This is a genomic window from Methylobacterium sp. CB376, assembly GCF_029714205.1.
In the GTDB taxonomy this organism is placed as follows: Bacteria; Pseudomonadota; Alphaproteobacteria; order Rhizobiales; family Beijerinckiaceae; genus Methylobacterium.
Genome location: NZ_CP121648.1, coordinates 5,766,482 through 5,877,206 on the forward strand (window position 1 = coordinate 5,766,482; position 110,725 = coordinate 5,877,206).

101 protein-coding genes and 1 tRNA gene (2 of these 102 cut by a window edge) are annotated in these 110,725 nt (G+C 73.6%); 55 read left to right on the forward strand and 47 right to left on the reverse strand.

The features are described 5' to 3' along the window. Window positions 1-190 carry the final stretch of a hypothetical protein gene (locus tag QA634_RS26520; protein WP_012334980.1) on the forward strand. 212 nt of this gene lie to the left of the window's left edge, so only the last 190 of its 402 coding nucleotides appear in the window; its start codon lies off the left edge, out of view; the stop codon is at window positions 188-190. Between the two features lie 146 nt (window positions 191-336). Next, window positions 337-1,110 carry a trans-aconitate 2-methyltransferase gene (gene tam / locus QA634_RS26525; protein ID WP_012334981.1) on the forward strand — a complete coding sequence of 258 codons (774 nt, stop codon included), beginning with the start codon at window positions 337-339 and terminating at the stop codon, window positions 1,108-1,110. Between the two features lie 173 nt (window positions 1,111-1,283). Here tam and QA634_RS26530 read toward each other — a convergent pair whose 3' ends face one another. The 4 genes from QA634_RS26530 to QA634_RS26545 all read right to left on the reverse strand — a co-directional run bounded on the left by QA634_RS26530 (window position 1,284) and on the right by QA634_RS26545 (window position 4,143). After that, complete coding sequence (locus QA634_RS26530; protein ID WP_012334982.1) at window positions 1,284-2,141, reverse strand: LptA/OstA family protein; 858 nt, start codon at window positions 2,139-2,141, stop codon at window positions 1,284-1,286. Beyond that, window positions 2,138-2,860: an LPS export ABC transporter periplasmic protein LptC gene (gene lptC / locus QA634_RS26535; RefSeq protein ID WP_043701623.1), complete on the reverse strand. Its 723-nt coding sequence runs from the start codon at window positions 2,858-2,860 to the stop codon at window positions 2,138-2,140. The genes QA634_RS26530 and lptC overlap by 4 nt, the downstream gene beginning before the upstream one ends. A gap of 119 nt (window positions 2,861-2,979) precedes the next feature. Next, window positions 2,980-3,594: a ribonuclease D gene (locus tag QA634_RS26540; protein ID WP_012334984.1), complete on the reverse strand. Its 615-nt coding sequence runs from the start codon at window positions 3,592-3,594 to the stop codon at window positions 2,980-2,982. Between the two features lie 90 nt (window positions 3,595-3,684). Further along, complete coding sequence (locus QA634_RS26545; protein ID WP_012334985.1) at window positions 3,685-4,143, reverse strand: ComEA family DNA-binding protein; 459 nt, start codon at window positions 4,141-4,143, stop codon at window positions 3,685-3,687. Window positions 4,144-4,368: 225 nt separating this feature from the next. Between QA634_RS26545 and rpmF the strand changes: the two genes are divergently transcribed. Next, window positions 4,369-4,554 carry a 50S ribosomal protein L32 gene (gene rpmF / locus QA634_RS26550; RefSeq protein ID WP_012334986.1) on the forward strand — a complete coding sequence of 62 codons (186 nt, stop codon included), beginning with the start codon at window positions 4,369-4,371 and terminating at the stop codon, window positions 4,552-4,554. Between the two features lie 169 nt (window positions 4,555-4,723). Here the strand turns inward: rpmF and QA634_RS26555 are convergent, their stop codons facing one another. Both QA634_RS26555 and phaR read right to left on the reverse strand, forming a co-directional pair. Beyond that, the gene (locus QA634_RS26555; RefSeq protein WP_012334987.1) at window positions 4,724-4,942 is read right to left on the reverse strand and encodes a hypothetical protein; all 219 of its coding nucleotides are present in this window, start codon (window positions 4,940-4,942) and stop codon (window positions 4,724-4,726) included. 65 nt (window positions 4,943-5,007) lie between these two features. Then, on the reverse strand, window positions 5,008-5,607 hold the full coding sequence (phaR, locus tag QA634_RS26560; RefSeq protein ID WP_012334988.1) for a polyhydroxyalkanoate synthesis repressor PhaR: 600 nt from the start codon (window positions 5,605-5,607) through the stop codon (window positions 5,008-5,010). A gap of 254 nt (window positions 5,608-5,861) precedes the next feature. On the opposite strand from phaR, the gene QA634_RS26565 reads away from it, so the two are divergent. The 4 genes from QA634_RS26565 (at window position 5,862) to QA634_RS26580 (ending at window position 9,664) form a co-directional block, all read left to right on the forward strand. Further along, a complete protein-coding gene (locus tag QA634_RS26565) occupies window positions 5,862-7,043 on the forward strand; it encodes an acetyl-CoA C-acetyltransferase (RefSeq protein ID WP_026190704.1) in 1,182 nt (393 codons plus the stop codon). Window positions 7,044-7,218: 175 nt separating this feature from the next. Next, window positions 7,219-7,947 carry an acetoacetyl-CoA reductase gene (gene phbB / locus QA634_RS26570; protein WP_012334990.1) on the forward strand — a complete coding sequence of 243 codons (729 nt, stop codon included), beginning with the start codon at window positions 7,219-7,221 and terminating at the stop codon, window positions 7,945-7,947. Window positions 7,948-8,151: 204 nt separating this feature from the next. Continuing rightward, a complete protein-coding gene (locus QA634_RS26575; RefSeq protein WP_012334991.1) occupies window positions 8,152-8,925 on the forward strand; it encodes a ferredoxin--NADP reductase in 774 nt (257 codons plus the stop codon). Between the two features lie 13 nt (window positions 8,926-8,938). Then, window positions 8,939-9,664, forward strand: a complete 726-nt coding sequence (locus QA634_RS26580; RefSeq protein WP_012334992.1) for an aspartate/glutamate racemase family protein — start codon at window positions 8,939-8,941, stop codon at window positions 9,662-9,664. Between the two features lie 53 nt (window positions 9,665-9,717). On the opposite strand, the gene QA634_RS26585 is transcribed toward QA634_RS26580, so the two are convergent. The 3 genes from QA634_RS26585 to QA634_RS26595 form a co-directional block, all read right to left on the reverse strand. Next, on the reverse strand, window positions 9,718-10,146 hold the full coding sequence (locus tag QA634_RS26585; RefSeq protein ID WP_012334993.1) for a hypothetical protein: 429 nt from the start codon (window positions 10,144-10,146) through the stop codon (window positions 9,718-9,720). A gap of 117 nt (window positions 10,147-10,263) precedes the next feature. After that, window positions 10,264-11,838: a M48 family metalloprotease gene (locus tag QA634_RS26590; RefSeq protein WP_012334994.1), complete on the reverse strand. Its 1,575-nt coding sequence runs from the start codon at window positions 11,836-11,838 to the stop codon at window positions 10,264-10,266. A gap of 5 nt (window positions 11,839-11,843) precedes the next feature. Next, window positions 11,844-12,683: a hypothetical protein gene (locus tag QA634_RS26595; protein WP_012334995.1), complete on the reverse strand. Its 840-nt coding sequence runs from the start codon at window positions 12,681-12,683 to the stop codon at window positions 11,844-11,846. Between the two features lie 933 nt (window positions 12,684-13,616). Between QA634_RS26595 and QA634_RS26600 the strand changes: the two genes are divergently transcribed. The 4 genes from QA634_RS26600 (at window position 13,617) to QA634_RS26615 (ending at window position 18,109) form a co-directional block, all read left to right on the forward strand. Continuing rightward, window positions 13,617-14,066, forward strand: coding sequence for a helix-turn-helix domain-containing protein (locus QA634_RS26600; protein ID WP_012334996.1), 450 nt, complete (start codon window positions 13,617-13,619; stop codon window positions 14,064-14,066). A 94-nt stretch (window positions 14,067-14,160) separates the two neighbouring features. Then, window positions 14,161-15,339, forward strand: a complete 1,179-nt coding sequence (metK, locus tag QA634_RS26605) for a methionine adenosyltransferase (RefSeq protein WP_012334997.1) — start codon at window positions 14,161-14,163, stop codon at window positions 15,337-15,339. Between the two features lie 51 nt (window positions 15,340-15,390). Beyond that, window positions 15,391-16,092: a tRNA (guanosine(46)-N7)-methyltransferase TrmB gene (trmB, locus tag QA634_RS26610; protein ID WP_012334998.1), complete on the forward strand. Its 702-nt coding sequence runs from the start codon at window positions 15,391-15,393 to the stop codon at window positions 16,090-16,092. Between the two features lie 223 nt (window positions 16,093-16,315). Further along, a complete protein-coding gene (locus QA634_RS26615) occupies window positions 16,316-18,109 on the forward strand; it encodes a sensor histidine kinase (protein WP_043701627.1) in 1,794 nt (597 codons plus the stop codon). A 326-nt stretch (window positions 18,110-18,435) separates the two neighbouring features. Here the strand turns inward: QA634_RS26615 and QA634_RS26620 are convergent, their stop codons facing one another. The 5 genes from QA634_RS26620 to QA634_RS26640 form a co-directional block, all read right to left on the reverse strand. Beyond that, entirely contained in the window at window positions 18,436-19,479 is a 1,044-nt protein-coding gene (locus tag QA634_RS26620; protein ID WP_283026923.1) for an ABC transporter substrate-binding protein, read from the reverse strand. Window positions 19,480-19,534: 55 nt separating this feature from the next. Beyond that, window positions 19,535-20,518: an ABC transporter substrate-binding protein gene (locus QA634_RS26625; protein ID WP_012335000.1), complete on the reverse strand. Its 984-nt coding sequence runs from the start codon at window positions 20,516-20,518 to the stop codon at window positions 19,535-19,537. Window positions 20,519-20,763: 245 nt separating this feature from the next. Next, a complete protein-coding gene (locus tag QA634_RS26630; protein ID WP_012335001.1) occupies window positions 20,764-22,029 on the reverse strand; it encodes an adenylate/guanylate cyclase domain-containing protein in 1,266 nt (421 codons plus the stop codon). Beyond that, the gene (locus tag QA634_RS26635; protein ID WP_012335002.1) at window positions 22,026-22,418 is read right to left on the reverse strand and encodes a response regulator; all 393 of its coding nucleotides are present in this window, start codon (window positions 22,416-22,418) and stop codon (window positions 22,026-22,028) included. Before QA634_RS26635 ends, QA634_RS26630 begins: the two co-directional genes overlap by 4 nt. Next, window positions 22,415-25,036, reverse strand: coding sequence for an ATP-binding protein (locus QA634_RS26640; RefSeq protein WP_012335003.1), 2,622 nt, complete (start codon window positions 25,034-25,036; stop codon window positions 22,415-22,417). Before QA634_RS26640 ends, QA634_RS26635 begins: the two co-directional genes overlap by 4 nt. 213 nt (window positions 25,037-25,249) lie before the next feature. Between QA634_RS26640 and QA634_RS26645 the strand changes: the two genes are divergently transcribed. Beyond that, window positions 25,250-25,519, forward strand: a complete 270-nt coding sequence (locus tag QA634_RS26645; protein WP_043701630.1) for a hypothetical protein — start codon at window positions 25,250-25,252, stop codon at window positions 25,517-25,519. Between the two features lie 67 nt (window positions 25,520-25,586). On the opposite strand, the gene QA634_RS26650 is transcribed toward QA634_RS26645, so the two are convergent. Continuing rightward, window positions 25,587-26,111 (reverse strand): hypothetical protein, encoded by a 525-nt coding sequence (locus QA634_RS26650; RefSeq protein ID WP_083784735.1) that lies wholly within the window; start codon window positions 26,109-26,111, stop codon window positions 25,587-25,589. Window positions 26,112-26,510: 399 nt separating this feature from the next. Here QA634_RS26650 and QA634_RS26660 point away from each other — a divergent pair, with 399 nt between their 5' ends. The 3 genes from QA634_RS26660 (at window position 26,511) to QA634_RS26670 (ending at window position 29,363) form a co-directional block, all read left to right on the forward strand. Beyond that, a complete protein-coding gene (locus tag QA634_RS26660) occupies window positions 26,511-27,836 on the forward strand; it encodes an LLM class flavin-dependent oxidoreductase (protein WP_043702676.1) in 1,326 nt (441 codons plus the stop codon). A 175-nt stretch (window positions 27,837-28,011) separates the two neighbouring features. Further along, entirely contained in the window at window positions 28,012-28,836 is an 825-nt protein-coding gene (locus tag QA634_RS26665) for an NADPH-dependent oxidoreductase (protein ID WP_012335005.1), read from the forward strand. A gap of 74 nt (window positions 28,837-28,910) precedes the next feature. Then, window positions 28,911-29,363, forward strand: coding sequence for an RrF2 family transcriptional regulator (locus QA634_RS26670; protein WP_012335006.1), 453 nt, complete (start codon window positions 28,911-28,913; stop codon window positions 29,361-29,363). A gap of 258 nt (window positions 29,364-29,621) precedes the next feature. On the opposite strand, the gene QA634_RS26675 is transcribed toward QA634_RS26670, so the two are convergent. The 3 genes from QA634_RS26675 to QA634_RS26685 form a co-directional block, all read right to left on the reverse strand. Then, entirely contained in the window at window positions 29,622-30,533 is a 912-nt protein-coding gene (locus QA634_RS26675) for a hypothetical protein (protein ID WP_012335007.1), read from the reverse strand. A 303-nt stretch (window positions 30,534-30,836) separates the two neighbouring features. After that, the gene (gene murJ, locus QA634_RS26680) at window positions 30,837-32,366 is read right to left on the reverse strand and encodes a murein biosynthesis integral membrane protein MurJ (RefSeq protein ID WP_012335008.1); all 1,530 of its coding nucleotides are present in this window, start codon (window positions 32,364-32,366) and stop codon (window positions 30,837-30,839) included. Between the two features lie 43 nt (window positions 32,367-32,409). Then, window positions 32,410-33,429: a glycosyltransferase family 2 protein gene (locus tag QA634_RS26685; RefSeq protein ID WP_012335009.1), complete on the reverse strand. Its 1,020-nt coding sequence runs from the start codon at window positions 33,427-33,429 to the stop codon at window positions 32,410-32,412. 94 nt (window positions 33,430-33,523) lie between these two features. On the opposite strand from QA634_RS26685, the gene QA634_RS26690 reads away from it, so the two are divergent. Then, entirely contained in the window at window positions 33,524-34,402 is an 879-nt protein-coding gene (locus QA634_RS26690) for a ChbG/HpnK family deacetylase (protein ID WP_012335010.1), read from the forward strand. A gap of 240 nt (window positions 34,403-34,642) precedes the next feature. Here the strand turns inward: QA634_RS26690 and QA634_RS26695 are convergent, their stop codons facing one another. Beyond that, window positions 34,643-35,242, reverse strand: coding sequence for a superoxide dismutase (locus QA634_RS26695; RefSeq protein WP_012335011.1), 600 nt, complete (start codon window positions 35,240-35,242; stop codon window positions 34,643-34,645). 212 nt (window positions 35,243-35,454) lie between these two features. Here QA634_RS26695 and QA634_RS26700 point away from each other — a divergent pair, with 212 nt between their 5' ends. From QA634_RS26700 to QA634_RS26710, 3 genes are all read left to right on the forward strand, one after another. Continuing rightward, window positions 35,455-36,273, forward strand: coding sequence for a hypothetical protein (locus QA634_RS26700; protein ID WP_026190708.1), 819 nt, complete (start codon window positions 35,455-35,457; stop codon window positions 36,271-36,273). 98 nt (window positions 36,274-36,371) lie between these two features. Continuing rightward, a complete protein-coding gene (locus tag QA634_RS26705) occupies window positions 36,372-37,076 on the forward strand; it encodes a haloacid dehalogenase type II (RefSeq protein ID WP_012335013.1) in 705 nt (234 codons plus the stop codon). 76 nt (window positions 37,077-37,152) lie between these two features. Beyond that, a complete protein-coding gene (locus QA634_RS26710) occupies window positions 37,153-38,400 on the forward strand; it encodes a L,D-transpeptidase family protein (RefSeq protein WP_012335014.1) in 1,248 nt (415 codons plus the stop codon). Between the two features lie 8 nt (window positions 38,401-38,408). Here the strand turns inward: QA634_RS26710 and QA634_RS26715 are convergent, their stop codons facing one another. Beyond that, entirely contained in the window at window positions 38,409-39,023 is a 615-nt protein-coding gene (locus QA634_RS26715) for a DUF1643 domain-containing protein (RefSeq protein ID WP_043701636.1), read from the reverse strand. 186 nt (window positions 39,024-39,209) lie between these two features. Here QA634_RS26715 and QA634_RS26720 point away from each other — a divergent pair, with 186 nt between their 5' ends. Further along, window positions 39,210-39,449 carry a hypothetical protein gene (locus QA634_RS26720; protein WP_012335016.1) on the forward strand — a complete coding sequence of 80 codons (240 nt, stop codon included), beginning with the start codon at window positions 39,210-39,212 and terminating at the stop codon, window positions 39,447-39,449. 63 nt (window positions 39,450-39,512) lie between these two features. On the opposite strand, the gene lipB is transcribed toward QA634_RS26720, so the two are convergent. Beyond that, the gene (lipB, locus tag QA634_RS26725) at window positions 39,513-40,220 is read right to left on the reverse strand and encodes a lipoyl(octanoyl) transferase LipB (RefSeq protein WP_012335017.1); all 708 of its coding nucleotides are present in this window, start codon (window positions 40,218-40,220) and stop codon (window positions 39,513-39,515) included. 56 nt (window positions 40,221-40,276) lie between these two features. Between lipB and QA634_RS26730 the strand changes: the two genes are divergently transcribed. From QA634_RS26730 to QA634_RS35950, 3 genes are all read left to right on the forward strand, one after another. Continuing rightward, window positions 40,277-40,582 carry a FliM/FliN family flagellar motor switch protein gene (locus QA634_RS26730; protein ID WP_012335018.1) on the forward strand — a complete coding sequence of 102 codons (306 nt, stop codon included), beginning with the start codon at window positions 40,277-40,279 and terminating at the stop codon, window positions 40,580-40,582. Window positions 40,583-40,703: 121 nt separating this feature from the next. After that, window positions 40,704-40,788 (forward strand) — tRNA-Leu (locus tag QA634_RS26735). A gap of 178 nt (window positions 40,789-40,966) precedes the next feature. Continuing rightward, the gene (locus QA634_RS35950) at window positions 40,967-41,170 is read left to right on the forward strand and encodes a hypothetical protein (protein WP_445928393.1); all 204 of its coding nucleotides are present in this window, start codon (window positions 40,967-40,969) and stop codon (window positions 41,168-41,170) included. A 419-nt stretch (window positions 41,171-41,589) separates the two neighbouring features. Here QA634_RS35950 and QA634_RS26740 read toward each other — a convergent pair whose 3' ends face one another. Continuing rightward, the gene (locus QA634_RS26740; protein WP_012335019.1) at window positions 41,590-41,982 is read right to left on the reverse strand and encodes a DUF4267 domain-containing protein; all 393 of its coding nucleotides are present in this window, start codon (window positions 41,980-41,982) and stop codon (window positions 41,590-41,592) included. Window positions 41,983-42,230: 248 nt separating this feature from the next. Between QA634_RS26740 and QA634_RS26745 the strand changes: the two genes are divergently transcribed. Then, complete coding sequence (locus tag QA634_RS26745; protein ID WP_150108732.1) at window positions 42,231-42,587, forward strand: hypothetical protein; 357 nt, start codon at window positions 42,231-42,233, stop codon at window positions 42,585-42,587. 733 nt (window positions 42,588-43,320) lie between these two features. Here QA634_RS26745 and QA634_RS26755 read toward each other — a convergent pair. The 5 genes from QA634_RS26755 to rpmI all read right to left on the reverse strand — a co-directional run bounded on the left by QA634_RS26755 (window position 43,321) and on the right by rpmI (window position 48,499). Next, complete coding sequence (locus QA634_RS26755) at window positions 43,321-43,959, reverse strand: VOC family protein (RefSeq protein ID WP_012335020.1); 639 nt, start codon at window positions 43,957-43,959, stop codon at window positions 43,321-43,323. 74 nt (window positions 43,960-44,033) lie between these two features. Next, entirely contained in the window at window positions 44,034-46,460 is a 2,427-nt protein-coding gene (gene pheT, locus QA634_RS26760; protein ID WP_283026926.1) for a phenylalanine--tRNA ligase subunit beta, read from the reverse strand. Between the two features lie 79 nt (window positions 46,461-46,539). Further along, the gene (gene pheS, locus QA634_RS26765) at window positions 46,540-47,622 is read right to left on the reverse strand and encodes a phenylalanine--tRNA ligase subunit alpha (protein WP_012335022.1); all 1,083 of its coding nucleotides are present in this window, start codon (window positions 47,620-47,622) and stop codon (window positions 46,540-46,542) included. Between the two features lie 246 nt (window positions 47,623-47,868). Beyond that, window positions 47,869-48,246, reverse strand: a complete 378-nt coding sequence (rplT, locus tag QA634_RS26770) for a 50S ribosomal protein L20 (RefSeq protein WP_012335023.1) — start codon at window positions 48,244-48,246, stop codon at window positions 47,869-47,871. Between the two features lie 52 nt (window positions 48,247-48,298). Next, entirely contained in the window at window positions 48,299-48,499 is a 201-nt protein-coding gene (gene rpmI / locus QA634_RS26775; protein ID WP_012335024.1) for a 50S ribosomal protein L35, read from the reverse strand. A gap of 358 nt (window positions 48,500-48,857) precedes the next feature. On the opposite strand from rpmI, the gene QA634_RS26780 reads away from it, so the two are divergent. The 4 genes from QA634_RS26780 to QA634_RS26795 all read left to right on the forward strand — a co-directional run bounded on the left by QA634_RS26780 (window position 48,858) and on the right by QA634_RS26795 (window position 54,990). Then, window positions 48,858-49,988 carry a glycosyltransferase family 4 protein gene (locus QA634_RS26780; protein WP_012335025.1) on the forward strand — a complete coding sequence of 377 codons (1,131 nt, stop codon included), beginning with the start codon at window positions 48,858-48,860 and terminating at the stop codon, window positions 49,986-49,988. 276 nt (window positions 49,989-50,264) lie between these two features. Then, window positions 50,265-52,559, forward strand: coding sequence for an amylo-alpha-1,6-glucosidase (locus QA634_RS26785; protein WP_012335026.1), 2,295 nt, complete (start codon window positions 50,265-50,267; stop codon window positions 52,557-52,559). Further along, the gene (gene tsaA, locus QA634_RS26790) at window positions 52,556-53,044 is read left to right on the forward strand and encodes a tRNA (N6-threonylcarbamoyladenosine(37)-N6)-methyltransferase TrmO (protein WP_012335027.1); all 489 of its coding nucleotides are present in this window, start codon (window positions 52,556-52,558) and stop codon (window positions 53,042-53,044) included. Before QA634_RS26785 ends, tsaA begins: the two co-directional genes overlap by 4 nt. 275 nt (window positions 53,045-53,319) lie before the next feature. Beyond that, a complete protein-coding gene (locus QA634_RS26795; protein ID WP_012335028.1) occupies window positions 53,320-54,990 on the forward strand; it encodes a methyl-accepting chemotaxis protein in 1,671 nt (556 codons plus the stop codon). 263 nt (window positions 54,991-55,253) lie between these two features. Here the strand turns inward: QA634_RS26795 and QA634_RS26800 are convergent, their stop codons facing one another. The 4 genes from QA634_RS26800 to QA634_RS26815 all read right to left on the reverse strand — a co-directional run bounded on the left by QA634_RS26800 (window position 55,254) and on the right by QA634_RS26815 (window position 63,008). Then, a complete protein-coding gene (locus QA634_RS26800) occupies window positions 55,254-56,402 on the reverse strand; it encodes a GNAT family N-acetyltransferase (RefSeq protein WP_012335029.1) in 1,149 nt (382 codons plus the stop codon). After that, window positions 56,399-57,736 carry a lipopolysaccharide biosynthesis protein gene (locus tag QA634_RS26805; protein WP_012335030.1) on the reverse strand — a complete coding sequence of 446 codons (1,338 nt, stop codon included), beginning with the start codon at window positions 57,734-57,736 and terminating at the stop codon, window positions 56,399-56,401. The genes QA634_RS26800 and QA634_RS26805 overlap by 4 nt, the downstream gene beginning before the upstream one ends. Window positions 57,737-58,027: 291 nt before the next feature. Then, the gene (locus QA634_RS26810) at window positions 58,028-62,083 is read right to left on the reverse strand and encodes a Pls/PosA family non-ribosomal peptide synthetase (protein WP_012335031.1); all 4,056 of its coding nucleotides are present in this window, start codon (window positions 62,081-62,083) and stop codon (window positions 58,028-58,030) included. 331 nt (window positions 62,084-62,414) lie between these two features. Then, window positions 62,415-63,008, reverse strand: a complete 594-nt coding sequence (locus QA634_RS26815; RefSeq protein ID WP_012335032.1) for a histidine phosphatase family protein — start codon at window positions 63,006-63,008, stop codon at window positions 62,415-62,417. An 83-nt stretch (window positions 63,009-63,091) separates the two neighbouring features. Between QA634_RS26815 and QA634_RS26820 the strand changes: the two genes are divergently transcribed. The 3 genes from QA634_RS26820 (at window position 63,092) to QA634_RS26830 (ending at window position 67,992) form a co-directional block, all read left to right on the forward strand. Beyond that, window positions 63,092-64,048 (forward strand): polyphosphate kinase 2 family protein, encoded by a 957-nt coding sequence (locus QA634_RS26820; RefSeq protein ID WP_012335033.1) that lies wholly within the window; start codon window positions 63,092-63,094, stop codon window positions 64,046-64,048. Between the two features lie 468 nt (window positions 64,049-64,516). After that, window positions 64,517-66,901, forward strand: coding sequence for a hypothetical protein (locus QA634_RS26825; protein ID WP_012335034.1), 2,385 nt, complete (start codon window positions 64,517-64,519; stop codon window positions 66,899-66,901). 125 nt (window positions 66,902-67,026) lie between these two features. After that, window positions 67,027-67,992, forward strand: coding sequence for a glycosyltransferase (locus QA634_RS26830; protein ID WP_012335035.1), 966 nt, complete (start codon window positions 67,027-67,029; stop codon window positions 67,990-67,992). 6 nt (window positions 67,993-67,998) lie between these two features. Here the strand turns inward: QA634_RS26830 and gyrB are convergent, their stop codons facing one another. From gyrB to QA634_RS26845, 3 genes are all read right to left on the reverse strand, one after another. Continuing rightward, window positions 67,999-70,425, reverse strand: a complete 2,427-nt coding sequence (gene gyrB / locus QA634_RS26835; RefSeq protein ID WP_012335036.1) for a DNA topoisomerase (ATP-hydrolyzing) subunit B — start codon at window positions 70,423-70,425, stop codon at window positions 67,999-68,001. 170 nt (window positions 70,426-70,595) lie between these two features. Beyond that, window positions 70,596-71,570, reverse strand: coding sequence for an aldo/keto reductase (locus tag QA634_RS26840; RefSeq protein WP_012335037.1), 975 nt, complete (start codon window positions 71,568-71,570; stop codon window positions 70,596-70,598). 11 nt (window positions 71,571-71,581) lie between these two features. Further along, window positions 71,582-72,223 (reverse strand): MBL fold metallo-hydrolase, encoded by a 642-nt coding sequence (locus QA634_RS26845; RefSeq protein WP_012335038.1) that lies wholly within the window; start codon window positions 72,221-72,223, stop codon window positions 71,582-71,584. A gap of 509 nt (window positions 72,224-72,732) precedes the next feature. Between QA634_RS26845 and QA634_RS26850 the strand changes: the two genes are divergently transcribed. Then, on the forward strand, window positions 72,733-74,379 hold the full coding sequence (locus tag QA634_RS26850; protein ID WP_012335039.1) for a tyrosinase family protein: 1,647 nt from the start codon (window positions 72,733-72,735) through the stop codon (window positions 74,377-74,379). A 114-nt stretch (window positions 74,380-74,493) separates the two neighbouring features. On the opposite strand, the gene QA634_RS26855 is transcribed toward QA634_RS26850, so the two are convergent. Then, entirely contained in the window at window positions 74,494-75,387 is an 894-nt protein-coding gene (locus QA634_RS26855) for a protein-L-isoaspartate O-methyltransferase family protein (protein ID WP_012335040.1), read from the reverse strand. A gap of 380 nt (window positions 75,388-75,767) precedes the next feature. Between QA634_RS26855 and QA634_RS26860 the strand changes: the two genes are divergently transcribed. Together QA634_RS26860 and QA634_RS26865 are read left to right on the forward strand one after the other, a co-directional pair. Then, the gene (locus QA634_RS26860; protein WP_012335041.1) at window positions 75,768-78,881 is read left to right on the forward strand and encodes a penicillin-binding protein 1A; all 3,114 of its coding nucleotides are present in this window, start codon (window positions 75,768-75,770) and stop codon (window positions 78,879-78,881) included. A gap of 43 nt (window positions 78,882-78,924) precedes the next feature. Continuing rightward, window positions 78,925-79,956, forward strand: a complete 1,032-nt coding sequence (locus tag QA634_RS26865) for a hypothetical protein (protein WP_012335042.1) — start codon at window positions 78,925-78,927, stop codon at window positions 79,954-79,956. A 262-nt stretch (window positions 79,957-80,218) separates the two neighbouring features. Here QA634_RS26865 and QA634_RS26870 read toward each other — a convergent pair whose 3' ends face one another. Continuing rightward, complete coding sequence (locus QA634_RS26870) at window positions 80,219-80,431, reverse strand: hypothetical protein (protein ID WP_012335043.1); 213 nt, start codon at window positions 80,429-80,431, stop codon at window positions 80,219-80,221. Window positions 80,432-80,629: 198 nt separating this feature from the next. Here QA634_RS26870 and QA634_RS26875 point away from each other — a divergent pair, with 198 nt between their 5' ends. The 7 genes from QA634_RS26875 (at window position 80,630) to QA634_RS26905 (ending at window position 87,777) form a co-directional block, all read left to right on the forward strand. Continuing rightward, window positions 80,630-80,875 (forward strand): hypothetical protein, encoded by a 246-nt coding sequence (locus QA634_RS26875; protein ID WP_012335044.1) that lies wholly within the window; start codon window positions 80,630-80,632, stop codon window positions 80,873-80,875. A 158-nt stretch (window positions 80,876-81,033) separates the two neighbouring features. Then, on the forward strand, window positions 81,034-81,468 hold the full coding sequence (locus QA634_RS26880) for a GlcG/HbpS family heme-binding protein (RefSeq protein WP_012335045.1): 435 nt from the start codon (window positions 81,034-81,036) through the stop codon (window positions 81,466-81,468). A 14-nt stretch (window positions 81,469-81,482) separates the two neighbouring features. Then, the gene (locus tag QA634_RS26885; protein ID WP_012335046.1) at window positions 81,483-83,090 is read left to right on the forward strand and encodes a peptide ABC transporter substrate-binding protein; all 1,608 of its coding nucleotides are present in this window, start codon (window positions 81,483-81,485) and stop codon (window positions 83,088-83,090) included. Between the two features lie 28 nt (window positions 83,091-83,118). Next, window positions 83,119-84,039, forward strand: coding sequence for an ABC transporter permease (locus QA634_RS26890; RefSeq protein WP_012335047.1), 921 nt, complete (start codon window positions 83,119-83,121; stop codon window positions 84,037-84,039). Continuing rightward, entirely contained in the window at window positions 84,036-85,136 is a 1,101-nt protein-coding gene (locus QA634_RS26895) for an ABC transporter permease (protein WP_012335048.1), read from the forward strand. Before QA634_RS26890 ends, QA634_RS26895 begins: the two co-directional genes overlap by 4 nt. A gap of 1 nt (window position 85,137) precedes the next feature. Then, complete coding sequence (locus QA634_RS26900; RefSeq protein ID WP_012335049.1) at window positions 85,138-86,748, forward strand: ABC transporter ATP-binding protein; 1,611 nt, start codon at window positions 85,138-85,140, stop codon at window positions 86,746-86,748. A gap of 234 nt (window positions 86,749-86,982) precedes the next feature. After that, window positions 86,983-87,777 carry a DUF2189 domain-containing protein gene (locus QA634_RS26905; RefSeq protein WP_012335050.1) on the forward strand — a complete coding sequence of 265 codons (795 nt, stop codon included), beginning with the start codon at window positions 86,983-86,985 and terminating at the stop codon, window positions 87,775-87,777. On the opposite strand, the gene QA634_RS26910 is transcribed toward QA634_RS26905, so the two are convergent. Further along, window positions 87,750-88,994 carry a serine hydrolase domain-containing protein gene (locus QA634_RS26910; protein WP_012335051.1) on the reverse strand — a complete coding sequence of 415 codons (1,245 nt, stop codon included), beginning with the start codon at window positions 88,992-88,994 and terminating at the stop codon, window positions 87,750-87,752. The two genes, QA634_RS26905 and QA634_RS26910, sit on opposite strands and share 28 nt — an antisense overlap. Window positions 88,995-89,164: 170 nt before the next feature. Continuing rightward, window positions 89,165-89,449 carry a hypothetical protein gene (locus QA634_RS26915; protein WP_236728717.1) on the reverse strand — a complete coding sequence of 95 codons (285 nt, stop codon included), beginning with the start codon at window positions 89,447-89,449 and terminating at the stop codon, window positions 89,165-89,167. Window positions 89,450-89,637: 188 nt separating this feature from the next. Here QA634_RS26915 and QA634_RS26920 point away from each other — a divergent pair, with 188 nt between their 5' ends. After that, a complete protein-coding gene (locus tag QA634_RS26920; protein WP_012335052.1) occupies window positions 89,638-90,606 on the forward strand; it encodes an NAD(P)H-dependent flavin oxidoreductase in 969 nt (322 codons plus the stop codon). A gap of 78 nt (window positions 90,607-90,684) precedes the next feature. Next, window positions 90,685-91,086, forward strand: a complete 402-nt coding sequence (locus QA634_RS26925; protein WP_012335053.1) for a nuclear transport factor 2 family protein — start codon at window positions 90,685-90,687, stop codon at window positions 91,084-91,086. A gap of 50 nt (window positions 91,087-91,136) precedes the next feature. Here the strand turns inward: QA634_RS26925 and QA634_RS26930 are convergent, their stop codons facing one another. Then, a complete protein-coding gene (locus tag QA634_RS26930; RefSeq protein ID WP_012335054.1) occupies window positions 91,137-92,015 on the reverse strand; it encodes a LysR family transcriptional regulator in 879 nt (292 codons plus the stop codon). Window positions 92,016-92,121: 106 nt separating this feature from the next. Between QA634_RS26930 and QA634_RS26935 the strand changes: the two genes are divergently transcribed. The 3 genes from QA634_RS26935 to QA634_RS26945 all read left to right on the forward strand — a co-directional run bounded on the left by QA634_RS26935 (window position 92,122) and on the right by QA634_RS26945 (window position 95,110). Next, window positions 92,122-92,736, forward strand: a complete 615-nt coding sequence (locus tag QA634_RS26935) for a LysE family translocator (RefSeq protein ID WP_012335055.1) — start codon at window positions 92,122-92,124, stop codon at window positions 92,734-92,736. 104 nt (window positions 92,737-92,840) lie between these two features. Continuing rightward, entirely contained in the window at window positions 92,841-94,079 is a 1,239-nt protein-coding gene (locus tag QA634_RS26940) for a Zn-dependent hydrolase (protein ID WP_012335056.1), read from the forward strand. Window positions 94,080-94,141: 62 nt separating this feature from the next. Then, entirely contained in the window at window positions 94,142-95,110 is a 969-nt protein-coding gene (locus QA634_RS26945; RefSeq protein ID WP_012335057.1) for an MBL fold metallo-hydrolase, read from the forward strand. Window positions 95,111-95,131: 21 nt separating this feature from the next. On the opposite strand, the gene cutA is transcribed toward QA634_RS26945, so the two are convergent. Continuing rightward, window positions 95,132-95,452 (reverse strand): divalent-cation tolerance protein CutA, encoded by a 321-nt coding sequence (gene cutA / locus QA634_RS26950; protein ID WP_012335058.1) that lies wholly within the window; start codon window positions 95,450-95,452, stop codon window positions 95,132-95,134. Window positions 95,453-95,535: 83 nt separating this feature from the next. Here cutA and QA634_RS26955 point away from each other — a divergent pair, with 83 nt between their 5' ends. Beyond that, window positions 95,536-96,306 (forward strand): NAD kinase, encoded by a 771-nt coding sequence (locus QA634_RS26955; RefSeq protein WP_012335059.1) that lies wholly within the window; start codon window positions 95,536-95,538, stop codon window positions 96,304-96,306. Between the two features lie 41 nt (window positions 96,307-96,347). Here QA634_RS26955 and QA634_RS26960 read toward each other — a convergent pair whose 3' ends face one another. From QA634_RS26960 to QA634_RS26970, 3 genes are all read right to left on the reverse strand, one after another. Continuing rightward, the gene (locus QA634_RS26960) at window positions 96,348-96,764 is read right to left on the reverse strand and encodes a hypothetical protein (protein ID WP_012335060.1); all 417 of its coding nucleotides are present in this window, start codon (window positions 96,762-96,764) and stop codon (window positions 96,348-96,350) included. A 323-nt stretch (window positions 96,765-97,087) separates the two neighbouring features. Next, the gene (locus QA634_RS26965) at window positions 97,088-99,763 is read right to left on the reverse strand and encodes a hybrid sensor histidine kinase/response regulator (RefSeq protein WP_012335061.1); all 2,676 of its coding nucleotides are present in this window, start codon (window positions 99,761-99,763) and stop codon (window positions 97,088-97,090) included. Continuing rightward, entirely contained in the window at window positions 99,760-100,803 is a 1,044-nt protein-coding gene (locus QA634_RS26970; RefSeq protein WP_012335062.1) for an HD-GYP domain-containing protein, read from the reverse strand. Before QA634_RS26970 ends, QA634_RS26965 begins: the two co-directional genes overlap by 4 nt. 207 nt (window positions 100,804-101,010) lie before the next feature. Between QA634_RS26970 and QA634_RS26975 the strand changes: the two genes are divergently transcribed. Next, the gene (locus tag QA634_RS26975) at window positions 101,011-101,358 is read left to right on the forward strand and encodes a DUF6481 family protein (RefSeq protein WP_012335063.1); all 348 of its coding nucleotides are present in this window, start codon (window positions 101,011-101,013) and stop codon (window positions 101,356-101,358) included. Between the two features lie 35 nt (window positions 101,359-101,393). Here QA634_RS26975 and QA634_RS26980 read toward each other — a convergent pair whose 3' ends face one another. Then, window positions 101,394-101,837, reverse strand: coding sequence for a DUF488 domain-containing protein (locus tag QA634_RS26980; RefSeq protein ID WP_012335064.1), 444 nt, complete (start codon window positions 101,835-101,837; stop codon window positions 101,394-101,396). Window positions 101,838-102,024: 187 nt separating this feature from the next. Here QA634_RS26980 and QA634_RS26985 point away from each other — a divergent pair, with 187 nt between their 5' ends. From QA634_RS26985 to QA634_RS27000, 4 genes are all read left to right on the forward strand, one after another. Further along, window positions 102,025-102,873, forward strand: a complete 849-nt coding sequence (locus tag QA634_RS26985) for a glycoside hydrolase family 25 protein (RefSeq protein WP_012335065.1) — start codon at window positions 102,025-102,027, stop codon at window positions 102,871-102,873. Window positions 102,874-102,986: 113 nt separating this feature from the next. Then, window positions 102,987-103,616 (forward strand): ribonuclease HII, encoded by a 630-nt coding sequence (locus QA634_RS26990; protein WP_012335066.1) that lies wholly within the window; start codon window positions 102,987-102,989, stop codon window positions 103,614-103,616. Between the two features lie 39 nt (window positions 103,617-103,655). Further along, on the forward strand, window positions 103,656-105,266 hold the full coding sequence (locus QA634_RS26995; RefSeq protein WP_012335067.1) for an acyl-CoA synthetase: 1,611 nt from the start codon (window positions 103,656-103,658) through the stop codon (window positions 105,264-105,266). Continuing rightward, window positions 105,256-106,125 (forward strand): PCC domain-containing protein, encoded by an 870-nt coding sequence (locus QA634_RS27000; protein WP_012335068.1) that lies wholly within the window; start codon window positions 105,256-105,258, stop codon window positions 106,123-106,125. The genes QA634_RS26995 and QA634_RS27000 overlap by 11 nt, the downstream gene beginning before the upstream one ends. A gap of 130 nt (window positions 106,126-106,255) precedes the next feature. Here the strand turns inward: QA634_RS27000 and trhA are convergent, their stop codons facing one another. Further along, window positions 106,256-106,948, reverse strand: a complete 693-nt coding sequence (trhA, locus tag QA634_RS27005; RefSeq protein WP_012335069.1) for a PAQR family membrane homeostasis protein TrhA — start codon at window positions 106,946-106,948, stop codon at window positions 106,256-106,258. Window positions 106,949-107,036: 88 nt separating this feature from the next. Continuing rightward, the gene (locus QA634_RS27010) at window positions 107,037-108,119 is read right to left on the reverse strand and encodes a COX15/CtaA family protein (RefSeq protein ID WP_012335070.1); all 1,083 of its coding nucleotides are present in this window, start codon (window positions 108,117-108,119) and stop codon (window positions 107,037-107,039) included. A gap of 168 nt (window positions 108,120-108,287) precedes the next feature. Here QA634_RS27010 and QA634_RS27015 point away from each other — a divergent pair, with 168 nt between their 5' ends. Both QA634_RS27015 and QA634_RS27020 read left to right on the forward strand, forming a co-directional pair. Beyond that, a complete protein-coding gene (locus QA634_RS27015) occupies window positions 108,288-108,497 on the forward strand; it encodes a DUF2842 domain-containing protein (RefSeq protein WP_012335071.1) in 210 nt (69 codons plus the stop codon). Between the two features lie 104 nt (window positions 108,498-108,601). Then, window positions 108,602-108,934: a hypothetical protein gene (locus tag QA634_RS27020; protein WP_012335072.1), complete on the forward strand. Its 333-nt coding sequence runs from the start codon at window positions 108,602-108,604 to the stop codon at window positions 108,932-108,934. Between the two features lie 3 nt (window positions 108,935-108,937). Here QA634_RS27020 and QA634_RS27025 read toward each other — a convergent pair whose 3' ends face one another. After that, window positions 108,938-109,993 carry a polysaccharide deacetylase family protein gene (locus tag QA634_RS27025; RefSeq protein ID WP_012335073.1) on the reverse strand — a complete coding sequence of 352 codons (1,056 nt, stop codon included), beginning with the start codon at window positions 109,991-109,993 and terminating at the stop codon, window positions 108,938-108,940. A 418-nt stretch (window positions 109,994-110,411) separates the two neighbouring features. Here QA634_RS27025 and QA634_RS27030 point away from each other — a divergent pair, with 418 nt between their 5' ends. After that, window positions 110,412-110,725, forward strand: partial view of a GNAT family N-acetyltransferase gene (locus QA634_RS27030; RefSeq protein WP_012335074.1) — the 5' portion only. 883 nt of this gene lie beyond the right edge of the window; the window shows 314 of its 1,197 coding nt (coding positions 1-314); the start codon lies at window positions 110,412-110,414; the stop codon falls past the right edge of the window.

The following is a 110,725-nucleotide window of genomic DNA, read 5'->3' on the forward strand; positions in this document are numbered from 1 at the left end:
GGCGCAGGAGGCCGGTGCCGAGGCGGTCGCGGCCGCCCTGCGCCAATTGCCCGGCCAAATGCCCGGCCAAGTGCCGAGCCAAGCGCCCCGCCAAGTGCCGAGCCAAGCGCCCCGCCAAATGCCCCGCCAGGCAACGGGCCGAGCGACCGGCCGAGGGGCCGGTGGCGCGGCCGAGCCGGACGCGTCCTGACCCCGGCTGCCCCCCCGCGACCCTGCCGGCCGTCAATCCTGCCCCTGTCATTCCCGGCGGGAGAGGACGACGATCCGGGTGTTCGTCCGGATGATGCGTTGGCCTGACCTGGAAGTCCCTGTAAAGTCGCGTTCAGGGAGGCGGCCATGGCGGATTGGAATGCGGCGCAATACCTGAAATTCGCCGATGAGCGGACGCGCCCGGCGGCCGACCTGCTCGCCCGCGTGCCGCTCGAATCTCCCGCCCGCGTGATCGATCTCGGCTGCGGCCCGGGCAACAGCACGGCGCTGCTCTGCGCGCGCTTCCCCCGGGCCGCCGTGACCGGGCTCGATTCTTCGCCCGACATGCTGGCCACGGCGCGGGAGCGCCTGCCGGCCGTGCGCTTCGTCGAGGCCGACCTCGCGGGCTTCACCCCGGCGGAGCCGCCCGACCTGCTCTTCGCCAACGCCGTGCTGCAATGGCTGCCCGACCATGCGGGGCTGCTGGCGCGGCTCGCCCGGATGCTCGCGCCCGGGGGCTGCCTCGCCGTGCAGATGCCCGACAACCTGGAGGAGCCGTCCCACCGGCTGATGCGCCGCGTCGCCGGCGAGGCGCCCTTCGCGGAGCGCCTCGCCCAGGCCGCCGCCGCCCGCACCCGGCTCGGCAGCTTCCGCGACTACGACGCGTGGCTCTCGGCGGCGGGCTGCACGGTCGATCTCTGGCGCACCACCTACGTGCATCCGCTGGCGGGCCATCGCGGCATCGTCGAGTGGGTGCGCGGCACCGGCCTGCGCCCCTTCCTCGACCCCCTCGACCCCGCGGATCAGGCGGCCTTCCTCGCCCGCTACGAGGCGGCCCTGGCGGAGGCCTACCCGCCGCAGGCGGATGGGCGCGTGCTCCTGCCCTTCCCGCGGCTGTTCCTGGTGGCGCGGCGGCGTTAGCGCGGTCGGGAGGCGTCCAGGGCGGCGGCAACCTTCCGGCGCGACGCGGGCGGATCGTGCCCGGCCACTCATCCCAAATTCGATCGATCCCTTCGGGATGGCGGATCTCGGCGTCGCTCACGCGCCGCGCGAGCGCGTGATCCGGGCTCCGCTCGGATCAACCGGATCCCGGATCAGTTCGCCTGGGCGCGGGGCTTCGGAGCGGGCTTGCCGGCCTGGCCCGCCGGGGCCGGGCAGCCGGCCGGCTTGCCCGCCTTCTCGTCCTTGCCGCCCGGCACGAACATCGCCGAGACGCGCCCGCCCGCGGTCGGGTCCATATTCGCCCGGCCGGTATTCATGTCGTAGACGAGGCGGTTGCCGCGGGTGACGTTCTGGCACTGGCTCAGCACCACGTTGCCCGTGAGGATCACCCGGTTCGCCGCCTTGTCGAACACGGCGTTGTCGCCGGTCGCCACCTGATCCTTGTTCACCACCGTCACCGGCCCGGCGCAGACCACCTGCCGGATCGCCCCGCTGTCGGTCGGGTCGACCGGCTTCGCCTCCGCGGCCCGCGTGTCGGCAGGCTTGACCTCGGCGGGCCTCGCGGCCGGCTTCGCCTGTCCGGTCCTGCTCTCCGCCCCCTTCGGATCGGCGGCCCTGGTATCCGCGCCTTTGGCCCCGACCGGCTTGGTCTCGGCCAGCTTGGTTTCAGCGGGCTTGGCTTCAGCGGGCTTGGTTTCAGCGGGCTTGGCCTCCTCGGCCCTGGCCTCGTCCTTGGCGCCCTTGTCGCGGTTGCGCTGGTAATGGACGGTCATGCTGGAGCAGCGGATCGTGCTCTCGCCCTGCACCGCCACCACGTTGCCGGCGAAGACCGCCTTGTTCTCGTGGTCGAACACGTCGAGCCGGTCGGCGTCGATCTTGATCGGCTCCTTGCCGGAACTCCCGAAGGCGCCGAAGCCGGAATTGCGCTCCTTCCTGGGCGCCTCGGCGTGCGGCAGGGCCGGGCTCGCGAGGAGGAGCAGGGCGGCGAGGGCGGCGCGGCGGCAGGTCACGGCTGGTCGTCCTTCACCTCGGCCGCGGAGGTGCGCAGGGCCGGCCCACCCGACCCCGTCACGCCCCCGTCGAACACGGTCTTCACGTTGCCGATGAACGAGATCGTCTTGCCGTTCTCGACCACGTCGAGGGCGTCGGCCTGGATCGTGCCGTTCGGCAGCGTCACGCTCACCGGCTCGCGGGAGGTCAGCGTGCCGGCCTTGAAATTCACCTGGGCGGAGGAGAGGCGCGCCTCCTGTCCCTTGTCGGTCCAGAGCCGGATGCTGCGGCTGAGGTCGAGCGATTCACGCTGGGTGTCGAACACGCCGCTCTGCGCCTCCAGGTGCGAGAGCGTCCCGGCCTCGTCGGACTGCATCTGCCCGCGCATGGATTGCAACTCGATCACGGTCGGGCGGCGCACGTCCTGCAGGGCGGCGCGGGCCGTCACCTCGTAGGGCCGGCCGTCCTTGCCGCGGTAGCCGGTGAGGCGCGGGCGCTCCATCGTCACCTTCGAGCCCGAGACGCTGACCTCGCCGAGGGTCACGGTCACCCCGAGCGCCCCGAACGGGTCGAGCCAAGTCACCGCCACCACCGCCAGGATCGCCGCCGCCGAGCCGAGGGGAATCGCCCGCCGCAGGAAGCGCACCCGCGCGCTGTGCGCCTGCGCCCGGCGATGGGCGCGCAGGCGCCGCGAATCGAGCGCGGGCGCGGCGAGGCCCGGGATCTCGACGGCTTGCATCACGGGACTGCCCACAGGCGAACGCGCTCCGGCTGGGATCCGCTGCCGCGACGCCGGCAGGTCCATCGGTTGCGATGCCCCGCTCCGGTGTCGAAGTTGTGGCCGAGGCGCGCCGCCGCTCAGCTGTGCGCCAGGATGTCCACCTCGTCCCAGCCGAGCAGGTCGAGCCGCGCCCGCGTCGGCAGGAAGGCGAAGCAGGCCTCGGCCAGGGCGGTCCGCTCCTCGCGGGCGAGCATCGCGTCGAGCTTGGCGCGCAGGGCGTGCAGGTGCAGCACGTCCGAGGCCGCGTACTCGATCTGGGCGGGGCTCAGCGTCTCGGCGCCCCAATCGGACGATTGCTGCTGCTTGGAGATCTCGATTCCGAGCAACTCCCGCACGAGGTCCTTGAGCCCGTGCCGGTCGGTGTAGGTGCGGGAGAGCCGCGAGGCGACCTTGGTGCAGTAGATCGGCCCCGGCATCACGCCGAGCCGGTGGAAGAGCACCGCGAGGTCGAAGCGGGCGAAGTGGAAGATCTTGGTGACCGCGGGATCGGTCAGGACGCGCTTGAGCACCACGGGTTCGGGCCCGCCCTTGGCGATCTGGACGAGGTCGGCCTCGCCGTCGCCGCGGGAGATCTGGACCACGCAGAGGCGGTCCCGGTGGGGCTCGAGGCCGAGGGTCTCGGTGTCGACCGCGATGGCCGGGCCCGGAGCGTAATCGTCGGGCAGGTCGCCGCGGTGCAGGCGGTGGGGCATGGGATGTCGGATCCGGGCGCGCGCCGCCGGCGGTGCGGCGGCTCCCCGGCGCCTAACACCCTCCCCCACCGCCCGCAAGCGGGCGCCGGCTCAGCTCTTCTGGCGGGCGATGACCTTGTCCTTGATGCCCTCGTAGGCGTTGGTCGGGATGATCTTGCGCGAGAGCAGCTCGTCCTTGCCGCGGTAGGGCCGGCCCTTGATGATCGCCTCGGCCCGGGCCGGGCCGATGCCCGGCAGGGTGTCGAGCTCCTCCTTGGTGGCGCTGTTGATGTCGATGAGCACGGCCTTGGCCGGCGGGGTCATGGCCGGGGCGGCGGCCGGCGCCGCGGCGGGCTTGGCCGCCGGAGCGGCGGCGGGAGCTGCGGCGGGTTTCGCCGCCGACGGGGCCGGGGCCGGGCCGGGCTTGGCCGCCGGAGCAGGCGCCGCGGGGGCGGGCTTGGGGGCGGGGGCGGTGGCGGGCGCCTGCGCCAGGGCCGGCACGGTCGCGGCGAGGAGCGTCGCCGCGGCCAGGACGCGGCCGAGGCGGGAGAAGGCACGGGTCTGGATCATGAAGGACCTCCGCGGGTCGCTCGCGCCGGATGCTGACCGGCCCGCGCATCTGGGCCGGCGACGCTTGAACCGGCCCTTAACATCGCGGGGCGGTCCGAGAAATCCACCGGACGGGCTAGCCAGGTCCGATCCACCTCTGTATAAGCCGCGCTCCGATGAGATCAGGGGTGCGCGGCAGCTCCGCCCGGGGCAGCCCCGCGCCCGTTTTGTTGCAAGAGACGTGTCATGGCCGTTCCGAAGCGAAAGACCTCCCCGTCGCGGCGCGGCATGCGCCGCTCCGCCGATGCCCTCAAGGCCCCGACCTACGTCGAGGACAAGGATTCGGGCGAGCTGCGCCGCCCGCACCACATCGACCTCAAGACCGGCATGTATCGCGGCCGGCAGGTGCTGAAGGTCAAGACCGAGGCGTGAGGAACGGCCCGGGGCGCGCCGCCCCGCGGATCTCTCGCTGACGCTATCCGCCCCTCGCCCGCCCGGGTGAGGGGCTTCGCGCGTTGGCGCCATCACTTGGCGCAGGCGTCACTTGGCGCAGGCGTCACCGGACGGCCGCGTGCCTCGACCGGCGCTCCTTGGACCGGCGCTACTTGGCACCGGCGCGCGCGCCGGCCTCGTAGCGGGCCGAGGCCTCGCGGCTGCGGCGCTGGCGCGGCGGGCGCAGCAGGCCCGCGGTCCCGTCGAGCAGCTGGACCAGGAAGGGCGCCAGCGGGCGCTCCGGCACGGCGCGCCGCGGCGGCGGCTCCCCCACCGGAACCAGCGCCCGGGTTCCCTCGCCCGCCCTCTCCGTCTCGGAATGGGACATCGCCGCGCCTCCTCTTCCCCGCGGAGGCTCAACGCGCAAGCGGCGGGCCGGGTGCCGCGCCCCGCCTACTTCTTGGCGAGGGCGTCGAGCCGGCTCTGCATCTCCAGCATCTGCCGGCGCAGGTCGTCGAGCTCCCCGCGGGAGGCCCCGGGCTGGGCCGCGGGCGGCGCGGCCTCGGCGGGCTTCTCGGTCGGCGCCCCCGGCGTGAAGGGGGTGAACATCCGCATCGCCTCGCTGAAGAAGGCCATGTTGGCCCTCACCTGCTCCTCCATGGCGTGCTGGAAGGCGCTCGCCCCGAAAGTCTGGGACATCTTCTCGCGCAGGCCATCCTGCTCGCGCGCCAGATGATCCATCGAGAATTCCAGGTAGCTCGGCACCAGCGCCCGCATGCTGTCCCCGTAGAACCGGATCAGCTGGCGCAGGAACGCGACGGGGAGCAGATTCTCCGCCCCTGCCTTGTTCTCCTGCTCGAAGATGATCTGCGTCAGCACCGAGCGCGTGATGTCCTCACCGGATTTCGCATCGTAGACCACGAAATCCTCGCCGGCCTGAACCATGGCGGCAAGGTCTTCCAAGGTCACGTAGGTCGACGTGCCGGTGTGGTAGAGACGCCGGTTGGCGTACTTCTTGATGACGGTGGGTGTCGACTTGCCGCTGTCCGCCATCTCGACGGGCTCTCCTCTGGGTCAAGATGCGGCCGGCGGAGCGCCGCCGTCCGGGCCCGCACACGGGCGATGTTCCGGTCTGAGACCTTAAGGCGTTCCTGTGCTGGCGAAAATAGCAATCTGCGCGGTGTCCACGCAAACCATGCCCGGTCCGCACTCCGCCACCCCCTCAGAGGCTGCTTGACTTCGCCCGGAGCAAGGCGTTCATCGGCCTAAACGCCTCGCGAGCGCGGGCGATCATGGTGGAGGTGCGCATGGCAGAGAAGCAGGACATCGTCATCGTCGGGGCGGCGCGCACGCCGGTCGGCTCGTTCAACGGCGCCTTCGCGACCTTGCCGGCCCACCAGCTCGGCGCCATTGCGATCAAGGCGGCGCTGGAGCGCGCCAAGGTGTCGCCCGAGGACGTGGACGAGGTCATCTTCGGGCAGGTGCTCACCGCGGGCGCGGGCCAGAACCCGGCCCGCCAGGCGGCGATGGCCGCCGGCATCCCGCAGGAGGCGACGGCCTGGGGTCTCAACCAGCTCTGCGGATCGGGCCTGCGCACCGTCGCGGTCGGCCTGCAGCAGATCGCCAACGGCGACGCCACCGTCATCGTGGCGGGCGGCCAGGAATCGATGTCGATGGCCCCGCACGCCCAGCACCTGCGCGGCGGCCAGAAGATGGGCGACCTCGCCCTCGTCGACACGATGCTGAAGGACGGCCTGCTGGACGCCTTCAACGGCTACCACATGGGCAACACCGCCGAGAACGTCGCCCAGCGCTGGCAGCTCACCCGCGAGGAGCAGGACGCCTTCGCGACCCGCTCGCAGAACAAGGCCGAGGCCGCCAGGAAGGCGGGCCGCTTCAAGGACGAGATCGTCCCGGTGACCATCAAGACCCGCAAGGGCGAGGTGGTCGTCGATGCCGACGAGTACATCCGCGAGGGCGCGACCGTCGAGGCGATGGCCAAGCTGCGCCCGGCCTTCTCCAAGGAGGGCACGGTCACGGCCGGCAACGCCTCGGGCATCAACGACGGCGCCGCCGCCATCGTGCTGATGTCGGCCGCCGAGGCCGCGAAGCGGGGCCTGAAGCCGCTGGCCCGCATCGCCTCCTGGGCGACGGCCGGCGTCGATCCCGCCGTCATGGGCACCGGGCCGATCCCGGCCTCCCGCAAGGCCCTGGAGAAGGCCGGCTGGAAGCCGCAGGACGTCGACCTGATCGAGGCGAACGAGGCCTTCGCGGCCCAGGCGCTGGCGGTGAACAAGGAACTCGGCTTCGACGATTCCAAGGTCAACGTGAACGGCGGCGCCATCGCGATCGGCCACCCGATCGGCGCCTCGGGCGCCCGCGTGCTGGTGACCCTGCTGCACGAGATGCAGAAGCGCGACGCCAAGAAGGGGCTCGCCACCCTCTGCATCGGCGGCGGCATGGGCGTCGCCATGTGCGTGGAACGCTGAGCGGCGCGACCGCATTGCCCGCCGCGGGGGAGTTTCTCTCCCTCGCGGCCCGGCCGCGAGCAGGATAAGGCTTCGGTCAGGCCGGCAAAATACCAACACATAAGGGACGTGCGGGCTCTTCTCGAAGCGCCCGCCGCTCTCTAGGGAAGGACACGGTTCCCTCAAGGAGAGGCACATGGCAGAACGCGTCGCACTGGTCACAGGCGGAACGCGCGGCATCGGCGCCGCGATCTCGAAGGGTCTGAAGGACGCCGGCTACAAGGTGGCGGCGAATTACGGCGGCAACGACGAGGCCGCGAATGCTTTCAAGGCCGAGACCGGGATCCCGGTGTTCAAGTTCGACGTCGGCGATCCGGCCGCCTGCGAGGCCGGCATCCGCGCCGCCGAGGCGGAACTCGGCCCGGTCGACATCCTGGTCAACAATGCCGGCATCACCCGCGACGGCATGTTCCACCGCATGACCTTCGAGCAGTGGCAGGCGGTGATCCGCACCAACCTCGACTCGATGTTCACCTGCACCCGCCCGGTGATCGACGGGATGCGGTCGCGCGGCTTCGGCCGCATCGTCCTGATCTCGTCCATCAACGGCCAGAAGGGCCAGATGGGCCAGACCAACTACTCGGCCGCCAAGGCCGGCGTGATCGGCTTCGCCAAGGCCCTGGCCCAGGAGAACGCCAACAAGGGCATCACCGTGAACGTGATCGCCCCCGGCTACATCGCCACCGAGATGGTCAAGGCGGTACCCCAGGAGGTGCTCAAGACCAAGATCCTGCCGCAGATCCCGGTCGGCCGCCTCGGCGAGGCCGAGGAGATCGCCCGCGCGGTGGAGTTCCTGGCGAGCGACCACGCCGGCTTCATCACCGGCTCGACCCTGACCATCAACGGCGGCCAGTACTTCGCCTGAGCGCGGCGGCCCCGCTCCCCGGTGCGGGGGCGGGGCCGGTCCGGTGCGACGCCGCACCGTCGCCGCGGAACGATTCCAGCAGGCAGCCTTCCGACGCGGGCCCTTGAGCCACGTGCAGACCCGGTGCGTCCTCCGGCACCTTGACGGGTCTGCCGCAGGTGCGAGAAGACCCGGCACACGGTTGACGACCCAGGAATCCGCCCGATGAGCAACTTCAACGAGGAGCGTGTGCTGTCCGTCCACCACTGGACCGACACGCTCTTCAGCTTCCGCACGACCCGCGACCCGTCGTTCCGCTTCCGCAACGGCGAGTTCACGATGATCGGGCTGAAGCAGGACGGCAAGCCGCTGCTGCGCGCCTACTCGGTGGTCTCGGCCAATTACGAGGACGAGCTGGAGTTCTTCTCCATCAAGGTGCCGAACGGCCCGCTCACCTCGAAGCTGCAGCACCTCAAGGTCGGCGACCCGATCATCGTCAGCCGCAAGGCGACCGGCACCCTCGTCCTCGACAACCTGCTGCCCGGCAAGCACCTCTACCTGCTCGGGACCGGCACCGGCCTCGCCCCCTTTCTGTCGATCATCAAGGACCCGGAGACCTACGACCGCTTCGAGAAGGTGGTCCTCGTCCACGGCTGCCGGCAGGTCCAGGAACTCGCCTACGGCGAGACGATCACGCAGGACCTGCCCAACCACGAGCTGATCGGCGACATGGTCCGGGCGCAGCTGATCTACTACCCGACCGTGACGCGCGAGCCGTTCCGCAACCGCGGCCGCATCACCGACCTGATCACCTCGGGCAAGCTGTTCCAGGATGTCGGCCTGCCGTCGATGTCGATCGAGACCGACCGCTTCATGCTGTGCGGCAGCCCGGACATGATCCGCGACACCCGCGCCCTGCTCGCCGAGGGCGGCTACGTCGAGGGCAACCACGGCGAGGCCGGCCACTTCGTGATCGAGAAGGCCTTCGTCGAGAAGTGAGCGGGGCGGAGCCGTGCGCCTGCTGCTCATCAACGCGAACACCACCGAGGCGGTGACCGACCTCGTGGCGGGGGTCGTGCGCCGCCTCGCCCCAGAGGTCGAGATCGTCGCCGCGACGGGCCGCTTCGGCGGGCGCTACGTGGCGACGCGGGCCACCGCGGCGATCGCGGCTCACGCCGCCCTCGACGCCCTGGCCGAGCATGGCGGCGGCTGCGACGCGGTCTACCTCGCCTGCTTCGGGGATCCCGGGCTCCTCGCCCTCAAGGAGGTCTCGCCCGCGCCGGTCATCGGCATGGCGGAGGGAGCGCTCCACCTCGCCTGCACCCGGGGGCGGCGCGTCGGCATCGTCACCGGCGGCGCGGCCTGGCGGCCGATGCTGCAGGAATTCGCGGCCTCCCTCGGCCTGTCCGAGCGGATCGCCGGCATCCGCACCGTCGCGCCGACCGGGGGCGAGATCGCCCGCGATCCGGACGCGGCCCTCGCCGGCCTCGCCGCCGCCTGCCGGGCCTGCGCGGCGGAGGACGGGGCCGACGTGGTGGTGCTCGGGGGGGCCGCGCTCGCGGGCCTCGCCGCCCGCCTCCAGCCCGACGTGCCGGTGCCGCTGATCTGCTCGACCGAGGCCGGCGCCCGCATGGCGCTCGCCGCCGCCGCGCTGCGGACCGGCCGCACCCTCCCGGCCGCGAGCGAGAGCGTCGGCCTGAGCGCCGCCCTGGCCGACCTCCTGGCGCGGCCCCGCTGAGGGGCCGCGCACCCGGCCCCCGAGGGGCCGGGCCGAAGGGCGGCGGCCGGGCGCTACTGCACGATCCTGGGCGCGCCCTCGGCGGGGGCCGCCGGGGCGCCGTCCCCGGGCGCCTGCGCGGCCGCCGGCAGCAGGATCCCCTTGGCGACGTTGCCCTCCGGCCCGAACTCGGTGGCGACGATCCGGCAGGCCTCCTCCCGGTTCGCCATCATCTGGTTGGACATCAGGGTGAACATCGCCTGGACCTTCGCCCCGAAGGGGCCGCGCGGCGGGCGCACGTCCTCGACCGTGACGTTGTAGCGGCCGAGCAGGGTCTCGAAAGGCTCGACCCCGATCCGGTAGCCGCAGACATTGGCCGCCGCGAAGACGTAGGCCGCGGTCTCGAGCGCCCGCGGCGGCGGCGCGTTGCGGATCGGCTGGGCGGCGGCGGCACTGCACAGGGCGAGCACGGCGGCGAGCGCCGGCGCGGGGCGGATGGGCATCGGGTTCCTCCGGTTCGGCCGGGCGGACTCGCGGGTCCGCTTCTCGGCCCGCAGCAGATAGCGCGGGCCGTCCCACCCCGAGAAGGGCGTGCGGCATCACGCCCCCGGAACCGGGCCCTACTCGACGATCAGCTTGTAGGACTGCCCGGACCGCAGGGCCGCGCCCCGCTCCAGGCCGTTGATGACCAGGAAATAGTCGAGGGGGCGGTCGCCCGTCGCCATGCGCCGCGCCAGGGCCTCGGCGGTGTCGCCGGCCGCGGCGGCCACGACCTGGATCCGCGCCGGCCGCAGGCGCCGCGCCTCCTCGGGACCCACCGCCGCGACGCTCGCGAGCCAGCGCTCGAACCCGTCGCGCGGGTCGGTCGCGCCCTTGGCGGCCATGATCATCCGGAAGGTGTTGGTCCCGACCCGGATCGCGGCGAGGCGGAAGAACCAGTCCTTGCCCTTCGAGGCCGCCGTCACGGCCGGGAAGCCGTTGATCATGCGGTTCTCGACGCTGCCGGCCTCGATCGCGTCGGTCCAGGTCGCCCGCAGCACCTCCTCCAGCACCTGGCTCGCATGGGTCTCGACGGCGTCGAAGAGCAGGCGGCGATGGCCCTCCGGAGTGGTGCCGAGCACGGCCCGGGCGGTGTTCTCCAGGGCGAAGCCGTCCGGCGCCTCGAAGGTGACGCCGAGGCGCGGATGCACGAAGCGGCGCCCGCGCACCAGCCCGTCCCCCGGATTGTCGCCGTACGCGATGCCGTCGATCGAGGCGAGGTAGAGGTTGCGCTCCTCCGCCCCGAGCCCGGGGGCGCCGATGCGCCGGGCGGCCTGCGTCACCTGGGTGATGCGCTCGGGGGTGCTCGGATGGGTGGCGAGGAGGTCGGGCTCGGTCGGGATGCCGCTGCCGGCCCGCAGCGCCGTGGCCCGGTTGAGGCTGGTGAGGAAGCGCGCCGCCCCGAACGGGTCGTAGCCGGCCCGCGACAGCGTGCGCACGCCGGTCTGGTCCGCCTCGAATTCCTGGGCGCGCGAGAACTTGGCGAGCACGAAGCGGGACTGGTCCTGCAGGAGGGCGCCGGTGGCCGGGTCCTTGAGCACGTCGGCCACGACCTTGCTCACCAGTTCCGAGCGCAGGGCCATCTCGGTGCGGGCATTGGCGTGCCGGAGGGTGACATGGGCGATTTCGTGCGCCAGCACGGCGGCGAGTTCGGAGGAATCGTTGGCGAGGGCGAGCAGCCCGCGCGTCACGTAGAGCCGGCCGTTCGGGAGCGCGAAGGCGTTGATGGCGGGGGAATCGAGCAGCGTGACCGCGTAGGTCTCGTCCGGGCGCTCGGTCGCCTTGACGAGCCGGTCGGTGACCTCGCTGACCAGCCGCAGGGCGGCGGGCGCCCGGTACTCGCCGCCGAAGGAGGCGACGAGCTTGGCGTGGTCCGCATCCGTCCCGCCGCGCTCGCGCCCGCCGGTGGCGCGCGGCGCCTCGGGCGGCACCGTCACGGAGACGGGGGTGAGGGTTCCGGTCTGGTCGCCCGCGCAGGAGGCCGCCGCGAGGACGAGCGCCGCGACGCCGCCTCGCGCCGCGACGCGCGCCATCGTGGCGCCGAGCGCTCCCGCGGCGCCGAGCGCCCCCGCGGCGCGGAGCGCCCCCGCGGCGCGGAGCGCCCCCGCGGCGCGGAGCGCCGCCTCGATCGTGTTGCGCCTGATGAGCCCGTCCATTGCGATCAACGGCGCTGCGCCCGCTCCTCGTCCAGCATCTCGATCATCTCCGCCGCGCCGATGTCGAGGGTCGGGCCGCGCCAGAGCTCGACGACGCCGCGAGCCCGCGCGCGCCGCCCCCGAAGCGCGGCCGCCGTCAAACCACGTTCGAGCAGGGTCCGCCAAGTGCGTTTCGTCACCGTGACCGTCAGACCTTCCTCTCCGAAAGGGGCGAAGTTGAGATAGGTGCGGGAGCGCCGCTCGCCCACGCTGCGCACCCGGCCCTCCGCAACCACGAACTGCCCGACCCGGGCCGCCAGGACGGCGGCGTCCTCCGCCCGCAGCGGGAGGTCGCCGGCCCAGAGGCCGCGCCGGGCCTGCCGGGCCGCCGCCTCGACGGTGAGCAGTCCCGGCCGGCAGAGCCTATCCGATTCGCCGGCATCGACCAGCGCGAGCCCCGCGGCCAGGAGTCCGCCCGCGAGGTCGACGGGGTCCCCGCCCGGCTCCTCCGCCACCGCGTCGAGCGCGACCCGCTCCCAGCGGTCCGGCGCCGGGTCCTCCCGGGTCGCGAGGCGCTGCCCCTTGCGGGCATCGAGCCAGGCCCGGGCGGCCGCCGCGAGGCTCGGATCCGCCGGGAGCCGCACCCCGTCGAGCCGCGCCGTCCGCCCCGAGGCGAGGCGCAGCTCGCCGCTCGGCGCCACGCCCGCGAGCCTGTCCTCCCGGGCGACCCGGCCCCCGCAGGTTTCCTCCGCGGCGGGCCGGGCGCCGGCCTGCGGGGCGCCGAGGGCGAGGATGAGGATCGCGGCGAGGCCGGCCCGCCTTCCCTCGCCTCCCGGTTGGCGGCGTGCCTCCGAGATGCTATGCACGCGCCGTGGGTCTCCGTAGCTCAGCTGGACAGAGCACAGGTTTCCTAAACCGCAATTGGGCGTCGCGCCGGGAAACCGCGCGGCGGATCCGCTCAAAGTCGGGGAAAGCGTCGATCCCGGATCACGCCGATCCCGAGCCAAGCCCGGCCCACCGGCCGGGAAGGTGTAGAGACTAGACGGGCGGCACCTAAGGGCTCTCGGGCCTACGGTGAAGGGATAGTCCAGCCCACGAACGCCGGAAGGCGGCGGCGAAAGCCGAAGTGGGATGAAACCTGGGGTCGCAGGTTCGAGCCCTGCCGGGGACGCCACGCCGTTGCGCTGCGGGCCGACGCCGCCGCGCAGCACGGCACCGGATCGTTGCATCCACATCATCCCCGATGCGGCGGGCCGTCATGGTCCCGCTTCGCCGCCGGCACCGAGATCGACGGGGACGCGGTCTTCGGGCGGGACCCTCATGTCCGCATGGAGGCCGATCGCCAGGAGGAGCCTCGGAGGCTGAGGATCAATCGGCCGACCCCTCTGTGCAGGGGAGGCCAAGAGCCGTGATGTCGATCGATTCAGCGCAGCCATGGCACCGCCGTCCGAGTGTTGTACCGACCCGATTGTCAGGAAGCGATTGCATATCGTGTTTATCACCTTGCTCTTTTCTCTGCCAAGGCGGCGGACAGTACTATGTAGGCTCGTTCTCCCGGCTACTTATTCGATAAAGAACAAGCTGATGAAGGCTGGCGGCCTCGAAGCACTCTTGTATCGTGGCGACGTGGTGGTGCCGGATCGAAAGATGGTCGGCCTCTCGGCACCGGACAAACGTCGACCTCTCTCGCCCCGCATCCGTTCCGCCGCCGAGCGTTTACCTTTCGTCAACCATCGGGAATCAACAATCCGGACATCCTCCGCGACGGCGCCGCCCGCGCCCCCCTACGGCGAGCCCCCATGGCTGGCAAACCCGCTGACGCGCGCGACGCGCATATCGGCCAGCGCATCGAGCAGCTGCGCCTGAAGGCGAAGATCCCCCGCGACGTGGTGGCCGGGCGCCTCGGCATCTCGGCGTCGCAGTTCGGCAAGTACGAGAAGGGCGCCAACCGGATGAGCGCCGCCGACCTCGACGCGGTCGGCCGCCTGTTCGACGTACCGATCGGGTACTTCTTCGAGGGAATGCCGCGGGACGAGGGGACGGGGCCGGGCCTGCGGGAGCGCCCCCAGCCGCCGCTCGCCGGAGCGGAATCCTGGACGGGTTTCGCCGGGGCCGTCGCCCGCGCGGCCGATGCGCACCTCCTCACCGACGATCGCCGGCGCCTCGCCGCCGTGGTCAGGGCCCTCGACCGCGCCCTCGACACCACGGCCCCGTTCGGTATAGAGAACAACTCCGGTTCGTCGGGTTGACCTCCTGTTTGTCGGCTGCCACAACGCCCCAACCGGAGGCGTCGGGCAGACGATCGGACGGACACGCCCGGCCTGACAGGGGGTTTACTCAGCAATGGCACGTTCCGATTACCTGTTCACGAGCGAGTCGGTCTCCGAGGGCCACCCGGACAAGGTCTGCGACCGCATCTCCGACACCGTCGTGGACGCCTACCTGGCCGAGATGCCGGAGGCGCGCCTGGGCGTCGAGACGCTCGCCACCACGAACCGCATCGTCATCGCGGGCGAGGTGCGCGGGCCCGATTCGGTCACCTTCGCGCGCCTGGAGGAGCTCACCCGCGCCGCCGTGAAGGATATCGGCTACGAGCAGGACGGCTTCCACTGGAAGAACGCCGACGTCGCCATCTACCTGCACGCGCAATCCGCCGACATCGCCCAGGGCGTCGACGCGTCCGGCAACAAGGACGAGGGCGCGGGCGACCAGGGCATCATGTTCGGCTACGCGACCGACGAGACGCCCGCCCTGATGCCGGCACCGATCTACTACGCCCACAAGATCCTCAAGGACCTCGCGGATGCCCGCAAGGGCCGGGTCGGCGAGGCCGCCAAGCTCGGCCCCGACGCCAAGAGCCAGGTCACGGTCCGCTACGAGGGCGGGCGCCCCGTCGAGGCGACCCAGATCGTGCTCTCGACCCAGCACCTCGACGAGAGCCTCGACTCGCAGGGCGTGCGCGCCATCGTCGAGCCCTACATCCGCGCGGCGCTGCCCGGCTCCTGGGTCACCGACCGGACCGTCTGGCACGTCAACCCGACCGGCAAGTTCGTGATCGGCGGCCCGGACGGCGATTGCGGCCTGACCGGGCGCAAGATCATCGTCGACACCTATGGCGGCGCGGCGCCCCACGGCGGCGGCGCCTTCTCGGGCAAGGACCCGACGAAGGTCGACCGCTCGGCCGCCTACGCGGCACGCTACCTCGCCAAGAACGTGGTGGCGGCGGGCCTGTCGCGGCGCGCCACGATCCAGCTCGCCTACGCGATCGGCGTCGCCAAGCCGCTGTCGATCTACGTCGACCTGCACGGCACGGGCCGCGTCGAGGAGGCGAAGCTGGAGAAGGTGCTGGGCGAGATCCTCGACCTGTCGCCGCGCGGCATCCGCACGCATCTCGGCCTCAACAAGCCGATCTACGCCCGCACCTCGGCCTACGGCCATTTCGGCCGCGAGCCCGACCGGGATGGCGGCTTCTCCTGGGAGAAGACCGACCTCGTGGCGACCCTGAAGTCGGCCCTGGCCTGAGCCGCGCCTCCGGTGCTACGGGGCGGCTCCGCACCGCAGCGCCAGAGTTCGATGACCGACGACGAGACCGAGGCGGCCCCCGAGCGGGGCCGCGCCTTCTACGGCCGCCGCAAGGGCAAGCGCCTGCGCGCGGGGCAGGAGGAGCGCATCGCCGCGCTCCTGCCCCGCCTGCGCCTGCCCGCCGAGGGACCGATCGACCCGGCCGGCCTGTTCCCGCACCCGGTCGCCTCCCTGTGGCTGGAGATCGGTTTCGGCGGCGGGGAGCACCTCGCCGCCCAGGCCCGCGCCCATCCGGAGACCGGCTTCATCGGCTGCGAGCCCTTCGTGAACGGCGTCGCCAAGCTCCTGCGCGCCGTCGACGACGACGGCCTCGCCAATGTCCGGCTCTGGGACCGCGACGCCATGGAGCTGCTGCCGCGGCTGCCCGCCGCCTGCGTGGAGCGGCTCTTCCTGCTCTATCCCGATCCCTGGCCCAAGCGCCGCCAGCGCAAGCGCCGCTTCGTCTCCGACGAGAGCCTCGCGGAGATCGCCCGGGTGCTGCGCCCCGGCGGCGTCTTCCGCTTCGCCAGCGACATCGACGACTACGCCGGCTGGACCCTGGTGCGCGCCGCCCGCAGCCCCTTCCTGCGCTGGACCGCCGCGCGGGCCGACGAGTGGACGCGGCCCTGGCCCGACTGGCCGGGCACCCGCTACGAGGCGAAGGCCGTCGCCCAGGGCCGCCGGCCGACCTATCTCAGCTTCGCGCGGGTCTGACGCGGGCGGCGGTTCCGCGAGGGAGCTTGTGGCTGCCGGCCATGCCGGTCATCATCCGCGCCGCCCAAGCCTCGCGACCGGGGCGGTGCGGCGGGGAGACGACGCGGCCCGCGGGTGGGCCGACCGGACGCGGGTGTGCGAGGAGCGCGTGGATCGCCTCTCCAGACGGCCGGGGGACCCGGCGGGGCCGGCCGGACCCGGCGTGAGACCAGTGGGGCGCGCCTTGGACCACAGGCCTGACCAGCAGCCCGACCGGCCGGGGGACGCGCCGGCCCCGGGCCACACCGGCGACGCGCTCCTGCGGTTCGCCTTCGAGGCGGCCCCCGTCGGGATCGCCTGCCTGTCCGGCCCGGACGATCGCCTCGTCGCGGCCAATGCCCGGCTCTGCGCCCTGCTCGCCGCCGCGCCGGAGGATTTGCTCGGCCGCTGCCTCGCCGACCTCGTCGATGCCGCCGGCGCCCCGGCCGATCCCGTGTCGGGGGCCGGGATCGAGCAGTGCTGGCGGCGCGGCGACGGCGGCACCGTCTGGGTGACGGTGCGGGCCGGCCCGTCGCGGGACGGGCAGCGGGTGCTGACCGTCGAGCCGGCGGAGGATCACGGCGCCGCCGCCCGCGCCGAGCAGACCCGCCTCGCCCTGGCCTTCTCGGGGCTCGGCGACTGGAGCTGGAGCCGGGCCAGCGGCCAGATCACCCTCTCGGAGCGGGCCGCGGAGATCCTGGGCCTCGCCCCGGGGCCCTCCGTCGCCGCGGAGACCCTGGAGCCGCGGCTGCACCGGGACGACCTGGAGCGCGCCCGCGCCCTCGTGCAGGAGGCCGCGCCCCTCGGCCGGGCCTACGCGGTCGACCTGCGCTACCGCCGCCCCCCGGACGGCCAGGAGGTCTGGATCTCGGTCCGCGGCCGCGCCCAGCTCGGCCCGGACGGGGCGGTCGTCGGCATGATCGGCGTCGTCCAGGACGTCACCGCCCGCGAGGAGGCCCGGCGCGCCCTGCACGACCGCGAGCAGCGGCTGCGGGTCGCGACCTCGGTGGCGGCGCTCGGCATCTTCGAGTGGCACCTCCTCGACGACCAGGCGCTCTGGGAGAACGAGCGCATGTGGGAGATCTTCGGCCGCCGCCCGCAGGACGGCACGATCAGCATGACCGAGTTCTTCCGCGAGGTGATGCACCCGGAGGACAAGGGGCCGTTCCGGGCCGCGGTCGCGGACGCCCTCCAGGGCGAGGGCGTGCTGCACGCCACCGGGCGCATCCGCCGGGCGAGCGACGGGACGTGGCGCACGATCGAGATGGCCGGGCGCTTCGAGCGCGACAACCCGGGCGGCCTGCCCCGCCGCCTGATCGGGGTCGTCGCCGACATCACCGACCGGCGCCTCGCCGAGGAGCGCCAGACGCTCCTGATCCGCGAACTCCACCACCGGGTGAAGAACACCCTCGCCACCGTGCAGGCGATCGTCGGCTCGACCGCCCGCACCGCGTCGAGCATCGAGAGCTTCTACGAGGCCTTCGTCGGGCGGATCATGTCCCTCGCCCACACCCATTCGGTCCTGACCGAAGATGTCTGGCAGACGGCCTCCCTGCGCGGCCTCCTGGAGAACGAGCTGACGCCCTACGCGGACGGGCCGATGACGCCGGAGGCGGACGGGCGGGTCACCCTCGAGGGCCCGGCCGTCGACCTCGCCTCCGAGATCGCGGTGCCGATCGGCATGGCGATCCACGAACTCACCACCAACGCGGCGAAGTACGGCGCCCTCTCGGGCCGGGCCGGGCGGGTGCGGGTGCGCTGGTCCCTGGAGCCCGAGGACGACCGCGTCGTGCTGCGCTTCGAGTGGCGCGAGTCGGGCGGGCCGCCGGTGGCGCCGCCGACCCGCCAGGGTTTCGGCTCCCGCCTGCTGCAGCGGGTGCTCTCGACCCAGGTCCAGGCGAACGTGGCGATCGACTACGCGCCGGACGGCCTGCGCCTGACCATGCTGGCCCCCCTGCCGAAGCGCAACGTGGCCCTCAATCCCCTGGCCAAGCTCTGAGGGTTCCGGCGGCCGGATCCGGCCGGGTTCTCGGGCCTGCCGTCCGGTGCGCGAGCGACGGGATCGGCTTCGCCGTGCGGCAGGGCCGACATCGGACAGGCAACGACGGCTTTGGCCGGTTCCCGTGCTGAACCGATCACCAGGATGCCGTGTCATACCCAATCCGCTTGATCCCTTCGGGATGGCGGATTGCGGCTTCGCTCAGGTGCCGCGCAGGCGTGTGATCCGGGATCCGGTTGATCGCTTCGCGATGCGGATGTCGGCTCCGCTCACGGGCCGCGCGGTCTTCTCACCCGCGGTCCGGACGTGATCGTCCGGACAGCGGATCACTCGATGATCCGGTCCGCGAGGGCCAGCATCGCGGTCGGGACGGTGAGGCCGAGCGCCTGGGCCGCCTTCAGGTTGATCACGAGTTCGAACACGTCCGGGCGCTCGACCGGAAGGTCGCCGGGCCGCGCCCCCTTCAGGATCCGGGCGATGTAGCTCGCCAGACGCCGGTAGGAGGCGGCGATGCGCGGCCCGTAGGTGCAGACCGCGCCGCTCTCGGCGAAGCTCGGCCAGCCGGAAATCACCGGGATGCGCAGGCCGGCGGCCGCCTCGATGATGCGCTGACGATTCTGCAGGGTGAAGCCGTCCGCGAAGACGGACAGCGCCTGCGGCGGCGCGGCGGCCAGGCGCGCCAGCGCCGCGGCGAGGTCTTCGGGCGTCCCGGTGGCGTGGTAGTCGATCCGCAGGCCGAGCCGGCTCCCGGCGTCGAGGGAGACCGCGCGCTCCAGCTGCTCGCCGGGATGCTCCGGGTTGCCGATGATCGCCACGTGGCGCAGGCCGGGGATCATCTCGCGCAGCAGGTCCAGGCGCTTGCGGTTGAACTCGGCCGCCATCAGGGTGACGCCGGTCATGCCGCCGCCCGGGCGCGCGTAGCTCTCCGCGAGGCCGGCCGCCACCGGATCGCCGCTGACGACGTAGACGAGCGGGACCGGCAGGCGCAGCGCGGCGGTGATCGGGGTGGCGGCGCCCTGGACCAGGAGCGCCGCCACCTTGGCGGCGGCCAGCTCCCCGGCGAGGGCGGGGACCCGGCCGAGATCGTCGTCTCCGTAGCGGAACGCGATGGCGAGGTTGCGCCCCTCCTCGAGCCCCTCCGCGGCCAACCCGTCGCGCAGGGCGGCGATGTAGGGCGTGAGGCTGGCGGCGCGCTGCGCGGTCAGCCAGCCGATGCGCACCGGCGCGCCGTCGCCTCGGGCGAGGCCGGCGCGGGAAAGGGCGGCCGCGAGGGCGGCCCCGAGCAGGTGCCGCCGCGCGACGCCTCCGGCGAGGGGCGGGGCGGGGTCTCGGGCGGGGTCCCGGGCATACGGCGCGGTCCGGTCCGGCATGGGCGTGTCCCCGATCATCGACGATGCGGATCCGTCGCCCGGGCGACGCCGCGCTTCATTCCAGGATCTCGTCCGCGCGGGCGAGGACCGGCAGCGGGATCTTGATGGCGAGGTGCTGGGCCGTCCTCAGGTTGAGCACGAGGTCGAGTTTCTTGATCTGCTGCACGGGCAGGTCGCCGGGCTGCTCGCCGCCGAGGATGCGGCCGACATAGGCGCCGACCCGGCGGGACGCCTCGGCGACGCTGCCGCCGTAGCTCATGAGGCCGCCCGCGAGCGCGAATTCGCGGTAGGCGGAGATCGCCGCCACGGCGGCGTCGCGCGCCTGCGCGGCGATCAGGTCGTTGCGGCTGTTGAAGAACGTGTCCGCGCCGAGGATCAGCCCGCGCGCTCCGGCGCCGCTCAGCCGCGCGAAGGCCGCGGCGATGTCGGCGTCGCCGCTCGCCGTGACCACCAGCGGCTCGAAGCCGAGGGCGCGGGCAGCCTCGGGAACCTCCCTCGCCTGGCGGTCGGCCAGGATCGGGTTCGTCGGGTTGACGAGAACCGCGACCACCACCCCGGGCGGGATGAGCTCCCGCAGGAGCTCGAGCTGCTTCGGCCCGATCTGGGCGCCGAGGGTGGTCCAGCCGGTCAGGTTGCCGCCGGGCCGGCTCGTGCTCTGGACGAGCCCGATGCTCGCAGGGTCGACCGCCATCCGCACGACGATCGGGATCCGCTCCGTCGCGCGCTTGGCGGCGAGCGCCGAGGTCGTGTTGCCGAGGACCACGATGACGGCGACGCCCTCGCGCACGAGATCCTCGGCCATCCCGTCGAGGCGGTCGTTCCGCCCCCGCGCCCAGCGGTAGCTGAACCGCACGTCGCGGCCCTCGACGTATCCGGCCTCCGCGAGCCCGGCCCGGAAGGCGTCGACGCGCGAGGTCCAAAGCTCCGGCGATTCGCTGCACAGGAGGCCCAGGGCGGGGAGCGGGGCCGGCTGCGCCGCGGCCCCGCGCGGTCGCACCAGGGCGAGGCCGAGGCCGGACAGAAATCGACGCCGATCCATGTCCCCTCTCCCTTGCCGGCCCGATCCGACGAGACCAGTCGCGGTCCCGCAGAATTCTGTCGTGCCGAAGCTTTCACAAGATGTCCCGGCGCAGGGGCGGCCGCAACTCGGCGCGGCGTCGCGAGGGATGCTGCGCCGCGGCGCGCCCGAAGGGCGCGGCATCGTCCGCCGAGAGGGCCGCCGGGCGGGCGGCAGGAAGGATGCGGGCGCAAGATCCGGAGCGGAACGGCGCCCGGCGAAGCCGCTCAGGCGCCGCCGAGGTCGATGCGGGTGCCGGTCTCGCCGTTGAGGAGGCGCCTGAGATGGAAGCTCGCGAGCCGGTCGTCGGGGCGCTGCCCGATCAGCGCCGCGAAGGCCTGCGTGGCGCAGGGATCCTGGGCGGCGAGCTTCGCGAAGGCCTGCGCGTAGCGGGCGGTGGCCGGATCGGCGTATGCGGCCTCGCTCAGCGGCTCGTAGGCCCGCAGCGGGGCCGACTTGCCGCGCAAGAGCAGGTCGCCGATCGGCCGCCCGCGAAACGCCTCCGCCCGCTCCGCTACGGCGGCGCTCACGCAGATCCGCGTGCCGAGCACCTTGTTGGCGGCCTCCAGCCGCGCCGCGATGTTGATCGTGTCGCCGTAGGCCGTGTAGTCGAAGAAGCGGTCGCCGCCGAAATTGCCGACGATCGCCGGCCCGGCATGGACGCCGATGCGCGTCGCGCCGAGGCTGACGCCCCGCTCCGCCCAGGCGGCGCGCAGGGCCTGGGCGGCCTCGTCGAGGGCGAGCGCGCAGGCCACCGCCCGGCTGGCATGGTCCGGCTGCTCGCCGGGGGCGCCGAACAGCACGTGGATCGCGTCGCCCACGATCTTGGCGACGGTGCCCTCGTACCGGAAGACGAGGCCGGTCATCGTGGCGAGGTAGCCGTTCAGCAGCTCGGCCATCAGCGCCGGGTCGAGGCTCTCCACCAGCGTGGTGAAGCCGGCGACGTCCGTGAACAGCGAGGCGACGTCGCGCCGGTGCCCTCCGGCCGCCAGGGAGGAGGCGTCGGCCGCCAAGCGCTCGGCGAGGTTGGGCGAGAAGTAGCGCGACAGCGTCGCGTGGGCGCGCTCCGCCTCGGCCTGGCGGCGGCGCGCCTCCCGCAGGGCCCTGACATGCAGCACCGTCCGGTCGACGGTGGTCTCGAAGTCGGCGAAGTCGATCGGCTTGGTCAGGAAGTCGAAGGCGCCGCGGTTCATCGCGACCCGGATGTTCGCCATGTCCCCGTAGGCCGAGACGATCACGGTCGAGAGCTTCTCGTCCGCCTCCTGCAGCTTGGCGAGGAGCGAGAGGCCGTCCATCCGCGGCATGTTGATGTCCGAGACGACGAGGTCGACGTCCCGGTGCTCGGTCAGGAGGTCGAGCGCCTCGACGCCGTCGCGGGCGAACAGGAAGCGGACGGTGCCCTCCCGGATCCGGCGGCGGAAGGTCTGGAGGATCAGCGCCTCCAGGTCCGGCTCGTCGTCCACGACGAGGATCTTGGCGGGCGCGGCGCTCATGCGGCGGTACCGGCCAGGCGGCGGTCGATCTCCTGCCGCAGGGCCGCGAAGTCGATCGGCTTGACCAGCACGGTCTCGGCCCCGCGCTCCTGCGCGACCCGGCGGGTCTGGGCGTCGCCGTAGGCGGTGATCATGATCACCGGCACCGCGGGGCAGGCCTGCTTGACCAGCGGCAGGAGGTCGAGGCCGGTCGTGCCCGGCATGTTGATGTCCGAGAGCACCAGGATCAACGTGGCGTCGCCCGGCGCGGCGATGCGGGCCAGCGCCTCCTCGGCCGATTGCGCGAAGGCGAGGGTGAAGCGGCCCGCGCGCAAGTCGCGGCGGAACTGCTGCCGGAACAGCTCCGCCACGTCCGGCTCGTCGTCGACGACCAGGATCAGCACGCTCATGGCCCCCTCCCCGATGGCTCCCTCCCCGGAGGCGCCGCGGCGCCGGCGCGCGGCAGCGTGATCGTGAACTCGGTGAAGGCGCCCGGCTCGGTCGCGACCTCGATCGTGCCGCCGTGCTGCTTCACCACGATGTCGTAGCTCAGCGACAGGCCGAGTCCCGTGCCCTCCCCGGCCGGCTTGGTCGTGAAGAAGGGGGTGAACATCTTCGCCCTGACGGTGTCCGGGATGCCCGTGCCGTTGTCGCGGATCCTGATCTCGACCTTATCCCCGAGGTCCCGGGTGGCGGCAACCAGGGTCGGGGCGAAGCCGGGGGTCTCGCTCCCGCGCTGGCGCAGGGCGTAGAAGCCGTTGGTGATCAGGTTCAGAAGGACGCGGGTCATCTCCTGGGGGTAGAGCAGGGCCGTCCCGGCGGCGGGGTCGAGGCGGCGCTCCAGGGTCACGTTGAAGCCGGGCTTCTCCGCCCTTGCGCCGTGATAGGCGAGGTTGAGGCTCTCCTCCACCAGGGCGTTGAGGTCGGCCTCGCGCCGCTCGCCCGTCCCCTCGCGCGAGTGCAGCAGCATGTTCTTGACGATCGAATCGGCGCGACGCCCGTGCTGCACGACCTTGGCGAGGTTGCCCTTGAGGAGGCCGGCGAGTTCGTCGACCTCGCCCCGCACGGAATCGGCGAGGGGCGCGCCGGCCAGCGCCTGCCGCAGCTCGTCCACCAGCTCGGCCGACAGGGCCGCGAAATTGTTGACGAAGTTGAGCGGGTTCTTGATCTCGTGGGCGATGCCGGCGGTGAGCTGGCCCAGCGAGGCGAGCTTCTCCGACTGGATGAGGCGGTCCTGGGCCGCGCGCAGCTCCTCCAGGGAGCACGAGAGGTCCCGCGTCCGCTCCTGCAGGGCCGCGAACAGCCGCGCGTTCTCGATCGCGATCACCGCCTGATCCGCGAAGGTCTGCACCAGCTCGACCTGCCGGGGCGGAAAGGCGCCCGGCCCCTCCCGCGCCAGGACGAAGACGCCCTCGACGGGGCCGTCGCGCAGGAGCGGCACGCCGAGCCAGGCCCGGCCTCCCCCGTCCGGGCCGGCCGGCTCCTCGTCCTGCTCCACGCGGCCCGACCCCGCGACCCGGGCGACCGTCGCGGCGAGGGCCGTCCCGGCCGGGATCTCCCCGCAGAGGGCCCCCCTGCCGCACGGAATCCCGCCGCTCTCGGGGCAGTCGCACCGCACCGGGCCGTCGGACGCGAGGCCCACGCCGGCCCTGATCCGGTAGGCGTCGCCCTCGCGCAGGACCACGAGTCCGCTGGGAACGCCGCACAATTCGGCGGCCGAGCGGGCCAGGGTGGCGAGCACGGCGTCGAGGTCGAAGGCCGAGCGGCTGATCACCTTCAACACCTCGGCGGTGGCGGTCTGCTGGCGCAGCGCCTCGTCGAGGGTGCGGGTGCGCTCCGCGACCTTGGCCTCCAGGGTCTCGTAGGAATCCTGGATGCGGACGGCCATCAGGTTGAAGCGGTCCGCCAGGGTCTCGATCTCGTCCCCGGTGCGGATGGCGATGCGCTCGGAGAGGTCCCCGCCCCCGAGGCGCTCCGCCCCCTCCTGCAGGCGGCGGATCGGCACCACCATGCGGCGGGCGAGCAGCGTTCCGGCGATGCTGGCGAGCAGGAGGCCGAGGCCGAGGAGGCCGAGGGTCTGGTAGAGCGAGGTGAAGACCGGGGCCATGGCCTCGGCGAGGGGCGACTGGACGAACACGATCCAGCCGATGCGCCGGATCGGCGCGTGGGCGGTGAGCACCGAGCGCTCGCCGAGGTCGCGGGTGATCTCGGGGGCCGCCGCCGCGCCGTCGAGGGCCCGGCGCACCTGCGGCGTCTGCGACAGGTCGGTGTCGCGCAGCACGAGGGTGAGGTCGGGATGCGCGATCAGGCGGCCCTGCTGGGTCACCACGAAGGCGTGGCCCTTCTCGCCGACGTGGATGGCCGCGATGACGTCCCAGATCAGCTTGAGGTTCACCTCCGCGGCGGTGACTCCCGGATTCCTGCCCGCATGCGCGATGGCGATCGTCATGTAGGGCTCGGACCCCCGCCGGAAGGTGACCGGGCCGAGCCAGACCTTGTCGCCGATGGCGCGCAGGAAGCGCGCGTCCTGCGAGAGGTCGCGCCCGCTCCCGACCGCGTCGGGTTCGAGGCGGGAGACCTTGAGCTGCTCGCGCCCCGCCGCGTCGATGTAGGACACTTCGGTGATGGCGGGCGCCTGCCGCAGCAGGCGGATGAAGTCGTAGCGCTGCTGCTCGACCGGGATGCGGCGCCACTCCGCCCGGGTGGTCCAGCCGATCTGGTTCTCGATCTCGGCGATGAAGGCGTCGACCTGCGCGGCGGCGGCGTGGGCCTTCTCCTGCTGCACCCGGATCGCGGTCCGCTTCGCCTCGTCGTAGTTCAGCAGCAGGTTCACGGCGCCGTTGACGACGAGCACCACCGTCACGAGGCCGACCAGCGCCACGGCGAGCTTGGCCGAGAGCGGGATGCGCCGGCGACGCCCGGCGCGGGCGCCCGCCGGGAGGGGTCCGGCCTGCGCCTCGGGCGCGGCGGCCCTCACGGTCGTGGCCGGATTCCGGCCGGCGGGCGCCGCGGGCCCCAGATCATGCATTCGCCTCGCTCAGGCTTCGGCCGAGGCCGGAACTATGCCATGGCGGGCGCGCGCCGTCAGCGGTGCGCCCGCGGGTCCGGAGGCGACCGCGCGGCCGGCGCGCCGGGCGCGTCCTCCCCCTCCTCGCTCGGATCACGGTCGACGCCCGCGGGGCCCATAACCGTGAGATCCGCCGGGGGAGGAACCCGGCTGAATTGGCACAGGTTGTTCGGCATGGATGCGCCTGCCGAACGAGACGCACGCATCGCCCGCGAGAAGGCGGGCCTCGTCAAGGCCGAGCAGGACATCGTGGCGGGTGAGCGACGCGTCGCCGAACAAGATCTCAGGATCAGGCGGCTTCGGGCAGAGGGGCACGACACCGCCCAGGCAGAGCAGCTTTTGGAGATGCTGGGCGCCACGCTGGCCGAATGGCAGCACCATCGACGGGCAATCCTCGACGTGATCCATCGCCTGGAGGCCGAGGGCCGGGCATCGGAGCGATGAGCGAGGCGGTCCGCGGGACCGCGCGCGGATGCATCGGCCGGATCGAGCGGGCCGCATCGCGCTGCCGCTAACGGCCCGCCGGCACGTCAGGCCGCGCGTCGGGCACGAAGCCGTCGCGGTTTGGGTTGGCCACGCGGGGCAGGCTCTGCGCGTCGAGGACCGCGTCCCCGGGCAGGATGCCGTTGCGGTGCAGGAGGCAGGCCGAGACGGCGTAGACCTCGGGGTCCGAGAGGGATTGCGGCGCGTCGAAGGGCATCGCCCGGCGCACGCAGTCGAACAGGGTCGTGGCGTAGGGCCAGAAGCTGCCGATGGTCCGCACCGGCTCGGCGCCCGCCAGCGTGCCCCGCCCGCCCACGAGCCGGTCCGCCGCCCCGCCTTCCCCCGCCGCGCCGTGGCAGCCGGCGCAGCGCACGACGTCGCGCCGGCGATGGTCAACCTCACCTGCCCGCTCGCGGCGGGGGGCGACCCGAACACCGCCCTCCTCGTTGACCGGGCGGCGGACGACCAGTTCGTGCTGCGCTTCGTCGCCCGCGAGGACCGCAAGGACGATCCCCGCCTGCGCCGCTTCGTCGAGACCTGCAAGGACCCGCAGGTGAAGGCCTTCATCAGGCGGACCCTCCCCGGCTTCGTGCCGGCTTGGCCGGGGGCGTGAGCCCTTCCGCGTCGAGCCTCACACCACATCCGCCAAAATGCCTTCGGGATGGCGGATTCGGGCATCGCTCAGGCGCCGCGCGGGCGCGTGATCCGGGATCCGCTGCGATCGACCGGATCCCGGATCAGCCCTGCCCGACGCGGCACGGCTGGGCGGCCGCCCGCGCGATGCCGCCGAGCCACCCGGCGGCGCGGTCCCGGCGGGCGCCGGAGATCCGCCGTCTCGCCCAACCTCTTCCGACAGAAGACCATCCCGGTTGACGCGGCGCTTGGCCCCGCCATGCTCCCGCCGATCCGCAGCCCGACGCCGGTGAGCCTCCCGGCGCGCCCGGAGACCGCCATGGCGAGAGCCCGCACCCTGCATCTCGGCGCCTTCATGCGCCCGGTCGGCATCCACACTGCGTGGTGGCGCTATCCGGGGGGTTACCCGGTCGCGAACTTCAACTTCGCGCACCTCGCGCGCTTCGCGCAGACGCTGGAGCGGGCGAAGTTCGACGCCTTCTTCATGGCCGACCACCTCGCGGTGCTGAACATGCCGATCGAGGCGCTCAAGCGCTCGGCGACCGTGACGTCGTTCGACCCGCTGACGCTGCTGCCCGCGCTCGCCGTGGTGACGGAGCGGATCGGCCTCGTCGCCACCGCCTCGACCACCTACGACCAGCCCTACCACGTCGCCCGCAAGTTCGCCTCCCTCGACCACCTCTCGGGCGGACGGGCGGGCTGGAACGTGGTCACGACCTCGAACCCGGACGCGGCGAAGAACTTCGGGTTGGAGCACCATCCCGAGCACGCCGACCGCTACGAGCGCGCGCACGAGTTCGTCGAGGTGGTGAAGGGCCTGTGGGATTCCTTCGCGGACGACGCGTTCCTGCGCGACGTGGAGAGCGGCGTGTTCTTCGCCCCCGAGCGGATGCACGTCCTCGACCATCGCGGGGAGCACCTCGCGGTGCGCGGTCCCCTCAACGTCGCGCGGCCGGTGCAGGGCTGGCCGGTGATCGTGCAGGCGGGCGCCTCGGAGGCGGGCCGCCAGCTCGCGGCCGAGACCGCCGAGGTGATCTTCGGTGCGGCCGCCACGCTGGAGGACGGCCGCGGCTTCGCCGAGGACGTGCGCGGGCGGATGGCGAGGATCGGGCGCGATCCCCAACACCTGAAGATCCTGCCCGCCTGCTTCGTGGTGGTGGGCGACAGTGACGAGGAGGCGCGCGAGAAGCGCGCCACCCTCGACGGCCTCGTGCACGAGGCGAGCGCCCTCGCGGCGCTGTCGATCGCGCTCGGGGTCGATGCGGGCGCCTTCGATCCGGACGGGCCGCTGCCCGCGATTCCGGAGACCAACCAGTCGAAGACCGGGCGCGAGCGGGCGATCGCCCTCGCCCGCCGCGAGGGCCTGACCGTGCGCCAACTGGCGCAGCGCCTCGGCGGCTACGCCGGCCTCGCGATGGTCGGCACGCCCCGGCGCATCGCCGACGAGATGCAGGCCTGGATCGAGGCCGGGGCGAGCGACGGCTTCACGATCATGGTCTCGGACGTGCCGCAGGGCCTCGACGACTTCACCGGCAAGGTTGTGCCGGAATTGCAGCGGCGCGGGCTGTTCCGCACGGCGTACGAGGGGCGCACGCTGCGCGAGCACCTGGGGCTGCCGCGGCCGGCGAACCGCTTCTTCCCGTGAGGCCCGCCGCGAGGCCCGCCCGTCGCGCACGCGCGCTCGATCCCCCTGCACCGCCCCGCGCGGCGCGACGGAGCCGGGTCGGCCGGCCTGAATCTTAATAGTCTTTATACAAAGTAGACTATTCCCGCGAGGCGTCCGCTGCGCTAGGCTTCCGCCCGGGCAGGGAGGGTCGAGCATGGTGGGGACGGGATCGCGCGCGGCGCTGGCGGAGCGCTACGGGCCGGCGGGCGCCGACCTCCCGGTCGCCTGGAACGACACGCTGGCGGGGCTCCTCGCCCACCGCTCCGTGCGCGCCTACCGGCCCGATCCCCTGCCCCCGCACACGCTGGAGACGCTGGTCGCGGCAGCGCAGTCGGCGGCCTCCTCCTCCAACCTCCAGACCTGGAGCGTGGTCGCGGTGGAGGACCCCGAGACCAAGCGGCGCCTGTCCGCGGTGGCGGGCGGGCAGCGGCACGTGGTCGAGGCGCCCCTCGTGCTGGTCTGGCTCGCCGACCTGTCGCGCCTCGCCGCGATCGGCCGCGAGAAGGACCGCCCGACCGACGGGCTCGCCTATCTGGAGACGCTGTTCGTCGGCATCATCGACGCCGCGCTCGCGGCGCAGAACGCCACGGTCGCGCTCGAATCCCTGGGCCTCGCCTCGGTCTATATCGGGGCGCTGCGCAACGATCCGGCGGCGGTGGCGGAGATCCTGGGCCTGCCCTCGAACGTGCTGGCGGTGTTCGGCCACTGCGTCGGTCACGCCGATCCGGCGCGCCCGGCCTCGGTGAAGCCGCGCCTGCCTCAGAGCCTCGTCCTTTACAGGGAGCGCTACGGGGCGGGCGCCGACCCGGCGGCGGTCGCCGCCTACGACCGCACGCTCGCCGCCTTCCAGGAAGGCCAGCGCCTGACCCCGGTGGGCTGGACGAGGGCGGCCCTCGACCGCGTGCGCGGCCCGGAGGCGCTGAGCGGCCGCGACAGGATCCGGGCGGCGCTGGAGCGGCTCGGCTTCGGCCTGCGCTGACGCGGGAACGGCGCCGGGGACGCTCGGCGAGCCCATCGACAACGTCATCCTCCTCGGGGCCGCGCGGAGCCGGGATGCTCACCAACAAGGGAAAGTACGGGCTCAAGGCGCTCGTCCACCTCGCGGCCCTGCCGCCGGGGACCCGCATCGGCGTCGCCGAGGTCGCGGCGGCGAACAACATCCCGAAGAAGTTCCTCGACGCGATCCTGGGCGAGCTGCGCAATGCCGGCCTCGTGCACAGCCGCAAGGGGCCCGGCGGCGGCTACGCCCTGGCGCGGCCGCCGGAGGAGATCCGGGTCGGCCACGCGGTGCGCGTGCTCGACGGGCCGCTCGCCCCCGTTCCCTGCGCCAGCCGCACGGCCTACCGCCCCTGCGAGGATTGTCCCGACGAGGGGGCCTGCGCGGTGCGCCTCGTGATGCTGGAGGTGCGCAACAGCATCGCGGGGGTGCTCGACACGCTCACGCTCGCGCAGATGCGCGACCTGCCGGCGGCGGACGAGGGCGGTAGCATCACCTACCAGATCTGATCCGCCTCATCCGCCGTCCGGACGATCACGTCCGGACAGCGCAGGGCAAGCCCGCGCGGCGCTTGAGCGAAGCCCGCATCCGCCATCCCGAAGGGATCGAGCGGATGACGAGCCCGCGCGGCGCGTGAGCGAAGCCCAAATCCGCCATCCCGAAGGGATCAAGCGGATTCGGGATGACCAGCCCGCGCGGCGCTTGAGCGAGGCCGACATCCGCATGGCCGAAATGGGAGATGGCGACGCAATCCGTCGGATGTCGGATCAGGGGCTGGCGCGGCCGACGGCCGCCGTGACGGGCCGCGACCGGCCGCGGGCGCCGCCGTCGAGGATGCGGGCGGCGAGCCACGCGCAGGCCGCGTCGAGGTCGAGGAGGTCCGGCACGGGGGCGTAGGGCATCAGGTCGGAGAGGTCCGCGGAGAACAGCGCGTCCTGCGGACCGGCCGCGCGCACCTGCGCCAGCAACGGGTGGTTCGTCCGCGCCGCCGGGATCTCCGCCGGCCGGCGCGCCAGCGCGTCGAAGGCGCGCCGCCCGTGCCGCAGCAGGCTGCCTCGCGCGGCGGGCGGCAGGTGGTGCCAGAGCGCCGGGGCATGCAGGCGCACGCCGTCCACCGCCTCGGTCCAGGGAATCCCGCGCGCCCGCGCCTCGCCGAGCACGCGCCGCAGCCAGCGGGCGAGGGAGGCAACGCCGGTGCCGAGAGGCAGGTCGGCGGGGTCGAGGCGCAGCACCCGCAAGGGCCCGCATGCCTCGACGCCGCGCGGCGGCGCGGGAGCGGCCGCCGTCACCGTCGCGGTGCGCGCCAGGATCGTGGTGCCGTCGTCGAGGAGGGCCGCGACGCAGCCGACCGTGCGGCCGAGGCGAAGACACACCCCCTCCGCCACGTGGAGGCGGGTGGCGGCCTCGCGCAGCGCGCCGCTCGCGCGCGGCTCGGACGCGGTCGACGCGCCCTCCGGCCACCAGCGCGCACCGTCCGCGACGCCGGTCCTCAGGATCGCGGCGTAATCCTCCCGGCGCAGCAGGCGGCAGAGGTCCGGGCGCCCCTCGACCAGCGTCACCTGCGCGCGCGGATCGCGCCGCAGCAGGTGGGAGGTGAGACAGAGGGCACCGGCCGTGGCACCCACCACGAGGTGGTGGCGCCCGTCCACCGGAGGCGGGATCGCGGCTGACCCGTGCATCGGGGTCTCCTTCCGGGAGCGGCAACGCGGCCGGATTGTCGATCCGATGGACCGAAAGATCAACGAGAACGTTCTTTTTACAGAACGTCTTTGCGCAGGAGAAGGGCGTGGCCGCACCCGGCGTCGCGAGAGGATCCTGCGGCGGACGGAAAGTGCTTCGCGCGGCGAGGCCCGCCTCGCCGCGCACGGGCCCGCCGCGCCGGGATCCCGGCCGACGCGGCGCGGGCCGCGCCGCTCCCCCGCCCGGGGACGGCGCCCGCCGCGCAGGCCGAGCGGTCTCCGCCGGACCGGTCGGAGCCCGGATCACACCCGCCGCAGGGGCACCCGGAACAGGCGCAGGGCCGCGAGCAGCGTCGCCGCGTAGGCGAGGAGGCCGAGGCCGCCGAGGGCCGAGAGGATCGCGAGCTCGCGGAAGCGCGGCAGGGGCGGCATCAGCCGCTCCAGCAGGGGCAGCCCGCCGAGGGTGCCGAGCGCCAGCACGGCGCAGCCGGCGAGCACCCCGCAGGCCGTGACGGCGAGCGCCCGGCTCGGGGCGGTCCAGCCGCGGCGGCGGGCGACCAGGAACAGCATCAGCACGTTCACCCAGACGCCCGCCGCGGTGGCCAGCGCGAGGCCGGTCACGCCGAGCGGGCCGGTCAGCGCCACCTTGAGGGCGACGTTGAGGGCGACCGCCGTCAGCGAGGCGACGACCGGGAAGCGCGAATCCTGGCGCGCGTAGAAGCTCGCCACGATGCTGCGGATCAGCACCGCGGCCGGCAGGGCGAGGCCGTAGGCGGCCAGCACCGCCCCGGCCCGGGCCGCCGCCTCGGCGTCGAAGGCGCCGCGCTGGAACAGGGCCGTCATGATCAGGTCCGGCACCAGCAGGAAGGCCACCGCGAACGGCGCCGAGAGGGCGAGCGAGAAGCCGGTGGCGCGGTTCTGCGCCGCGTGGGCCGCGGCGGCGTCGCCGGAGGCGAGGCGCCGGCTCATCTCCGGCAGCAGCACGGTGCCGGCCGCGATGCCGATCACCCCGAAGGGCAGCTGGTAGAGCCGGTCCGCGTAGTAGAGGGCCGAGACCGCGCCAGCGGGCAGGAAGGAGGCGATGATCGTGTCGGCGAACATCGCGATCTGCACCCCCGCCGAGCCGATCACCGCCGGCCCGAGCATGCGGAAGAAGCGCACCATGCCGGTATCGGCGAGGGTCGGGCGCGCGAGCCGGGGCGCCACCCCCGCCCGCACGGCGTCGCCCCAGACGAGCAGGAATTGCAGCACGCCGGAGACCGCCACGCCCCAGGCGGCCGCGTAGGCGGCATTGGGGAACAGGAAGGCCAGGGCGAGGGAAGCCAGCAGCGAGAGGTTGAGCAGGACCGGGGCGGCCGCCGCCGCCGCGAAGCGCTTGCGGGCGTTGAGCACCCCCGAGAGCAGCGTCACCAGGGTGATGAACAGCAGGTACGGGAAGGTGATGCGGGTGAGCGCGACCGCCAGGGCGAATTTCTCCGGCTCCTCCGCGAAGCCCGGGGCGAGGGCCCGCACGACGAGCGGCATCATCGGCAGCGCCAGGGCGAGGAGCGCGACCTGGATCAGCAGCATCAGGGTGAAGATGCGGTCCGCGAAGCGCCGCGCGTCCTCCCGCTCCCCGGCCCCGTCCAGCCCCGCATAGGTCGGCACGAAGGCGACGTTGAAGGCCCCCTCGCCGAAGATCGCCCGGAAGTGGTTCGGCAGCCGGAAGGCCACCACGAAGGCGTCGGCGATCGGGCCGGCCCCCATCACGGCGGCCATCACCACGTCCCGCAGGAAGCCCGTGACCCGCGACACCAGGGTCCAGCCGCCGACCGAGAGGATGCTGCGGATCATCGACACGACTCGTCCTGATGCGGGCGCGACGGCGCCCGCCCGGTCACACTGCCCCCGGAAAGGTGGCGCGAGCGCGGCGATCGTCGGGGAACGGCGCGGCCTGCGCGGCGGCGGCCGGGCCGATCCGCTCGGCGACCACGTAGAGCGGGCGCCGCTTCACCTCCGCGAAGATCCGCCCGATATACTCCCCGATGATGCCGAGCGACATCAGCTGGATGCCCGAGAAGAACATCACCGACACGATGAGCGAGGCGTAGCCCGGCACGTTCGGCCCGCGGAACAGGTACTCGCCCACGAAGTAGAGGGCGGCGAGGAACGCCAGCGCCGCGATGGCCCCGCCCAGATAGGTCCAGACCCGCAGCGGCACGGTCGAGAACGAGGTGATGCCGTCGAAGGCGAAGCGGAACAGCTTGCGGAAGCTCCACTTGGTCTCGCCGTGGTGGCGCGCCTCGACCGCGTAGGGCACCCCCACCGAGCGGAAGCCGATCCAGGAATAGAGCCCCTTCGAGAAGCGGGCGCGCTCGGGCAGCGCCCGCAGCACCTCGACGCCCTTGCGGTCGATCAGCCGGAAATCCCCGGCCCCCTCGGGCAGCGGCATCTCGCCGAAGGTGGCGAAGAGCCGGTAGAACAGCCGCGCGAAGCCGCGCCGCAGCCGGCTCTCGCCGTCCCGGTCCATGCGCTGGGCGTAGACCATGACGTTGCCCTCCCGCCAGAGCGCCACGAAGGTCTCGATCAGCTCCGGGGGGTGCTGGAGGTCGGCGTCCATCAGCACCACGGCGCGGCCGCGGGCGTGGTCGAGCCCGGCCGCGATCGCGACCTCCTTGCCGAAGTTGCGGCTGAACGAGACCGCGCCGATGCGCGGCTCGCCCGCATGGTGCGCGGCGATCACCGCGGCGGTGGCGTCGCGGCTGCCGTCATCGACGAACAGCACCTCGAAGGCCGGGCCGATGCGCTCCAGCACGGGCAGGAGGCGGGCAAGGAGCGGCCCGACATTGGCGCTCTCGTTGTAGACCGGTATGACGACGCTGAGGTCGACCGGGTCGCTTGGCCTGAACAGCTCCACGGTGCCGTTCCTCGATGTCTGTGCCGGGCAAGGCCGGCCTTGCGCGGGATCAAGAACCGGCGCCGCGCGCCGGATCAAGGGAATGCTGTAGCGCATGCCACCTGAACGGCGACCGATCGTGCTCTGCGCCGACGATTACGGGCTGAGCCCCGGGGTGAGCCGCGGGATCCTGGCCCTCGCCCGGGCCGGCCGGATCTCGGCGACGGGGTTGATGACGAACCTGCCCTCCTTCGCCCCGGCGGCCCCGCCCCTGCGCGAGGTCGCCGGGCGGGTCGGGCTCGGCCTGCACCTCACGCTGACGGCGGGCGCGCCGCTCGGGCCGATGCCGCGGCTCGCCCCCGGCGGCGCCCTGCCGTCCCTGGGGCGGCTGATGCGGGCGGCCTTCGCGGGCGCCCTCGATGCCGCCGAGACCGAGGGCGAGATCGCCCGCCAGCTCGACGCCTTCGAGCGGGCCCTCGGCCGCCCGCCGGACTTCGTCGACGGGCACCAGCACGTGCACGTGCTGCCCGGGCTGCGGGGCGCGCTCCTCGCGGTGCTCGCCCGGCGGGGCCTGGCCGGGCGGACCTGGCTGCGCGATCCGGGCGACCGCCTCGCCGCCCTCCTGGCCCGGCCCTCGGCCCCGAAGGCCGGGCTCGTGCGCGCCCTCGCGCTCGGCTTCCGGCGCGCGGCGGTCCGGGCGGGGTTCCCGACCAACCGCGGCTTCTCGGGCTTCTCGGATTTCGCGCCCGGCAGCGGGTTCGCGGAGTCCTTCGAGCGGGCCTTCGCCCGGCTCGGCCCGGCGCCCCTCGTCATGTGCCATCCGGGCGAGGCGGACGACGCCCTGCGGGCCCTCGACCCGGTGGTCGCGAGCCGGCCGGCGGAGCTCGCCTACCTCGCCTCGGAGCGGTTCGCGACCTTCCTGGAGCGGGAGGGCTTGCGCCTCGCGCCAGCCCCCGGAGCGCGCGGGTCCTGCGGCGGCGGAGGACCCGGCTGACCAGCCGGGGCAGCTCGGTCCTCGGAGGGCGTCGCGGCTCGACGGTCACCGCGGGCCGGCTCCTCTCCCCGCATCGGGGAGAGGAGCGCGCCGCGCGGCGGCGGCGCATAACGAGGCCTGTCATACGCCATCCGGTTGATTGCTTCGCCATCTTCCATTTCGGCAATGCGGATGTCGGCTTCGCTCAGGCGCCGCGCGGGCTCGTGATCCGGGATCCGCTTCGATCAAGCGGATCCCGGATCAGGCGATCGCCTCGTGGTACATTTTCTCCACGTGCTCCCAGTTCACCAAGTTCTCGATGAAGGCCTTGAGGTAGTCGGGACGGCGATTGCGGTAGTCGATGTAGTAGGAATGCTCCCAGACGTCGACGCCGAGGATCGGCTTGGCCCCGTGCACCAGCGGGTTCTCGCCGTTGGGGGTCTTCATGATCTCGAGCTTGCCGTTCCGGACCGCGAGCCAGGCCCAGCCCGAGCCGAACTGCGACACGCCGGCCTGGATGAAATCCGCCTTGAACTTGTCGGCGCCGCCCAGATCCTCGGCGATCTTCTTCTCGAGCGCGCCCGGGATGGCGCCGCCGCCGTTCGGCTTCATCCATTGCCAGAAGTGGATGTGGTTGTAGTGCTGGCCCGCGTTGTTGAAGAGCGGCTGGTTCTGGCCGTAGGACGCCTTCACCACCTCCTCGACGGACTTGCCCGCCAGCTCCGACCCTTCGAGCAGCTTGTTGCCGGTATCGACGTAGGCCTTGTGGTGCTTGTCGTGGTGAAACTCGAGGGTTTCCTTCGACATGTAGGGCTGCAGCGCGTCGTAGGCGTAGGGCAGTTCGGGCAGCGTGAAGGCCATGGTGTGTCTCCGCATCAAGAGGGCGGCGGACCCGCCGGCCGGCAGCCTCGCTGCGGCGCGGGATCCGGGCGTTAGGTAAGTCGCGCGGCGGCCTCCGGCAACGTGCCGCGGGGGCCGTCGGCCGGGCGAGCGGGCCGGCCCGGTTTTGAAAACCCGCCGCGGGCGCTTAATCTCGGCCGTAGGCGGCGAGGCCGCGCGGTTCGAGTGGTGTGATGATCGGTGCGTTGTTCGCGCTCGCCCTGCTGATGATCCTGGGCGGGCTCGCCTCGGTGGTGCAGGGCATTCCCTACGTGCGGCTGGAGATCGGCTGGACCATGGTCATCGCCGGCACGGTCGGGGCCAGCGGCGGCGCGCTGCTCCTCGGCCTCGCGGTGGCGGTGACGCGCCTCGCGCGGATCGAGCGCCTGCTGGCGCAGCCCGCCGCGTCCGGCCCGCGCGCGGAACCCCACTCCTTTCCCGGCCCCGGCCCCGCGACGCGGCCAGCGGAGCCGCTGCCGCCCCCGCCCGCGATGCCGTTCCAGACGGCCGGTCCCGCCCCGGCGGGCCCAGGGAACGCCGGAACCAGCACGCCCGAGGGGACGGCGCCGGAGCCCGCGGCGGCCTCGGCCATCGCGGCGGCCCTCGGCGGGGCGGGGGTGGCCGGGGCGGCGGCCCTCGCGGCGCCCGCTCCGGCCGCGGCGCCCGACGCGGCCGCGGCCGACGCGGCCGCACCCGAGCTGCGCCTGACCCGGGCCGAGCCCGACCCGGCCGAGGAGCCGGAGCCCGCGCCGGCGGAGACGCCGCCGGACTCCCCCGCGCCGGCGCCCTCCGCCGAGGCCGCCGAGACCGCGCCGGAGCCGGCTGCCCCTGAGGAGCCGGCCATCGTCGGCACCTACGCGTCGGGGGGCAACACCTACGTGATGTACGCGGACGGCACGATCGACGCGCAGACGCCGGGGGGCAAGTACCGGTTCACGTCGCTCGACGAGCTCAAGGTCTTCATCGCCGAGGGCGGCGAGGCCGGCGGGGAGATGCGCTCCGGCGCGGCCTGACCCGGGCCCGAGGGCGGCCTTTGCGACCGGGCCCGGCGAATGCTGGGATCGGTCCCGGGGGACCGGCCTGCCGCCCGCTCCCGCATTCGAGGTCGCCGATGCCCGCTCCCATCCTCTCGCCCTCCCCCTCGCTCCCTGCCATGAACCCCGTCCGCGCCGTCGTCTTCGACGCCTACGGCACCCTGTTCGACGTGCATTCCGCCGTGCAGCGCCACGCCGCCGCCCTGGGGCCGCAGGCGGCGAGCCTCTCCGAGACCTGGCGGCAGAAGCAGCTCGAATACAGCTGGGTCCTGTCGCTGATCGGGCGCTACGCCCCGTTCCGCCGCCTGACCGAGCAGGCCCTCGACACCGCGCTCGCCCTGCACCCGGGCGTCGATCCGGCCCTGCGGCCGGCGCTCCTCGACGCCTACCGGACCCTCGACGCCTATCCGGAGGTTCCCGCCACCCTCGAAGCGCTGCGGGCGCGGGGGCTGCGGACCGCGATCCTGTCGAACGGCGACGGGCCGATGCTCGACGAGGCCGTGCGCGCCGCCCGGCTCGGGCCGCTGCTCGACGCCGTGCTCTCGGTCGATCCGGCCGGGATCTTCAAGACCAGTCCGCGCGCCTACGCGCTGGCCACCGCGCATCTCGGACTCGCCGCCCCGGAGATCCTGTTCGTCTCCTCGAACCGCTGGGACGTGGCGGGGGCCTGCGCCTTCGGCCTCGCGCCGGTCTGGGTCAACCGCGCGGGCCGTCCCGACGAGTACGCGGACCTGCCCCCGGTCCGGGTGATCGACCGGCTCGACGCGCTCCTGTCCGGCTGAGCCGGGCGCGGGCTGCCCCAAGATCCCCACGATGGCGTGCGAGAGCCCCGCGGCGGCAGGGGGAGCGGGAGGACGGATGGCGAGGTCTCGCGCGAGGATCCTGGCGCTGGTCGCCGCCGCGCTGGCGCTGCTGCCGGCCGGCCCCGGCCGGGCCGCGCCCGCCCCCAAGCACCTCCCTGCCAAGCACCTCTCTGCCAAGCACCTGGCCCCGATCCCGGGGCCGACCCTCGCCCTGATGGCCGCGCGGGGCACCGCGCCGGGCGCCCCGATCCTGATGCGCGCCTTCAAGAAGGAGGCCGAGATCGAGGTCTGGACGCGCGGCGCCGACGGGCGCTTCGCGCACCTCAAGACCTTCCCGATCTGCCGCTGGTCGGGCCAGCTCGGCCCCAAGCGGAGGAGCGGCGACCGCCAGGCGCCGGAGGGTTTCTACAGCATCCGCCCGGCGCAGATGAACCCGAATTCCCGCTACTACCTGTCCTTCGACGTCGGCTACCCCAACGCCTACGACCGGGCGCATGGCGGCACCGGATCCGCCCTGATGGTGCACGGCACCTGCTCCTCGGCCGGGTGCTTCGCCATGACCGACGCGCAGGTGAGCGAGATCTTCGCGCTCGCCCGCGAGGCCTTCGCGGGCGGGCAGGCCGCCTTCCAGTTCCAGGCCTATCCGTTCCGGATGAGCGCCGCCGCGCTGGCGCGGCATCGCCTTGACCCCAACATCGATTTCTGGCGCCAGCTCAAGGAGGGGGCGGACCGCTTCGAGGCGACCGGCCGCGAGCCGCTCGTCACCGTCGCGGGCGGGCGCTACGCCTTCGCGCCCTATCCGGACCCGGCCGTGGAGGCGGCCGCCCAGGCCCACCACGCCGCCGAGGAGGCGAGGATCGGCGACCTCGTGGCGCGGGGGATCGAGGCGGTGCGCACCACCTACGCGGATGGCGGCCAGCACCCCGTCTTCGCGGCGCTGCTGCGCCGGGGCGCGCCCCTCGGCGAGGTCAGCCGGCCGGAGGCGCTCGCCTTCGCGGGCCACGAGGTGGTGACGATCCCGGCCCACCGCGTCCGCCTCGCCGCCCCTCCCCCGTCCGCGCCGGTGCTCATCCCGCTGCCGGTGATCGCGACCGAGCCGTCCCTCTTCGCCCGCACGCCCCTGGCGGAGGGCGCGACGCGGCTCTCCCTGGCGCTGCCGGCCCCGGCGGGCCGGCCGCTCCTCGTCGGCGCGCCGCGCCTCGGCGCCGAGCCGACCCGGTTCGACCCGTTGCGGGCCGATCCCAACTGGCTCGCCGCGGCCCAGGGGCCGCGCCCCCAGGAGCGGCTCAGCGCCCTGCCCTGACGGGGCCCTCACGGGCGGGAGGGCCCGTCCTCGCGCCCGGGAACAGCCGGATGCGACGCCGCTCCCGGGAAGGGCGGGGCCCGGCCGGAGCCGCGGCGCCAGAGCACCAGCGGCGCCCCGAGGGGCACGCGCCAGCGCCCCCGCGCCAGCGGGTGGATCGGGGCCCCCTCGGCCGTCAGCCCGAAGGCGTAGAGGTCGTGCGCCCCGTCCAGCGTGAGCGCCGCGACGAGGCGCTCCTGGTCCGGCCCCGGCGCAAGGAGCGTTCCCCAGGCCGCGACGCGCAGGGGCGCCGCCGAGGCGAGCGCCCGGATGACGGCGAGGTTCGCCTCGCGCCGCGCCGCGCGGGCCGCGGGGGTCAGGCCCGCGAGCCAGCGGCGCAGCGCCTCCGGATGCGGGGTGATGCGGTCCTCGGCATTGACGAGCGTGTAGCCGCCGATCCCCGGCCGGCCCCGGAGCAGGGCCACGAGCCGGCAATTGGTCGGGTCCTGGCGCGCGGCATCCGCCCGGCTCGGATTGGCCGCGCAGACCAGGGCGCGGGGCGCGTCCGACCACCAGCGGTCGAGGCGCGGACGGTGCTGCCCGCAGGCGCTGAAGGTGGCCGAGCCTTGGATCGCGAGGCCCACGGTGCCCCCCGTCAGCCGCGACGGGGCGGAGGGGCCGCCGCGCCGGTCCGGACCGCACCGCATCCCCGCGTGCGCCAGTGCCGGCGCGGCCGCAGGCGCGGCCCGCGCGCTGACGCGCCGGTCCGGCCGCTCGGAACCGGAGGTCGGCGCCGGCCATTACTCGGACAGATCGGAGGAACACCTGTCATGAAGCTCATGAACCGACGAACGACCTTGGTGCTGAGCCTGCTCGGAGCGGCCATGCTGGCGCAGGCGACGGAGACGCCGCAGAAGAGCCGCGAGCAGGCGCCGAACATGCCGGCCCCGGCTCAGACCCTGCCCGAGCGGGTCAGGCCCGCCGATCCGGGCACCACCGGCACCACGGCACCCCGGCCCGCCGACCCGGACCACACCGCCCCGAGCAACGCGGGCGCGCAGCGCACCTGATCCGCCCGGCCCGAATCCGGCGCCCCGGCGCGGGTTGGGCGCCCTCGGCGCGGGTGCGGCGCCTCAGGCGAGGATCGTCTCGCCGAACACCTCCTCGAAGCGCGCGCGCAGCACCGCGTCCACCTCCGGCATCGTCACCGGGCGGCCGAGATCGACGAGGCTCGTGACCCCGTGCGCCCGCACCCCGCAGGGCACGATCCCGTCGAAATGGGTCAGGTCCGGCTCGACGTTGAGGCTGATGCCGTGGAAGGTCACCCAGCGGCGCACCCGGATCCCGATCGCCGCGATCTTGTCCTCGACCCCCTCCCCCTTCTCGGGCCGGCGCACCCAGACGCCGACGCGGTCCTCCCGCCGCTCGCCCCGCACCGTGAAGGCGTCGAGGGTGGCGATCAGCCACGTCTCCAGGGCCGCCACGTAGAGCCGCAGGTCGGGCCGGCGCCGGTTGAGGTCGAGCATGACGTAGGCCACCCGCTGGCCCGGCCCGTGATAGGTGAATTGCCCGCCCCGCCCGGTGCGGTGGACCGGGAAGCGGTCGGGCGCCACCAGGTCCGCCTCCTTGGCCGAAGTGCCGGCCGTGTAGAGGGGCGGGTGCTCCACCAGCCAGACGCGCTCGCGCGCCTCGCCCCGCGCGATGGCGGCGGCGCGGGCCTCCATGGCGGCCTCGGCCTCCCGGTAAGCGGTGAGGCCCTCGCTCACCGCCCACTCGACGGGCGGCGCGCCGGGCGGGGGCGGCAGGGCGTGCGGCAGCACGGAGAGGCGGGCGTTTACCAAGGCTTCACCCTCTTGGCGAAAAGCTCGGATCCGTGTGGCGTGGCGGGGCGGAGCACGTGGCGGTTCTCGAAGAGCTCAAGGTGGATCTCACGGTCGTGCTCGGCCGGACCCGGATGCCGATCCACATGCTGTTGCGCATGGGGCGCGGCGCGGTGATCGAACTCGATGCGACCGATTCCGATATGGTCGATATCCTGGCCAACGACCACCCGATCGCCCGCGGGCAGATCGTGGTGACGGGCAACCGCATCTCCGTGGAGGTGACGGAGCTGATCCGCAAGGCCGACGTGGTGCGCGAGCCCGGCGTGCGCGTCGGCGAGGGCGCCGGCGCCCTCCTGAGCGAGGCCCCGACCCCGCCGTGATCCGGCCCGGACGATTTTCGGTCCGGAGCGCTTGTGACCCCGGATTCGATCTGCTATTGGCTGCGCCGCTTCGATGGGTTTCACCCCCGAACCGCCGGCTCCGCCGACGAGGAAGCGCTCCGCGGCCGTGGCGGAATTGGTAGACGCGCTAGCTTGAGGTGCTAGTTGGGCAACCAGTGGAGGTTCGAGTCCTCTCGGCCGCACCATCCTTGAAAGCCATTGCAGGCCAAAAGGTTGGTGCCAGACATTGGCTTCCGGGGTTGACCGCACCTGCACTGCGGTCCTCCGCATGGCCGTCCCGATGGCACGCCGCGGGACGGACTCCGCATCGGGGTCTGGTATCTTCGCCAGCGCACCCCAGCCGACCTTCTCAAGCTTAAGGGACTGCAAGTCTCGCTCCCCGTGGCCGGTACCTCTGCCACGGTGAAGATCGTTGCGATGGTGCTCGTCTCACTCAGGACCAGGGAGCCGGCTGAAGCCCGGACCCGTCAGGCTGGCGCGGACGCTGCCCCGACGCAGGTCTGGGATGCGCGAAGCAGGGGACCGTCCCCGCTCACGCAGCGCCAAGTCACAGCCCTCGCTGGCTAAGCACGTCCTGCGCAGCCCGCCCCTCGAAGGCATAGCCCACCTGCCCCCGGTGGGAGCCGTCCACGATGCCCTGAGCGTGACTGACGCGAATGGCCCAGCGTGCCTCCAACTGCCCGCGCAGCGGGCTCTCCCTGTCCTTCTCGACACGAGCCCCCGCGAGGCGCCGGTACGAGCCCAGGACGGCCTCCGCAACGCCCACCTGATCGGACCGCCCCATGCCCTCCGTAGACGCGCCGTGTCAGCCTTGCCGTACAGACTGAACCGTGACGCAGCCGGGAATGAACCGCCCAGTGCGCGGCACATACGTGACATATGCACCCCAAGATTCGTAGCCGTCCTCCGAGAGCCATTAGGCACATAATAGACGATATGTGAGACAGATTAGAGACTTATGGCGGCCAATACACCCGTTTCATCTCTCATCTCAGCACCCAGATAGACATAACGATCAAGATAGTTGCACTGATGGCGTGAAGCCCGATCTGCCACCAGGCGGCGGTGCCCACCGACAAGACGAGGGTGACATCACAGACCGGAATGAGGACGGTTGCGCTCAGGACGATGCCCACCGCACGTCTGGACGAGAAGCAGACGAGCCCGGCCAGATAGAGGGCCAAGGCAGCGTCTCGGAAACCGATGGCACGCAGATACGCATCAGAGACATTGCCAGGAGCCGGTATGCCGAAGATCGAAGCTCCGGCGGTCGGGGCTGCGATGAACAGGCCGCTCAGGCACAAGAACACCGCCGCGAGGCCCAGGACGGCCCAGAAGCTCAGCTCTGAACTGGATAGGTGTTGGTCGGCAGAAGCCACGCTGGCCCTCCTCCGGCTGCGTGAGGTCAACCGTGGAGGGCGCCTGCGGTGTCGTGCCCAGGCGCCTTGAGACCACGTCCATCTCCTGCCTGACAGGCGCAAGGGCACCGAATCTGGCAGCGAGGGCGGCATCACGTGCCGAACGTGCTCCGCGTGTGAGCCGAACTATGAAGCCCGTGGACGGATGTAAGCTTCGCTCGCCTCCGCGCCTTGTCCTCAGTACGCTTAGCAGCAAGGAGGCGTGCTGAATGAAGGCAATGCATGCAGTCTGCCACTACAAGAACGGCAGACCAGACAACCTATTTCAAGTTGGAAAAGGTCAGGGAGTTTTTAAATCGGGATATTGGAGAATTCCTCCAGAAGAGGCGCTCGCCTTACGGGGTGGGTGGCTCTACCTTCATGAGACCAGCAATAAGCCTGCCTACTTTGTAGCTCGTATTGAGGAGGTAGGAGAGCCTGACGGCGAAGGCAAATATAACTTATCAGTTAAAAAGGAAATTCTGAGAATAGAGGTAGCCTGGAGGGGCATCACTCCTACTCAGAGTAGGTATGTCAGTATCGTAGAGGCCGATCGGCCGCATGAGGCTGGCAGCCGCATGAGGTAGGCGCCTGCTTCGCCTCAAGCTCCTGTCCAGCCACCATCACGCAGCTTCCGGGTTCAACGCCCGGTGCACCGACCCGCGACCGATGCCGAGTTCCTCGCCGATGGCGGCCGGACCCGTTCCGGTGGCGTGAAGCTCCCTGACCTTCTCAGCAGGCCCCCATGCAGGGCGCCCCTTGCCGGCATAGACCCCGGCAGCCTTGACCTCAAGCTGGCGGACGATGTCTGCGAGGTCAGCATGAGACTCCTCAGAGCGGCCACCATCCACCGAAGGTACGGTATGATAAACATTCTGAGGGCGGCCCTGTCATGGAACCAGCACCCGACTGCAGCCTTACTGGCCCAGGCGCATCTCGGAAGGTGGCGCTTAGCAACGTGCCAGACGGGGGTGCTTCATGCCTTCACACGACGCGCACGGGTTCTCGCAGCCTTCTCAGGGCAACCTGCTCTTCAGAGCCATCAAGAACGACTGGATTGCAGGCGAGCTTTGGCGGTTTGCGGCTGACCTGACCGAGCAGGGACTTCTCGACCAAGCGGCGGAACTCAGGGCGGAGTCACGGGCGGCCCGTGTGGCCGCGATGCAGTGCCGAGCCAGGGCCGGGTTGTTCTCAGTCCTGAGTTGACCTCTATCAGAGGGGTAAGCTGCGCGGACACCTGGGGGCGCGGGCGCTGCACCGCGGCGGCCCGGTTCCGCGACCCGACGCATGGTGCCGACGGGCACCCGGGAACGAGCCCCCTCAGGTGAGGACGCGCTCCCCCGCCGGCGTGCGCACCAGCGCCCGCAGCGCGAAGTCCGGGCCCGCCCGGAAGGCGGGCGGGTCGACGAGGCCGAGCCGCGCGTGCAGCGCCGCGATCCGGTCCGGCTCGGGATGCGCGAGGTCGAGGCGGACGAGCCGCGCCCCCGCCTCCGGCATCGCGCCGGCCGGGCCCGGGAGCCCCTCCCAGTCGATCACGCTGGGCACGGCGCCGTCCTCCGGCAGGGTGCCGTCCGGCCGCAGGGCGAACAGCCAGGACCGCTCCCCCCGCGAGATCCGCGCCGGGCACCCCACCAGGGCGCCATGCGCGGCCGCGACCGCGGCGATCGCTCCCGTCCGCGCCACCAGCGTGCGCAGCCGCCGCCCGCGCGCCCAGGCCGCCCGCACCGCGTCCAGGTCGTCGAGGCCGAACCAACGCGGCCCGGCCGGCGCCGGTGCCTCGGGGTCGCGCGCGATCACCTCCAGATAGAGGTCGTCCCCGAGCCGCAGGACGAGGTTGTGCGTGCCCATCTGGGGATGGCGGCCGCCGGCCCGCATCGGCAGCCCGAGGCACGCCTGAACATGCGCCTCGCCCTCGGCGAGCGTCGGGGCGACGATCACCAAATGGTCGAGCCGCAGCATCTGCGCGCTCACGGCCCCCTCCCGGCGCTCGCGTCCGTCATCGCCCCTTCCCCGGACCCGCCCGGCGCCGGGCGTCAGCCCCGCAGCGTGGCGCCGGTCTTCTTCGCCACCTCGGCGACGATCCGGGCGCTCACCGCCTCGATGTCGGCCTCCGTGAGGGTGCGGTCAACCGGCTGCAGCCGCACCGCGACCGCGACGGACTTCTGGTCCGCCCCGATCCCCGGCCCCTCGTAGACGTCGAAGACCTCGGCCCCCGCGACGAGCGTCCGCTCGGCCCCCTGCACGGCGCGCAGGATGTCGCCGGCCGCGCCGTCGCGGCCCACCACGAAGGCGAAGTCGCGGCTCAGCGGCTGGAAATCCGAGAGCTTCGCGGCCGGCTTGACCTTGGTCGGCCGGTGCTTGGGCAGGGGCAGGGCGTCGAGCACGATCTCGAAGGCGACGACCGGTCCCTTCACGTCGAGCGCCCTGAGCACCCGGGGATGCACTTCGCCGAAATGCCCGATCGGGGTCCTCGGCCCGAATTGCAGCGTGCCGGAGCGGCCGGGATGGAACCAGTCCGGCCCGCCGGCCACGACCTGCAGCCCGCCGACCGGCACGCCGAGGGCCGTGAGCAGCGCCAGCGCATCCGCCTTCGCCTCGTAGGCGTCGACCGGCCGCGCCGCGCCGTCCCAGTGCCGGCCCGCGCCGGCGGCGCGCGCGCTGCCCCGCCGCAGGGCCGCCGCCCGCATGGTCTGGCCCTCGGGCGCGTCGGAGGCGAAGCACTGCCCGACCTCGAACAGGGCGACGTCCGGGTAGCCCCGGTCGGCGTTGCGCTGGCCCGCCCGCAACAGGCCGGGCAGCAGGCTCGGGCGCATGTCCGAGAGGTCCGCCGCGATCGGGTTCGCCAGCGCCAGGTCCGGCCGCCCGCCGCCGAACGCCTCGGCATCCGCCTTGGCGATGAAGGACCACGTCACCGCCTCGACGAGGCCGCGCGCGGCGAGTTCGCGCTTGGCGAGGCGGGTGCGCTTCTGCAGCACCGTCAGGACCGGGCGGATCACCGCCGCCTCGACCCGCGGCAGCGGCTTCGGCTCGATCCGGTCGAGGCCGGCGATGCGCACGATCTCCTCGACGAGGTCGGCCTTGCCCTCGACGTCCGGCCGCCAGGAGGGCGGCAGCACCTTGACCCGGTCGCCGCTGCCGGAGACGTGGAAGCCCAGCGCCTCCAGCGTCACCTTCATCTCGGGCCGCGGCAGGTCGAGCCCCGAGAGGCGGCGCACCTCCGTCCAGGGGAAATCGATGACGCGGTCGGTCTCGGGCCTCTCGCCCGCGACCGTCGCCTCGGTCGGGACGCCGCCGCAGAGCTCGATCACCATCCGGGTCGCGAGGTCGAGGCCGGGCAGGGTGAAGGCCGGGTCGACGCCGCGCTCGAACCGGTAGCGGGCATCCGTGATGATCCCGAGCCGCCGCCCGGTCCGGGCGATGGTGCGCGGGTCCCAAAGCGCCGATTCGATCAGCACGTCGGTGGTGGATTCGTCGCAGCCCGAAGGCTCCCCGCCCATGATGCCGGCGATCGATTCCGGCCCCGCCGCGTCGGCGATGACCACGATCCCGTCGTCGAGCTGGTAGGTCCGGCCGTCGAGGGCGAGGAGCTCCTCGCCCTCGCGCGCCCGGCGCACCGTGAGGTCCCCCCTCACCTTGGCGGCGTCGAAGACGTGGAGCGGCCGGCCGCGGTCGAAGGTGATGAAGTTCGTGATGTCGACCAGCGCATTGATCGGCCGCAGGCCGATCGCCTTGAGGCGGCGCTGCAGCCATTCGGGCGAGGGGCCGTTGCGCACGCCGCGCACGAGCCGCAGGCCGAAGAGCGGGCAGAGATGGCCGTCCTCGGGGGCGAGGGCGCGGGTCACCGCGACCGGGCAGGGCCCCTCCCCGCGCAGGGTCGGCAGGGTCTCGCGCCTGAGCCGCCCGAGCCCGGCCGCCGCGAGGTCGCGGGCGATGCCGGCGACGCCCGTGCAGTCGGGCCGGTTCGGCGTCAGGTTGATCTCGATCACCGGGTCGTCGAGGCCCGCATAGGCCGCGTAGGTCTCGCCCACGGGCGCGTCCGCCGGCAGGTCGAGGATGCCGTCGTGGTCCTCCGAGAGGCCGAGCTCGGCCCCCGAGCAGAGCATGCCGCGGCTCTCGACGCCCCGGATCGTGCCGACCGACAGGGTGATGTTCTTGCCCGGCACGTAGGTGCCGGGCGGCGCGAAGACGCTGCGCATGCCCGCCCGCGCGTTCGGCGCGCCGCAGACGACCTGGACGGGCGCGGCCCCGTCCCCGAGATCGACGGTGCAGACCCGCAGCCGGTCGGCATTGGGATGCGGCTCGGCGGTGAGCACGGCGGCGATCCGGTAGGCGGCGAGGTCCGCCGCCCTGTTCTCGACGCGCTCCACTTCGAGCCCGATGCGGGTCAGCGTCTCGACGATGACGTCGAGGGACGCGTCGGTGTCGAGGTGGTCCTTGAGCCAGGAGAGGGTGAATTTCATGGGGCGCCGGCCGTTGGCTGGAAGGGAGTCGGGACTTGCGCGTCCGGGCGGGGGGCGACGGGGAACCGCGACGCCGCCCTCAGCCCGTGAGCCCGCCGACGAGGCTCGGAATGTCGAGGGGCCGGAAGCCGTAATGGTCGAGCCAGCGCACGTCCGCCTCGAAGAACGGGCGCAGGTCCGGCATGCCGTACTTGAGCATCGCGATGCGGTCGATGCCCATGCCCCAGGCGAAGCCCTGCACCTCGTCCGGGTCGAGGCCGCACTGGCGCAGCACGTTCGGGTGCACCATGCCGCAGCCCAGGATCTCCAGCCAGTCGTCGCCCTCGCCGAAGCGGATCTCCCCGCCCTTGCGCGAGCACTGGATGTCGACCTCGGCGGAGGGCTCCGTGAACGGGAAGAACGAGGGCCGGAAGCGCATCTTCACGCTCTCGACCTCGAAGAACGCCTTGCAGAACTCCTCCAGGATCCACTTCAGGTGGGCGAGCGTCGCCGTGCGGTCGATCACCAGGCCCTCGACCTGGTGGAACATCGGCGTGTGGGTCTGGTCGGAATCGTGCCGGTAGGTGCGGCCGGGGCAGATCACCCGGATCGGCGGCTGCTGGCTGCGCATCGTGCGGACCTGCACCGGCGAGGTGTGGGTGCGCAGGAGCTTGCGCGTCCCGTCGCGGCCCGGCGGCAGGAAGAAGGTGTCGTGCATCTCCCGGGCCGGATGGCCCTCGGGGAAGTTCAGGGCCGTGAAGTTGAGCTCGTCCGTCTCGATGTCCGGCCCCTCGGCCACCGCGAAGCCCATGTCGCCGAAGATCGCCGTGATCTCGTCGATCACCTGGGTGATCGGGTGGACGCGCCCGCGCGTCTCGGGGCCCTCGCGCACCGGGAGCGTCACGTCGATGCGCTCGGCGGAGAGCCGCGCCGCGAGGGCCGCCTCGGCGAGCGTCTCGCGGCGGGCCAGGATCGCGCCCTGGACCCGGTCGCGAAGTCCGTTGATCAGCGGGCCGCGCTCCCTGCGCTCCTCGGGCGACAGGCTCCCCAGGGTCTTCAGGAGTTCGGAGACGGCGCCCTTCTTGCCGAGGGCGGCCACCCGCACGCCTTCGAGCGCGGCCTCGTCGGCGGCGCCCTCGACCTGCGCCAGGAGGTCGGATTCGAGGCTGTGAAGATCGGTCATCGTGTCCCTGCCGGATCGCGCCGGATGCCCTGCCCCGCGAGGCACGGGCGGTCAAGCCGCCGCGATGCCGCCCGGCCTCGCGCGCGGCGCGCCGCCCCACTCGCGGCGCAGCGCCGCCCAAACCGCGGCGCGCAGCGCCGCCCAAACCGCGGCGCGGCGCGCCGCCCAAACGGAAACGGCCCGCGCGAGGGCGGGCCGTCGAACCATGCAGCCCCCGGGCGGGCCGAGCCCCCGGAAGCGCCGCCGCTACGCCGCCTGCGCGGTCTCGGCCGGCAGGGCCGCCCGGGCCTGCTCGACCACGGCCGCGAAGGCCGCCGGCTCGTGGATGGCGAGCTCGGAGAGCGCCTTGCGGTCCACGACGATGCCCGCCTTGGCGAGCCCGTCGATCAGGCGCGAATAGGTCAGGCCGTGCTCCCGGGCCGCCGCGTTGAGGCGCTGGATCCACAGCGAGCGGAAGTTGCGCTTCCGGTTCTTCCGGTCGCGGTAGGCGTATTGGAGGCCCTTCTCCACCGCCTGCTTGGCGATGCGGATCGTGTTCTTGCGCCGGCCGTAATAGCCCTTGGCGGCCTTCAGCACCTTCTTGTGCTTGGCGTGACTCGTTACGCCGCGCTTGACGCGTGCCATGATGATCTCCTGAACAATTCTACGAAACAGACGGATCGCGGCTCGGAAGCTCTCAGCCGTTCGGCAGGAAGAACTTCTTCACGTTGGCGGCGTCGCCCTCGAACAGGGTGGTCGTGCCGCGCAGGTTGCGGATCTGCTTCGTGGTCCGCTTGATCATCCCGTGGCGCTTGCCGGCCTGGGCGTACAGGACCTTGCCGGTCCCGGTGATCTTGAAGCGCTTCTTGGCGCCCGACTTGGTCTTGAGCTTGGGCATTTGGCTCTCCTGAACGCGCGGGGACCGGGCTCCGGAGGAGCCCGACCGTCACGCGCATCGGTTGCGTGGAGCGAAGCGAACCGCCACGGCAGCCCTCACGGCCGGGCGGTTCGGTCGAGGCGCGCGCTCTAGCACAGCCGATCCCGGCCCGCAATCACGGCTTGCCGGGCGCCGCGGCGCCCGCGCCGGGCGGCAGGGGCCCGGGGCGCCCTGTGCGCAGCGGGGACGAGGCCGCGCCGCCCCTCGTCTTGTGCGACGCACCGGAACCATAAGCGTGGCGTCGCGGTTCTGTTCATGTCCCGCTCAGGCCCGATCGTGCTTGATCCCGCCAACGATTGGCGTCTCAGGAGAATTCGTCGTGCGCATAGCCCAGATCGCCCCCCTCGCAGAGGCCGTGCCGCCCAAGTTCTACGGAGGCACCGAACGTGTGGTCTCGTGGCTGACGGAGGAGCTGGTGCGCCAGGGCCACGACGTGACCCTGTTCGCGAGCGGCGACTCGGAGACGAGCGCCAAGCTGGTCGCCTGCGCCCCCGAGGGCCTGCGCCTCGCCGGCATCCGCGACCACGTGGCGAGCCACCTCGCCATGCTCTACCACCTGCGCCGGCGGGCGGACGAATTCGACATCATCCACTTCCACATCGACCTCCTGCAGTATCCGCTGTTCGAGGACCTGAACCACAAGTGCGTCACGACCCTGCACGGGCGCCTCGACGTGCCGGACTTCATGCCGGTCTACCGGACCTTCACGGGCATGCCGCTCGTGTCGATCTCCGACCACCAGCGCGGCCCGATGCCGTCGAACGCCAACTGGCTGGCGACGATCCATCACGGCCTGCCGGCGGAGAACTGCCGCTTCTCGGCCGCGCCGAGGGACGGCGGCTACCTCGCCTTCCTGGGCCGCATCTCGCCCGAGAAGCGCCCCGACCGCGCCATCGAGATGGCCAAGCGCTCCGGCGTCAAGCTCAAGATCGCCGCCAAGGTCGACAAGGCCGACCAGGAATACTGGGACGAGGTCATCGAGCCGATGACCCATCACCCGCTCATCGAGTATATCGGTGAGATCAACGAGGACCAGAAGCACGAGTTTCTCGGCAACGCCCTGGCGCTCGCCTTCCCGATCGACTGGCCGGAGCCGTTCGGCCTGGTGATGATCGAGGCGATGTCGGCGGGCACGCCGGTGATCGCGTGGCGCAACGGCTCCGTGCCGGAAGTCATCAAGGACGGCGTGTCGGGCGTCCTGGTCGAGTCCATGGACGAGGCCGTGGCCGCCGTCGAGACCGTGAAGGGCATGAGCCGCCAGGCGGTGCGCCGCTACTTCGACACGCGCTTCACCGCGACCGTGATGGCCAACACCTACCTCAACGCCTACGAGTCGCTGATCGCCGCTGACGCGGCGGCGATCAAGCTGCCGGGCCTGCGCCCCGAGATCGGGGCGGGCGCCGCGAACGGCGTGCACGGGGCGAAGCCGGCCGGCCTCTGGCCGCTCTGACCCGATCCGTCCCGTGCGGGACGGCGTCCCGTCCCGTGCGGGACGGCGAAAGGCCCGGCCTCCCCGCGGAGGCCGGGCCTTCTTGCGTGTGATCGCCGTCCGGACGTGATCGTCCGGACGGCGTCTGAGCCGGGCTCAGGTCGGGAAAGCCGCCTCGCGGCGTCCTGCCCCTGGCGCGGGCCGCAGGATGGCCCACATTGGCGGGCCTATGGGGGCGCAGTGATTCGGGCCGCGCGCCCGACGCGTCCTGCCCTCGAGACCTGGAGACCCGCCCCGATGGCCGCGACCGTGCAGGAGAGGAGCCCCTTTCCCGGCGTCCCCGACGACGAGCCCCTGCCCCAGTACCACATCGAGGCCCAGACCTCCCTGGTCGAGCGGCCCCTGCGCTCTCTCAAGCACGGCGACGCGTTCGCGGTGCTGGACAGCTACGGCGACATCGGGGTCTTCCCCGGGCCCGAGGGCCTGTACTTCCAGGACACCCGGTTCCTGTCGCGCCTCCAGCTCACGGTGGAGGGCCAGCGCCCGCTCCTGCTCGGCTCGGTGATCCAGGACGACAACGGCGCGCTCTCGGTCGACATGACCACGCCCGACATCCGCCTCGACGCGGGCGACGAGACCTCGATCCCGCGCGAGATCATCGCCCTCGACCGCACCAAGTTCATGTTCCGGGGCACCTGCTACGACCGGATCGGGCTGCGCAACTACGACACCCGGCCCCGGCACCTGCGCCTCGCCCTGACCTTCGACGCGGATTTCCGCGACCTGTTCGAGGTCCGCGGCGCCACCCGCGAGCGGCGCGGCCAGCGCAGCGTCGTGGTCACGCGGCCCGACGAGGTCACCTTCCGCTACCAGGGCCTCGACAACCGGCTGCGCACCACCCGCCTGCGCTTCGGCCCCGCCCCGACCGTGATCGAGCCGCACCGGGCCGAGTTCGAGATCCGCCTCGCCCCCGGCGGCCGGGCCTCGATCTTCGTGCGGGCGGTGTTCGATGCGAGCGACGTCAAGGCCGACGCGCTGGTCGCCGTGACCGGCAGCGCCCTGCCCACCTCCTCCCCGGTCTACCCCAACCCGCGCCGCGAGGAGGGCCACGCCAAGGGCGAGGGCATGGCCTTCGCGCTGGCCTACCGCGACGCGCGCCGCGACCTGCGCGCGGCCACCGCCGACATCACCACCATCGAGAGCTCGAACGACCAGTTCAACGAGGCGGCCTGCCGGGCCACCGCCGACCTCTACATGCTGGCGACCCGCACGACCCACGGGATCTACCCCTACGCGGGCATCCCCTGGTACAGCACGGTGTTCGGCCGCGACGGCATCATCACGGCGATGATGACGCTCTGGATCGACCCCAACATCGCCAGGGGCGTGCTGCGCTACCTCGCGGCGACCCAGGCGAGGACCAACAACCCGGCGGCCGATGCCCAGCCGGGCAAGATCCTGCACGAGACCCGCCACGGCGAGATGGCCAATCTCGGCGAGGTGCCCTTCGCGCTCTACTACGGCACGATCGACGCGACGCCGCTCTTCGTGATGCTGGCCGGCCAGTATTTCGAGCAGACCGGCGACAGGGCGACCGTCCAGGCGATCTGGCCGAACATCCTGGCCGCCCTCGAATGGATCGACACCTACGGCGACCGGGACGGCGACGGCTTCGTCGAGTACGCCCGGGAGACCGACAAGGGCCTCGCCAACCAGGGCTGGAAGGACAGCCACGACTCGATCTTCCACGCGGACGGCCGCATGGCCCAGGGCCCGATCGCGCTCTGCGAAGTGCAGGGCTACGTCTACGCCGCCAAGCGCGCCGCCTCGAAGCTCGCGGGCGTGCTCGGCCACGTCGCCCTGTCGGAGCGCCTGAAGGACGCCGCCGAGCGCCTGCGGACCGCCTTCGACCGGGCGTTCTACTTGCCGGAGATCGGCACCTACGCCCTCGCCCTCGACGGGGAGAAGCGCCCCTGCGCGGTGCGGGCCTCCAATGCCGGCCACGCCCTCTTCACCGGCATCGCGCTGCCCGAGCGGGCGGCGAGCGTCGCCGAGGTGCTGATGTCCAAGGACGGGTTCAACGGCTGGGGCGTGCGCACGATCGCGCAGGGCGAGGCGCGCTACAACCCGATGTCCTACCACAACGGCTCGATCTGGCCGCACGACAACGCCATCGTGGCGCTGGGCCTCGCCCGCTACGGCCACAAGGCGGCGGCGGCGCGGGTCTTCGAGGGCCAGCACGGCGCGTCGCTCTACCAGGACGGGCGGCGGCTGCCGGAACTGTTCTGCGGCTTCAGCCAGCGCAACCAGCGCGGGCCCACCAATTACCCGGTGGCCTGCAGCCCGCAGGCCTGGGCGGCCGCGGCGCCCTTCGCCTTCCTGGCCGCCTGCCTCGGCCTCGAACTGCGCCACGACCGCAACCGGATCCGCTTCCGCGACCCGATCCTGCCGGGCTTCCTCGACCGGGTGCTGATCCGCAACCTGAAGCTCGGCCCCTCCCGCGTCGACCTCCTGCTCCACCGCCACGGCCCCGACGTGACGGTCAACGTCCTGCGCCGCAAGGGCGACGCGCAGGTGGTGCTGATGAAGTGAGCGGCGAGTTCGGCCTGCGCCCCGGCGAGGAGGGCATCCCCCTCCCCGCCGAATTCGACGCCGGCCTCCACTTCATCGGGCGCCTGCGCACCCCCTGGACGCGCCGCGAGGAATGCCCGCGCAACGCGGCGCAGTCGGACGCCGCCTGCACGGTCGAGCTCGATCCGCGCTTCGCCCCGGGCCTCCTCGCCCTCGACGGCACGACCCACCTGATCCTCCTCTACTGGATGGACCGGGCGCCGCGCTCGCTGCTGGTGCAGCGCCCCCGCCACGCCGCCGGCCCGCGCGGCACCTTCGCGCTGCGCTCGCCGGCGCGGCCGAACCCGATCGCCCTCGCGGTCGTCGACCTCCTCGGCATCGCCGGGCACCGGCTCACCGTGCGCGGCCTCGACTGCCTCGACGGGACCCCGCTCCTCGACATCAAGCCCTACTTCGCCTCGACCGACTCAAAGCCCGGGGCGCGGGTCGGCTGGCACGAGGCCTGAGGGCGGCGGCCGGGGCAGTCCAGGCCGCGTCGCGGCGGCCGGCAGCGCTCCGTCAGGCCGGATGGTCTGACTTCCCGCTTCCGTTGCTGAGGCGGCCTGGTCTTGTCCGCGCCGCATCGGAGACCTGCCATGTCTGCGCCGCCGCGGCCCTAATCTTCGAAGCGCGCCTGCATCGAACTAGGCGCGACGACTTCTGAAGGGTTCAGATGAGTTACATTTTATCAAACAGTCGCCGATAGAACCGGATCCGTCTGTATCGATATTTGGTCTTGCCTATGCGGATCCGAAGCAAGCTGCTCGCCCTCATGGGCGCGCTCGGGGGCGTGACGCTCCTGGTGGCGGCGCTGGCCGTGCACTTCCTGGCGGCGGTCGGCGGCGACCTGGAAGCGGTGCGGGCGACCTCGACCCGGGCGCTCTACAGCGAGCGGCTGAACCGCCTCGTCACGGCCGCCGTGATGGAGTCCCGCGGGATCTACGCCGCGAAGGACGTCGCGGAGGCGCGGCCCTTCGCGGACGGGCTCGTGGCCTCGCTCGACGCGGTCGACGCGCTCCTCGCCCGCTGGACCCCCCTCGTCCCGGACGAGGAAAGGCCCCTGCTCGAGGCGGTGGTCAAGGGGGCGGCGGCCTTCCGGAGCTTCCGGCTCGAGACGGTGCGGCTCGCCCGCGAGGTCTCGCCCCAGGCCGCGGCCCTGCAGGGCAACAACGAGGCGAACCGGGCCAACCGCAAGGCCTTCCAGGTCAGCATCGACGCGCTGACCGCCCACAGCCAGGATTCCGTCGCGGCGATCGAGGGGCAGGCGCGGCGCCTCGCCGACGACCGCATGCGGCTGCTGCTCGGGCTCGCCCTCGGCGGAGCGCTGGCCTCGGTCGCGCTCGGGGCCCTGGTGGCCCAGCGCCAGATCGGGCGGCCGCTGCAGCAGGTCACGGCGGCGATCCGGGCCCTCGCCGCGGGCGAGGTGCGGCTGCCGCAGGCGGTGCGGCGCCGGGACGAGATCGGCGAGATCTGGGCCAGCATGGCGGTCTTCGCCGAGGCGATGCGCGAGGCCGAGACCCTGCGCGGCCGGGAGGCCGAGGGCGAGCGCCGGGCGAGCGCCGAGCGCCGGGCGCAGCAGGCCGCCCTCGGGCAGCGCTTCGAGGAGAGCGTCGGGGGCTTGGTGAGGCAGGTCGCGGCGGCGGCGCGGGCGATGGAGGATCAGGCCCGCACGCTGGTGGAGACCGCCGACGTGGCGACCCGCGACGCGCAGATCGTGTCCGGGGCGGCGCAGCGGACCTCGTCGCACGTGGCGACCGTGGCGGCGGCCACGGAGGAGATGTCGGCCTCGATCCAGGAGATCGTCGAGCGGGTCGACGCCTCCTCGCAGGTGGCCGGCCAGGCGCAGGAGGATGCCCGCCGCACCGATGCCAGCGTGCAGCAGCTGGCGGCGAGCGCCGAGCGGATCAGCCGCGTCGTGGCGGTGATCTCCGACATCGCGGCGCAGACGAACCTGCTGGCCTTGAACGCCACGATCGAGGCGGCGCGGGCCGGCGAGGCGGGCCGCGGCTTCGCGGTCGTCGCCGCCGAGGTGAAGAGCCTCGCCGGGCAGACCGCCCGGGCGACGGAGGAGATCGCCGGTCATATCGGCGAGATCCAGGCCGCCACGCGGGCGGCGGTGGCGGATCTCGGCCGCATCGGCGGCGTGATCGCCACGATGTCGGGCGCGGCGGGCGCCATCGCGGCGGCCGTCTCGCAGCAGGGCGGCGCGACCCGCGAGATCGCCCGCAGCGCGCAGGAGGCCGCCGCCGGGACCGCGCAGGTGACGCAGACCGTGACCGAGCTGCACCGCGGCGCGGGCCTGACGGGCGACGCGGCCGCCCGGGTGCTGGAGGCCGCCAACGCGGTGTCGGACTGCTCCGACACCCTCACCCGCGAGGTGAGCGGCTTCCTCTCGGCCCTCTCCGCCGCGTGAGGCTCGCGGCGCAGGTCGTTGACGGCGTCATCCGACGCTCACGCGGCGACGGGGGCGGGGCCGTCCGCCCCGTGTCGGGTGACGCGATCTCCGCCTGATCGGTTCGGACTTGCGCCGCGCCTGGGCACGATCCTGGCTCTCGGCGGTCCGTCCCGATTGGCGCCGGATGGGCGCCGGACGGCGATGCCGGACCGATCAGGCGAGTACCGTAGGGCGAGATCCGCCGCGAGCGACCGCCGGGGCCGGGCAGGGTCCGCCCCGCATCAGCCCCGCGCGGCGGCCCGTCGCAGCCAGGCCCGCAGGGCGGCCGCCCGCGCGCGCCACGCCCCCGAGCGCCGCAGGGCGGCCGCCAGGGCGGCGACCGGCGGGCCGCCCGGCGCCGAGGCCGCGAAGCCGACGATCTCGCTGCGCCCCGGATAGAGGTCCGCCAGGACGCGGCTGTCCTGCGTCGCCGAATCGAGCCGGTCGGCCTCGGATCCCTCGTGCAGGGCGCGGACGATCTCCGCCTCCAGCAGGGCGCCGGGCGCGAAGGCGGCGTAGCGCTCGTCGTAGGCCGTCTTCAGGAGGAACACGGTCCGGCGGCAGGTCAGCGCCACGCTCGCGGCGATCGGCACGCCGTCGAGGCGCAGCAGGTCCGCCCGGGCGGTGACCGGCCCCTCGCCCGCCCCGAACAGATCGGCCGCCAAGGCGGCCGTGGCGGGGCGGCTCGCCAGCGCGGTGCCGACCCGGCCCTTCCAGCCGGCCCGCTCCAGGGCGAGGAAGGCCGCGCAGGCGGCGCCGAGGTCGCCCGCCGGCCCGACCGTCTCGAAGCGCACGGCGCCGAGCGCGTCGAGGCGCCGCCGCCGCCGCCGCAGGTCCTTGACCCGGTTGCGGCTCGGCGCCGCGGCGAGGCAGGCGGCGTGGTCCGGGAAACGGTCGAGGACCGGCCGCGCGAAGCGCGAGACGGTCTCGACGCCCCAGCCTGCCTCCGCCATCGCGGCGAGGAGCCCGGCGCCGGCGGGCGTGCCCGCGGGCAGGAGCGGCCAGCGCCAGCTGTCCGAGACGCGCGCGAGGCCCGCCACCAGCGCCGCGAGGGCGGGCGCGAAAGCGGCGCCCTCGGCGACGAGGGGCGCCGTCGCCGTGATGATCGGGGCGGTGAAGGGCGCGGCGCTCCTTCGCAGCATCGGGCGCGCGGGCCGGATCGGCAGCAGCGCCAGCAGCGCCGGCCCGTCCCGGACGACCACGCAGGCGAGGTCCGGCGGGGCGAGCCCGTGGGCGAGGTGGGCCGCGATCATGCGCCGGCCGTAATCCGGCGAGGGCGCCGCCGCGCGCGCGACGAGGGCGTCCCAGGCGGCGGGGTCGAGGGAGGCGGCCGGGACGATCTCGGGCGCGAGCGAGGCGGAGGCGCCGCGCGGGGAGAACGGGGCGTTCACGGGGCGGCCTCGGGACGGGTGGGGCCGATGGCCGCCGTGGCGAGGCCGAGGCGCCGCCGCGCGGCCAGGGCCAGGAGGAGGCCGCGCAGCGCGACGACGAGGGCGGCGGCGAGCGCCGCCCCGAGCACCCCGAGGGGCGGCACCAGGGCCAGCATCAGGGCGACCGTGAGGACGAGGAGCGCGCCCGTGAGGGCCGCGCAGAGGCGCTCGGCCCCGAGCATGCTCAGCACGTCCTCCGCCGGGCCGAAGGCGGCCGCCAGGGCGTGCCCGGCGACCAGGAGCGCGAGGAGCGGCAGCCCGGCCCGGAAATCGGCGCCGAACAGCCCGAGCAGCACGGGCGCCGCGGCCAGGATCGCGAGCCCCGTCGCCAGGACGGCGAGGAGCGTCAGGCGCGCCCAGTGCCGCACGAGGCGCGCGAGGCCGGCCCGGTCGCCCCGGGCCTGCGCCTCCGCGAAGCGCGGGGCCGCGACCGCGGAGGCCGCGTAGGCGACGAAGGCCACGACCTGCACGAGGCGGGTCGCCGCGAAGTAGAGCCCGACCGCCTCGGGGGGCAGCAGGAAGCCGAGCACCAGAACGTCCGCGAAGTTGAAGCCCGAGCCGGCCAAGTCGACGAGGGCGAGCGGCAGGGCGGTGCGCATCCAGCCGCGCCACGGATAGGCGCCCGGGCCGGGCGGCAGCAGGCGCGCGAGGCGCCCCAGGAGCGCGGCCCCCTGCAGCGCCAGGGAGAGGGCGGTGGCGGCCAGCATGCAGGCGACCGCGGTCGCGGCGAGCGGGGGCGCCCCTGCGGCCACCGCGGCCAGCATCGCCGCCGCCAGCAGCGCCTGCCGCAGCAGGTAGGGCGGCGCGATGGCCAGCAGGGTCCAGGTCTGGCCCCGCGCGACGCCCTCGCAGAAATCCTGCAGGGCGACGAGCGGCAGGACCAGGGCGCCGAGCAGCAGCGGCCCGCGCAGGCCGGGCTCCACGAGGCCCGGCGCGAGGGCGAGGAGGGCGGCTCCGGTCCCGGCGAGCAGCGTCCCGGCGGCCAGGGAGAGCGCGGCCCCGAACACCAGGAAGCCCCGCCCCCGCGCCGCCGTCCCCGTCGCCCGGTATTCCGGCAGGAAGCGGGAGGCCGCCTGCGACAGGCCCCAGGTGGAGGCGTGGCCGAGGAGCGCCGTCCAGACCCAGACCGCCGCGAAGATCCCGTACTCGGCGGGCCCCATGGCCCGCGCCATCAGCACCTGGGCGAGGAGCGCGCAGCCCGCGGCGGCGACCCGCACGCCGAACACCGCGACGGCCATGCGCGCGAGGCCCGCCACGGAAGCCGACGCGTCGCTGAGAGAGGCCCCGGCCGCCATGGGGAACACCTGGTGGGCGCGACTTGGCGATGCGCCGCCGCAACGGCGAGTTTAGGGGCCGGGGATTGCGCGCGGGTTAAGCCGATCGGAGGGATTCGGCCAGGGCCGACCGCGCCTGCCGGCGCCGGCCCGGCGCGCCGCGTCCGGGGCCGCCGGCGCCGACGGTCGGGCTGTCCGCGCGGGGCAGGTCGGGGCGCGGGCGGCGGATCACGGGCTGCGCGGCAGCCTGGTCTGGCGGTCCTGACCGGGCCGCGCCCGCTCCGGATGCCGCGGCCGGAGCGGGACCCGCCCTCAGGCGGCCCGCGCCGCCTCGGCCGGCGCGTGCACGACGGGCACGGCCGGTGAGCCCTCCCACTCGCTGTCGGAGGGGATCGACTCGCCCTTCATGATCACGGTGAGCGGGCGCAGCCGGGCGAAGTCGCCGACCTCGGTGTCATACAGCACCGTCGCGAAGGCGCCGACCGTCACCCCCCGCCCGAGCGCCACCCGCCCGACCTTCATCACCCGGTCCTCGTAGAGGTGGGTCTGGAGCGCCGACATCCGGTTGATCGCGGAATAATCCCCGATCGTCACGCAGTCGAACTCGGTGATGTCCGTGGCGAGCAGGCAGACGCCCTGGCCCGTGCGGGTGCCGAACAGGCGCAGCACCCAGGGCAGGAAGGGCGTGCCCATCAGGTGCTCCAGCAACACCCGGCCGGCGAGGCCCCAGTACATCACCGCCACCGCCTCCGTGCGCATCGCCCACCACGACCACATCGGGTGCATGCCCGGCCGGTAGGCGCCCATCAGCAGCCACTTCACGGCGATCACCACCAGCGTCTGCACCACCGCGATCACCACGCTGGTGACCACGAAGCTCACCGCCAGCCCGAGCCAGTCCCCGGCCAGGATCGCCGGGTAGAACACGAAATCGATGGCGATGATCGCGCAGGTGATGAACAGCATCGGCGAGAAGGACGAGGTGAAGGCCTCGAACACCCCGCGCCCGATCCGCGGCCAGATCCCCGGCTCGAAGGTCTGGCGCTGGCCGAGATCGACCTTCTGGCGGGTCGGCAGCTTGATCGGCGGCGAGCCGAACCAGGTCTCGCCGGGGCCCATCCGCGCGTTGCCCGGCGGCTTCGACTTGATGCCGATGAGCACGTCGTCCGGGATCACGGTGCCGGGCGGCACCACCGCGTCGTTGCCGACGAAGACCCGCGACCCGGTGCTGACGGGCGCGAGGTGCATGTAGCCGTGGCGCACCTCCTCCTCGCCGTACACGACCTCGTCGGCGATGAAGTTGCGCGCGCCCACCTCGGCGAGGTCGTAGCGCCCCGCGAGGTTGGTGGAGATCTCGGCCCCGAGCCCCATCCCGGCCCCCATCAGCCGGTACCACGCCCGCATATAGACCGTGGCGAAGAGCGAGGAGAGCGTCTCCAGCATCACCTCGGCGGCGAGCGCCACCGCCCATTTGCGCAGGTACACGCCGCTGTCGACCGGGTAGCTGCCGGCCCGCAGGCGCGGCAGGACCAGCCAGCGGATCGCCGCGATCAGGAACACCGTCGCGGCCGTCATCAGCATGGCGGTCGGCCAGGTCAGGAGCGGCAGGTAGAGGTGGTAGTCGACGTCGGTCAGGGTCGCGAGCGAGTCGCTGATCTGGTCGAAGATGTAGAAGGCCGGGAAGATCGGCAGCAGGCCGATGGCCGGGACGCCCGCGAGCAGCGCCGCGTAGGTCACGAAGAAGGCGGCGCGGCGGGGTCTCGACACGGGCGGCGGCTGCGGGATGGCCGAGAGGTCGACCGTGCCGACCTTGCGGCCGGGCGAACCGTCCCAGATCTCGGCGCGGCCCACCACCGTGCCGGCCGGCACCGTCGTCAGGTCGCCGATCTCGCAGAAATCCTCCAGCCGGGCGCCGTGGCCGATGACGCAGGACGTGCCGACCGCGACGTTCTCCCCGATCACGACCGGGCCGATCACCAGCTCGTCGCCGACGATCTCCGCGTTGGCGATGACGAGGCGCCCGCCCAGCGAGGCGCCGCGCCCGACGCTGAGCAGGTCCGCCGCCCCGACGTCGATGTCCGAGATGATCGCGTCCTTGCCGATCCGGGCGCCGAGCAGCCGCAGGTAGATGCGGATCATCGGCGAGCCCTGCAGCCACTTGACGTGGACCAGGGGCGTCAGGCGCTGGGTCAGCCACCAGCGGAAATAGTAGGTGCCCCAGAGCGGGTAGCGCCCGGGCCGGGTGCGGCCGAGCACCAGCCACTTGGCGGCGATCGCGGTGAGCGCCGTGACCGCGTTGAGCCCCATATAGACGAGGAGCAGCACCGCCATCTCCTCGAAGAAGCCGAGGTCGCCGCCCGTGATCAGCAGGTAGGTGACGAAGATGCCGAGCCACTGCGCGGTGGAGAGGGCGATGATGAAGGGCAGCACCGCCGCCTGGGCGAGGCCGCAGAGGAAGCGGCGCCGGAGGGGCGGCGGCGCGAAGGAGAGATCCCGCGTTGCGGCCTCGGTGCCGACCCCGCCGGTCCGCGCGATCAGGCTCTCGGCCATCGCCCGCAGGGTGCGGTGCGCGTAGACGTCCTGGAGGGTGATCGAGGCCAGGACCGGCACCTCGCGCACGGCGCCGACGAAGCGCGCGGCGAGGAGCGAGTGGCCGCCGAGGTCGGAGAAGAAATCCGCCTCGAAGGGAATCGCGACGTTGCCGAAGGCGCGCTTGGCCGCGACGAGGAGCGCCGCCTCGGTCTCGTTCGCCGGCTCCTCCTGCTCGCCCGTGGAGGCCGGGGCGGTGAGGGGCGCGGCGCGCAGCGCCTTGCGGTCGACCTTGCCGGAGGCGGCCAGGATCGGCAGCGAGGCCGTCACCTCGAAATGGCCGGGCACCATGTAGGGCGGCATGGTCGCGGCGAGCGCCGCGCGCAGGCGCGGCGTCTCGATCTCCGCCCCGCGCTCCGGCACCAGGAAGGCCACCAGCCGGTCCACCCCGTCGTCCTGGCGCAGCACGACGGCGGCCTGCCCGATCCCGGGCTGCGCCCGGATCCGCGCCTCGATCTCGCCGAGCTCCACCCGGAAGCCGCGGATCTTCACTTGGTCGTCGATGCGGCCGTGGAAGAGGATGCGCCCCTGCGGGTCGAGGGAGACGGCGTCGCCCGAGCGGTAGAGCACCGGGTCGGAGCCGTCGCCGCCGTAGGGGTTGGGGATGAACTTCTCCCGCGTCAGCTCCGGCCGGGCGAGGTAGCCCGCGGCGATCCCGGGGCCGCCGATCAGGAGCTCGCCCTGCACGCCCGGGCCGACCAGGGCGAGGTGCTCGTCCGCGATATAGGCGGTGTAGTTGGCGATCGGCCCGCCGATCGTGACGGGGTCGCCCGGCCGGATCTCGGCCGCGGTGGCGACCACGGTCGCCTCGGTCGGCCCGTAGGTGTTGAACAGCCGCCGGGTCGGGGTGGCCCAGCGGGCGACCAGGGGCTCGGGCAGCGCCTCGCCGCCGAGCAGGATCAGCCGCAGACCCGGCACGTCCTGCGTCATCAGGGCGAGCAGGGTCGGCACCGTGTCGAGCACCGTGATCCCGTTCGCCGCGAGGAGGCCGGGCAGGGCCTCGGCGTCGCCCATCATGGCGGGGCTCGCCACGAACAGGGTCGCGCCGACGAGGTAGGGGACCCAGATCTCCTCCATCGAGAGGTCGAAGGCGACCGAGGCGCCCTGGAACACCACGTCGTCCTCGGTGAGGCCGTAGAGGTCGTTGGCCGAGCGCAGGAAGTGGCAGATGTTGCGGTGGCTGATGACGATGCCCTTGGGCACGCCGGTCGAGCCCGAGGTGTAGATCAGGTAGGCCGGATGCTCCGGCGTCAGGCCCGCGGCGCGCAGGTCGGGGGCCGGGCCCGGCGCCTCGCCGGCGATCTCCGCCGGGGTGAGCGCCTGCGTGCCCGCGGGGGCCTGGCCCTTCAGGGACTCCGACACGAGGATCGCCTTGGCGGCGGCGTCATCCAGGCAGACCGCGACGCGGTCGGCCGGCGCCTCGGCGTCGAAGGGCAGCCAGGCGGCGCCCGCCTTGGTGATGCCGATCTGCGCCACCAGCAGCTCGGGCGAGCGCGCCATCCACAGGCCGACCACGTCGCCCGGGCCGATGCCGCGGGCGGAGAGCCCGCTCGCGATCGCGTCCGAGCGGGCGTCGACCTCGGCGTAGGAGAGGCGCGTCTTCCGGGCGCTCGCCCCGTCGATGAGGGCCGGATGGCCGCCGCGGCGGCGCGCCGTGTCGCGGAACAGCTCGGCCAGCACCTCGTCGCGGAGGAGGTCCGGCCGCGCGGCGCCGCGCAGAACCGCCCGGTGAGCGGTCTCGGCGGAGGTCGAACGGGCGATCCCGGCGGTCTGACTCATGCTCTGCTCCACGGCCCCGGGCCGATGCGCGCCGCCCCGTCCGGGACGGCGTCCCGCGCGCTCGCGGGCGGTCCGGCCTGCGAGGCAACGCGCGCGACCCGAATTCGTACGATTCTGGCGCGGTCGCGCAACGGCCCAGGATCATCCGGCCGGATGTCCCTCCGATGAACGGCCCCGGGCCGCGGTGGCTTACCCTCTCGGGCGCCGGGCCGTCCACCCGCCACGCCGCATTCGCGCGGCCCCGCCCCGTCATCCGGACCTGTCCGGTCCGGCGGACCTGTCCGGCCCGGCGGACCTCTCCGGTCCGGGCCGCGTGCCGATCCGCCGCGCATCAGATCCAGCGAGGGCCGGCCGCGTCGATGACCAGCACGCGGCCCTGCCAGATGTCGCGATGGGGCGCCTCGGCGGGCGAGGCGTGCCCGCCCGCGACCAGCACCGCCCGGGCGACGCCCCCGTGCGCCACCATCACGGTCGGCCCGTCGAGTCCGTCGAGGACCGGGCGCACCCGCGCGAGGAGCATCGCGTAGCTCTCCGCCCCCTCCCCCGGCGGGCGATGGCCCCAGCGGTCGTGGTTGCGCGCCGCGTAGCCGCGCGGGTCCGCGACGCGGATCTCCCGCAGGGTGCGGCCCTCCCAGGCCCCGAAGCCGAGTTCCTTCAGGCGGGGATCGGTGGCGTAGGCCTCCGGGGCGAGCCCGAGCCGGCGGCGCAGGGTCTCCATGGTCTGGCGGGTGCGCGTGAGCGGGCTCGCCAGGTAGGCGGCCTCCGGCGCCCCCGCGCCGAGCAGGGCGGCGAGGCGCTCGCCCACCGCCTCGGCCTGGGCGAAGCCCCTCGGATTCAGGGGCGTGTCGCGCTGGCCCTGGAGGCGGCCCTCGGCATTCCAATCGGTCTCGCCATGGCGCACAAAGTAGAGCGGGGGACGGCTCATTCCCGGCCGCTCCCCGGCGCGGAACGCCGTCCGGACGGTTCCGTTAACGATCGCATCCCGCTCTCCCCGGTGCACGCTCCCCGATGGCGAAGAACAAGCCCAACCGCAAGCCTGAGCCGGCGCCGGTGCCGCACGGGCCGCACCCGCACTCCTCCGCCTGGGCCGCCGCGGCGGCGGAATTCGAGGCGCGGAGCCCCGGCTCGATGGCGGCCTACGCGGCCGCCCGGCCGGTGCCCGGGCCCGGCCTCGCCGTGGTGCGGCCGGACGCGCCCTTCTCCCTCGCGGCCATCGACCCGAACGCGCCCAAGGACGCCGACAAAGAGGCCGCCGTGACCGCCCTCGCGGTCGAGCGGGCCCGGATCCAGGCCTTCCAGGAGCGCCTCTACGCCGAGCACCACCGCAGCCTGCTCGTCGTGCTGCAGGCGATCGACACCGGCGGCAAGGACGGCACCATCCGGCACGTCCTCGAAGGGGTGAACCCGCAGGGCTGCCAAGTCTGGTCCTTCAAGACGCCGAGCCGGGAGGAGCTCGATCACGACTTCCTCTGGCGCTACCACCAGCACACGCCGGGCCGCGGCATGATCACGGTGTTCAACCGCAGCCACTACGAGGACGTGCTGATCGTGCGGGTCAAGAAGCTGGTGCCCGAGCCGGTCTGGTGCGAGCGCTACGGCCTCATCAACGATTTCGAGCGGCTCCTGACCCTGTCGGGCACCACGGTGCTCAAGTTCTTCCTGCACATCTCCCGCGACGAGCAGAAACGCCGGCTGGAGAGCCGGCTCAAGGACCCGCAGAAGCGCTGGAAGTTCGACCCCGCCGACCTCGTCGAGCGGGAGGCCTGGGACGATTACCAGGCCGCCTTCCAGGACGCGCTCACGCGCTGCGCCACCGACCACGCCCCCTGGTACGTGGTCCCGGCGAACCAGAAGTGGTTCCGCAACCTCATCGTGGCGCGCACCATCGCGGACACGCTCGAAGCGATGAACCCGCAATATCCGAAGCCGCCCGAGGAACTCGACAGCATCACCGTGCCGGATTGAGCCGACCTGTACGGAGATCTTGCGGAGATCATCGAGGAGATCGGCCGGGTAATCCATTCTCGTTCGTGGCCGATGCGGACGAAACCACAACATCACGCCCCGACTTGAGGATTTCTCCGGAAAGGGAGCGGCTCTGCGGCGAGGCGGGAAGGTCTCGCGCACTAAACTTCTCCCGCGACGCGTTGCTTCGGCAGCTGTTGACACCGTCCGATACGGGCGTAACCTCGGTTCTCGCGGGCGCGGTGGCGAAACTCTCGTCGCGCAGCATCGATGATGGGCGGGCGCAGGGGCGGCGCCTCTGCGGCATGGATCGCTGCGGGGCTCTCCCCTGTTCGGGCCTGCGCGGGCGGCGCCTCGGCGGATGCCGGTCCGAGACCGAGAGCCCGCGGCGAAGGTCAGTCTCGAAAGGCCCTGAGGGGCGCGCGGCGGGCCGGACCCGGCCGCGCGGCCCGACGCGAGGGGGCGCCGATGGGTCACGCCAGCGATCACCGTGACGAGGGGCCGCGCGCGCCCCTCTCCCGGGCCTGGGACGGGGTCCTGCGCTGGCTGCGGGTGCTCTGGGTCTGCCGGGCGAGCGCGGCCAGCGCCCTTGCCGGCCTCGTCCTGTTCACGCTCGCCGGCCCCGCCCGGGACCTGTTCATGGAGAGCCAGCCCTACGGCCTCTACTGGACCGGGTTCTTCGCCATGGTCCTGGCCTGGGCCCTGATCGTCCACTACGCGGCGCGCAAGGTGCTGGAGCAGCAGGCCTGGGCCGAGCCCGGGACCCCGCTGCCGCTCGCCGGGGCCTGCCGGCACGCCCTCGCCGAGCGCTACCGCTGGCCCGCCGCCTGGGTGCCGCGCCTCCTCGGCCTCCTGTGCCTCGTCGCGGTGTGGCTCGGCATCGCGGGCGCGGCCGCCGACCTCGCCCCGGCGCGAAGGGCCCTCGACCTGCCGGATCCGCGGCGCCTCCTGGGATTCCTGGCCGTCGTCGCGGTGCTGTACGCGGCCTACGTGGTCCTGCGGCGGCGGCTGGCCGAGCCGGGGCTGCGCCGGGAGCCCTGGCCGGCCTACCTGCACGACGTCGTCACCGGGGAGGGCGGCAGCCTCCTCAGCGAGCCGACCCCGTTCTGGTTCTTCGCCCTCGCGACGCCCGAGGGGCGGCGCCGGCGCGGCGGCGGGGCCGGCGTCAGGGGGGACGCCGTCGCCTTCCTCCTGCTGGCCTTCCTGGTCGTCGTCTGGGGCATCGCCGTCGCGCTGCCCGGGCTGGTCGAGACCGTCACGCCCCGCGCCCTGTTCGTGGTGCTGATGCTGGGCCTGCCCGTGTCGCTGCTCGCCTTCCTGTCGGCGCTCTCACACGCCCTGCGCCTGCCGGTGATCGCGCTCCTCGTCCTCGGCCTCTTCCTCGGGACGGGCGCCGTCCGCGACTTCCACGACCTGAGGCGCCTCGACGGGCCCGGGACGGTCCGCCCGGGGCTGAGGGAGGCGATGGAGCGCTGGCTGCGCCTCAATTGCCGCCCGGACGACCCGCAACCCTGCCGGGCGCGGCCGGTCATCCTGGCGAGCGCGGGCGGGGCGAGCCGGGCCGCCTTCTTCACCGCCACCGTGGTGGGCGACATCCTGGCGGACGGGCGCGTCGACCTGCGCCGGCGGCTCTTCGCGATCTCGGGCGTGTCGGGCGGCTCGGTCGGCGCGGCCTTCATCCGGGCGGCGCTGGACGACGCCCGGCCGGACGGCGGCGCGCCCTGCGGGCGGGTCGGCCGCGCCTGGTTCCGCCACGACGCGCGCCCGACCGGGCCCTATACCTGGAAGGAGTGCCTGCAGGCCCTGACCGCCGGGGACTTCCTGTCGCGCCCCTTCGTGGGCCTGGCCTTCCGCGACCTGTTCGGCTTCCCGCTCCACGACCTCGTGGGGATGGCCGACCGGGCCGTCCTGCTGGAGAGGGCCTTCGAGGACCAGTACCGGGCGCTGGTCGGGCCGGAGGGGAGCCGGGACGGCGGGCTGGCGCGGGCGCTCGGGGAGGAACCGGTGGGGCCGGAGCGTTGGGCGCCGCGCCTCATCCTCAACACGACCTCGGTGCTGGACGGCCGCCGCTCCCTCGTCTCCGACCTGCTGCCGTTCCGGTGCGACGGGGGCGCGGACGCGCCCCTGTTCCCGACCGCCGTCGACCTGTTCGAGACCCTCGGCGCCGGGCGAAGCTGCGCGGACGGGGCGCCGGCTGCGACCGGCGCGGTGGCGGCCCTGCGCCTGTCCTCGGCCGCGACGGCGAGCGCCCGCTTCCCGGTGATCTCGCCCCACGCCGTGATCCGCAGGCGCGCCGAGGCGGCCGGGTCGCTCGGGGACGCGGTCGACCTTCTGGTCGATGGCGGCTACTTCGAGAATGACGGGTTGACCACGGCGCGCCAGCTCGCCGAGGCCATGCAGGCGGTGTGGCCGGGCTTCCCGAAGGCCGTCATCCTGCACGTCACCAACAACCCGACCTCGGAATCCTCCGGCGGAGGCGACGTGGCGCAACGCTCGCCGCGGCGGCAGGAATTCGTCGACGGCCTCCTGGCCCCGTTCAGGACCATCCTGGCGACCCGCGACGGCCACGCGGCGGTCGCCCTCTGGACCGCCCAGCACGCCTCATCGGCGGTCGAGGAGGTGCTGTCGTTCCAGGTCTACGACGCGGTGGCGCCGGGCGCGAAGGAACCCGGCTGCGCCCTCGCGCGCGCGCCGGAGACGGCCCGGGGCGGCGGGTCGGTCGACCGCATCAAGGACCTGTCGATGAGCTGGTGGCTGTCGGGCGCCGTCCAGGCCTACCTCGACAGCCAGCTCTGCCACCCGGCGAACCGGGCCGCCTACGGGCGGCTGCTGACGCATCTCGGCATTCCGTGAGGCCCCCGGCGCGGGGACCGGGCGGCCGGCCCGCCGCGCCGGCGCGCGAGCGCCGCTCTGGGCCCCAGCGCCAAACTGACGTAAGGTCATGCGAGGGCGCGCGGCGCCGCGACGGAGCTCATCCCATGACCGCCAACCGGTGCGTGCTCGCCGGGATCGTGACCTATCACCCCGATCCGTTCGAACTCACCCGGCTCGTCGGGCGGATCGCGCCCCAGGTCGAGGAGATCCTGATCGTCGCCAATTCCGACCTGCCGGACGCCCTCGCGGCGCAACTCGGCGAGGTGTCCGGGCCGACGCCGCTGCGCGTGCGGCGCGCCGCGGGCAACGAGGGGCTCGGCGCCGCCTATAACGGGCTCGCCTCGCGGGCGCGGGCGGGCGGGTTCGGCTTCGTGCTCCTCCTCGACCAGGACAGCCTGCCCGGGCCGGGCTGCGTCGCCGCCCTGCGGGCCGGGTTCGCGGCGCTCGAGGCGGCGGGCGAGCGGCCGGCCCTGCTGGGGCCGCGGCCGGTCGGGCCGGGCGGCGCGCCCCTGAAGGCGCCGCCCCCGCTCGCCGGCCGCGCGGCGGAGGGCCGCCTCGTCCCGGTGGCCTTCGCGATCTCGTCCGGATCGCTGATCCGCCGCGAGGCCCTCGACGCGGTCGGCCCGTTCCGCAGCGACTTCTTCATTGACGGGATCGACGTCGAGTGGTGCCTGCGGGCCGCCGCCGCCGGGTTCACGGTCTGGCGGGCGGAGGACGAGCCGATGGCGCACGCCCTCGGGCGCGGGGTGATCCGGCTCCCCTTCGGGCTGCGTCTCGCCGACCAGCCGCCCGCGCGCGTCTACACGGCGATCCGCAACCAGCTCGCGCTGCTGCGGCTCGCCCACGTGCCGGCGCGCCTCAAGGCCCGGATGCTGCTGGCCCTGCCGCTCCGGATCGCCGCCTACCTGGTCCGGGCGCGGGCCTCGCGCGAGATCCGCTCGGCGCTCTGGTGCGCGGTGCGGGACGGCGCGACCCTCCGGCTCGGGCCCCCGGGCCGCCGGTTCCGGCCCGCGCCGGCCGGGCACCGGGTCGCGGCGGGCGGCCGCGCCGGGCAGCCGCGCCGGTCCTGACGCGGGCTACACGTCGAGGTTGGCGACGTTCAGCGCATTCTCCTGGATGAACTCGCGGCGCGGCTCGACCACGTCGCCCATCAGCTTCACGAACAGGTCGTCGGCGTCGGTCGTGTCCTTGACCTTGACCTGCAGCAGCGAGCGCACGTCGCGGTCGAGGGTCGTCTCCCAGAGCTGCTGGGCGGTCATCTCGCCCAGGCCCTTGTAGCGCTGGAGCTGGAGGCCCTTGCGGCCGAGCGCCATCGTGGTCTCGAACAGGGCCACGGGGCCGTGCAGCACGACCTCCTCGCCCTTGCGCTGCAGGGTGACCGGCGCGTCGTAGATCTGGCGCAGGGAATCCGTGCGCTCGTCGAGGCGGCGGGCCTCCTGCGAGGAGATCAGCGCCTCGTCGAGCACCGCCACCTGCCGCACGCCGCGCAGGGTCCGCGACAGGACGTAGCCGCCGGCCCGCGCCTCGCCCTCCCAGCCGCGCTCGATCTCGTCCGAGAGGGCGTTGAGCCGCCGGGCGACCTCGTCGGCCACGACCTCCGCCTCGGCCGGGTTCTCGGCCAGCGCCGGGCGCAGCGCCCCGGCGATCGCCGCCTGCTCGACCACGGTGCGGTCGTAGCGGGTGTGGAGCCCGTGCAGGATGGTGCGCACCCCGCGCGCCTCGTCGACCAGCGCCTTGAGCTGCGGACCCGCGAAGGCGACGCCGGTGGCGAGCCGCAGGGAGGCGCCCTCGACGCCGCCGTCGATCAGGTAATCCTCCAGCGCGCGCTCGTCCTTCAGGTAGAGGTGCGAGCGCCCCTTCGAGGCTTTGTAGAGCGGCGGCTGCGCGATGTAGAGGTGCCCGCGCTCGATCAGCTCCGGCATCTGCCGGAAGAAGAAGGTGAGCAGCAGGGTGCGGATGTGCGAGCCGTCGACGTCCGCGTCCGTCATGATGATGATGCGGTGGTAGCGCAGCTTGTCGGGGTTGAACTCTTCGCGGCCGATGCCGGTGCCGAGCGCCGTGATCAGCGTCCCGATCTCCTGGCTCGACAGCATCTTGTCGAAGCGGGCGCGCTCGACGTTGAGGATCTTGCCGCGCAGCGGCAGCACCGCCTGGAAGGTGCGGTCGCGGCCCTGCTTGGCCGAGCCGCCGGCCGAGTCGCCCTCGACGAGCAGGATCTCGCACTTCGACGGGTCGCGCTCCTGGCAATCGGCGAGCTTGCCCGGCAGCGAGGCGATGTCGAGGGCGCCCTTGCGGCGGGTGAGCTCGCGGGCCTTGCGGGCGGCCTCGCGGGCGGCGGCGGCCTCGGCCACCTTGCCCACGATGGTGCGCGCCTCGCCCGGATTCTCCTCCAGCCAGTTCGACAATCCCTCGCCGAGCACCGCCTCGACGACCGGGCGGACCTCGGAGGAGACCAGCTTGTCCTTGGTCTGCGAGGAGAATTTCGGGTCCGGCACCTTCACCGAGATGATCGCGGTCAGGCCCTCGCGGCAATCGTCGCCCGTGAGCGTGACCTTCTCCTTCTTGGCGATGCCGGAGGATTCGGCGTAGCCGGTGATCTGGCGCGTCAGCGCCGCCCGGAACCCCGCCATGTGGGTGCCGCCGTCCCGCTGCGGGATGTTGTTGGTGAAGGGCAGCACCGTCTCGTGATAGCTGTCGTTCCACCACAGGGCGACTTCGACGCTGATCCCGTCGCGCTCGGCGCGGACCACCACCGGCTTGGCGACGAGCGGCGTCTTGGTGCGGTCGAGGTAGCGCACGAAGGCCTCGACGCCGCCCTCGTAGACCAGTTCCTCGCGCTTGTGCTCGGCGTGGCGGGCGTCGGTCAGCACGATGCGCACGCCCGAATTCAGGAAGGCGAGTTCGCGCAGGCGCTTCTCCAGCGTCGCGTAGTCGAACTCGACCATCGAGAAGGTCTCGGTCGAGGGCAGGAAGGTGACCTCGGTGCCGCGCCGGTCCCCGGCCGGGCCGACGACGGCGAGCGGCGCCACCGCGTCGCCGTGGCGGAACTCCATCGCGTGCTCCTGGCCGCCGCGCCAGATGCGCAGGCGCAGCCAGGTCGAGAGCGCGTTCACCACCGAGACGCCGACCCCGTGCAGGCCGCCCGAGACCTTGTAGGAGTTCTGGTCGAACTTCCCGCCCGCGTGGAGCTGGGTCATGATGACCTCGGCGGCCGAGACCCCCTCCTCCGCGTGGATGTCGGTGGGAATGCCGCGGCCATTGTCCGAGACCGTGCAGGAGCCGTCCGGGTTGAGCGTCACGGTCACCAGCGTGGCGTGGCCGGCCAGGGCCTCGTCGATGGCGTTGTCGACGACCTCGTAGACCATGTGGTGCAGGCCCGAGCCGTCGTCGGTGTCGCCGATATACATGCCGGGCCGCTTGCGCACCGCGTCGAGGCCCTTGAGGACCTTGATGGAATCGGCGCCGTAGGTGTCGGGGGTCAGATCGCGGGCGGGTTCGGCCATGTCGGTTCCTGATCGGGCGGGCGCCGGGGGCGTGGGACGCCGGAAGGGGGAGCGCCGCCGCAACAATTGTCGAGTCTTAGATAAGCATTCCGCGTTGAGATTGCACCGGTTTCGGGCGCCGCAGGGGCGCCCGGACCGGTATCGCAATCCCCGGTTAAGGGGGCGGAAATTCAGGCCCTGAGGCCGCCCCGGCTCGCCGCGTCGAGGCGCGCGACGGCGGCCGGGTCGAGGGTGAGCCGCGCCCCGGCGATCAGCTCGTCGAGCTGGGCCACCGAGGTGGCGCTGGCGATCGGCGCGGTGAGGCCGGGCCGCGCCACCAGCCAGGCGATCGCGACCTGCGCGGGCGTGGCGCCGTGCGCCTGCGCGACCGCGTCGAGCTCGCGCAGGAGCGCGAAGCCCTTCGGGGTGAGGTAGGGCGAGACGCGCCCCTCGCGGGCGCGGCCGGCGGCGGCCCCCGCCTCGCGGTACTTGCCGGTCAGGAAGCCGGCCGCCAGGGAGAAGTAGGAGATCACGCCGATCCCCTCCCGGCGGCAGAGCGGCTCCAGCTCCGCCTCGTAGCCGCGCTCGGCGAGGCTGTATTCCGGCTGCAGGCACTCGTAGCGCGGCAGGCCGGTCCGGGCCGCGACGGCGAGGGCCTCCCGCAGCCGCGCGGCGGAGAAGTTCGAGGCGCCGATCGCCCGCACCTTGCCGGCCCGGATCAGCCGGTCGTAGGCGCCGAGCGTCTCCTCGATCGGCGTCTCGGGATCGTCCTCGTGGGACTGGTAGAGGTCGATGCGGTCGGTGCGCAGGCGGCGCAGCGATTCCTCGACGGCGCGCGCGATGGAGGCGCCGCTCAGGCCCTTGCGGGCCTCGCCCGCCGGGCCCTCCCCCATGTCCATGCCGACCTTGGTGGCGAGCACGATGCGGTCGCGGCAGCCGCGCGATTCCATCCAGCGCCCGAGGATCGTCTCGGATTCGCCGCCGGCGTGGCCCGGCACCCAGCGCGAGTAGATGTCGGCGGTGTCGATGAAGGTGAAGCCCTGGTCGAGCAGCCGGTCGAGGATGGCGAAGGAGGTCGGCTCGTCCGCGGTCCAGCCGAGGACGTTGCCGCCGAAGCAGAGCGGCGGGACGGAGAGGCCCGAGCGGCCGAGGGGACGAAGCTCCATGGGGTGAAGGCTCACTGAAGGAAGGGGTTGTCGAGGCGCTCCTGGCCGATCGTGCTCGTCGGCCCGTGGCCGGGGATGAGGACGACGTCGTCGCCGAGCGGCAGGAGCTTGGTCTTGATCGAGGCGATCAGCGCGGCGTGGTCGCCGCCCGGCAGGTCGGTCCGGCCGACCGAGCCGCGGAACAGGACGTCGCCCACCTGGGCGAAGCGCGCCTCGCGGCTCACCAGCACGACGCTGCCGGGGGAGTGGCCGGGGCAGTGCAGCACGTCGAAGGAGAGGTCCCCGACCGTCACCACGTCCCCCTCGGCGAGCCAGCGGTCCGGGGTGACGGCGCGCGCGCCCTCGATGCCGTAGGCGGCGCCGGTCCCGGGCAGCCGGTCGAGGAGCGGCTTGTCGGCCTCGTGCGGCCCCTCGATGATGACGCCGAGGCGCTCGCGCAGCTCCGCGGCCCCGCCCGCATGGTCGATATGGCCGTGGGTGAGCAGGATCTTCTCCACCGTGACGCCGGCCTTCTCGATCGCGGCGAGGATCCGGTCGAGGTCGCCCCCGGGATCGATCACGGCGGCGCGCTTGGTCGCCTCGCACCAGAGCAGGGTGCAGTTCTGCTGGAAGGGCGTGACCGGGATGATGGCGGCGCGGGGCGTGCTCGGCATGGAGATCCGTCGGCGGAGATGGCTCCCGGTCTTTTAGCCGAGAAGCTGACGCGGAGCACCTCGCGCGGCAAGGCGCCCGGCAAGGCGCCCGGAAAGACGCCCGGAAAGACGCCCGGAAAGACGCCCGCAAGGCCGCCTCGCCGCGCCCCGACGCCGCCCGGCCCCGGCCGCCGCCACCGATCCTGGAAATTTCGCGGCCGCGACCGATCGTCGGTTGTCAATCGTCGTCGCTCGCAGTAGGTTCTCCTAGTCGTAACCTTAGGTAAGTATCACCAACACGGAACAACTTCGGCGTTTGTGTGCACACGATATTTCACGCCATCGCTGGATTCTTGCTTCAGTGTGAGAATGAAATCTACAATATTTGGCTGGCAATATCCAGATCCGGGACGAAATAATCACCTGGATCGAATATGAACGCAATCATTCTCGCAGGAAAACCTATTTCTGCGATGAAGAGAGATCGTTCGTCTGCAAAAGGCTGGAAGATCATGGCGGAGAAACTTGACATGACGGCGACCGGGCGTGAGGTGATCGCAGGCGGAGTGGCGGCGGGCATGATCGCGGCGACGGGCGGGGCGGATGCGCAGGTGCTGCGCCCGCGCCTGCGCCCGGACCTGGCCTCGCCGACCGGAAAGAAGATGCTCGCGCTCTACGCCGCCGCCGTGCAGGCGATGCAGGACCCGGCGATCAACTACCCGCCGCAGCCGCAGAGCTGGACCTTCCAGTCCTACATCCACGCCGTGCCGGCCAATCCCTTCGACCCGGCCTTTTCCGGAGGGCTCCCGTCCGGCACGCCCGCGCTGAAGACCCGCATCGACGAGATCTACGGCAACCCGCCCGCCGGCAGCCCGGCCGCCGCCTGGAAGGAGGCGGCGCTGAAGTGCTGGGGCACCTGCACGCATGCGAGCCCCTATTTCGCGACCTGGCATCGCTGGTACATGTACTACTTCGAGCGCGTGTGCCGGGTGATGTGCAAGGATCCGAACTTCCTGCTGCCCTACTGGAATTACGGTTCCGGTCCGAACGCGACGCTGCAGCTTCCGCCGGGGTTCCGGAACCAGGACTATCCCTCGCTGATGTTCGACGACCGCGGGGTCGGCTTCTCCACCCCGCAGGGCGACGGCGCGCAGAACGTCGCCATGAACGCGGGCGGCTACATGCCGTTCTCCCTCATCAACTACATCCCGGCCCTCTCCACCAAGGAGATGTTCCCCTCCGACACCAATGCGATCCCCATGGGTCCGTCGCAGCCGGGCTACGCCGCGCTCGGCATGACCGGGCGGCTCGAGAACGCGCCGCACGACATGGTGCACCTCGGCGTGGGCGGGTGGATGGGCAACATCCCCTCGGCGGCGGGCGATCCGATCTTCTTCGTCCACCATTGCCAGGTCGACCGGCTCTACGCCTCCTGGGAGGCGCTGCCCGGCTCGACCTACAATTGGGGCGACCTGCCCATGCAGCCGAGCGAGTCGACCTGGAAGGATCAGCCGGCCTGGTTCGTGGACGGGTCCGGCGACCTCGTCCGGGTTCGACTCGGCGACGCGATCGACACGGCCAAGCTCGGCTACGGCTACGACACGCTGGTCAAGCCGTCGCCGGTCCAGGTCGCGGCGCTCTCCCCGAGCGCCGCGCCGCGGCCTGCCCCCGCGATCGTGGAGGCCGCGATGCGCACGAAGGCTTTCGCGGTCGGGGCCGGCGGCGCCACCGTGACCTTCGCCCCGGAGCCGGGCGCGGCGGGAGTCGAGCCCCGCGCCGCGAGCCCCGTCGCGCGCGACGGCGGGTCCGCCACGCTCGTCCTCGAAGGCGTGAGGCTGCGGCGGCGCCCGCCGGCCCCCCTCAGCGTCTTCGTGAACCTGCCCAAGGGCACGGCGCCGCAGCTCAACGGCCCCTACTACGTGACCACCCTCAACTTCTTCAACTTCGACCTCGCCACGGGCCTGCCGATCGCCCACGGGCACGGGACGGGGCACGCGGACCACGCCGCCCCGGCGCGGGCCGACCTGCGCATCGAGGTGGGCGCGATCCTGGCGGCCCAGGAGGCGAAGGGGCTCTGGGACCGCGGACCGATCACCGTGACGATCACCACGCTCGGCGCCGACAGCGTGGGCGAGGCGACCTACGTCACCTTCGACGGCGCCACCCTGACGCCCTGAGCGCGGGCGGCGCGAGGCGGATCGCCCCCGCCTGCGCGGGGGTCGATCTCCTCGACGGCGCCGGTCCCCCGGGAGGGCCGGATGGCTGCCGCGTCCCGGCCGCCCGGTCGCGGGTCAGGCGCCGGGCGGCGAGCCGCCCGCTTGAGCGACGGGACGATCCGGGTCGCTCGGGGCGCGCCGCGACAGCCACCAGCCCTCCCCGGCGAGCCACGCCTCGTCGTCGGGCACCGGTCCGCGGCGCAGGCTGCGCACCCGCTCCATCCCGCCCCCGGCCAGGGCGGCGGCGAGGCGGCGCTCGCCCTCGGGGCTGCGGGCCCCCAGGCAGGGCACGAAGCGGGTGCGCGACAGGAAGCGCGCGTCGAGGATCTCGGGGGGTGCGCCCGGGCCGCGGCGGCCCGCGAGCAGGAGCCCGCCCCAGCCCCGGTCGGGAGTCAGCGGCACGATCAGGCGCCCGGTCTCCGAGAGGGCGTCGAGCCACGGGGCGAGCGGCTCGGTCGCGCCCGCATTGACGACGATGAGGTCCGCCTCCGGCAGCGCCCCCTCCGTCCCGGAGCGGGCCTGCACGCGCACCTGGGGATAGGCGGACAGGGCCGCGGCGGCCATCCGGGCCAGGCTCGGCTCGATCTCGTAGGCCTCGACGCAGCCTCCGGGCCCGACCAGTTCGGCCAGGATCGCCGTGTAGTAGCCGCCCCCGGCGCCCACCTGCACCACCCGCTCGCCCGGGCGCGGCGCCGCCGCCGCGAGCGCGGTCGCGTGCAGGCTCGGCTCGCCGTTGTTGATGCCCTCCTCCGGGAGCAGCGACACCAGCACGTCGCGGTAGAGCCCGGCCGGATCCCCGGCCGGCACCCACTCGATCCCCTCTTCGCCCATCACCCGCCAGGGTCCGGGCCCGCAGAAGGCCTCCCGCGGCACGGTCGCGAAGGCGCGGATCAGGGCGGGATCGCGGGTCCCCGCGCGGGCCGCGACGGCGGCCGCGTAGGTGGCGCGCGGGCGGCTCAGGTCGGCCATCGCGGAGCCCTTCTGCTCGGTGGTGCGGCAGCCTAGAGCATTTTCCGACGAAGTGGATGCCGGTTCGTCGCAGAAAATCCGGCAAGATCAAAGATCTAGAGCGGCACCCGGTTGCAACGTGATCGGGTGCCGCTCTGGAGGCTGTTCGGGACCGGAAACAGGATTCGTGTCGCGCCGGCGACGTCCGGGCCGCCGGGGGGGCCCGGCCGCACGCGGCTCCTGCCCGGCGCCCAATCCGGCCCGCGCAACGCCTGTCCGCGGGCCATCGCAGCCTCCCGACCCGCGGGACCCGACCTTAAAAGGGCCGCGTTGTACAGGTCCCCTTCAGGTCCCCGGCCGTTTCCTGCCGCGTCAGCCCTGACCGGCCGGGCGCAAGGTCCATGAACGCGATCCTCATCAAGCTCTTCGCCACCGCGCTGACGCTCAGCCAGGCGACCACCCGGCCGGAGGCGATCCGCACCCAGTTCGATCCCGCCAAGGACGGGCCCGAGGTGGTGCGCATCCTGCGCGACGGCTGCGCCCACATGCGCAAGGCCTTCGACATCGAGGACATCAACCTCGACGACCTGATCTCGACCGCGATGGAGGACCCCAAGGCGATCGCGGGCGAGGCCAAGATCCTGCACGGCCTCGACATCGGCGAACTCAACACGAGCTACAAGCAGTTCTGCAAGAACGAGAACCCGCCCAACGCCCCCTTCGAGGCGAAGGCCGTGATCGAGTTCTACAACAGGGCGGTGGAGGGCCTGCCCGACGCGAGCGCGCTCAAGACCCTCCGGCTGCCGGGCGTGAGCACGATCCTGGACGGGCGCGGCAACCGCTTCTCGGAGACCGCCGAGCCGAACGGGCGGCGCATCGCCGTGCCGATCACCCAGATCCCCGTGCTGGTCCAGAAGGCCTTCATCGCCGCCGAGGACAAGCGCTTCGAGAGCCACAGGGGCATCGACGAGCGCGGGGTGATCCGGGCCTTCATCGGCAACCTCGCCTCGCCGGGCCGGCCGGCGGGCGGCTCCACCATCACCCAGCAGGTGGTGAAGAACCTGTCGGTGGGCGACGACGTCACCTACGAGCGCAAGATCCGCGAGATGATCGTGGCGGTCCGCGCCGAGCAGGTGATGACGAAGCCCGAGATCCTCGGCCTCTACCTGAACGGGATCTATCTGGGCCGCGGCGCCTACGGGGTCGAGATGGCCGCGCGCAGCTACTTCGGCAAGTCGGTCAAGGACCTGACCGTGCCGGAGGCGGCCCTGCTCGCGGGCATGCCGAAGGGACCGAACTACTACAGCCCCGACAAGTATCCCGACCGCGCCCGCGAGCGGCGCGCCTACGTCCTCTCCCGCATGAAGGAGGAGGGCGTGATCGACGAGGCGGCGATGAACGAGGCGCTGCGGAGCGACCTCGGCCTCGTGCCGCTGGAGCGCACGCGCCAGGAGGCCGGCTTCTACTACGTCGACCATCTCGGCCGCGAGGCGCGCTCCCTCGCCGGCCTCGACGCGCTCACCGCCAACGCCTACACGGTGCGCACGACGCTCAATGCCGGGCTTCAGACCGCGACCGAGTCGATCCTCCAGGACGCGCTGGCGCGCTACGAGGCGGCGACCGGCCGCTCCCGCTTCGAGGGGCCGGAATTCAACCTCGCGGACGCGGTCAAGCGCATCGAGGCCGCCACCGCGCCGGCCGCGGCGGCACCGCCCGAGCCGGCGCCCGCCGCGAAGCAGGCCGGCGGCCCGGCCAGCGGCGGCGGTCCGGCCAGCGGCGGCGGCCCGGCCAGCGGCGGCGGCCCGGCCAAGGGCGGACCGGCCAAGGGCGGCAAGGCCGCGAAGGCCCCGGCGAGGCCGGCCGGGCCCAAACCGGCCTGGCAGCGTGCGCTCGAGAGCGCCCGCGCGCCGCTCTACGACGTGCACTGGCCCCTCGCCGTGGTGCTCGACACCGGCGCCAAGGGCGCGGCGCCCCGCGTCGGCCTCGCGGACGGGCGCGTCGCCAGCCTCAATCCGGGCCTCGCCCGGGGCCGGCTCGCCCCCTACGACGTGGTGCGGGTCGCCCTTCGGGAGGGAAAGGGCGCCCCGCGGGCCGACCTGCGCGTCCGCCCCCAGGTCCAGGGCGCGGCCGTGGTGCTGGAGAACCGAACCGGGCGCATCCTCGCCATGGCGGGCGGCTTCTCCTACCCGCTGAGCCAGCTCAACCGGGTGACCCAGAGCGTCCGCCAGCCGGGCTCGACCCTCAAGCCGCTCACCTACCTGGCGGCGCTCAATGCCGGGCTGCAGCCCAACACGCTGGTGATGGACGCGGCCGTGACGCTGCCGCCGATCGGCGGGGTCGGCCAGTCCTGGTCGCCCAAGAACTACGAGGGCGGCGGCTCCGGCCCGACCACGCTGCGGCGCGGCCTGGAGCACTCGAAGAACCTCGTCACCGCCCAGCTCCTGCGCGGCGGCATCGCCGAGCGGCCGGAGCAGAGCCTGAAGCGGGTCTGCGACATCGCCCTCGAAGCCCAGCTCTACGCCGAGTGCGAGCGCTACTACCCGTTCGTGCTCGGCGCCCAGCCGGTGCGGATGATCGACCTCGCGGCCTTCTACGCGGCCATCGCCAACGAGGGCGAGCGGCCGAGCCCCTACGCCCTCGAATCGGTCGCGCAGGGCGAGACCTACGTCTACCGGCACGCGGAGCGCCCGCTCGCCCGCATCGGCTCGGCCGACCGGGTCGCCTTCTACCAGATCAAGAGCCTGCTCCAGGGCGTGACCCAGCGCGGCACGGCGGCGGCCCTCGCGCGCTTCGCCCCCTACGTGGCCGGCAAGACCGGCACCTCGGAGGACGAGAACGACGCCTGGTTCGCGGGCTTCACCAACGAGATCACCATCGTGGTCTGGATCGGCTACGACAACGCGGACGGCCGGCGCCGCACGCTCGGGCGCGGCCAGACCGGCGGGCACCTCGCCGTGCCGGTCTTCGCCCAGATCCTCCAGGCCGCCTGGGCGAACGGGGTGCCGAAATCACCCCTCGCCCCGCCGAGCCCGGAGGCGCGGCGCCTGATCGCGGACGCGCCGATCGACCTCTATTCCGGCAGCCGGGTGGCGGGGGGCGGCTTCATGGAGCATTTCCGCCTGCAGCCCGACGGACGCCTCGCCGACACCCGGTTCAGCCTCGTGCCGCAGGAATCGGTCTACGCCATGCGGCCGGACGTCGACCAGGACGGCGACGTGGTGGATGGCGGCCGGCCCGAGGACGCCAACCCGTTCGACGAGCCGCGGCGGCGGGACGAGGCGCGGCGTCCGGCGGACGTGCGGCAGCCGGACGACGACCGCTACGACCCGTTCGGGGAGATCGGGCGGCAGCTCTTCGGCGGCCCGCCGCCGATCCGCCGGGCGCAGCCGGTGCCGGCCCCCGAGCCGATCTGGCCGGGCCCCTCGGCCCGCTCGCCCTTCGGCGACGACGACGGCTACCGCCGGCCGCGCCGCCGCGATCCCGACTATCTCTTCGGGGAAGATCCGACCTATTGACGGTGCGGCCCCCCGGCCCCCGAATCTCAAGGAAGTCCCGCCCGTGCGTCACAGCCTCACGGCCCGCCTCCGCGTCGCCGCGCCCCTTCTCGTCGCCTTGACGGCGACGCCGGTCCTCGCCCAGTACCGCACCAAGGACGTGCCGAGCCTCGCGGGCCTCGATGCCGGGGGGATCGCCCCGAACACGATCCTGTTCACCGATCACCGGGACAACCCGTCGAGCCCCGAGAGCGGCCTCACCCCCTTCGCCGAGTGGAGCCGCAACCAGCCGGTGCAGAAGGCGATCCTCTCGCCCTACCCGGACTACGTCGAGCCCGACTACAAGGTGACGGTGAACGGGACCACCAAGGCGCGGCACGAGGCGCTGAAAGTCTACCTCGCCGAGGCGCGCTTCGTGGTGCCGCGCCCGGCCGACCGCATCGACCTCAAGCGGTTCGCCTCGCTCGGCTTCCTCGGCCGGATGGATCCGGCGATCAAGCACAGGGCCCTCAACCCGGCCGACGCGACGCCGACCAGGGACCCGGCGGCCGCCTTCGCGCGCCGGCCCGACCGGCCGTGGTGCGCGGCGCCCGACACGCTCTGCATCGAGTCGCGCTACGACCTGGAGGGCAAGCTGCCGCTCGGGGTCAAGCTCGCCAACAAGCTGGAGGAGGGCGGCAAGAAGATCGCCGAGTTCGTCTCGTTCCAGAGCGAATTGCGGGTCCTGCCGCCCGAGGAGGCGGGGAAGCTCGCGAGCCTCACCCGGATCGACGCTCCGGTGGCGGGCGCGATGGAGCAGAACATCTTCTGGGTGAACCAGATCCTGCGCTTCGGCAAGTTCCTGGCGGTGCTGCAGCCCGCCGCGGGCGATCCGGGCAAGACGGTGGTGACGGCCACCATGGCGCTCGGCATCAAGGCGGACGTGCTCGACCGCAAGAAGGAGTACGAGCGCGTCCCGGTGCTGCGCAACCTGCTGCCGGCCCAGGTGCTGATGGGGAATTCCTCCTTCAACACCGGCAACTCGATCAGCGCGGGCCTGCCGACCTACGCCCGCAACCGCATCGCGGCGTTCGCGGACGCGCTCGCCAAGGAGTGATCGGTCCCCCGCATCATGCGCCGAAGCGGCCCCCGGTTCGGCGGCGAACCGAAGGTCCGCGTCAGCGAAACATGATGCGAAAACCGAATGAGGCAGACTCGCGTCAGGCGATTCTGCCGAGCGCCCGGCTCATCCGACATCCGGTTGATGGCTTCGCCATCTCCGATTTCGGCCATGCGGATGTCGGCTTCGCTCAGGCGCCGCGCTCAGGCGCCGCGCAGGCGCGTGAGCCGGGATCCGCTTGGATCAAGCGGATCCCGGATCAGAGCCCGCGATTGCCGATGGTCGGGACGGTGGGCTGCGTGAAGGCGCGGTTGACGTCCGGCCGGCGCTGCGTGCCGTTGGTGTCGTTCGAGCGGACGTAGTTCTGGGTGCTGAAGGTCTCGCTGAAGGCGGAGCGGTCGGCTTCCATGCTGGTGCAGGCGGGGAGCAGCGCGGCCAGGGCGCCGGCGGCGAGGAGGAGCGGGAGCTTCATCGGTCGGTCCTGTGGGACGGTTCTGCCGGACGGCGAGCCGCCCTCCTCGCGGGGGAACGGGGCGCGGTCAAGGCGCGGCGCGGCGGCCGGCGCGGTTTGCCGGCGGGCGTGGCCGGGGCGCCGCGGCCGCCGGAATCCCGTGGAGAGCCGCGATTCCGTCCTGGCGCGGGGGCAGCCTTTGCGCGACATTCGGGGCCGATGAGCAATGTCGTTCCCCTGCGCGCCCGCACGGCGCCCGACGTCTCCGCCCGCGAGGTCGCCGCGGTGGTCTCCGACCTCGTGGCGATCGCCGAGCAGCTGCACGACATCGGCGCCCGCACGGCGAGCCTGGGACGGCCGCGCCCCGAGACCGAGCGCTCGGTCCAGATGCTCCTCGACGCGGTGACCTCGGTCGAGCGGGCGCTCGACGTCATCACGGATGGCGGCGACTACGCGCCGTTCTGATGCGCCGGGCTGACCGTTTCGCCGGCTGAGCGGAATCCGGGTCCGCTCCGGGGAGCGAGCGTCGGCCGGCCCCTCCCCCACCCGGTGACGCCTGCCGCGCGCTGTGCGATCAGGGGCGATCGCGGGCCGCGGCCCGCCCCCTCGCAGCGGGACATCGCATGTCGGACCTGACCCTTGACGCCGCCCAGAGCATCGTGGCGACGGCGCTCACCACCGCCCGCAGCCTCGACCTGAAGCCGCTCGCGGTGGTGGTGCTCGACGCCCGCGGCGCGCTCAAGGCCGCGTCCGTCGAGGACGGGACCAGCCTGAAGCGGGCCGAGATCGCCGCCGGCAAGGCGAACGGGGCGCTCGCCCTCGGGCTCGGCTCGCGGGCGATCGGCGCCCGGGCGGAGGCGCAGGCCTATTTCGTCGCCGCGGTGACCCACCTCGCCGGGCCGGCCGGGCTCGTCCCGGTGCCGGGCGGGGTGCTGATCAAGCGCCACGGCCACGTGATCGGCGCGGTCGGCATCTCGGGGGACACCTCGGACAACGACGAGACCGCGGCCGTGGCCGGCATCGAGGCCGCCGGGTTCGAGGCCCAGACCGGCGCCTGAGCGGGCGCCCGGCCATGCGCCCGGCCATGCGCCGCCGCGACCTCCTCGCCGCGAGCGGCGGGGCCATCCTCGGGGCCGCGGCGCGCGGCGCGCGCGCGGCCGGGCCGGCCCTCTACCGGCGCGGCAACGACGCCGATCCGGAAACCCTCGATCCGCACCGCTCCTCGACCCTCGCGGAGGCCACGATCCTCCTCGACCTCTTCGAGGGCCTGACCTGCTACGACGCGGCCGGGCGGATCGTGCCCGGGGCGGCGGAGAGCTGGACCACCTCCGAGGACGGCCTCACCTGGAGCTTCACCCTGCGCCCGGACGGGCGCTGGTCGAACGGCGACCCCGTGGTGGCGGAGGATTTCCTGGCCGGGTTCCGCCGCATCCTCGACCCGGCGACCGGCGCCAAATACGCCAACGTGCTGTTCCCGATCCGCGGGGCGGAGGCGGCGAACCGGGGCGCCGCGCCGGTGGAGCGGATCGGCGTCGCGGCGCCGGATCCGCGCCGGGTGGTGATCACGCTCGCCCAGCCGACCCCCTACCTCCTCGAACTGATGACCCATCAGGCGAGTTCGCCGATCCACCGGCCAACGCTCGCCCGGCACGGCGACGCCTTCAGCCGGCCCGGGCTGCTCGTCTCGAACGGCGCCTACCGGCTGACGGATTTCGTGCCGAACGACCGGGTCACGGCGGCGCGCAACCCGCATTTCCGCGAGGCCGGGCGCGTGCGGATCCCCGAGATCGCCTACATCCCGACCCCGGACCTCGCGGCGGCGGTGCGGCGCTTCGCGGCCGGCGAGATCGATTCCCTGAGCGATCTGCCGGCCGACCAGATCCGGGCCCTGAAGGCCCGCTTCGGCGAGCAGGTCTGGCTCGCGCCGGCGCTCGGCGTGCTGGTGCTGATGGTCAACCTGCGCCGGGCGCCGCTCGGCGACCGGCGGATCCGCCAGGCCCTGTCGCTCGCCATCGACCGGGAATTCCTGGCCGAGGCGGTCTGGGGCGAGTCGATGCTGCCGGCCTACTCGCTGACGCCGGCGGGGCTCGACAACGCCCTGCCGCCCCCCGAGATGCCGGGCCGGGACCTCTCGCCCCTGGAGCGGGAGGACCGCGCGGTGGCGCTGCTGCGCGAGGCCGGATACGGGCCGGGAGGGCGGCCGCTGCCCGTCGAGATCCGCTACAACACCACCGACAACAACCGGAACACCATGGTGGCGATCGCCGACATGTGGCAGCCGCTCGGGGTCAGCACGCGCCTCGTCAACACCGATGCCAAGACCCACTTCGCGCATCTGCGCGACGGCGGACCGTTCGACCTCGCCCGCTACGCCTGGATCGCCGATTACGCGGACCCGCAGAACTTCCTGTTCCTGGTCGAGAGCGACAACGACGGCTTCAACTCGGGCCACTACGCCAACCCGGCCTACGACGCGCTGATGCGCGAGGCGGCCGGGACCGTCGATCTCGCGCGGCGGGCCGGGCTGCTGCACCGGGCGGAGGAGGTCTTCCTCGCCGACCTGCCCTGGATCCCGCTGCTGCACTACCGGCACAAGCACATGGTCTCGCCGCGGCTGCGCGGCATCGTGCCCAACCTGCGCGGCGTCTCCCCGACCCGCTACCTCTGGCTGGACGGATGAGCGCCCCGCCCCGCGGGGGCCCGCCCCGATGACCGGCTTCGTGCTGCGCCGCCTCGCCCAGGCGGTCCCGACCCTGTTCCTGGTCGTGACCCTGTCCTTCTTCCTCGCCCGGGTCGCGCCGGGCGGGCCCTTCGACCTGGAGCGGCCGCTCGCCCCCGCGGCGATGGAGAACCTGCGGCGGGTCTACGGGCTCGACCAGCCGCTCCTCGTCCAGTACGGGCGCTACCTCGCCGCGCTCCTGTCGGGGGATCTCGGACCGTCCTTCTCGGTGCGGGACATGGGCGTCGGCGACCTCCTGGCCCGGGGCCTGCCGGTGTCGATGACCCTCGGGGGGCTGGCGCTGGCGCTGGCGCTGATCGCGGGCGTCGGGCTCGGGGGGCTCGCCGCCGCGCGCCGGGGCCGCGCCCTCGACCACGCGGTGATGCTGCTCGGCACGCTCGGGCTGACCGTGCCGGGCTTCGTCGTCGCGCCGCTGCTCCAGATCGCCTTCGGGCTCGGCCTGCGCTGGCTGCCGGTCGGCGGCTGGGAGGGCGGCGCGCCGCGCCACCTCGTCCTGCCGGTGGTGACGCTCGCCCTGCCGCAGGTGGCGGTGATCGCCCGGCTCACCCGGGCCGCCCTGGCCGAGACGCTGGCGACGCCGCCGATGCGCACCCTGCGGGCGCTCGGGCTGCCGCGCCGGGTGATCGCCCTCCACGCCCTGCGGGGCGCGGCGCTGCCGGTGGTCTCCTATCTGGGCCCGACCGCGGCGGGGCTGCTCACCGGCTCGGTGGTGGTGGAGACGATCTTCGGGCTGCCCGGACTGGGCCGCGCCTTCGTGGACGGGGCGCTCAACCGCGACTACCCGCTGGTGATGGGCACGGTGGTGCTGGTGGCCTGCTTCGTGATCCTGTTCAACCTCCTGGTCGATATCGGCCTCGCCCTCCTCGACCCGCGGGTGCGCCGGGCATGAGGCCGCCGCCCGACCTCTCCCTGTGGGCCGCGGCGGCGCGGCGGCTGCGGGGCGACCCCGCGGCCCTGGCGAGCCTCGCGGTGCTGATCCTGATCGGGCTCGCCTGCGCGGCGGGGCCGCTCCTCACCGGCCACGCCTTCGGGCGCCTCTCCTACGATTACCCGCGCACGCCGCCCTCGCTGGAGGTCTATCCCCGCCCCGGGACGATCGGCCCGGCCCTGGAGCGGCTGGCCCTGCGCATGCGGGTGCGCGCGGAAGAGATCGCCCTCGAGCCCGGCGCCGTGCGGGTGACGCTCGCGGCCGACCGGCCGATCGACGCGCGGGTGCTCGGCTTCTTCGCGCGCTCCGACCTGTTCGCCCCAGCGACCCTGCTCGGGCGGGCGGAGGACGGGCGCCGCCTGTCCCTGCGGGTTCCGGTGCGCGAAACGCGCTTCCTCCTCGGCACCGACACGCTCGGGCGCGACCTCCTCACCCAGGTGCTGGTGGGCGGCCGGGTGTCGCTCGCCCTCGGGCTCCTGGCGACCGCGGTGGCGCTGGGGATCGGCGTCGCCTACGGGGCGCTCGCGGGCTATCTCGGCGGCGCGGTCGACGCCGCGATGATGCGGCTCGTCGACATCCTGTACGCGCTGCCCTTCGTGTTCTTCGTGATCCTGCTCGTCGTGGTGTTCGGCCGCTCGCTGGCGCTGGTCTTCGTGGCGGTCGGGGCGGTGGAGTGGCTCGACATGGCCCGCATCGTGCGCGGCGAGGCCCTGGCGATCCGGCGCCAGGATTACGTGCGGGCGGCCGAGGCGCTCGGGCTCGGCACGGGCGCGATCCTGCGCCGCCACGTGGTGCCGAACGCCCTCGGGCCGGTCCTGGCCTACGCGGCCCTGCTGATCCCGCGGGTGATCCTGCTGGAGAGCTTCCTGTCCTTCCTCGGGCTCGGCGTGCAGGAGCCGATGACGAGCTGGGGCGTGCTGATCGCGGACGGCGCCCGCAGCATCGAGAGCGCGCCCTGGATGCTGCTGGCGCCCGCCGCCGCGCTGGTCGCGACGCTCGTGGCCCTCACCCTCCTCGGCGACCGCCTGCGCGACGCCCTCGATCCGCGGGGCGCCTGAGGTGGCGCCGCTCCTCAGCCTCCGGGGCCTGTCGGTGGCCTACGGCGAGGGGGCGGCCCTGTCGGGCCTCGACCTGACCCTCGGGCGGGGGGAGACGCTCGCCCTCGTGGGCGAATCCGGCTCGGGCAAGAGCCAGGCGGCGCTCGCCGTGATGGGATTGCTGCCGGAGACGGCGCGGGTGACGGGCTCGGCCCTGTTCGACGGCACCGAGCTGATCGGCCTCCCCCGCCCGGATCTCGACCGCATCCGCGGCGCGCGGATCGGCATGGTGTTCCAGGAACCGATGAGCGCCCTGCCGCCGCTCTCCCCCGTCGGGCACCAGATCGCCCTGCCGCTGCGGGCGCATCGCGGGCTGACGCGCGCCCAGGCCCGCGCCCGCGCCCTCGACCTCCTGCGCCTCGTGGGGCTGCGCGACGCCGCCGCGCGGCTCGGCGCCTACCCGCACGAATTGTCGGGGGGCGAGCGCCAGCGGGTGATGATCGCCATGGCGCTCGCCTGCGAGCCCGACCTGCTGATCGCGGACGAGCCGACCACGGCGCTCGACGTCACCGTCCAGGCCCAGATCCTGGCGCTGCTGGCCGACCTCAAGGCCCGGCTCGGCCTCGCGCTCCTGTTCATCAGCCACGACCTGCGCCTGGTGCGGCGCATGGCCGAGCGCACCGCGGTGCTGCGGGGCGGGCGCCTCGTCGAGTGCGGGCCGACGGAGCGGCTCTTCGCCGAGCCGCGTGCGCCGGAGACCCGCGACCTCGTGGCGGCCGAGCCCGCCGGGCGCAAGGGCCCGGTCCCGGCCTCCTCCCCTCTGGTGCTGGAGGCGCGCGGGCTCCGCGTCGCCTATCCGGGGCGGGGCGGGCTGCTGCGGCGGGCGCCGCCGCGGGTGGCGCTCGCCGGCCTCGACCTCGCGCTCAGGGCCGGGCAGACCCTCGGGGTGGTCGGGGAATCGGGCTCGGGCAAGTCGAGCCTCGGGCGGGCGCTGCTGCGGCTGGAGCCGGCCGCGACCGGGATCGTGCGCTTCGAGGACCGGGACCTGACCGGGCTCGGCCGGGCGCAGCTGCGGCCGCTGCGGCGGGGTTTCCAGCCGGTGTTCCAGGACCCGCACGGCTCGCTCTCGCCGCGGCTCACCGCGGGGGAGATCGTGTCCGAGGGCCTGCGGGTCCACGCGCCGCGCCTGAGCGCCCGCGAGCGCGACGCGCGGGCCGCGGAGGCCTTCGCCGCGGTGCGGCTCGATCCGGACTGGCGCCACCGCTTCCCGCACGCCTTCTCGGGCGGGCAGCGGCAGCGCATCGCCATCGCGCGGGCGATGATCCTGCGGCCGCGCGTGGTGGTGCTCGACGAGCCGACCTCGGCGCTGGACCGCACGGTGCAGCGGGACATCGTCGCGCTGCTGCGCGAGTTGCAGGCGGCGCACGGCCTCGCCTACCTGTTCATCAGCCACGACCTCGCGGTGGTGCGCGCGCTCGCCGACACTTTGCTGGTCCTGCGCGACGGGCGCGAGGTCGAGCGGGGCGAGACCCTGGAGGTGCTGGCGCGCCCGCGGCAGGCCTACACCCGGGCGCTGGTCGCGGCGGCGGGGCTCGGGGAGCCCGCCCCGGCCTCCGGGCCGGATGGTTCCTAGGAGAGGGGGGCGTCGCCCACCGGCCCGCGATCGAGACAACGTGATCGCCGCCTGGGGCGCGCGCGCCTGCGCTCCCCCCATGGTGCGATCGGGAGCGCTGGATTAGGCTGCCCCGGTCCGGCCCGCCACCCGGTGCCGGTTCCTGAAGGACCCCTCGGCGCAAGCGATGCCCTGACCGCCCCGACCATCCCGGCCCGTCGGCCGTCGCGCGCCCGTCCCCGCGGAGGATTTGCGATGACGGTGTCTCCAGCCTTCTCGCCCGTCACCAGGGCGTATCACCCCGCCGTCCACCGGATCGGCCCGGCCGACCTGCGGACCGCCCTCGCCAAGGGCTGGGGGGACTTCCTCGACAATCCGACGCACGTCCTGTTCATCGTGATGATCTACCCGATCGCCGGGGTGATCCTCGCGGCGGCGGTCTTCGAGAACGATCTCCTGCCGCTGCTCTTCCCCCTCGCCTCGGGCTTCGCCCTGATCGGGCCCTTCGCGGCGATCGGCCTCTACGAGATGAGCCGGCGGCGCGAGCGCGGCCAGGAGACCGACTGGGTGCAGGCCTACGCGCCGCTGACCCGGCGCTCGCCGCGGGCGATCCTCGGCGTCGGCCTCGTCCTCACGGCGATCTTCCTCGCCTGGCTCGTCGTGGCGATGGGGATCTACCGCGCGCTCTTCGACGGCGCGGCCTACGCCTCGGCCGGGGCCTTCCTGACGGACGTCCTCACCACGCCGCGGGGCTGGGCGCTGATCGTGGTCGGCAACCTCGCGGGGGCGGCCTTCTCGCTCCTGGCGCTCGCGGTCAGCGCCGTGTCGATCCCGCTCCTCGTCGACCGCGACACGGATGCGGGCACGGCGATCGAGACCTCGATGGCCCTGATGCGCGAGAATCCCGGCACCATGGCGCTGTGGGGCGTGATCGTGGCGGCGCTCCTCGTCGTCGGCATGGCGAGCCTGTTCGTCGGGCTCGCCGTGGTGCTGCCGGTGCTCGGCCACGCCACCTGGCACCTCTACCGGCGGGCGGTCGGCCCCGCCTGATCGACCAGCGCCGCGTAGGTCAGGACGCGCAGCTCGCGCCGCAGCGGCAGGGCCGAGGACGGCATGAGCTGCGTGAGCAGGATCACGAACAGCTCCTCGGCCGGGTCGATCCAGAAGGCCGTCGAGGCGGCGCCGCCCCAGGCGACCTCGCCCGGCGTGCCGAGGATCTGCGCCTTGGCCGGGTCGAGCATGACCGAGAAGCCGAGGCCGAAGCCGATCCCGGCATAGCTCGATTCCGAGAAGCGCGGCTGGCCCATATCGGCGAGGTCGCCGCGCAGGTGGTTGGTGGTCATCAGGTCGACGCTCTTGCGGCCGAGCAGGCGCACGCCGTCGAGTTCGCCCCGGTTGAGGATGAAGCGGCAGAAGCGGGCGTAGTCGGCGGCCGTCGAGACGAGCCCGCCCCCGCCCGAGGCGACCCTGCGCGGATGCGCGTAGCGTCCCTCGACGGCGTCGTCGATCAGGGTCAGGCGCCCGCCCTCCCCGTGGGCGTAGTTCGAGGCGAAGCGCGCCAGCTTCTCGGCCGGGACGTGGAAATCGGTGTCGACCATGCCGAGCGGGCGGATGATGCGCTCGCGCAGGAACGCGTCGAAGGGCTGGCCCGACACCACCGCGACGAGGTGCCCGAGCACGTCGGTGCCGATCGAGTAGTTCCACTCGGCGCCGGGCTGGGACAGGAGCGGCAGGGAGGCGGCCTTGGCCACCACCTCGGCGAGCGAGGTCTCGGCGGTCTGGAAGTCGATGCCCTCGTCCCGGTACATGGCATCGACCAGGGTCGATTCCATGAAGCCGTAAGTGAGGCCCGAGGTGTGGGTGAGGAGGTCGCGGATGGTGATGTCGCGCTCGGCCGGCACGCTCTCCCACTTCCGGCGGCTGCCGCCGGTGAGCACCCGCATGCCGCGGAATTCCGGCAGGAAGCGGGTGACCGGATCGTCGAGCTGGAAGCGCCCCTCCTCGTAGAGCATCATCACCGCCACCGAGGTGAGCGGCTTGGTCATCGAGTAGATGCGCAGGATCGTGTCCCGCGCCATCGGGCGGCCGCGGGCGAGGTCGCAGAGCCCGTGCGCCCGCGCGAAGGCGATCTCGCCGCGCCGCGCCACCGTCACCGACAGGCCGGCGAGCCGGCCGGATTCCACGTAGCGGCGCATCCAGCCGTCGACGCGCTCCAGGCGCTCCGCGCAGAGGCCGACCGCCTCGGGGGCACAGGTGGGTTCGGACAAGGGGGCGACTCCTCGCTCTGACGACGCTTCAGGGGTTCTAATACCACCGGTCATTTCCCATGACCGGTGGTGGTGCTCTCGAATTTTCGCCAAGCCTTTGGCTTGAAATCGAAAATTCGAGATGGGTCAACGGCTCGATGCGTCCGCATCCTGAGCCGTTGGTATAAGCATCATTCGCCGAAGGGGTCACCTTCTCGGCGGCGGGAATGATGCGCAACCGATGCGGCGGACGCGATCGCGGGTGGCGCACCCAACGTCTCCTCGGCGAGGCGCGGGTTCTTCTCCGGAAGAGCCAGGAGGACCCGCGCCGGCCCTTGAGGCTGCCGACGGCGGTGCTCCCGCTGCCGACGAGTCGAGACCGGCACGCCGATGCTGGCCGCGAAGGCTGGCGGCGCCTTCCCGGTGCGCTCGCGGGTTTCGTCGCCATCACCCGTATCGGGCCCGTGCACGACCATGCCGGCCGGCGTCCCGCCCTCCTCGGCGCCGGCGTGCAGGTCCCGCGCGGTCGCGTCGCGGCTGGACGTCCGCCCGCGGCGGCCCGCGGCGCAGCGTCCGGCCCGCCCCGACCGGCGTCGTCCTCGGCCGATTGACCACGGCCGGGGCCGATGCCAAGCCTCGCGCGTCACCCTGCGGAACGACCCCGATGGCCCTCCCCGAAAGCCTCGCCGGCGCCCTGGCGCTCCCCGTGATCGCCTCGCCGATGTTCATCGTGTCGGGGCCGGACTTGGTGATCGCGCAGTGCCTGGGGGGCATCGTCGGCTCCTTCCCGGCCCTCAACGCGAGGCCGAAGGAGGCCCTCGACGGGTGGCTGACCCGGATCGGCGAGGCCCTCGCCGCCGCCAAGGCGGCGGAGCCGGACCGGATCGTCGCGCCCTACGCGGTCAACCAGATCGTGCACGCCTCGAACGACCGGCTGGATCACGACCTGGAAATCTGTGCCCGCCACCAGGTGCCGATCATCATCACCTCGCTGCGGGCACCGGACACGGTGGTGGCGGCGGTGCATGGCTGGGGCGGCCTCGTCTTCCACGACGTGACCACCGTGCGCCACGCCGAGAAGGCCCTGGAGGCCGGGGTCGACGGGCTGATCCTGGTCTGCGCCGGGGCGGGCGGACACGCGGGGGCGCTCAGCCCCTTCGCGCTGGTCGGCGAGGTGCGCCGCTTCTACGACGGGCCGCTGATCCTGTCGGGGGCGATCACCACCGGCGCGGCGATCCTGGCCGCCCAGGCGATGGGCGCCGACCTCGCCTATATGGGCACCCGCTTCATCGCCACCGCCGAGGCGAACGCGGCCCCCGCCTACAAGGAGATGATCGTCGAAACCCGCGCGGCGGACGTGGTCTACACGCCCTTCTTCACGGGCGTGCCGGGCAATTACCTAAAGCCCAGCATCGCGGCGGCCGGGCTCGACCCCGACGCGCTGCCGCACGCGGACAAGAGCCGGATGGATTTCGGCTCCGGGCGGACCAAGGCGTGGCGCGACATCTGGGGCGCCGGGCAGGGCGTCGGCACGATCGACGAGGTGCTGCCGGCCGCGGAAGTGATCGCGCGGCTGAAGCGGGACTACGCGGCGGCGCGGGAGCGGTTGCTCGGGCGCGGGCGAGCGGTCTAGACCTGACCCAGGGTCATGGCGCCGCAGGGCGGCCGACCCGCCGAAACGGGTTCGCGGTCGGGCGGAAGGAGCGAGTTCATGACATCCGAGGAAGGGACGGCGCTGATCCGCGCGATGTTCGAGGCCTTCTGCGATCTCGACCGGCCCGTCGAGGAGATCGCCGCCTACTTCGCGCCCGGCTACGTGCAGCGGGTGGATGGCAGGGAGTTCGGCCGGGAAGGCTTCCTCGATCACCTCCGGGCACTGCGCACGACGCTGCGGAGGCTTGACTTCGTCATCGAGCAGATCGTGTGCGACGGCGCCTCGGCCGCATCCGTGCATGTCGCCCACGCGCTGAAGCGGACCGGGGAGGCGGTGCGGGTGAAGGTCATCGCCTTCTACAAGCTGGAGCACGGGCAGATCAGCCTCGTCGACGAACTCACGCGGCTCGTCCACGGGGATGCGAGCGACCGGGACCTCGCCTTCGTGCGGCATGCGTGAGAGCGGCCGATCGCACTGAACGCGGCCCCGCGCTCGTCCCTTCCGGCCTCTCAGCAATCGCGCAGCCACGCGGCGAGCCGCGCCTGCGCCGAGCCCGCCGCGATCGGGCGGGGCGCCAGCAGGCGGTAATCCGTGCCGTCCGCGACGAAGCCGAAGGGCGCCGCCAGGAGGCCGCCCGCCACGTCGTCGCAGACGAGCCGCCAGGGTCCGATCGCCACCCCGATCCCGGCGGCGGCGGCCTGCAGGCTGAGGGAGAAGTGCTCGAACCGGTGCTCCGGCCCGTCCGGTGCCGGGCGCCCGCTCCGCGCGGCCCAGTCGGCCCAGGCCGCGGGCCGGGTGCGGCTGTGCAGCCGCGGCGTCCCGGGCCGGAAGGCCGGTCCCTCGCCCGTCTCCGCCACGAAGTCGCCGGCCCGGGCGGCGGCGCAGACCGGGCCCACCCTCTCGGCGAACAGGATCGCCGCGTGGGCGCCCGGTGCCGGCGGATGGTCGTTGCGGCGGAGCGCGAGGTCGAGCCCGTCCTCGAAGCGGGGCGTGCCGCCGCCGGAGACGAGGTGGAGCGCGAGGTCGGGATGGGCCTCCTGCAGGGCCGGCAGCCGGGGGATCAGCCAGCGCATCAGCAGGGTCGGCTCGCAGGACAGGACCAGCGGCGATTGCCGGGCCTCGGCCCGCAGGGCGCGCGTCGCCGACCGGATCGTCGCGAACGCCTCGGCCACCGCCCGGTGCAGGATCGCGCCGGCCGCGTTCAGGCGGACCCGCCGGCTGCGCCGCTCGAACAGAGGCAGGCCGAGATCCTCCTCGATCGCCCGCACCGCCCGGCTGACGGCGCCGTGGGTGAGGTGCAGTTCGTCGGCCGCCCGGGTGAAGCTCTCCAGGCGGGCCGCCGCCTCGAAGCAGCGCAGGGCGCCGAGCGGCGGCAGCCGGGCCGGCACGATCCGTGAGTCCGGCTCACCGTCACGGTCAGAAACCATCGTTATGAGGCCCGCGGGAGTGACGCTAGGACACGGATAGCCCCTCTCCCCCGCACAGGACAGCGCCGTGACCGAATGGCTCGCCGTCATCGTCATCACCACCCTCGCGGTGATCAGCCCGGGACCGGATTTCGCGATGGTCTCGCGCAACAGCCTCGTGCTCTCCCGGCGCGCCGGCCTGTTGACGGCCCTCGGCATCGACCTCGGGGTCGCGGTCCACGTCGCCTACACGCTGCTCGGCCTCGGTCTCGTCATCCGCCAGTCGATGATCCTGTTCTCGGCGCTGAAGCTCGCCGGCGCCGCCTACCTGGTGTGGCTCGGCCTGCGGATGCTGGCGGCGCGACCGCGCGCCCGGGCGCCGGAGGCGGGCGCCGCCCCGTCGGCGGCGGCGGCCCTGCGGACCGGCTTCCTCACCAACGCCCTCAATCCCAAGACCTCGGTCTTCGTCGTCAGCCTGTTCATGCAGGTGGTCCGGCCGGAGACGCCGCCCGGCGTTCAGCTCGCCTACGGCGCCTTTCTGATGGCGGCGCACGCGCTCTGGTTCGCGCTGGTGGCACTGCTCTTCTCGCAGCCGGGCCTGCGCCGGATCCTCCTCGCCGCCGGTGGCTGGATCGACCGCGCGTTCGGGGCGGTCCTCATCGGGTTCGGCGCGGCACTGGCCGCCGCCTCCCTGGAGCGGTAGGACGGAGGCCCGCATGCGGGAGCGCCCGCGCCGGAGCCCTGCCCTCGCGGCACGCTCCTCGCATGCGCCCGGCCGCATTCCCGCCAGCCCATAGCGAGTTCCCGATGGCGACCAACCTCTCCGTGAACGGCTCCCGGCTCTGGGACACGCTGATGGTCTCGGCCGGCATCGGCACCGGGCCGCGCGGCGGCATCCGGCGCCTCACCCTCACCGAGCCCGACCGGGTCATGCGCGACCGGCTCAAGGCCTGGGCCGAGGAGGGCGGCTACGCCCTGTCGATCGACCGGCTCGGCAGCATGGTCCTGCGCCGCCCCGGCACCGAGCCCGACCTGCCCCCCGTGGTCATCGGCAGCCACCTCGACACCCAGTGGGCGGGCGGGCGCTTCGACGGGATCCTGGGCGTGCTCGCCGGGCTCGAAGTGCTGCGCACCCTCGACGATCTCGGCCTCTCCACCCGCCGCAGCATCGAGGTGGTGAACTGGACCAACGAGGAGGGCGCGCGCTTCTCGCCGCCGATGCTCTGCTCCCTCGCCTGGTCGGGCCAGCAGAGTCCCGAATGGGTCGAGGGCCGGGTCGACCGGGACGGGATCCGCTTCGGCGACGCCCTCGCGGGAATCGGCTATCGCGGCCCCGAGCCGGTCGGCGGGCGGGCGATCGACGCCTATTTCGAGCTCCACATCGAGCAGGGACCCGCCCTCGACCGCGCGGGCGTGCCGGTCGGCATCGTGACCGGCGGCTTCCCGAGCTGCGGCATGCGCATCGCGGTCGAGGGCGAGACCGCCCATACGGGCCCGACCCCGATGGCGGAGCGCCACAACGCGCTCGTCGGCGCCGCCATGGTGGCGGTGGCGGTGAACGAGATCGGCTGGGCCCACGCGGAGGCCGACGCCAAGGCCACCGCCGCCCGCCTCGACCTCGTCCCGAACCTGCCCGGCACCCTCTCGGAATATGCCGAATTGTTCATCGACATGCGCGCCCCCGAGGTGGAGCGGCTGGAGACCATGAAGGCGGCCCTGCGGGCGGCCCTGCCGGACTGCGCCGAACGCTCGCGCACGGCGATCCGGATCGCCGAGGAATGGGGTTTCGGGGTGTTCCAGTTCGACGACGGGCTGATCGCGCTCCTGCGCGAGACCGCCGCACGGCTCGCCGTCCCGACCATGGACCTGCGCTCGCAGGCCGGGCACGACGCCTACCACGTCGCCCGGGTCGCGCCGGCCTGCATGATCTTCACCCCCTGCAAGGGCGGCATCACCCACAACGAGGCCGAGGCGATCGACCTCGCCGAGACGCTGCCCGGCGTGAACCTGCTGCTCCACGCCGCGCTCGCCCGCGCCAACCGCTGAGGAACCTTGACGTCGGCGCGGGCCGCGATACCTGCCGCCCGTCCTCACCGGGATCCTGAGCCATGTCGATGACCCGTCGCACGCTCCTCGCCGCCGGGCCCGCGGCGGTCGGCAGCGCCGCCGGCCTCGGCGGCGGGCCGGCCGCCGCCGCCCCCGCCGCGCCGCCGCCCGCCCTCTACCGCTACGCGGTCGGCGAGGCCGCCGTGACCGCCCTGCACGAGGGCATGGTCGCGCGCCCGATCGACGCGTCCTTCGTGCGCAACGCCCCCTTCGAGGCGGTGCAGGGCGCGCTGGAGCGCGCCTTCCTGCCCAGGGACGCGCTGCCGATCACCTTCACGCCCCTGCTCCTCGATCTCGGCGGGCGGCGGGTGCTGATCGACACCGGTTTCGCCGATAACGGCCCGGCCTCCACCGGCGGGGTCCTGCGCGCCCTCGACGCGCTCGGCCTGCAGCCCGGCCAGATCGACGCGGTGGTGATCAGCCACTTCCACCCCGACCACATCCTCGGGCTGCGCCGCAAGGACGGCAGCCTCACCTACCCGAACGCGCAGGTGCTGGTGCCCGAGCCCGAGGCGGCCTTCTGGATGGACGACGGCCGCCGGGCGAACCCGCCGGAGGCCCTGAAGCCGACCCTCGGCGCCGTGCAGCGGGCCTTCGAGCCCAAGGACATCCGGGTCGAGCGCTACGCCTGGGGCAAGGAGGTGCTGCCCGGCCTCACCGCCCTCGACGCGCGCGGCCACACGCCGGGCCACACCGCCTTCGCGCTGCATTCGGGCGAGGCGAGGCTCCTGGTGATGTCGGACGTCACCAACCACCCGGCCCTGTTCGTGCGCAACCCCGACTGGTCGGCAATCTTCGACATGGATGCCGACCAGGCCCGCGCCACCCGCCACAGGATGCTGCAGATGGCGGCCTCCGAGCGGCTGGCGGTGGCCTTCTACCACGCCCCGTTCCCGGCCGCGGGCCACATCGCGAAGGCGGGCGAGGGCTACGAGCTCGTCCCGCTGCAATGGGGCGTGGGCCCGGCCTGACGGGCCGGGCCCCCGGAGGAGTCAGGCGCCCGTCTCGGCGAGGAGCCAGGCCAGGGTCCCGGCCTCGGCGCCCGACGGGGTGAGGTGCAGGATGATCGGCGTCTCGTAGGGGTGGCGGGCCTTGAGCGCCGCGCTCAGGGCCTCGGCCAGCCCCTCGCGGCTCTTCACGAGCGCCACCACCTCCTGCCCGCGCTCGACCGCGCCCTTCCAGGCATAGACCGAGCGCATCCCGGGCAGGACGTTGACGCAGGCGGCGAGCTTCTCGCGCACGAGGGTCTCGCCCACGGCCAGGGCGGTCTCCTCGTCCGGAAAGGTCGTGTAGACGAGCAGCGGGCGCTCCATGCTATGCGTCTCCGGGTGACGGCGGATCCGGCCCCGAGTGAGCGGGGAGCGGCGCCCCGGCGTCAAGCGGGGCAGAGTCGAGCATGGCGCGTCGCTTCAACCGGATGGCCTTCATCGCCAGCCCGACGGCCGATGCCCGCGAGGCCGCCGCGCTCCTGATGCAGCGCTACGACCACGTGCCGCCCGAGGAGGCGGACGTGGTGGTGGGCCTGGGCGGCGACGGCCTGATGCTGCAGGCCCTGCACCGCTTCATGGGCAGCGGCAAGCCGATCTACGGCATGAACCGCGGCACGGTCGGCTTCCTGATGAACGAGTTCCACCTCGACGACCTGCCCGACCGGCTGGAGCAGACGCAGCGCAGCGTGGTCCACCCGCTCCTGATGGTGGCGACCGACGTGCTCGGCCTCACCCACACGGCGCGGGCGGTCAACGAGGTCTACATGCTGCGCCAGACCCACCAGACCGCGAAGCTCAAGATCTCCATCGACGGGCAGGTGCGCCTGCCCGAGCTGATCGCCGACGGGGTGCTGGCGGCGACGCCGGTCGGCTCGACGGCGTACAACTTCTCGGTCGGGGGCCCGATCCTGCCGATCTCGGCCCAGCTGATCGCGCTCACCCCGATCTCGGCCTTCCGGCCGCGGCGCCAGGGCAGCGTGCTCCTGCCGAACCACGCCCGCATCCGCATCGAGGTGAAGGACCCGGAATACCGCCCGGTCGCGGCGGTGGCCGACCACACCGAGTTCCGCCGCGTCGCCCGGGTCGAGACCCAGCTCGACCGCTCGACCGACCTCGTCATGCTGCACGATCCCGGCCACAGCATGGACGAGCGCATCCTGCGCGAGCAGTTCGGCTGAGGGCGATCCCCTGCTCCGGTCCGGTGCGCGGGGCCCGGCGATCACAGCCCGCGGATGATCTGCGTGAACCGATCCTCCGCCCGGCTGTAGCGCTCGGCCACGCGCTCCCGCAGGCAGGCCCGCACGGTCATGTCGGCGTAGAACAGGCCCTGGCGCTTCATCATCCGGCACTCGACGAGGGGCGGGCCGTAGATCCCGGCGGCCAGGACGAGGAGCAGGCCGCCGATCTCGGCGGCCCGCACCAGGGCCGGCGGCCAGGGGACGAAGCGCCTCCCGGCCGTCCGGACAGGACCGGCGGAGCCGAGGGCGACCGGCGCGGCGCGGCGCTCCTGCTCCATCCCGGCGAGGGCCGCGGGGCGCAGGGCCGTCGCCGGATCGACGCCCGGCCAGGGCGCCGGATCCTGGGCCGGCCGCCTCTGTCCGAACCTGCGCGCGACGGGGCTGAGCGCCGACGCCATGGTGGAATGCTCCCGAATTGGCACGACCGATCTCGGCCGCCGGGAGCCCTGCCAGACGCGTGCCCGCGCGCAACGAAGTCTTTACCATGTCCTTGGGGAAGAAATGATACAGGCAGCGGGAGCGACCGTTTCCGTGGAGAGGCGCCGTGTCATCGTGAGATCGGTCCGCCGGGATCCGCGTCGGAATGCCGGATGATGGCAGCGCGGCGCCCGCCCTCCGCGGGGCTTCGCGCCCGGGCGGCTCCGTCCGCGCGGGCGGGCGGTGCGTGACGCGCGCGCGACCGCGCCGCGCGATCCCGCCCGGCGCAGCGAGGCCCCCTCCCCTACGCCGCTCGCGGCAGCGCGCGGAAATGCCCGTCGAGCGCCGCGAGCGTGCCGGCGAGGAGCGGGTCGAGGCCGTCGAGCATCGCGGCCTCCGGCATCCGATCCTCCCCCCGGGCCGCCCGCTCGATCTCGGCGAGGCGCGCAGCGAGGGCGGAGGCGCCGACATTGAGGCTCATTGATTTGAGGCCGTGCGCGGCCCGGGCGGCCGCGGGAGCGTCCGCGGCCTCGCGCAGGGCGGCGAGGCCCTTCGGGGCGTGCTCGCGGAACAGGCCGAGCAGCCGGGCGATGAAGGCCGGGCCGCTCGCCTGCGCCATCTCGTCGAGCCCCGCCAGCGTGCCGGGATCGAGCAGGGCCTGGGGAGCGGCGCCATCGCCCGGCGCCCCGGCCGATGCCGGCTCCGGCGCCGCGGCGGGCGGGCCGTCCTCCCGGAGCAGGCTGCCGAGAAGGCGCGCGAGATCCGCGAGCGTGAAGGGCTTGGCGAGCATGCCGTCCATGCCCGCCTCCCGCCACGCCTCGGCGCCCTCGCCGATCACGTGCGCGGTGAGCGCCACGATCGGCAGCCGCGTCCCGCCGGTCGCGGCCTCGCGGGCGCGGATCGCCCGCGCCGCGTCGAACCCGTCGAGGATCGGCATGCTGCCGTCCATCAGGACGAGGTCGAAGCCGCCGCCGGCCGCCGCCTCCACCGCCTCCCGCCCGTTCTCCACGGTCACGACCTGCGTCACGCCGCAGCGGGCGAGGGCCTCGACCGCGACCTCCCGGTTGACGGGGCTGTCATCCGCCACCAGCACCCGCGCCCGCGGGAAGCGGGCGGGGGACGCGGCCGCCGCCTCGCGGCGCTCCGCCGCGGCCGCGAGGGCCGTGCCCCGCGCCAGGTCCGCGAGGGCTTGGCGCCACTCGGCCTGCGCCAGGGGCCAGCGCAGCACCTCGTCGGCGAGGCCGGCGGCCAGCACCTCGGCGCCGCGCGCATCGCCCATCGGGGCGAGCGCCAGCACCCGCCCGGCGCCCGGCGGGCGTCCCCGCGCCGCGAGCTCGGCCGCGTCCAGGATCGCGTGGGCCGGCCCTTCGTCCGCCGGGACGAAGCCCGCCGCCGAGAGGCCCGAGAGCAGCGCCGCCCGGGTGGCGTCCCCCCGCGCCGCGACCATCACCCGCGGCAGCACCGCGGGATCGCGCCGGACCGGCCGGGCCGGCTCCAGCACCTCGACCGGGATCTCGGCGAAGAAGGTCGAGCCCTCGCCGACCCGGCTCTCGACGCCGACCCGCCCGCCCATCGCGGCGGCCAGCCGCTCGGCGATGGAGAGGCCGAGGCCGGTGCCGCCGAAGCGGCGGGTGGTCGATTGGTCGGCCTGGGAGAAGGCGGTGAACAGGGAGCCGAGCGCCTCGGCCGGGATGCCGATCCCCGTATCGGTCACCGAGAGGCGCAGGCGGGCACCGCCCTCCCGCATCTCCAGGCGGATGAGGACGTGGCCCGCCTCCGTGAATTTCAGCGCGTTGTTGACGAAGTTGCCGAGCACCTGGCCGAGCCGGACAGGGTCGCCGGCGATCGCCCGCGGCACGTCGGGGGCGACCAGCGCCGCGAGGTCGAGCCCCTTGCCCCGCGCCCGCTCGCCGAACAGGGTCACCACCGTGTCGGCCACCTCGGCCGGGTCGACCGGGATCCGCTCGAGGTCGAGCTTGCCCGCCTCGACCTTCGCGAAGTCGAGGATGTCGTTGATGATGGCGAGCAGGTTCTGCCCCGAGCGGGCGATCACCTCGGCGTAGCGGCGCTGGCGCGCCGGCAGGTCGCCCGAGGCGAGGAGTTCGGCCATGACCAGCATGCCGTTCATGGGCGTGCGGATCTCGTGGCTCATTGTGGCGAGGAAGCTGGATTTCGCCGCGTTGGCGGCCTCGGCCGCCTCCTTGGCCTCGCTCAGGTCGGCGGTGCGGTCGCTCACCTCCTGCTCCAGGCGGGCGCGGTGGGCGGCGAGCCGGCGGTCGCGCTCGTCGACCGCGTCGAGGAGGCCGTTGAAGGTCCGCGCGAGGGCGCCGACCTCGTCCTCCGCCACCACGGTGACGCGGTGGGCGTAGTCGTGGTTCTCGCGCACGGTCGTCATGGCGTGGGAGAGGGTGGCGAGGGGCCGGGTCAGGGCCGCCTGCAGGCGCCACGCCACCGCGAGCCCGACCAGGACCGCGAGGCCCGCCGTCATGGCGGCGTTGGCGAGCACCTCGTAGAGGCGCTCGACCAGGTCGGCCGTCTCGGCGATCAGGGTGACGCGCCCGACCACCACGGTGTTCTCCCGCACCGGCACGCTCAGGCGGACGGTGCGCGTCCACAGGAGGTCGAAGGGCGAGACGCCCTGCTCGCGGTCGAGGTCGAGGTCGCGCGCGAGGCGCAGGCCCGTTCCCTGCTCGGCCAGGGTGGCGCCGCCCGGCAGCGAGAGCGCCGCGTAGACGACGCCCTTCTCGTCCGCGATGGCCCGCAGGGTGGCGTGGGCCCCCGCCGCATCCATCTCGGCGGCGGCGCGCGCGGTGGCGCTCGCGAAGACGCTGGCGATGCCGTGCAGCGAGTCGCGCTTGTCGGCGACGTAGCGCGTCGCCTCGCGCCAGACGCCGAGCGCGGTGCTCACCGCCAGGGCGACCAGCACGGCGCCGATCACCGCCCGGCCGAGGCGGGTCGCCAGGGGCGTGGCGCGCCTCATGCGGCCTTCGCCCCGCCGAGGGCCAAGGCCTCGACCGCGGGCCAGCGGCCGAGGAAGGCCTCGACCACCGCCGGGTCGAAATGCGTGCCGGCCTGGGCCCGCACGTGGTCGCGCGCCGCCTCCAGGGACCAGGCGGCCTTGTAGGGCCGCGCGCTGGTGAGGGCGTCGAACACGTCCGCCACGGCGACGATGCGGCCCGAGAGCGGGATCTCCTCCCCCTTCAGCCCGCGCGGATAGCCGGTGCCGTCCCAGCGCTCGTGGTGGGTGCCGGCGATCTCGGCGGCGAGCCGCACCACCTCGGAAGAGCTGCTCTCCAGCATGCGCTCCCCGCGCTCGGCGTGGCGCTCCATCTCCCGCCGCTCGGCCGCGCTGAGGGGGCCGCGCTTCAACAGGATCGCGTCGGGGATGGCGATCTTGCCGACGTCGTGCATGGTCGAGGCGAGGCTGATCAGGCGGCCGCGGTCGGGCGGGAAGCCCATCGCCTCGGCGATCAGCCCGACATAGCCGGCGACCCGCGCCACGTGGTCCCCGGTATCGGTGTCGCGGTGCTCGGCGGCCCGCATCAGCAGGGTGACGATCTCGCGCTCGCGGGCCTCCACCAGGGAGACCGCGGCCGCCACCTCGCGGGCGAGCCAGGCCGCCCGCTCCTCCTGCTCGCGATAGGCGCGGCTCAGCGCCAGCAGGTTGGTGACGCGGGCGCGGATCTCCAGCGGGTCGCAGGGCTTGTTCACGAAGTCGGTCGCGCCCGCCTCGAGCGCCTCGCGCCGCAGCGCCCGCGCGTCGAAGCTCGTCACCATCACGATCGGCACGTGGGCGAAGCCCGGGATCGCCCGCGCGGCCCGGATGAAGGCGAGGCCGTCCATCTCGGGCATCTCGTAATCGGTGAGCACGATCCCGATCTCGGGCCCGTGCGCGCGGATGTGGGCGAGCGCCTCCGCCGGGCGCGTGAAGGCGTCCGGGGCGCAATCCGCGATCGGCCGCAGGGCTTCCACCATCAGGAGGTTGTTGAGTTCGGCATCGTCGAGCACGAGCGCGCGCATCCGTCTCCCCCCGCCAGCAGCGCATGAGCGGCCGGCGCATGATCGCGGCGAAACCTTGACAAGTCCTCCCTGCGGGAGCGGGGCCCGGCCGCGTCCACTTGGACGCGATGCTTTGGCTTTGAAACCGGCCCCGCGGGCGCTACAGGACTTCTTCAGTGACCCGGGCGCGCGGCGCCCCCCGAACAGGATTCGCACGAGACCCCCACGATGGCAGGCTTCAAGGACCAGCTTTTCGACACCCGGCGCGGCGCCTCCGCGCAGGCGAAGCAGGCGATGCTGGAGAAGTTCAAGACCCGCGCGGCCGAGGAGGACCCGGCGGCGCAGGCCCGCAGGGCCGAGCGCCAGCGCATCGCCGAGGCCCGCGCCGCCCGCGAGGCGGAGCGCGAGGCGAAGCGCAAGGCGGAGGCGGAACGCCGCGCGGCCGAGGAGGCGGAGGCCCGCGCCCGGGCCGAACGGGAGGCCGAGGAGGAGGCGGAGCGCCAGCGCGCCGCGGAGGCCGAGCAGAAGGCCGCCCGCGACGCCCGCTACGCCGCCCGCAAGGCGCGCAAGAAGTAGGCCTCCGGCGCGCGGCCCCTCGCCGGGCCGCGCCCTCAGGCGAAGAGATCGACGATCCGGAAACCCCGATCGGCGAGCCGCTCGCCCAGCACGCGGCGGTGGCACCGTTCCGGGTCGCGCTCGAAGCAGAGCAGGCAGGTCGGCGCGCCGGCCGCGAGCGCCGCGAGGTCGTCCAGGGCGGCCTCGCCGGCGCCCGTGTCGAGCACCTCCGCGCAGTAGATCCGCCGCATCAGGGCCGCGTCGTGGGCGCGGGCGGCCTCGCGGCCGGCCTTGGGCGTGCCGAGCCCGCGCAGATGCGCGTAGCCGATGCCGGATTCCGCGAGCCGGTCGCGCAGGGCGCTCTTCGAGAAGCCGCGCTTGCGCGACAGGGCGACGGCCCGCACGTCGGCGAGGAGGCCGATCCCCGCCCCCGCGAGCGCGGCCACGAAGCGCTCCGAATCCGCGCCCTCGTAGCCGATGGTGAAGAGAACCTTATCCACCCGTGATTCCTCGCAGATCCCCGGGCCGGGAACCCCGCCGGCGCCGCCGCCCCGCCCGTCGCGGCGCCCGATGTGGCGCTCGCGCAACGCATTCCCGAAATCGCCTGCGATACTGTCAAGCCTTCATTAACCTGCCCCGGGGCATCGAATAGCCATTGTGTTCTGCGTCAGTTCAGGTCGCGCGTCGATGCCGCTGGAGTCGAATCCAACCTCCCTCGCCACGCATGGATCCGCTTGGCTGAAGCGCCTCGCGGTCGGCCTGACCCTGGCGCTGCTCGGCGCCTGCGCCGGCTCGACGGATTTCTACCCGACCAAGGGGGACGTGAAGCCGCATCCGGGCGTGGCGCGCGCCAAGCAGCGTCCGATCCAGGGCATCGACGTCTCGAAGTGGCAGGGGCCGATCGACTGGGCCTCGGTCCGCACGGCGGGCACGCAATTCGCCTACATCAAGGCGACGGAGGGCGGCGACCATCTCGACGACCGCTTCCGCGAGAACTGGGCCGGCGCCGCCAGGGCCGGCGTGCCGCGGGGCGCCTACCACTTCGTGTACTGGTGCCGCTCCCCCGAGGAGCAGATGGCGTGGTTCAAGCGCAACGTGCCGAACGACCCCACCGCCCTGCCGCCGGTCCTCGACGTGGAGTGGAACGGTCACTCGACCTCCTGCCCCAAGAAGCTGCCCAAGCCCCAGGCCCTCGCGATGACGCAGACCATGCTGCGCGAGATGGAGGCCTACACGGGCAAGCGGCCGATCATCTACACGGACATCACCTTCCACCGCGACGTGCTGGAGGGCGAACTTCCCGATTACCCGCACTGGGTCCGCTCGACGGCGGCCGAGCCCGAGCAGCGCTTCGCCAACCGGGACTGGATGCTCTGGCAATTCACGTCCACGGGGCGGGTGCCGGGCGTGCAGGGCGACGTCGACCGCAACGCCTTCTACGGCTCGCCCTCCGAGTGGGCCTCCTTCCTCGCCACCGATTGCGATCCCCGCTACCACCGCCGCCTCTCCGCCGCGGGGCTGTGCACCGAGAAGTGACACGGGATCCGCTTGATCGAAGCGGATCGGGTGTCGCAAGCCTGCGCGGCGCCTGAGCGCGGCGCCCGAGCGAAGAGGACATCCGCGTTGCGAAGCCATCAACCGGATGTCGGATGAAACGCCCCTTCCTGGCGCGCGAGGCGGCCCGCTACCCGGCGCTGATCGGCTGCGACGAGGTCGGGCGCGGCGCCCTCTGCGGCCCGGTCATCGTGGCGGCGGTCCATTTCGATCCGGCGGCCCTGCCGCCCGACCTCCTCGAAGCGCTCGACGATTCGAAGCGCCTCGACGCCGCGACCCGCGCGCGGCTCGCCGCGCGGCTCCCCGCCCTCGCGCGGATCGCCTATGCGGGGGCGTCGCGGGACCTGATCGACCGCATCAACGTGCGCGCCGCCACCCTCGACGCCATGGCCCGCGCCGTGCTGCGGCTCGGCCTCGCCGGCCCGGTGGCGGTGGACGGGCGCGACCGGCCGCCCGGCCTCGACGGGCGGGTGCGGGCGGTGATCGGCGGCGAGCGCCTCGTGCCCCAGATCGCCGCCGCCTCGATCCTCGCCAAGGTGCTGCGCGACCGGCTGATGGCGGTCCTCGCCCGGCGCCACCCGGCCTATGCCTGGGCGCGCAACGCCGGCTACGGCACGGCCGCCCACCGGGCCGCCCTGCTCCGCGAGGGCCCCTCCCCCCATCACCGCCGCAGCTTCCGGCTCGGCGGCGCCCCGTGCCATAACGGGGCGCCAGACGGGCCCTGAGGCCCCGACGCCAACGACGATCCAGCCGGGAGGCGCCCCATGACCCCGATGTCCCGCCGGGTGATGAACCTCGCCCACTGCCTGACCCAGGCGGCGCAGCGGCACCCCGAGGGGATCGCCATCGACTGGGGCGGGCGGACCTGGAGCTGGGCCGCCTTCGACGCCCGCGTCTCGCGCCTCGCGGCGGCTTTGCGGGCCCGCGGCATCGGCAAGGGCGACCGCCTGCTGGTCCATGCCCGCAACGGCAACCCGATCCTCGAGATCATGTACGCGGCCTTCCGGCTCGGGGCCGTGTTCGTGCCGACGAATCACCGGCTGATGCCGGGCGACGTCGCCTACCTGGCCGAGCAATCCGGCGCGCGGGCCTTCCTGTGCCAGGCGGACAATCCGGGCCACGTCGCCGCTGTGCGGGCGGCGCGGCCGGACCTGTCGCTCGTCGTCACCCTCGGCGAGGGCGAGGCGGAGGGCCTCGCCTACGAGGCGCTGCTCGCCGGGGCACCGGACGCGCCGGTGGCGAACGCGGCGGTCGAGCACGACGATCCGTGCTGGTTCTTCTACACGTCGGGCACCACCGGCAAGCCGAAGGCCGCGGTGCTCACGCACGGCCAGATGGCCTTCGTCATCACCAACCACCTCTGCGACCTGATGCCGGACACGCGGCCGGAGCGCGACGTCTCCCTGGTCGTGGCGCCGCTCTCGCACGGGGCGGGGGTGCACGCCCTGGCCCAGGTCGCCCGCGCGGTGACGACCGTGCTGCCCGGCTCCGACCGCTTCGACGGGGCCGAGATCTGGCGGCTCGTCGCCCAGCACCGCGTCACGAACATGTTCACGGTGCCGACCATCCTCAAGATGATGGTCGAGCACCCGGCCGTGGCCGCGCACGACCACTCCTCCCTGCGCTACGTCATCTACGCGGGGGCGCCGATGTACCGGGAGGACCAGAAGCGGGCGCTCGGCGTGCTCGGCCCGGTGATCGTGCAGTATTTCGGGCTCGGCGAGGTGACGGGCAACATCACGGTGCTGCCGCCCCACCTCCACGACCCGGAGGACGGGCCGGGCGTGCGGATCGGGACCTGCGGGATCGAGCGCACCGGCATGGAGGTGCAGATCCAGGACGCGGAGGGCCGCGCCCTGCCGCCCGGCGAGACCGGCGAGATCTGCGTCTGCGGCCCGGCGGTCTTCGCCGGCTACTGGAACAACCCCAAGGCCAATGCGGAGGCGTTTCGCGATGGCTGGTTCCGGACCGGCGACCTCGGCTTCCTCGACGCGCAGCGCTTCCTGACCATCACGGGCCGCGCCTCCGACATGTACATCTCGGGCGGCTCGAACATCTACCCGCGCGAGATCGAGGAGAAGATCCTGACCCACCCGGCCGTGGCCGAGACCGCGGTGCTCGGGGTGCCCGACCCGGTCTGGGGCGAGATCGGCGTCGCGGTCTGCGTGCCGCGCGAGGGCGCCTCCCTGACGGAGGCCGAGATCCTCGACTACCTCGACGGCAAGGTCGCCCGCTACAAGATGCCCAAGCGGGTCTTCCTGCGCCCCTCCCTGCCGAAATCCGGCTACGGCAAGATCACCAAGGCGATGGTGCGCGAGGATCTCGAGGCGGCCGGGCTGCTGCCGCTCGGCGGGCGGCCGAGCCATGCGGCCTGACCCGGCGCGGCCCGCGCGGGCCTTCCTCGCCCAGCCCGGCCCGGTCCGGCCCGAGCGCCGGATCGCGGCCTCGGGCGCGCTGCGGCGCGCGGCCTTCGGGCCCGAATCCGGGGCGACGCTGCTCGACGCCCTCGCCGCCCCCCTGCGGGCGGCCGGGATGGCGGGGGCGACGCTGCACCTCGACGGCGGCGCCTTCGCGCCCTTCGCCTACGTGATGCCGGCCCATTCCACCGAGCCGTCCCACGCGGCCTATTACAGCGAGACCTTCCGGCCCGCGGGCGAGACGCGGCTGGAGCGGGCGAGCGCGACCTTCGGCACCCGCGACGGCGCGCCGTTCCTGCACGTCCACGGGACCTGGATCGAGGCGGATGGCCGGCGGCGGGCGGGCCACCTGCTGCCGGGCGAGGTGGTGGTGCGCGCGCCGCCGCGCGCGGAGGCCTGGGGCAGCGCGGAGGCGGCGTGGCGCGTGCTGCCCGATGCGGAGACGAATTTCGCGCTCTTCACGCCGGTCGCGCAGGGCCCGTCCGGGGGCGGCTGCATCCTCCTGAAGGTTCAGCCGAACGAGGACCTGTTCCTGGCCGTCGAGGCGACGTGCCGGGAACACGGCCTGCGCCGCGCCCGGGTGCGGGGCCTCGGCAGCCTGGTGCGGCCGGCCTTCGCGGACGGCCGCGTCGTGCCGACCGACGCGAGCGAGGTGCTGATCCGCGACGGGCGCGTCGAGGCGGACCCGGACGGGAGCTTGCGCGCCCATCTCGACATCGCCGTCGTCGACGTCGCCGGGGCGATCCACGAGGGCGCGCTCGCGCGCGGGCGCAACAGCGTCTGCATCACCTTCGAGCTGGGGATCGAGGCGATGTGATACGACATCCGGCCGATTGCTTCGCCATCTCCGATTTCGGCCATGCGGATGTCGGCGTCGCTCAGGCACCGCGCTCAGGCGCCGCGCGGGCGTGTGATCCGGGATCCGCTTCGATCAAGCGGATCCCGGATCAGGCCGCCGCCTCCATCATGCTGCGAAAGACCGCCCCGTAGTGGCAGGCCGCCGCGGCGAGCACGAAGCCGTGCCAGATGGCGTTCTGGAACGGCAGCCGGTGCCAGAGGTGGAAGATCACCCCCGCCGAGTAGAGCAGGCCCCCGCCCGCGAGCAGCGCGAAGGCGTCCGGGACGAGCTGGCCGATCACCGAATCGTAGGCCGCGACCCCGCTCCAGCCGAGGGCGAGGTAGAGCGCCACCGCGAGCCGGTCGAACCGGCCCGGCAGGGCGACCTTGATCGCCATGCCCACCACCGCCACGAGCCAGATCCCCGCGAGCAGGCCCCAGGCGACCCCGCCGCTCCCCACCAGCGCCACGAGCGGCGTGTAGGTGCCGGCGATCATCAGGAAGATGGTGGCGTGGTCGGCCCGGCGCAGCAGCCATTTCCGCCGTCCCCGCGGCCACATGTTGTAGGCCGCCGAGACGCTCAGCATCGCCACGAGCCCCGCCGCGTAGACGCCGACCGAGAGCTTCTCGCCCGGGTGAAGCCGCGCGAGCGCCGCCGTGACCACCAGGGCGAGCCCCCCGATCACCGCGAAGGTCACGCCGATCACGTGGACGATGCCGTCCGCCAGCAATTCCCGGGGCGAGTAGGACCAGTTCAGGGAGGGCGGCCGGCCGTCATCGGCGTGTCCGGTCGTCGGGCGCATGGGGGGCTCCGGGGCTCCGCCGGCGGCCGCGCGCCGCCACGTTCCAGGAAACCATCAAATCCGGGGCCGGTCACCCTGCGGCGCAGCGTCACCCGCGCGCCAGAGTGCCGATCCGGGCATGGGCCACGGCCATGCCGAGCACGAGCATCGCGGTGACCTGGTGGGCGAGGCCCGCCCAGAGCGGGACCGCCAGGAGGAGCGTGGTGATCCCGAGCATCGCCTGCGCGGCGACGAGGCCGGCGAGCGCCGCGGCCCGGCGCGCCGCGCCGCTGCCCGGCCGCGCCCGCCGGGCGTCGAGCGCGTGCAGGAGCGCCAGGGCGAGCAGCGCGTAGGCGACGAGGCGGTGGTTGAGCTGCACCAGCGCGACGTTGTCGACGAAGTTCTCGATCCAGGGCGTCGCCGCGAACAGGCCCGAGACCGGCGGGATGAAGGCCCCGTCCATCAGCGGCCAGGTGTTGTAGGTGAGCCCCGCCTTCGAGCCCGCGACGAGGCCGCCGAGGGCGATCTGCAGGAGCGTCGCGACCGGGAGCAGGAGGGCGGTCAGGCGCAGCCGCCGCGGCGCCGCCGCCTCGGCCGGGCGGTCGAGCCCGGCGGCGAGCCAGACCAGCCCGGCGAAGATCGCGCTCGCGAGCGTCAGGTGCGCGGCGAGCTTGATCGGCGCCACCGCGACCATGCCGGGCTGCAGGCCCGAGGCCACCATGATCCAGCCCACCGCCCCCTGCAGCCCGCCGAGCACGCCGAGGCCGACGAGGCCGAGGCCGAGGCGCCGGTCGAGCCGGCCCGTCCACCAGAACCAGCCGAGGGGCAGGAAGAAGCACAGCCCGATCAGCCGGCCGAGGAAGCGGTGGCCCCATTCCCAGGCGTAGATGACCTGGAACTCGGCGAGCGACATGCCGCGGTTGAGGATGTCGTACTGGGGCGTCGCCCGGTACTTGGCGAATTCCTCGGCCCAGGCCTCGGCGGAGAGCGGCGGGACCGCCCCGGTCACCGGCTTCCACTCGGTGATCGAGAGGCCCGAGCCGGTGAGCCGCGTGGCGCCGCCGACCGCCACCATGGCCACCACCAGGGCGGCCATCAGGAAGAGCCAGCGGCGGACGGCGATCCGCGGGCGGGACGCGGCGCGGTCCCGCGCGGGGGCGACGGAGAGAGGCTTCAGGGCGGCGCTGGTCATGGCGGGCCTCTACGCGCGGGCGGGACGACCGCGCAACGCTCGCCGGTGCCGCACCCGGGCAGGCCTGCGGCCCCGCCGCGGGTTGCGGGCCGCCCCGGGCTCGCTTAGGCGGGCGGCCACTCGGGCGGGCGATGGCCCGCCAGTCCCCTCCCCTTCCGGAGACCCGCGATGCGCCGCCGCACCCGCTCGCTCATCGGCACGATCGTGATGATCGCCTTCGTGATGATCTACGCGCCGCTCGCCATGGCGCTGGCCGACAGCCGCATCGCCGAGACGCCGCCCCTGGTGCAGTCGGTCCTCTACGCGGCGCTCGGCGTCCTCTGGATCTTCCCGCTGATGCCGCTGATCCGCTGGATGGTGCGGCCGGACGCCGCCTGACGCGACGGCCGGTTTTTCGCCGCACTCGTCGGCGAGACAGCCCGGCGGCGCCCCCGAAGGGGTGCCCCTCGGCTCTCTCCTCCCGATCAAGGCTTCTCCGGGCCATGCGCCACGCCCTCGCGACGCTTCTCCTCCTCGGCCCGCTCGCCGCACCCGCCCTCGCCCAGGGCGCGCCGCGCTCGGTGGCCGATTGCGAGCGCATCCGGGGCGACCTCGCCTACAACCAGTGCCTGTCGCTGTTCGGGCCCGCGGCCCCCACCAAGGGCGCGGCGCTGCCGGCGGAGACCACCGAGGTGCGCCTGCCGGCCGCCGGCGCCGCCGCGGAGGCCGAGCCGGCCCCCGCCTATCGCGGCCGCCGCCGCGCCGCGCGGCGCTATCACCGGGGCCGCCAGAGCGCGAGCTTCGCGGTGGCGAGCGGCCGCCACCGCCGCCGCTGACCATCAGGCGACGTTGAGCCGCCGCCCGCGGTTCCAGGCCAGGAACGGCACGCCCGAGAGCAGGGCCGCGAGCGCCGCGTCGCTCTGGAAGCAGCCGTTGACCGAGACCCGCGGCAGGGCGTGCAGGTGCGCCCGGTGGTCCGGGAAGAGGTGGCCCGGCCGCGTCGTCACCGCGGTGGCGTAGCCCGCCTCCCGGGCGAGGGCGAAATCCCGCGGCCCCGCCGAGGTCGGATCCCCGACCGGGAAGGAGAAGTGCTGCGGCACGCGCCCGAGCCGCGCCGCGATGAGGGCGCGCGACTCCGCGATCTCGCGCCGGGCGGTCTCGGCCCCGTGCTTGGCGAGCATCGGGTGGGTCAGGGTATGGGCGCCGATCGTCAGGTCCGGCTCCTCCTCCGCCAGCGCCCGCAAGTCCTCGAAGTCCAGGCAGAGCTCCCGGGTGATGGCGCGCGGGTCGAGATCCGCCGCGCGGGCGAGCTGCGCGACGGCGTCGCGCAGCCGCGCCTCGGGGCCGGCCCGCAGCACCCGGTAGACCTGCGCGAAGGCCGCGCTCTTCTGCGTCGGATCGGCGGCGGGCAGGTCGAGCCCGGCCTCCGGCAGGCGCACCCGGTCGAGCCGGCCGATCGCCCGTTCGAGCTCGACCCACCACAGCCGCCCCGTGCCCTCCGCGAAGGCGGTGGTGACGAAGAGCGTCCAGGGCGCGCCGTGGCGCCGCAGGACCGGCCGGGCGTGCTCGAGGTTGTCGCGGTAGCCGTCGTCGAAGGTGAGGATCGCGAAGGGGTGCGGCCCGGGCGCGGCGAGGCGCCCGGGCAGGTCGTCGAGGCCGACGAGGTCGAAGCCGCGGGCCCGCAGGGCGGTGAGCACGCGGTCGAGGAAGGCGGGCGTGATCGCGAGCAGCTGGTTGGGCGCGTAGGGCCCGGGCGGCTCCGGCCGCACGTGGTGGAAGGTGAGGATCACGCCGCAGCCGCGGGCGGCGGGGGCGAGCCAGCGGTCGGCGCGGGTCGCCGCGATCGCGGCGAAGCCGGCGCGGAACAGGCGGAGGCGGGTCTCGGCGGCGAGCATGCGGGCGACCGTGCGGGCCGGATCCCCCGCGGAACGCGGTGCCACCGGCGCCCGCCCCGCTCCGCGGCGCGGCCGCGACGCCCCGGACGCCTCCTCATCCCACGGGCGGGCTTGCGGAAGGGTAACGGGATGGCGGGTGCCCGGCCGGGCCGCCGCGATTCGCGCAACGGACAGTCCCGCCGCAGCATCCCCAAGCTCGCCCGGCCCGAGCGGGCCGGCTCCGCGCCGACCGATTGTGGGTCCGCCGGCATCATCTTTCCAAGCGATAGATCTTTCCCTTGCGGCAATGTACTTCGTGATGCGAAAGATGTCGGCTCAAACGATTCATTACCGATGCCGCGCGAAAACGACCCTGGCCGGTCGAGGGATCGGCTAGTTTTCGGTCGGCCAGGCGGCCGCAGGCGGGACGGTGGGAGGAATGGTCGGGCTCGTGATCGAACTGCCGAGGGCGGGACCGGCGCGGGCGGCGGAGGCCCGCCTCCTGGCCGAGGTCCACACGCGGCTCGACGCGGCCGAGGCCCCGTGGCGGGACCTCGAAGGCTCCGCCACCGTCGTGATGACGCCCTACCAGCGCTTCGACTGGGCCGCGGCGTACTTCGCCACCGCGCCGCGGGCCCGCCCGCTGATCGCGGTGCTGCGGGATCCGTGCGGCCGCCCGCGGCTCCTGCTGCCCTTCGCGGTGCGCCGCGAGCGCGGCCTGCGCGTCGCGCGCATCGTCGGCGAGCGGCACGC

Excerpts from the sequence above, each read along its gene's own strand:
- QA634_RS27000 (WP_012335068.1), top strand. The coding sequence starts at position 105,256 with ATGCGGCCTGACCCGGCGCGGCCCGCGCGGGCCTTCCTCGCCCAGCCC.
- QA634_RS26845 (WP_012335038.1), bottom strand. The coding sequence starts at position 72,223 with ATGCCGAGCACGCCCCGCGCCGCCATCATCCCGGTCACGCCCTTCCAG.
- QA634_RS26855 (WP_012335040.1), bottom strand. The coding sequence starts at position 75,387 with ATGGCCGACCTGAGCCGCCCGCGCGCCACCTACGCGGCCGCCGTCGCG.
- QA634_RS26785 (WP_012335026.1), top strand. The coding sequence starts at position 50,265 with ATGGCCGCGACCGTGCAGGAGAGGAGCCCCTTTCCCGGCGTCCCCGAC.
- QA634_RS26920 (WP_012335052.1), top strand. The coding sequence starts at position 89,638 with ATGGCCCTCCCCGAAAGCCTCGCCGGCGCCCTGGCGCTCCCCGTGATC.
- QA634_RS26745 (WP_150108732.1), top strand. The coding sequence starts at position 42,231 with ATGAAGGCAATGCATGCAGTCTGCCACTACAAGAACGGCAGACCAGAC.
- QA634_RS26990 (WP_012335066.1), top strand. The coding sequence starts at position 102,987 with ATGAAACGCCCCTTCCTGGCGCGCGAGGCGGCCCGCTACCCGGCGCTG.
- QA634_RS26940 (WP_012335056.1), top strand. The coding sequence starts at position 92,841 with ATGGCGACCAACCTCTCCGTGAACGGCTCCCGGCTCTGGGACACGCTG.
- QA634_RS26545 (WP_012334985.1), bottom strand. The coding sequence starts at position 4,143 with ATGATCCAGACCCGTGCCTTCTCCCGCCTCGGCCGCGTCCTGGCCGCG.
- QA634_RS26620 (WP_283026923.1), bottom strand. The coding sequence starts at position 19,479 with ATGCCGGACCGGACCGCGCCGTATGCCCGGGACCCCGCCCGAGACCCC.
- rplT (WP_012335023.1), bottom strand. The coding sequence starts at position 48,246 with ATGGCACGCGTCAAGCGCGGCGTAACGAGTCACGCCAAGCACAAGAAG.
- QA634_RS26540 (WP_012334984.1), bottom strand. The coding sequence starts at position 3,594 with ATGCCCCACCGCCTGCACCGCGGCGACCTGCCCGACGATTACGCTCCG.
- gyrB (WP_012335036.1), bottom strand. The coding sequence starts at position 70,425 with ATGGCCGAACCCGCCCGCGATCTGACCCCCGACACCTACGGCGCCGAT.
- QA634_RS26975 (WP_012335063.1), top strand. The coding sequence starts at position 101,011 with ATGGCAGGCTTCAAGGACCAGCTTTTCGACACCCGGCGCGGCGCCTCC.
- QA634_RS26815 (WP_012335032.1), bottom strand. The coding sequence starts at position 63,008 with ATGAGCCGTCCCCCGCTCTACTTTGTGCGCCATGGCGAGACCGATTGG.
- QA634_RS26840 (WP_012335037.1), bottom strand. The coding sequence starts at position 71,570 with ATGGAGCTTCGTCCCCTCGGCCGCTCGGGCCTCTCCGTCCCGCCGCTC.
- phbB (WP_012334990.1), top strand. The coding sequence starts at position 7,219 with ATGGCAGAACGCGTCGCACTGGTCACAGGCGGAACGCGCGGCATCGGC.
- QA634_RS26885 (WP_012335046.1), top strand. The coding sequence starts at position 81,483 with ATGCGCCCGGCCATGCGCCGCCGCGACCTCCTCGCCGCGAGCGGCGGG.
- QA634_RS27020 (WP_012335072.1), top strand. The coding sequence starts at position 108,602 with ATGCGCCACGCCCTCGCGACGCTTCTCCTCCTCGGCCCGCTCGCCGCA.
- QA634_RS27025 (WP_012335073.1), bottom strand. The coding sequence starts at position 109,993 with ATGCTCGCCGCCGAGACCCGCCTCCGCCTGTTCCGCGCCGGCTTCGCC.
- QA634_RS26700 (WP_026190708.1), top strand. The coding sequence starts at position 35,455 with ATGATCGGTGCGTTGTTCGCGCTCGCCCTGCTGATGATCCTGGGCGGG.
- phaR (WP_012334988.1), bottom strand. The coding sequence starts at position 5,607 with ATGGCGGACAGCGGCAAGTCGACACCCACCGTCATCAAGAAGTACGCC.
- pheS (WP_012335022.1), bottom strand. The coding sequence starts at position 47,622 with ATGACCGATCTTCACAGCCTCGAATCCGACCTCCTGGCGCAGGTCGAG.
- QA634_RS26970 (WP_012335062.1), bottom strand. The coding sequence starts at position 100,803 with ATGCGCGCGCTCGTGCTCGACGATGCCGAACTCAACAACCTCCTGATG.
- murJ (WP_012335008.1), bottom strand. The coding sequence starts at position 32,366 with ATGATCCGCAGCATCCTCTCGGTCGGCGGCTGGACCCTGGTGTCGCGG.
- QA634_RS26695 (WP_012335011.1), bottom strand. The coding sequence starts at position 35,242 with ATGGCCTTCACGCTGCCCGAACTGCCCTACGCCTACGACGCGCTGCAG.
- QA634_RS26630 (WP_012335001.1), bottom strand. The coding sequence starts at position 22,029 with ATGAGCGCCGCGCCCGCCAAGATCCTCGTCGTGGACGACGAGCCGGAC.
- QA634_RS26590 (WP_012334994.1), bottom strand. The coding sequence starts at position 11,838 with ATGGACGGGCTCATCAGGCGCAACACGATCGAGGCGGCGCTCCGCGCC.
- rpmF (WP_012334986.1), top strand. The coding sequence starts at position 4,369 with ATGGCCGTTCCGAAGCGAAAGACCTCCCCGTCGCGGCGCGGCATGCGC.
- QA634_RS26635 (WP_012335002.1), bottom strand. The coding sequence starts at position 22,418 with ATGAGCGTGCTGATCCTGGTCGTCGACGACGAGCCGGACGTGGCGGAG.
- tam (WP_012334981.1), top strand. The coding sequence starts at position 337 with ATGGCGGATTGGAATGCGGCGCAATACCTGAAATTCGCCGATGAGCGG.
- pheT (WP_283026926.1), bottom strand. The coding sequence starts at position 46,460 with ATGAAATTCACCCTCTCCTGGCTCAAGGACCACCTCGACACCGACGCG.
- QA634_RS26925 (WP_012335053.1), top strand. The coding sequence starts at position 90,685 with ATGACATCCGAGGAAGGGACGGCGCTGATCCGCGCGATGTTCGAGGCC.
- QA634_RS26955 (WP_012335059.1), top strand. The coding sequence starts at position 95,536 with ATGGCGCGTCGCTTCAACCGGATGGCCTTCATCGCCAGCCCGACGGCC.
- cutA (WP_012335058.1), bottom strand. The coding sequence starts at position 95,452 with ATGGAGCGCCCGCTGCTCGTCTACACGACCTTTCCGGACGAGGAGACC.
- QA634_RS26915 (WP_236728717.1), bottom strand. The coding sequence starts at position 89,449 with ATGGTCGTGCACGGGCCCGATACGGGTGATGGCGACGAAACCCGCGAG.
- rpmI (WP_012335024.1), bottom strand. The coding sequence starts at position 48,499 with ATGCCCAAGCTCAAGACCAAGTCGGGCGCCAAGAAGCGCTTCAAGATC.
- QA634_RS26870 (WP_012335043.1), bottom strand. The coding sequence starts at position 80,431 with ATGAAGCTCCCGCTCCTCCTCGCCGCCGGCGCCCTGGCCGCGCTGCTC.
- QA634_RS26665 (WP_012335005.1), top strand. The coding sequence starts at position 28,012 with ATGGTGGGGACGGGATCGCGCGCGGCGCTGGCGGAGCGCTACGGGCCG.
- QA634_RS26860 (WP_012335041.1), top strand. The coding sequence starts at position 75,768 with ATGAACGCGATCCTCATCAAGCTCTTCGCCACCGCGCTGACGCTCAGC.
- QA634_RS26965 (WP_012335061.1), bottom strand. The coding sequence starts at position 99,763 with ATGAGGCGCGCCACGCCCCTGGCGACCCGCCTCGGCCGGGCGGTGATC.
- QA634_RS26820 (WP_012335033.1), top strand. The coding sequence starts at position 63,092 with ATGGCGAAGAACAAGCCCAACCGCAAGCCTGAGCCGGCGCCGGTGCCG.
- QA634_RS26810 (WP_012335031.1), bottom strand. The coding sequence starts at position 62,083 with ATGAGTCAGACCGCCGGGATCGCCCGTTCGACCTCCGCCGAGACCGCT.
- QA634_RS26675 (WP_012335007.1), bottom strand. The coding sequence starts at position 30,533 with ATGCACGGGTCAGCCGCGATCCCGCCTCCGGTGGACGGGCGCCACCAC.
- lptC (WP_043701623.1), bottom strand. The coding sequence starts at position 2,860 with ATGCAAGCCGTCGAGATCCCGGGCCTCGCCGCGCCCGCGCTCGATTCG.
- QA634_RS26585 (WP_012334993.1), bottom strand. The coding sequence starts at position 10,146 with ATGCCCATCCGCCCCGCGCCGGCGCTCGCCGCCGTGCTCGCCCTGTGC.
- QA634_RS26945 (WP_012335057.1), top strand. The coding sequence starts at position 94,142 with ATGTCGATGACCCGTCGCACGCTCCTCGCCGCCGGGCCCGCGGCGGTC.
- QA634_RS26645 (WP_043701630.1), top strand. The coding sequence starts at position 25,250 with ATGGATGCGCCTGCCGAACGAGACGCACGCATCGCCCGCGAGAAGGCG.
- QA634_RS26985 (WP_012335065.1), top strand. The coding sequence starts at position 102,025 with ATGCCGCTGGAGTCGAATCCAACCTCCCTCGCCACGCATGGATCCGCT.
- QA634_RS26640 (WP_012335003.1), bottom strand. The coding sequence starts at position 25,036 with ATGCATGATCTGGGGCCCGCGGCGCCCGCCGGCCGGAATCCGGCCACG.
- QA634_RS26690 (WP_012335010.1), top strand. The coding sequence starts at position 33,524 with ATGCCACCTGAACGGCGACCGATCGTGCTCTGCGCCGACGATTACGGG.
- QA634_RS26755 (WP_012335020.1), bottom strand. The coding sequence starts at position 43,959 with ATGCTGCGGCTCGACCATTTGGTGATCGTCGCCCCGACGCTCGCCGAG.
- QA634_RS26905 (WP_012335050.1), top strand. The coding sequence starts at position 86,983 with ATGACGGTGTCTCCAGCCTTCTCGCCCGTCACCAGGGCGTATCACCCC.
- QA634_RS26960 (WP_012335060.1), bottom strand. The coding sequence starts at position 96,764 with ATGGCGTCGGCGCTCAGCCCCGTCGCGCGCAGGTTCGGACAGAGGCGG.
- QA634_RS26880 (WP_012335045.1), top strand. The coding sequence starts at position 81,034 with ATGTCGGACCTGACCCTTGACGCCGCCCAGAGCATCGTGGCGACGGCG.
- QA634_RS26575 (WP_012334991.1), top strand. The coding sequence starts at position 8,152 with ATGAGCAACTTCAACGAGGAGCGTGTGCTGTCCGTCCACCACTGGACC.
- QA634_RS26875 (WP_012335044.1), top strand. The coding sequence starts at position 80,630 with ATGAGCAATGTCGTTCCCCTGCGCGCCCGCACGGCGCCCGACGTCTCC.
- trhA (WP_012335069.1), bottom strand. The coding sequence starts at position 106,948 with ATGCGCCCGACGACCGGACACGCCGATGACGGCCGGCCGCCCTCCCTG.
- QA634_RS26660 (WP_043702676.1), top strand. The coding sequence starts at position 26,511 with ATGGCGAGAGCCCGCACCCTGCATCTCGGCGCCTTCATGCGCCCGGTC.
- QA634_RS26555 (WP_012334987.1), bottom strand. The coding sequence starts at position 4,942 with ATGTCCCATTCCGAGACGGAGAGGGCGGGCGAGGGAACCCGGGCGCTG.
- QA634_RS27010 (WP_012335070.1), bottom strand. The coding sequence starts at position 108,119 with ATGACCAGCGCCGCCCTGAAGCCTCTCTCCGTCGCCCCCGCGCGGGAC.
- QA634_RS26710 (WP_012335014.1), top strand. The coding sequence starts at position 37,153 with ATGGCGAGGTCTCGCGCGAGGATCCTGGCGCTGGTCGCCGCCGCGCTG.
- QA634_RS26825 (WP_012335034.1), top strand. The coding sequence starts at position 64,517 with ATGGGTCACGCCAGCGATCACCGTGACGAGGGGCCGCGCGCGCCCCTC.
- QA634_RS26895 (WP_012335048.1), top strand. The coding sequence starts at position 84,036 with ATGAGGCCGCCGCCCGACCTCTCCCTGTGGGCCGCGGCGGCGCGGCGG.
- QA634_RS26565 (WP_026190704.1), top strand. The coding sequence starts at position 5,862 with ATGGCAGAGAAGCAGGACATCGTCATCGTCGGGGCGGCGCGCACGCCG.
- QA634_RS26670 (WP_012335006.1), top strand. The coding sequence starts at position 28,911 with ATGCTCACCAACAAGGGAAAGTACGGGCTCAAGGCGCTCGTCCACCTC.
- QA634_RS27015 (WP_012335071.1), top strand. The coding sequence starts at position 108,288 with ATGCGCCGCCGCACCCGCTCGCTCATCGGCACGATCGTGATGATCGCC.
- QA634_RS26795 (WP_012335028.1), top strand. The coding sequence starts at position 53,320 with ATGCGGATCCGAAGCAAGCTGCTCGCCCTCATGGGCGCGCTCGGGGGC.
- QA634_RS26720 (WP_012335016.1), top strand. The coding sequence starts at position 39,210 with ATGAAGCTCATGAACCGACGAACGACCTTGGTGCTGAGCCTGCTCGGA.
- QA634_RS26850 (WP_012335039.1), top strand. The coding sequence starts at position 72,733 with ATGACGGCGACCGGGCGTGAGGTGATCGCAGGCGGAGTGGCGGCGGGC.
- QA634_RS26805 (WP_012335030.1), bottom strand. The coding sequence starts at position 57,736 with ATGGCGGCCGGGGCCTCTCTCAGCGACGCGTCGGCTTCCGTGGCGGGC.
- metK (WP_012334997.1), top strand. The coding sequence starts at position 14,161 with ATGGCACGTTCCGATTACCTGTTCACGAGCGAGTCGGTCTCCGAGGGC.
- QA634_RS26830 (WP_012335035.1), top strand. The coding sequence starts at position 67,027 with ATGACCGCCAACCGGTGCGTGCTCGCCGGGATCGTGACCTATCACCCC.
- trmB (WP_012334998.1), top strand. The coding sequence starts at position 15,391 with ATGACCGACGACGAGACCGAGGCGGCCCCCGAGCGGGGCCGCGCCTTC.
- QA634_RS26995 (WP_012335067.1), top strand. The coding sequence starts at position 103,656 with ATGACCCCGATGTCCCGCCGGGTGATGAACCTCGCCCACTGCCTGACC.
- QA634_RS26890 (WP_012335047.1), top strand. The coding sequence starts at position 83,119 with ATGACCGGCTTCGTGCTGCGCCGCCTCGCCCAGGCGGTCCCGACCCTG.
- QA634_RS26600 (WP_012334996.1), top strand. The coding sequence starts at position 13,617 with ATGGCTGGCAAACCCGCTGACGCGCGCGACGCGCATATCGGCCAGCGC.
- QA634_RS26705 (WP_012335013.1), top strand. The coding sequence starts at position 36,372 with ATGCCCGCTCCCATCCTCTCGCCCTCCCCCTCGCTCCCTGCCATGAAC.
- QA634_RS26625 (WP_012335000.1), bottom strand. The coding sequence starts at position 20,518 with ATGGATCGGCGTCGATTTCTGTCCGGCCTCGGCCTCGCCCTGGTGCGA.